Source organism: Vibrio sp. THAF190c (genome assembly GCF_009363355.1).
Taxonomy (GTDB): domain Bacteria; phylum Pseudomonadota; class Gammaproteobacteria; order Enterobacterales; family Vibrionaceae; genus Vibrio; species Vibrio fortis_A.
In genome coordinates this window covers 230,687-346,029 of sequence record NZ_CP045340.1, presented here as the reverse complement: position 1 = coordinate 346,029, position 115,343 = coordinate 230,687, and the positions used below count along the sequence as shown (strand labels likewise).

Annotated in this window: 110 protein-coding genes and 1 pseudogene (1 of these 111 cut by a window edge); 61 read left to right on the top strand and 50 right to left on the bottom strand. The window is 43.2% G+C overall.

What is annotated here, in order from left to right; genetic code table 11:
* Window positions 1-42: 42 nt before the first annotated feature.
* Window positions 43-837: a CLCA_X family protein gene (locus tag FIV04_RS24355; RefSeq protein ID WP_152470979.1), complete on the top strand. Its 795-nt coding sequence runs from the start codon at window positions 43-45 to the stop codon at window positions 835-837.
* Between the two features lie 69 nt (window positions 838-906).
* Here the strand turns inward: FIV04_RS24355 and FIV04_RS24350 are convergent, their stop codons facing one another.
* Window positions 907-1,476: a hypothetical protein gene (locus FIV04_RS24350; RefSeq protein WP_152470978.1), complete on the bottom strand. Its 570-nt coding sequence runs from the start codon at window positions 1,474-1,476 to the stop codon at window positions 907-909.
* 120 nt (window positions 1,477-1,596) lie between these two features.
* Entirely contained in the window at window positions 1,597-3,876 is a 2,280-nt protein-coding gene (locus FIV04_RS24345; RefSeq protein ID WP_152470977.1) for a TonB-dependent receptor, read from the bottom strand.
* A gap of 219 nt (window positions 3,877-4,095) precedes the next feature.
* Here FIV04_RS24345 and FIV04_RS24340 point away from each other — a divergent pair, with 219 nt between their 5' ends.
* The 9 genes from FIV04_RS24340 to FIV04_RS24300 all read left to right on the top strand — a co-directional run bounded on the left by FIV04_RS24340 (window position 4,096) and on the right by FIV04_RS24300 (window position 12,013).
* On the top strand, window positions 4,096-5,853 hold the full coding sequence (locus tag FIV04_RS24340) for a PepSY domain-containing protein (protein ID WP_172974325.1): 1,758 nt from the start codon (window positions 4,096-4,098) through the stop codon (window positions 5,851-5,853).
* A gap of 68 nt (window positions 5,854-5,921) precedes the next feature.
* Window positions 5,922-6,209 (top strand): hypothetical protein, encoded by a 288-nt coding sequence (locus tag FIV04_RS24335; protein WP_152470975.1) that lies wholly within the window; start codon window positions 5,922-5,924, stop codon window positions 6,207-6,209.
* A gap of 31 nt (window positions 6,210-6,240) precedes the next feature.
* Window positions 6,241-6,801, top strand: a complete 561-nt coding sequence (locus tag FIV04_RS24330) for a hypothetical protein (RefSeq protein WP_152470974.1) — start codon at window positions 6,241-6,243, stop codon at window positions 6,799-6,801.
* A 13-nt stretch (window positions 6,802-6,814) separates the two neighbouring features.
* Entirely contained in the window at window positions 6,815-7,714 is a 900-nt protein-coding gene (locus tag FIV04_RS24325; RefSeq protein ID WP_152470973.1) for a zinc ABC transporter substrate-binding protein, read from the top strand.
* On the top strand, window positions 7,711-8,439 hold the full coding sequence (locus FIV04_RS24320; RefSeq protein ID WP_152470972.1) for a metal ABC transporter ATP-binding protein: 729 nt from the start codon (window positions 7,711-7,713) through the stop codon (window positions 8,437-8,439). The genes FIV04_RS24325 and FIV04_RS24320 overlap by 4 nt, the downstream gene beginning before the upstream one ends.
* Before the next feature lie 9 nt (window positions 8,440-8,448).
* Complete coding sequence (locus FIV04_RS24315; protein ID WP_152470971.1) at window positions 8,449-9,330, top strand: metal ABC transporter permease; 882 nt, start codon at window positions 8,449-8,451, stop codon at window positions 9,328-9,330.
* A 2-nt stretch (window positions 9,331-9,332) separates the two neighbouring features.
* A complete protein-coding gene (locus FIV04_RS24310) occupies window positions 9,333-10,217 on the top strand; it encodes a hypothetical protein (RefSeq protein ID WP_152470970.1) in 885 nt (294 codons plus the stop codon).
* A 73-nt stretch (window positions 10,218-10,290) separates the two neighbouring features.
* Complete coding sequence (locus FIV04_RS24305) at window positions 10,291-11,004, top strand: AraC family transcriptional regulator (protein WP_152470969.1); 714 nt, start codon at window positions 10,291-10,293, stop codon at window positions 11,002-11,004.
* Between the two features lie 97 nt (window positions 11,005-11,101).
* A complete protein-coding gene (locus tag FIV04_RS24300) occupies window positions 11,102-12,013 on the top strand; it encodes a DMT family transporter (protein ID WP_152470968.1) in 912 nt (303 codons plus the stop codon).
* Between the two features lie 4 nt (window positions 12,014-12,017).
* Here the strand turns inward: FIV04_RS24300 and FIV04_RS24295 are convergent, their stop codons facing one another.
* Window positions 12,018-12,779 carry a response regulator transcription factor gene (locus FIV04_RS24295; protein ID WP_152470967.1) on the bottom strand — a complete coding sequence of 254 codons (762 nt, stop codon included), beginning with the start codon at window positions 12,777-12,779 and terminating at the stop codon, window positions 12,018-12,020.
* Window positions 12,780-12,977: 198 nt separating this feature from the next.
* Between FIV04_RS24295 and FIV04_RS24290 the strand changes: the two genes are divergently transcribed.
* From FIV04_RS24290 to FIV04_RS24280, 3 genes are all read left to right on the top strand, one after another.
* Entirely contained in the window at window positions 12,978-14,396 is a 1,419-nt protein-coding gene (locus tag FIV04_RS24290) for an efflux RND transporter periplasmic adaptor subunit (protein ID WP_152470966.1), read from the top strand.
* Window positions 14,396-17,476, top strand: a complete 3,081-nt coding sequence (locus tag FIV04_RS24285; protein ID WP_152470965.1) for an efflux RND transporter permease subunit — start codon at window positions 14,396-14,398, stop codon at window positions 17,474-17,476. Before FIV04_RS24290 ends, FIV04_RS24285 begins: the two co-directional genes overlap by 1 nt.
* A gap of 306 nt (window positions 17,477-17,782) precedes the next feature.
* Window positions 17,783-19,162 (top strand): nucleobase:cation symporter-2 family protein, encoded by a 1,380-nt coding sequence (locus tag FIV04_RS24280; protein ID WP_152470964.1) that lies wholly within the window; start codon window positions 17,783-17,785, stop codon window positions 19,160-19,162.
* A 95-nt stretch (window positions 19,163-19,257) separates the two neighbouring features.
* Here FIV04_RS24280 and FIV04_RS24275 read toward each other — a convergent pair whose 3' ends face one another.
* Window positions 19,258-19,779, bottom strand: coding sequence for a flavodoxin domain-containing protein (locus FIV04_RS24275; RefSeq protein ID WP_152470963.1), 522 nt, complete (start codon window positions 19,777-19,779; stop codon window positions 19,258-19,260).
* Window positions 19,780-19,919: 140 nt separating this feature from the next.
* On the opposite strand from FIV04_RS24275, the gene FIV04_RS24270 reads away from it, so the two are divergent.
* Window positions 19,920-20,903 carry an AraC family transcriptional regulator gene (locus tag FIV04_RS24270; protein WP_152470962.1) on the top strand — a complete coding sequence of 328 codons (984 nt, stop codon included), beginning with the start codon at window positions 19,920-19,922 and terminating at the stop codon, window positions 20,901-20,903.
* 114 nt (window positions 20,904-21,017) lie between these two features.
* On the opposite strand, the gene FIV04_RS24265 is transcribed toward FIV04_RS24270, so the two are convergent.
* Together FIV04_RS24265 and FIV04_RS24260 are read right to left on the bottom strand one after the other, a co-directional pair.
* Window positions 21,018-21,851, bottom strand: a complete 834-nt coding sequence (locus FIV04_RS24265) for an NmrA family NAD(P)-binding protein (RefSeq protein ID WP_150873313.1) — start codon at window positions 21,849-21,851, stop codon at window positions 21,018-21,020.
* 152 nt (window positions 21,852-22,003) lie between these two features.
* On the bottom strand, window positions 22,004-22,903 hold the full coding sequence (locus FIV04_RS24260; RefSeq protein ID WP_172974324.1) for a LysR family transcriptional regulator: 900 nt from the start codon (window positions 22,901-22,903) through the stop codon (window positions 22,004-22,006).
* 96 nt (window positions 22,904-22,999) lie between these two features.
* Here FIV04_RS24260 and FIV04_RS24255 point away from each other — a divergent pair, with 96 nt between their 5' ends.
* The 3 genes and pseudogenes from FIV04_RS24255 to FIV04_RS27275 form a co-directional block, all read left to right on the top strand.
* Window positions 23,000-23,776, top strand: coding sequence for a dienelactone hydrolase family protein (locus tag FIV04_RS24255; RefSeq protein WP_152470960.1), 777 nt, complete (start codon window positions 23,000-23,002; stop codon window positions 23,774-23,776).
* Window positions 23,777-24,226: 450 nt separating this feature from the next.
* Window positions 24,227-24,946 (top strand): ABC transporter substrate-binding protein, encoded by a 720-nt coding sequence (locus tag FIV04_RS24250; protein ID WP_172974323.1) that lies wholly within the window; start codon window positions 24,227-24,229, stop codon window positions 24,944-24,946.
* A gap of 1,575 nt (window positions 24,947-26,521) precedes the next feature.
* A pseudogene (locus FIV04_RS27275) lies at window positions 26,522-27,145 on the top strand (HD-GYP domain-containing protein); the annotation flags it as partial.
* 160 nt (window positions 27,146-27,305) lie between these two features.
* Here the strand turns inward: FIV04_RS27275 and FIV04_RS24240 are convergent.
* The 4 genes from FIV04_RS24240 to FIV04_RS24225 form a co-directional block, all read right to left on the bottom strand.
* Window positions 27,306-27,614: a hypothetical protein gene (locus tag FIV04_RS24240; RefSeq protein ID WP_152470958.1), complete on the bottom strand. Its 309-nt coding sequence runs from the start codon at window positions 27,612-27,614 to the stop codon at window positions 27,306-27,308.
* A gap of 22 nt (window positions 27,615-27,636) precedes the next feature.
* Window positions 27,637-28,080 carry a hypothetical protein gene (locus FIV04_RS24235; protein ID WP_150873318.1) on the bottom strand — a complete coding sequence of 148 codons (444 nt, stop codon included), beginning with the start codon at window positions 28,078-28,080 and terminating at the stop codon, window positions 27,637-27,639.
* 131 nt (window positions 28,081-28,211) lie between these two features.
* Window positions 28,212-28,580, bottom strand: coding sequence for a hypothetical protein (locus FIV04_RS24230; RefSeq protein ID WP_152470957.1), 369 nt, complete (start codon window positions 28,578-28,580; stop codon window positions 28,212-28,214).
* Window positions 28,581-28,643: 63 nt separating this feature from the next.
* Complete coding sequence (locus FIV04_RS24225; RefSeq protein WP_225311031.1) at window positions 28,644-28,934, bottom strand: DUF3144 domain-containing protein; 291 nt, start codon at window positions 28,932-28,934, stop codon at window positions 28,644-28,646.
* A 376-nt stretch (window positions 28,935-29,310) separates the two neighbouring features.
* Here FIV04_RS24225 and nrtS point away from each other — a divergent pair, with 376 nt between their 5' ends.
* From nrtS to FIV04_RS24210, 3 genes are read left to right on the top strand one after another with little or no spacing between them, the layout of a single operon-like run.
* Window positions 29,311-29,553, top strand: a complete 243-nt coding sequence (gene nrtS, locus FIV04_RS24220) for a nitrate/nitrite transporter NrtS (protein ID WP_152470956.1) — start codon at window positions 29,311-29,313, stop codon at window positions 29,551-29,553.
* A complete protein-coding gene (locus FIV04_RS24215; RefSeq protein ID WP_152470955.1) occupies window positions 29,553-30,470 on the top strand; it encodes a methyl-accepting chemotaxis protein in 918 nt (305 codons plus the stop codon). The genes nrtS and FIV04_RS24215 overlap by 1 nt, the downstream gene beginning before the upstream one ends.
* 49 nt (window positions 30,471-30,519) lie before the next feature.
* Window positions 30,520-31,251, top strand: a complete 732-nt coding sequence (locus FIV04_RS24210) for an EAL domain-containing protein (protein ID WP_152470954.1) — start codon at window positions 30,520-30,522, stop codon at window positions 31,249-31,251.
* Window positions 31,252-31,402: 151 nt separating this feature from the next.
* On the opposite strand, the gene FIV04_RS27355 is transcribed toward FIV04_RS24210, so the two are convergent.
* The 5 genes from FIV04_RS27355 to FIV04_RS24185 form a co-directional block, all read right to left on the bottom strand.
* Window positions 31,403-31,927 (bottom strand): prepilin-type N-terminal cleavage/methylation domain-containing protein, encoded by a 525-nt coding sequence (locus FIV04_RS27355; RefSeq protein WP_152470953.1) that lies wholly within the window; start codon window positions 31,925-31,927, stop codon window positions 31,403-31,405.
* Between the two features lie 11 nt (window positions 31,928-31,938).
* Window positions 31,939-32,145 (bottom strand): hypothetical protein, encoded by a 207-nt coding sequence (locus FIV04_RS24200; protein ID WP_152470952.1) that lies wholly within the window; start codon window positions 32,143-32,145, stop codon window positions 31,939-31,941.
* 69 nt (window positions 32,146-32,214) lie between these two features.
* On the bottom strand, window positions 32,215-32,649 hold the full coding sequence (locus tag FIV04_RS24195; protein WP_152470951.1) for a hypothetical protein: 435 nt from the start codon (window positions 32,647-32,649) through the stop codon (window positions 32,215-32,217).
* A 563-nt stretch (window positions 32,650-33,212) separates the two neighbouring features.
* Entirely contained in the window at window positions 33,213-33,695 is a 483-nt protein-coding gene (locus FIV04_RS24190; RefSeq protein ID WP_225311032.1) for a TetR family transcriptional regulator, read from the bottom strand.
* Between the two features lie 38 nt (window positions 33,696-33,733).
* On the bottom strand, window positions 33,734-34,912 hold the full coding sequence (locus FIV04_RS24185; protein WP_172974322.1) for a GGDEF domain-containing protein: 1,179 nt from the start codon (window positions 34,910-34,912) through the stop codon (window positions 33,734-33,736).
* Window positions 34,913-35,248: 336 nt separating this feature from the next.
* Here FIV04_RS24185 and FIV04_RS24180 point away from each other — a divergent pair, with 336 nt between their 5' ends.
* The gene (locus FIV04_RS24180) at window positions 35,249-35,683 is read left to right on the top strand and encodes a bacteriohemerythrin (protein ID WP_152470949.1); all 435 of its coding nucleotides are present in this window, start codon (window positions 35,249-35,251) and stop codon (window positions 35,681-35,683) included.
* A gap of 51 nt (window positions 35,684-35,734) precedes the next feature.
* On the opposite strand, the gene FIV04_RS24175 is transcribed toward FIV04_RS24180, so the two are convergent.
* On the bottom strand, window positions 35,735-36,646 hold the full coding sequence (locus tag FIV04_RS24175; RefSeq protein ID WP_253895600.1) for an SDR family NAD(P)-dependent oxidoreductase: 912 nt from the start codon (window positions 36,644-36,646) through the stop codon (window positions 35,735-35,737).
* A gap of 78 nt (window positions 36,647-36,724) precedes the next feature.
* On the opposite strand from FIV04_RS24175, the gene FIV04_RS24170 reads away from it, so the two are divergent.
* The gene (locus FIV04_RS24170) at window positions 36,725-37,135 is read left to right on the top strand and encodes a MerR family transcriptional regulator (RefSeq protein ID WP_152470948.1); all 411 of its coding nucleotides are present in this window, start codon (window positions 36,725-36,727) and stop codon (window positions 37,133-37,135) included.
* A 62-nt stretch (window positions 37,136-37,197) separates the two neighbouring features.
* Here the strand turns inward: FIV04_RS24170 and FIV04_RS24165 are convergent, their stop codons facing one another.
* On the bottom strand, window positions 37,198-37,923 hold the full coding sequence (locus FIV04_RS24165; RefSeq protein ID WP_152470947.1) for an SDR family NAD(P)-dependent oxidoreductase: 726 nt from the start codon (window positions 37,921-37,923) through the stop codon (window positions 37,198-37,200).
* Between the two features lie 331 nt (window positions 37,924-38,254).
* Window positions 38,255-40,051 (bottom strand): hypothetical protein, encoded by a 1,797-nt coding sequence (locus FIV04_RS24160; RefSeq protein WP_152470946.1) that lies wholly within the window; start codon window positions 40,049-40,051, stop codon window positions 38,255-38,257.
* A gap of 404 nt (window positions 40,052-40,455) precedes the next feature.
* Between FIV04_RS24160 and pflB the strand changes: the two genes are divergently transcribed.
* The 3 genes from pflB (at window position 40,456) to FIV04_RS24145 (ending at window position 44,127) form a co-directional block, all read left to right on the top strand.
* On the top strand, window positions 40,456-42,753 hold the full coding sequence (pflB, locus tag FIV04_RS24155; RefSeq protein ID WP_152470945.1) for a formate C-acetyltransferase: 2,298 nt from the start codon (window positions 40,456-40,458) through the stop codon (window positions 42,751-42,753).
* Window positions 42,754-43,076: 323 nt separating this feature from the next.
* Window positions 43,077-43,700, top strand: a complete 624-nt coding sequence (locus FIV04_RS24150; RefSeq protein ID WP_152470944.1) for a DJ-1/PfpI family protein — start codon at window positions 43,077-43,079, stop codon at window positions 43,698-43,700.
* Window positions 43,693-44,127 (top strand): MarR family winged helix-turn-helix transcriptional regulator, encoded by a 435-nt coding sequence (locus FIV04_RS24145; protein ID WP_152470943.1) that lies wholly within the window; start codon window positions 43,693-43,695, stop codon window positions 44,125-44,127. The genes FIV04_RS24150 and FIV04_RS24145 overlap by 8 nt, the downstream gene beginning before the upstream one ends.
* A 321-nt stretch (window positions 44,128-44,448) precedes the next feature.
* Here FIV04_RS24145 and FIV04_RS24140 read toward each other — a convergent pair whose 3' ends face one another.
* The 7 genes from FIV04_RS24140 to FIV04_RS24110 all read right to left on the bottom strand — a co-directional run bounded on the left by FIV04_RS24140 (window position 44,449) and on the right by FIV04_RS24110 (window position 53,627).
* On the bottom strand, window positions 44,449-44,853 hold the full coding sequence (locus FIV04_RS24140; protein ID WP_152470942.1) for a hypothetical protein: 405 nt from the start codon (window positions 44,851-44,853) through the stop codon (window positions 44,449-44,451).
* Between the two features lie 179 nt (window positions 44,854-45,032).
* Window positions 45,033-47,513 carry an ATP-binding protein gene (locus tag FIV04_RS24135; protein ID WP_152470941.1) on the bottom strand — a complete coding sequence of 827 codons (2,481 nt, stop codon included), beginning with the start codon at window positions 47,511-47,513 and terminating at the stop codon, window positions 45,033-45,035.
* Window positions 47,514-47,816: 303 nt separating this feature from the next.
* Complete coding sequence (locus FIV04_RS24130; RefSeq protein ID WP_152470940.1) at window positions 47,817-48,782, bottom strand: DHH family phosphoesterase; 966 nt, start codon at window positions 48,780-48,782, stop codon at window positions 47,817-47,819.
* Window positions 48,783-48,974: 192 nt separating this feature from the next.
* Window positions 48,975-49,529: a class IV adenylate cyclase gene (gene cyaB / locus FIV04_RS24125; RefSeq protein WP_152470939.1), complete on the bottom strand. Its 555-nt coding sequence runs from the start codon at window positions 49,527-49,529 to the stop codon at window positions 48,975-48,977.
* A gap of 56 nt (window positions 49,530-49,585) precedes the next feature.
* On the bottom strand, window positions 49,586-50,896 hold the full coding sequence (locus FIV04_RS24120; RefSeq protein ID WP_152470938.1) for a DUF1501 domain-containing protein: 1,311 nt from the start codon (window positions 50,894-50,896) through the stop codon (window positions 49,586-49,588).
* Window positions 50,893-52,542, bottom strand: coding sequence for a DUF1800 family protein (locus FIV04_RS24115; RefSeq protein WP_152470937.1), 1,650 nt, complete (start codon window positions 52,540-52,542; stop codon window positions 50,893-50,895). Before FIV04_RS24115 ends, FIV04_RS24120 begins: the two co-directional genes overlap by 4 nt.
* Window positions 52,543-52,742: 200 nt before the next feature.
* Complete coding sequence (locus tag FIV04_RS24110) at window positions 52,743-53,627, bottom strand: LysR family transcriptional regulator (RefSeq protein ID WP_152470936.1); 885 nt, start codon at window positions 53,625-53,627, stop codon at window positions 52,743-52,745.
* Between the two features lie 132 nt (window positions 53,628-53,759).
* Between FIV04_RS24110 and FIV04_RS24105 the strand changes: the two genes are divergently transcribed.
* Together FIV04_RS24105 and FIV04_RS24100 are read left to right on the top strand one after the other, a co-directional pair.
* Window positions 53,760-54,431, top strand: a complete 672-nt coding sequence (locus tag FIV04_RS24105) for a type 1 glutamine amidotransferase domain-containing protein (RefSeq protein ID WP_152470935.1) — start codon at window positions 53,760-53,762, stop codon at window positions 54,429-54,431.
* A 428-nt stretch (window positions 54,432-54,859) separates the two neighbouring features.
* The gene (locus FIV04_RS24100) at window positions 54,860-56,266 is read left to right on the top strand and encodes an FAD-binding oxidoreductase (protein WP_253895598.1); all 1,407 of its coding nucleotides are present in this window, start codon (window positions 54,860-54,862) and stop codon (window positions 56,264-56,266) included.
* Window positions 56,267-56,305: 39 nt separating this feature from the next.
* Here the strand turns inward: FIV04_RS24100 and FIV04_RS24095 are convergent, their stop codons facing one another.
* Window positions 56,306-57,295 (bottom strand): AraC family transcriptional regulator, encoded by a 990-nt coding sequence (locus FIV04_RS24095; protein ID WP_253895595.1) that lies wholly within the window; start codon window positions 57,293-57,295, stop codon window positions 56,306-56,308.
* A gap of 121 nt (window positions 57,296-57,416) precedes the next feature.
* Here FIV04_RS24095 and FIV04_RS24090 point away from each other — a divergent pair, with 121 nt between their 5' ends.
* The 6 genes from FIV04_RS24090 (at window position 57,417) to FIV04_RS24065 (ending at window position 64,429) form a co-directional block, all read left to right on the top strand.
* Window positions 57,417-59,009 (top strand): alpha/beta hydrolase-fold protein, encoded by a 1,593-nt coding sequence (locus tag FIV04_RS24090; RefSeq protein ID WP_152470934.1) that lies wholly within the window; start codon window positions 57,417-57,419, stop codon window positions 59,007-59,009.
* Window positions 59,010-59,030: 21 nt separating this feature from the next.
* The gene (locus tag FIV04_RS24085; RefSeq protein ID WP_152470933.1) at window positions 59,031-61,013 is read left to right on the top strand and encodes a TonB-dependent receptor; all 1,983 of its coding nucleotides are present in this window, start codon (window positions 59,031-59,033) and stop codon (window positions 61,011-61,013) included.
* Window positions 61,014-61,227: 214 nt separating this feature from the next.
* Window positions 61,228-62,106, top strand: coding sequence for an alpha/beta hydrolase (locus FIV04_RS24080; RefSeq protein WP_172974321.1), 879 nt, complete (start codon window positions 61,228-61,230; stop codon window positions 62,104-62,106).
* Window positions 62,107-62,143: 37 nt separating this feature from the next.
* Window positions 62,144-62,971 carry an oxidoreductase gene (locus FIV04_RS24075; protein WP_152470931.1) on the top strand — a complete coding sequence of 276 codons (828 nt, stop codon included), beginning with the start codon at window positions 62,144-62,146 and terminating at the stop codon, window positions 62,969-62,971.
* Between the two features lie 39 nt (window positions 62,972-63,010).
* Window positions 63,011-63,502 carry an SRPBCC family protein gene (locus tag FIV04_RS24070; protein ID WP_152470930.1) on the top strand — a complete coding sequence of 164 codons (492 nt, stop codon included), beginning with the start codon at window positions 63,011-63,013 and terminating at the stop codon, window positions 63,500-63,502.
* Window positions 63,503-63,517: 15 nt separating this feature from the next.
* Window positions 63,518-64,429, top strand: a complete 912-nt coding sequence (locus FIV04_RS24065) for an AraC family transcriptional regulator (RefSeq protein ID WP_152470929.1) — start codon at window positions 63,518-63,520, stop codon at window positions 64,427-64,429.
* Here the strand turns inward: FIV04_RS24065 and FIV04_RS24060 are convergent.
* From FIV04_RS24060 to FIV04_RS24045, 4 genes are all read right to left on the bottom strand, one after another.
* A complete protein-coding gene (locus FIV04_RS24060; RefSeq protein WP_152470928.1) occupies window positions 64,426-65,277 on the bottom strand; it encodes a dienelactone hydrolase family protein in 852 nt (283 codons plus the stop codon). The two genes, FIV04_RS24065 and FIV04_RS24060, sit on opposite strands and share 4 nt — an antisense overlap.
* Window positions 65,278-65,439: 162 nt before the next feature.
* Complete coding sequence (locus FIV04_RS24055; protein WP_152470927.1) at window positions 65,440-65,949, bottom strand: hypothetical protein; 510 nt, start codon at window positions 65,947-65,949, stop codon at window positions 65,440-65,442.
* A gap of 164 nt (window positions 65,950-66,113) precedes the next feature.
* Complete coding sequence (locus FIV04_RS24050) at window positions 66,114-67,304, bottom strand: hypothetical protein (RefSeq protein WP_152470926.1); 1,191 nt, start codon at window positions 67,302-67,304, stop codon at window positions 66,114-66,116.
* Between the two features lie 181 nt (window positions 67,305-67,485).
* Window positions 67,486-69,039, bottom strand: coding sequence for a methyl-accepting chemotaxis protein (locus tag FIV04_RS24045; RefSeq protein ID WP_150872952.1), 1,554 nt, complete (start codon window positions 69,037-69,039; stop codon window positions 67,486-67,488).
* A gap of 372 nt (window positions 69,040-69,411) precedes the next feature.
* On the opposite strand from FIV04_RS24045, the gene FIV04_RS24040 reads away from it, so the two are divergent.
* The 4 genes from FIV04_RS24040 to FIV04_RS24025 all read left to right on the top strand — a co-directional run bounded on the left by FIV04_RS24040 (window position 69,412) and on the right by FIV04_RS24025 (window position 72,385).
* Window positions 69,412-70,347 carry an alpha/beta hydrolase gene (locus FIV04_RS24040; RefSeq protein WP_152470925.1) on the top strand — a complete coding sequence of 312 codons (936 nt, stop codon included), beginning with the start codon at window positions 69,412-69,414 and terminating at the stop codon, window positions 70,345-70,347.
* Between the two features lie 8 nt (window positions 70,348-70,355).
* Window positions 70,356-70,868, top strand: a complete 513-nt coding sequence (locus tag FIV04_RS24035; RefSeq protein ID WP_152470924.1) for a nuclear transport factor 2 family protein — start codon at window positions 70,356-70,358, stop codon at window positions 70,866-70,868.
* A gap of 174 nt (window positions 70,869-71,042) precedes the next feature.
* Window positions 71,043-71,849: a hypothetical protein gene (locus FIV04_RS24030; RefSeq protein ID WP_152470923.1), complete on the top strand. Its 807-nt coding sequence runs from the start codon at window positions 71,043-71,045 to the stop codon at window positions 71,847-71,849.
* Window positions 71,850-72,001: 152 nt separating this feature from the next.
* Window positions 72,002-72,385, top strand: a complete 384-nt coding sequence (locus FIV04_RS24025; protein ID WP_032551789.1) for a hypothetical protein — start codon at window positions 72,002-72,004, stop codon at window positions 72,383-72,385.
* Window positions 72,386-72,507: 122 nt separating this feature from the next.
* Here FIV04_RS24025 and add read toward each other — a convergent pair whose 3' ends face one another.
* Together add and FIV04_RS24015 are read right to left on the bottom strand one after the other, a co-directional pair.
* Window positions 72,508-73,500 (bottom strand): adenosine deaminase, encoded by a 993-nt coding sequence (add, locus tag FIV04_RS24020; RefSeq protein WP_152470922.1) that lies wholly within the window; start codon window positions 73,498-73,500, stop codon window positions 72,508-72,510.
* A gap of 11 nt (window positions 73,501-73,511) precedes the next feature.
* Complete coding sequence (locus tag FIV04_RS24015) at window positions 73,512-74,450, bottom strand: nucleoside hydrolase (RefSeq protein WP_152470921.1); 939 nt, start codon at window positions 74,448-74,450, stop codon at window positions 73,512-73,514.
* A 167-nt stretch (window positions 74,451-74,617) separates the two neighbouring features.
* On the opposite strand from FIV04_RS24015, the gene FIV04_RS24010 reads away from it, so the two are divergent.
* The 3 genes from FIV04_RS24010 to FIV04_RS24000 are packed head-to-tail and all read left to right on the top strand — an operon-like array spanning window position 74,618 to window position 76,885.
* Window positions 74,618-75,565 (top strand): ribokinase, encoded by a 948-nt coding sequence (locus FIV04_RS24010; protein ID WP_152470920.1) that lies wholly within the window; start codon window positions 74,618-74,620, stop codon window positions 75,563-75,565.
* Window positions 75,566-75,592: 27 nt separating this feature from the next.
* Window positions 75,593-76,276 (top strand): Crp/Fnr family transcriptional regulator, encoded by a 684-nt coding sequence (locus FIV04_RS24005; RefSeq protein ID WP_152470919.1) that lies wholly within the window; start codon window positions 75,593-75,595, stop codon window positions 76,274-76,276.
* 42 nt (window positions 76,277-76,318) lie between these two features.
* Window positions 76,319-76,885, top strand: a complete 567-nt coding sequence (locus tag FIV04_RS24000; protein WP_152470918.1) for an HD family hydrolase — start codon at window positions 76,319-76,321, stop codon at window positions 76,883-76,885.
* Between the two features lie 43 nt (window positions 76,886-76,928).
* Here the strand turns inward: FIV04_RS24000 and FIV04_RS23995 are convergent, their stop codons facing one another.
* Window positions 76,929-77,312: a helix-turn-helix domain-containing protein gene (locus tag FIV04_RS23995; RefSeq protein WP_150897484.1), complete on the bottom strand. Its 384-nt coding sequence runs from the start codon at window positions 77,310-77,312 to the stop codon at window positions 76,929-76,931.
* Window positions 77,313-77,459: 147 nt separating this feature from the next.
* Between FIV04_RS23995 and FIV04_RS23990 the strand changes: the two genes are divergently transcribed.
* A complete protein-coding gene (locus tag FIV04_RS23990) occupies window positions 77,460-78,002 on the top strand; it encodes a nuclear transport factor 2 family protein (protein WP_150872958.1) in 543 nt (180 codons plus the stop codon).
* Between the two features lie 55 nt (window positions 78,003-78,057).
* Here the strand turns inward: FIV04_RS23990 and FIV04_RS23985 are convergent, their stop codons facing one another.
* Entirely contained in the window at window positions 78,058-78,882 is an 825-nt protein-coding gene (locus FIV04_RS23985; protein ID WP_253895592.1) for an alpha/beta fold hydrolase, read from the bottom strand.
* Window positions 78,883-79,036: 154 nt separating this feature from the next.
* Here FIV04_RS23985 and FIV04_RS23980 point away from each other — a divergent pair, with 154 nt between their 5' ends.
* Together FIV04_RS23980 and FIV04_RS23975 are read left to right on the top strand one after the other, a co-directional pair.
* Window positions 79,037-79,969, top strand: coding sequence for a LysR family transcriptional regulator (locus FIV04_RS23980; protein ID WP_152470917.1), 933 nt, complete (start codon window positions 79,037-79,039; stop codon window positions 79,967-79,969).
* Between the two features lie 73 nt (window positions 79,970-80,042).
* Window positions 80,043-80,669 carry a LysE family translocator gene (locus FIV04_RS23975; RefSeq protein WP_152470916.1) on the top strand — a complete coding sequence of 209 codons (627 nt, stop codon included), beginning with the start codon at window positions 80,043-80,045 and terminating at the stop codon, window positions 80,667-80,669.
* Window positions 80,670-80,778: 109 nt separating this feature from the next.
* Here the strand turns inward: FIV04_RS23975 and FIV04_RS27350 are convergent, their stop codons facing one another.
* Entirely contained in the window at window positions 80,779-81,357 is a 579-nt protein-coding gene (locus FIV04_RS27350) for a prepilin-type N-terminal cleavage/methylation domain-containing protein (protein WP_152470915.1), read from the bottom strand.
* A gap of 9 nt (window positions 81,358-81,366) precedes the next feature.
* Window positions 81,367-82,998, bottom strand: a complete 1,632-nt coding sequence (locus tag FIV04_RS23965) for a methyl-accepting chemotaxis protein (RefSeq protein ID WP_152470914.1) — start codon at window positions 82,996-82,998, stop codon at window positions 81,367-81,369.
* A gap of 152 nt (window positions 82,999-83,150) precedes the next feature.
* Between FIV04_RS23965 and FIV04_RS23960 the strand changes: the two genes are divergently transcribed.
* The 5 genes from FIV04_RS23960 (at window position 83,151) to FIV04_RS23940 (ending at window position 87,965) form a co-directional block, all read left to right on the top strand.
* Window positions 83,151-84,353, top strand: coding sequence for an iron-containing alcohol dehydrogenase (locus FIV04_RS23960; protein ID WP_152470913.1), 1,203 nt, complete (start codon window positions 83,151-83,153; stop codon window positions 84,351-84,353).
* Window positions 84,354-84,370: 17 nt separating this feature from the next.
* Entirely contained in the window at window positions 84,371-84,928 is a 558-nt protein-coding gene (locus FIV04_RS23955) for a TetR/AcrR family transcriptional regulator (RefSeq protein WP_150872965.1), read from the top strand.
* A gap of 24 nt (window positions 84,929-84,952) precedes the next feature.
* Window positions 84,953-86,365: a coniferyl aldehyde dehydrogenase gene (locus FIV04_RS23950; protein WP_152470912.1), complete on the top strand. Its 1,413-nt coding sequence runs from the start codon at window positions 84,953-84,955 to the stop codon at window positions 86,363-86,365.
* Between the two features lie 87 nt (window positions 86,366-86,452).
* On the top strand, window positions 86,453-87,424 hold the full coding sequence (locus tag FIV04_RS23945) for an MBL fold metallo-hydrolase (RefSeq protein ID WP_152470911.1): 972 nt from the start codon (window positions 86,453-86,455) through the stop codon (window positions 87,422-87,424).
* Between the two features lie 13 nt (window positions 87,425-87,437).
* Window positions 87,438-87,965, top strand: coding sequence for a hypothetical protein (locus FIV04_RS23940; RefSeq protein WP_152470910.1), 528 nt, complete (start codon window positions 87,438-87,440; stop codon window positions 87,963-87,965).
* A gap of 4 nt (window positions 87,966-87,969) precedes the next feature.
* Here FIV04_RS23940 and FIV04_RS23935 read toward each other — a convergent pair whose 3' ends face one another.
* Entirely contained in the window at window positions 87,970-88,767 is a 798-nt protein-coding gene (locus FIV04_RS23935) for an EAL domain-containing protein (protein ID WP_172974320.1), read from the bottom strand.
* A gap of 88 nt (window positions 88,768-88,855) precedes the next feature.
* Window positions 88,856-90,106, bottom strand: a complete 1,251-nt coding sequence (locus tag FIV04_RS23930) for an outer membrane protein transport protein (protein WP_152470908.1) — start codon at window positions 90,104-90,106, stop codon at window positions 88,856-88,858.
* 368 nt (window positions 90,107-90,474) lie between these two features.
* Here FIV04_RS23930 and FIV04_RS23925 point away from each other — a divergent pair, with 368 nt between their 5' ends.
* Window positions 90,475-91,356, top strand: a complete 882-nt coding sequence (locus FIV04_RS23925; protein ID WP_152470907.1) for a LysR family transcriptional regulator — start codon at window positions 90,475-90,477, stop codon at window positions 91,354-91,356.
* A gap of 84 nt (window positions 91,357-91,440) precedes the next feature.
* Here FIV04_RS23925 and FIV04_RS23920 read toward each other — a convergent pair whose 3' ends face one another.
* From FIV04_RS23920 to FIV04_RS23880, 9 genes are all read right to left on the bottom strand, one after another.
* Entirely contained in the window at window positions 91,441-92,829 is a 1,389-nt protein-coding gene (locus tag FIV04_RS23920) for a patatin-like phospholipase family protein (protein WP_253895653.1), read from the bottom strand.
* A gap of 55 nt (window positions 92,830-92,884) precedes the next feature.
* Window positions 92,885-94,363 carry an efflux transporter outer membrane subunit gene (locus FIV04_RS23915; protein ID WP_152470906.1) on the bottom strand — a complete coding sequence of 493 codons (1,479 nt, stop codon included), beginning with the start codon at window positions 94,361-94,363 and terminating at the stop codon, window positions 92,885-92,887.
* The gene (locus FIV04_RS23910) at window positions 94,350-97,421 is read right to left on the bottom strand and encodes an efflux RND transporter permease subunit (RefSeq protein WP_152470905.1); all 3,072 of its coding nucleotides are present in this window, start codon (window positions 97,419-97,421) and stop codon (window positions 94,350-94,352) included. Before FIV04_RS23910 ends, FIV04_RS23915 begins: the two co-directional genes overlap by 14 nt.
* Window positions 97,418-98,545 carry an efflux RND transporter periplasmic adaptor subunit gene (locus FIV04_RS23905; RefSeq protein WP_152470904.1) on the bottom strand — a complete coding sequence of 376 codons (1,128 nt, stop codon included), beginning with the start codon at window positions 98,543-98,545 and terminating at the stop codon, window positions 97,418-97,420. Before FIV04_RS23905 ends, FIV04_RS23910 begins: the two co-directional genes overlap by 4 nt.
* A 96-nt stretch (window positions 98,546-98,641) precedes the next feature.
* Window positions 98,642-99,529, bottom strand: coding sequence for a LysR family transcriptional regulator (locus FIV04_RS23900; RefSeq protein ID WP_152470903.1), 888 nt, complete (start codon window positions 99,527-99,529; stop codon window positions 98,642-98,644).
* The gene (locus FIV04_RS23895; protein ID WP_152470902.1) at window positions 99,526-100,566 is read right to left on the bottom strand and encodes a DUF2955 domain-containing protein; all 1,041 of its coding nucleotides are present in this window, start codon (window positions 100,564-100,566) and stop codon (window positions 99,526-99,528) included. Before FIV04_RS23895 ends, FIV04_RS23900 begins: the two co-directional genes overlap by 4 nt.
* 14 nt (window positions 100,567-100,580) lie before the next feature.
* Window positions 100,581-101,645, bottom strand: a complete 1,065-nt coding sequence (locus FIV04_RS23890; protein WP_152470901.1) for an HlyD family secretion protein — start codon at window positions 101,643-101,645, stop codon at window positions 100,581-100,583.
* A 109-nt stretch (window positions 101,646-101,754) separates the two neighbouring features.
* Window positions 101,755-102,273, bottom strand: coding sequence for a transcriptional regulator (locus FIV04_RS23885; protein WP_172974319.1), 519 nt, complete (start codon window positions 102,271-102,273; stop codon window positions 101,755-101,757).
* Window positions 102,274-102,560: 287 nt separating this feature from the next.
* Window positions 102,561-103,196 carry a CatB-related O-acetyltransferase gene (locus tag FIV04_RS23880; protein ID WP_152470900.1) on the bottom strand — a complete coding sequence of 212 codons (636 nt, stop codon included), beginning with the start codon at window positions 103,194-103,196 and terminating at the stop codon, window positions 102,561-102,563.
* A gap of 454 nt (window positions 103,197-103,650) precedes the next feature.
* Between FIV04_RS23880 and FIV04_RS23875 the strand changes: the two genes are divergently transcribed.
* The 11 genes from FIV04_RS23875 to FIV04_RS23825 all read left to right on the top strand — a co-directional run bounded on the left by FIV04_RS23875 (window position 103,651) and on the right by FIV04_RS23825 (window position 110,375).
* Window positions 103,651-104,862 (top strand): YbfB/YjiJ family MFS transporter, encoded by a 1,212-nt coding sequence (locus FIV04_RS23875; protein ID WP_152470899.1) that lies wholly within the window; start codon window positions 103,651-103,653, stop codon window positions 104,860-104,862.
* Window positions 104,863-104,872: 10 nt separating this feature from the next.
* A complete protein-coding gene (locus FIV04_RS23870) occupies window positions 104,873-105,514 on the top strand; it encodes a glutathione S-transferase family protein (protein WP_152471144.1) in 642 nt (213 codons plus the stop codon).
* A 193-nt stretch (window positions 105,515-105,707) separates the two neighbouring features.
* Window positions 105,708-106,193: a DUF523 domain-containing protein gene (locus tag FIV04_RS23865; protein WP_152470898.1), complete on the top strand. Its 486-nt coding sequence runs from the start codon at window positions 105,708-105,710 to the stop codon at window positions 106,191-106,193.
* A gap of 279 nt (window positions 106,194-106,472) precedes the next feature.
* The gene (locus FIV04_RS23860) at window positions 106,473-106,964 is read left to right on the top strand and encodes a thioredoxin family protein (protein ID WP_152470897.1); all 492 of its coding nucleotides are present in this window, start codon (window positions 106,473-106,475) and stop codon (window positions 106,962-106,964) included.
* Window positions 106,965-107,033: 69 nt separating this feature from the next.
* Window positions 107,034-107,465, top strand: coding sequence for a hypothetical protein (locus tag FIV04_RS23855; RefSeq protein WP_152470896.1), 432 nt, complete (start codon window positions 107,034-107,036; stop codon window positions 107,463-107,465).
* Window positions 107,466-107,772: 307 nt separating this feature from the next.
* A complete protein-coding gene (locus FIV04_RS23850) occupies window positions 107,773-108,168 on the top strand; it encodes a hypothetical protein (protein WP_253895650.1) in 396 nt (131 codons plus the stop codon).
* Window positions 108,169-108,218: 50 nt separating this feature from the next.
* Window positions 108,219-108,521 carry a hypothetical protein gene (locus FIV04_RS23845; RefSeq protein WP_152470895.1) on the top strand — a complete coding sequence of 101 codons (303 nt, stop codon included), beginning with the start codon at window positions 108,219-108,221 and terminating at the stop codon, window positions 108,519-108,521.
* A gap of 93 nt (window positions 108,522-108,614) precedes the next feature.
* Entirely contained in the window at window positions 108,615-109,097 is a 483-nt protein-coding gene (locus FIV04_RS23840; protein ID WP_152470894.1) for a hypothetical protein, read from the top strand.
* A gap of 124 nt (window positions 109,098-109,221) precedes the next feature.
* Window positions 109,222-109,500, top strand: a complete 279-nt coding sequence (locus FIV04_RS23835) for a hypothetical protein (RefSeq protein WP_152470893.1) — start codon at window positions 109,222-109,224, stop codon at window positions 109,498-109,500.
* A 65-nt stretch (window positions 109,501-109,565) separates the two neighbouring features.
* Window positions 109,566-109,931, top strand: coding sequence for a nucleotide pyrophosphohydrolase (locus FIV04_RS23830; RefSeq protein WP_152470892.1), 366 nt, complete (start codon window positions 109,566-109,568; stop codon window positions 109,929-109,931).
* Between the two features lie 45 nt (window positions 109,932-109,976).
* Window positions 109,977-110,375: an NUDIX hydrolase gene (locus FIV04_RS23825; RefSeq protein WP_152470891.1), complete on the top strand. Its 399-nt coding sequence runs from the start codon at window positions 109,977-109,979 to the stop codon at window positions 110,373-110,375.
* Window positions 110,376-110,452: 77 nt separating this feature from the next.
* On the opposite strand, the gene FIV04_RS27260 is transcribed toward FIV04_RS23825, so the two are convergent.
* The 3 genes from FIV04_RS27260 to FIV04_RS23810 form a co-directional block, all read right to left on the bottom strand.
* A complete protein-coding gene (locus tag FIV04_RS27260) occupies window positions 110,453-110,914 on the bottom strand; it encodes a hypothetical protein (protein ID WP_253895647.1) in 462 nt (153 codons plus the stop codon).
* A gap of 13 nt (window positions 110,915-110,927) precedes the next feature.
* Window positions 110,928-111,128, bottom strand: a complete 201-nt coding sequence (locus FIV04_RS23815; protein ID WP_253895644.1) for an ankyrin repeat domain-containing protein — start codon at window positions 111,126-111,128, stop codon at window positions 110,928-110,930.
* 341 nt (window positions 111,129-111,469) lie between these two features.
* Window positions 111,470-112,138, bottom strand: coding sequence for an endonuclease (locus FIV04_RS23810; RefSeq protein WP_152470890.1), 669 nt, complete (start codon window positions 112,136-112,138; stop codon window positions 111,470-111,472).
* Between the two features lie 350 nt (window positions 112,139-112,488).
* Here FIV04_RS23810 and FIV04_RS23805 point away from each other — a divergent pair, with 350 nt between their 5' ends.
* Window positions 112,489-115,343, top strand: partial view of a UvrD-helicase domain-containing protein gene (locus FIV04_RS23805; RefSeq protein WP_152470889.1) — the 5' portion only. 22 nt of this gene lie beyond the right edge of the window; the window shows 2,855 of its 2,877 coding nt (coding positions 1-2,855); the start codon lies at window positions 112,489-112,491; the stop codon falls past the right edge of the window.

The following is a 115,343-nucleotide window of genomic DNA, read 5'->3' as shown; positions in this document are numbered from 1 at the left end:
TAAAAACCAGTCCAAATAACTCCCCATCGCACAAGGTGAATCTTGCGTTTAACTAGCTTTAAATACAAAACTCGTAAAGGCCCAGACTATCGTCATGGGGAACAAGTGTCGTTTATCGATATACGAGATACCTTTGGCATTGGCAGTATTCGTGTTGGTAAGTGGGTGAACCAAGAAGAGAAAGACTTGGCCGCTAATCTGATCTTCGACTCATTTGCAGACCTTGCTTATATATTGGCGCTCCCCCCAAAAGCCATTGGGTTGCGAGGCAGTTTAAATCTGGCTTTCGGCAGCGGCGGACAAAAAGGCGTTCAAGCCCACTACGCACCAAATCAAAGAGAACTCGCGCTCGCGAAAAATGCCGGAGCTGGCGCTTTAGCCCATGAGTTTTGGCATGCCTTTGATCATTACATTGCAGAGAAAGCGTTTGATATTGGTGACAGAGCTGGGCCACAAAAACGAACGATCTTTGCAAGCGATTGTTGGCTGAAAAACGCTGAGCATTTTCCACACCCATTGAATGACAGATTACTGAAGATATTTGACGCGGCGCTGCTTACTGACGACCAGCAAGATCGACACGACTATGTGTCACGAAGTGTTTTAGCCGATAAAGCGATGGGAAGTCATTATTTCTCTCTACCAACGGAAATGATGGCGAGAGCATTTGAGTCAGTTGTCGAGTCGTGCTCTGGAATTGAAAACAGCTACTTAGTAGCTGGGACAACCAAACCCGAACACATCAAAGTCTACCCTGATTTAGAACATCGAATGAAGATTCACAGCGCATTGCAAGCCTACTTCAAACCTCTAGGGGAAGCTTTGAGTGGTTTGTAATAGAAGGCGTTAGTGTCGTAGAACAAAATAGAAAGCCTTCTGCAAAAAATAAGTGCATCCAACTATTGGCTATTTAAACACTATCGTATCTGAATGCTTACGCCGACATTGTTGTTCAAATTCGTATTGCGTCATCACCAAGAAGTTAAAGTCTCTCATTAAGTTACCCCAGAATATTGCAGCCCCGATCAAAAACCATACTGCGGTATTCGAGTTACTTAGCGCTGTTTGAATAATCATTTGTGATGTTTCGTTAAGTAGTACTTCCCAATTTTCCGGAGACAAACTTACATCGAGTGTTGTATCAGACATTGAATACGCAGCGAAGGAAAAGAAAGAGTATGTAGCAGCCACATTAAAAGCTGCAGACACGACATTCTTTATTGATAAACCCGGCCAAGACCAACCTGATTTCAATTTTTGAAATATTGACACAAGCATGAAAGTCGCTAATAAAAAGGCCGCCAGATACACATAATGCAACACAGTGTCGAATGGTTTTAAAAACATAGTCAGAAACATAATTAACTGGCATCCAAACATGAGTTTGGCATCAAAGGACATTGATGACTTTTCGATTTTCTTTTCAGTTTGATCCTTCATTAATTGATAATCTCCACTATCTAACTCGTGTAACACAATGCACATACCTTATCACTCAAGGTGGATGGGTATTGGTTAAAACCTTTAAAAATCAGACCTATAACAACAAAAAGGGCAGATTAACTCTGCCCTTAGCTGTTTGTTTTATAAAGTTGACTACATAAATATTGTTAGGTTTGCACCAAACTCTCTTGGTGCGCCCGCTCTAATATTTTGATTGCCTAAGTAGTCAGCGTAATTGCCTTGAATATAAAACTCATCCGTTAGGTTTTTCACGTACGCATCAACTTTAAAGTTGTCACCTAGGTAGCCTGCAGTTAGGTTATAAACAGTGCGAGCGTCGGTTTTGTAAAACTCGTTGTTCTCCTGGTCACTGTACATTTCATCGATGTAATCCATACTCACCGTTGAATAAATACGCTCTGTAAAGAAGTAGTTGGCACCCAGTGATCCAGTAAATTCAGGGCTATACGCGAATTGGTTTCCTGACAGGTCGCCCTGCGCTCCTACGTAATCCTTAAACTCAGTTTTAGCAAAACCTAGGTTTGCGAATAGTGTTAAGTCTTGATTAAACAGATAGGTGTTTTCAAACTCTAAACCATAGATTTCTGATGAACCGGCATTTTCGGTATAGCAGTTAATCGAGTTACCATCTGGACACACATTCACTTGCTGATCTTTCCAATCACCATAGTATATGTTGGCATTAGAAATTAAATCTCCACCCAGCCACGCAGTACGGATTGCCAGTTCAAAGTTATCTAAGTGTTCTGGATCAAAGCTACGAGAAACGCCCGTCGCATCGATATCTGTACCACCAGAACGATAGCCTCGTTTGTAGAAAGCACTGACTGACGCGTCTTGATTCACGTTGTAGGTCAAACCGACTTGTGGCAATAGTGCGTGGTAAGACGTTTCTTGTTTAGGTTGGTCAGAGAAACCGACATAAGAACTCAATTGGTTATTGATCGTCGATAGAATCGTTTGACCCGTACCAGCTGGTAATCCTGCAGCAGCGTCAATTGCAGCACCAGTGCCAGCAGCATCAGGTAAGTTTAATCCACCAACAACATTACGTGACTGTTGAGCAGGTGCAATTTCACTCTTTTCATAGTCGTAACGGAAACCCGTTGAAGCTGTCCATGCTGAAGTTACGTCGTAATCCCATTCGGTGAAAAACGCCACGTTTTGAACGCTCTTATCGTAAGCGATGCGATCATCAACCTGTGCATTTTCCATGTAAAGCGGAAGAATGGCACCTTCTAAAGCGCCTGCACCTAAGTTGTTTAGACCAGCAGAAATCAACGGGTGAATACCAACTAACTGCAAACGGTTAGTTGATATCTTTTGGTCAACTTGTGTCAAGTAAACACCGGCCACACCACGGGTATCTTGGCCATCAAAGTTAAAGCGAATTTCTTGAGCGATATTTTTATCTTCTACCGTTCGATCCACCTGATTTCCTGTAACACCTGGGATTCTGTCTGCGTCATCCGTTCGCACGTAATCACCATCTAGATAAGAGGTGATCGAGCTTAAAGTCCATTGGTCAGTCAGATAATAAGTAAAATCGATTGCTGCCGTGAAACCATCGTAGTTTTCTCGTGCAACTACATCATCATAGGAAGTACGGCTATCAAGTGGGTAACCATTAGCAGGGTTAACGTAGTAAATATCTTGTCCACGATCCGACTTAGCGAACTGAGCCATAAGATTCAGGCTCCAATCATCACTTGGCTCAATCAAAAGTTGTGCGCGAACATTGTGGTTTTCACGAGCATCAAAGTCGTCATTACCTAGCTCAGCATTTTTCATAAATCCATCAGACTCATGAAACTGACCGGTAACTCTTAGGGCAACGTCATCACTAATCGGCGCGTTAAACATGCCATCAAGCACTTTACGCCCATAGTTGCCCGCACCAATTCGCATCGCAGCATCATAGTAACCAAGCTCAGGTTTTTTAGATTCAACAACCACGGCACCGATCAGTGCATTTCGACCCACGTTAGTAGACTGTGGACCACGGAGGATCTCTATCTGCTCCATGTCCCAAAGATCTTTTGCCAAAAAACGACTCGCATAACCAGTATAAGCAACGCCATCGATGTAAAGGCTACCCATCTCTCCAGTACCACCACCAGTAGAAGCAGAGTTTTGCGATACACCACGTATACCAAACGTCTCTCCCGCCCCCATGTCATAAACGTTGGCAGAGAGCGCGTAAACGTCATTCAAATCTTGCAATTCATACCTTTCAATATCTTGATCGGTTACAACTGCGACACTTTCCTTAGTTTCTTGTGTTGAGCGAGCAATCTTCTGGCCTGTTACCACGATCACTTCTGCTTCACCCATATCAGTGTTATCCGACTGAGCAACAGCCTCACTAGACAACGCAGCTAAAACTGCTAATGCGGTTGCTGAAATCCTCAAAACACATCTCCTTATTTATATTCTTGTTATGAATGTGGCGAAGATGTTAGAGCAATAATGCTAATAATAATAGCAATTATTTGCATTTGTGATGAATTTTATAAATAATCATCACCCAAAACAATAAATGAATATAATGCTCTGATTTAGTTAGGTTTAGCTGAAAATGAAAAGCTTATAGAGAGCATTAAGAATAAAAATAATTGCAGGGAGAGCAGTGTGAACACGCATGTGTCAGCGTCTGGAAGCTCGATTGATGAGAGTAATGAGCGCACTTTTAGAAACAAAAAAGCCAAAAAGATCACGGCAGGTAGGCTTGCATTCTTAATACACAGTTTTATTGGGCTGAAACTATCCGTCATCTTTTGCGTCGTCTTACTAAGTGGCACCATTGCCGTCTTTCATGAAGAGATCGATTGGTTACTTTATGCAGAAAAAAGAGCGACTGTAGCATCAGAACGAATGAATCCTGGTGCCGTCTACGACAAACTCCAAGCTCAATTTCCTGAGTCCGGAATTTCCTCGTTCTATACAGCAGCTGATCGCGAACAAACTGCAGCGACGGCATTAAAGAGCACAACAAGTGGTGGATTCACCGTTGTACACATAGACCCCTATTCGGGTGAGTTCAAAGGGGAGACCGACTTTTTAACAGTCGGTAGTTTTATTCGAATTCTACATACCAACCTTTTCATGCCCCTGGTTGGTCGCGCGTTCGTTAACTTCTTCGGTGTACTTTGTTTAATTGGGCTAGTGACTGGCCTTATTGCATATCGACGCTTCTGGCGTCACTTTTTCACTTTACCTCGTTATCGCGGGGTTAAGTTCCATCGCTTCCTCGCCGACCTCCACAAATTCATTGGCTTATGGTCACTTTGGTTTGTACTCATTATTGGCGTATCCGGCAGTTGGTGGTTTTATCACAACCCATTAGTTCTTTATAAGCTTGCACCTCCTGTAGTAGAAGCTCTGCCCATCGAACCGGGGCTGTCCAGAAGAGACATTAAACAGCTAGGTACAAGCACACCTACTAAATTGTCGTCTGCCGAAATTGTTGAGGCCGTACACAAACATGACCCAGACTTCACCGTCATATTACTGAGGCCACCCGAACATAACGGTATGGCTTACTCCGTTCGCGGAATGAAAGACGATTTACTGACGAGCACCGTTGACAGTGTTTATTTTGTTCACCCTTATACTGGAGCAATCATCGGTTCTAGATTAATGGAGGACGCAAGTTTTGGGCGTCGATTCGATAGAGCCATGAAGCCACTCCACTACGGTACTTTCGGTGAGTCTGGTTTAGCCGATCTACTAGTTAAGAGCGTTTGGTTCATTTTCGGGTTTGCAATGACAGCACTCTCTATCTCAGGGACGATCATCTACTACAAACGTACTCGTTCAGAAGTGTCTCGTGTCATCAGACCTTCAATGTCCAACACCAAGAAACGCCTATTGAGAACTTGGTTAGTCATACGCCCTTGGGGTGGGCCAATGTCCGGGTTTAAGTACCTCAACTGGTTGTTCGTTTTGGTCATGTGTATCGGGATCAGTATTGCTTTCAAACTTCAAAGAGAAGGCACAAACAGCGGCGGTTACCATTACCAACAACAAACCGTTGGAGAGTGGAAAGTGAGCTTACAAGTCGTGCTTGGCCTTTTAGAAAAAGACTTACCTCCAATAACACCAGGACGAAAAACTAACGTTAACGCTTTTGTGGAAGGCGACTTTTCAAACATTAAGTTTATGTATGTGGATTTCAAAAAGCCGCGAACTCTACGAGCTCCTGGCTTTGTTATTCATGGTGTGACGGGCAACTTGGCTGCTCATGTTGTCGTCCCTAGAACACTGCCAGAAGAACCTAAGCTATGGCTAACCATCGAAGACTGGAGCGGAGAGTTTTATCAAACTTCTTGGCCACTGATGCCAGACGGCCAAGTGACATTCGACAAACGAGCAACCAATATCCAATAAGCGTAGAGAAGGCTTTAAACATGTTAAGAAATACCATTTTTCTTTTAATTGCAATGTGCAGCACTTTGATGAGTTCATTAAGTTTTGCGCACTACCCGATTCTCACGTGCAGCGTACAACAAGCGGACGAGAACAAAGTGGTCATATGCGAGGCGAGCTTTTCCAATCGCGCTAAAGCACCGAATGTCATTATGGAAGTCTTTTCTGACGAAGATGAAGTGCTCGCATCTGGAACGACCGATGACCAAGCAATGTACCAGTTCCCCCTACCAGAGAGTGATTATTTCATATTGATGGATGCAGGCCCTGGCCACGTTTTAGAGATCTCCAACGACGAAGTTAGCAATAACCTCTAGCTAGAAACTAAATTTAAGTGGAACTCATAAAATGAACCAAACTATCGACTGTAAAGGCGAGCTAGCACCTTCTGGTGATTTGGTCGTTGAGGTTATCCCGCCAGCTGATGGCGTTGTTGAAAATAGAGTCGTCCTAATGTGCGCGGTTTCTATCATTGTTATCGCGTCGTCTTTATTGTTTTGGTTGTATCCTGCTCAGAAAGAACAGGACGTCATCATACCTAAAGGTTTACACGCGCACTTAACCAGTCTATCAATCGCGGCAGATGAAATAAGTATCATGATGGAACTGGACATGGGCGTACCGACACTTTCCGAACTGTCGGATCTTGAAATAGCGCCATTCGCTCAAAATGCGATTGCGAGCCTACCAAATGTTAGTTGGGCTCAAGCTAATCACTGTTTTATCGGTGACACCCAAATCAGCAACACACACTACCAAATTCGTTTGATCTTTGATGAAAACAACAGTGCCTCAACAGGCTGGCGTATAGCTGATGCGCTTTCTGTAGACGAGCTATGTTCATCCCAAAATATAACGCTGTGGCGCGATAGCAACGCCATCAATCCCAACCATTTACACAGCCATTAATGAAGGTTTCTTAATGTCTATCTTTCGTATTCCTGCTGCTATTCTTATCGCAGTGTTGCCCTTAACATTCTCTTCTTTGGCTTTCGCTAAACTGAATATTGGGATCACGTTACACCCTTACTACAGCTACGTTAGTAACATTGTTGGCGATAAAGCCACAGTCACTCCTCTAATTGATGCTGGATTTAATCCGCATGCTTACAAACTTTCACCGGCAGATTTAACTCGTTTAAAGTCAATGGACGCCATTGTTGTGAATGGTATTGGACACGACCAATTCGCCATTGAAGTTTTAGAAAGCTTGAATCTTTCCGACCTTACCGTCATTCAGGCGAATGCAGACGTTCCATTGATTAGCAAGCGTGGCGGACAAGTTCACAACCCTCATACTTTCGTTTCCATTGATGCCGCAATCCGCCAGATTTATACGATAGCTAAAGGGATCGCCAAACTCGATCCTTCAAATGCAAAGTACTACCAACGCAATGCTTTGATGTACGCGAAGACACTTCGAAAAATGAAATCTAGTGCATTAAAAGAGGTAGCAAGACTAAATATCAGCGACATTCGTATCGCAAGTACACATGGTGCATACGGCTACCTTTTGCAAGAGTTTGGTATGACCGTATCAGCGGTGGTTGAGCCGGCTCATGGCGTCTCCCCGAGCGCTTCACAACTGCAAGATACGATCAATAAAATCCGCAATGCCAATGTACAAGTGCTGTTTACCGAATTGAACATGGCGAACCAATACATCAATGTCATCGAAAACGAGACCGGTACTCGCATCTTTCACTTTTCTCATATGACCTATGGGGACTACCGCAAAGACCTTGTCGAGATAGACATGCAGCACAACCTCGAGACATTAGTAAAGTCGCTAAAATACGCTGAGGAAAGTCCGAAGTCATGAGCCAATTAATACCAGACATGATTGCTGGACCAAGCGTCAAACTCAATAGAGTCAGTTTACAAGAAGGGCCCCTAACGATATTAGAGCATGTTGAAACTCAGTTTGAAGCTGGTGGCTGGCACGCAATCTTGGGCCCTAATGGTGGTGGGAAAAGCACACTGTTAAAAACCATATTAGGGTTAACTCATCATTCGGGACAAGTCGCAATTCACTGGCCAAATACCGAATCACATAACATCGGTTACATGCCACAGTTATCACCATTCGACTCGAGTCTACCGATTTCCGTTCGTGATTATGTTTTGATGAGCCTATCGACTCGACCAGTATGGTTCAAACGAGCACTGAGCCCATATATCCAGTCAGCGCTAGAAGAGCTTGAATTGAGTAAGAAATTAGATCGAAAACTTGGTGACCTTTCGGGCGGTGAACGTCAAAGATTGGTGTTAGGAATCGCTCTATTGAAAAAACCAAGCCTACTGATACTAGACGAGCCGATGACAGGACTGGATCAACAAGGTCAAGAGCAGTGCTTGGCATTGCTGTCTAAATTCCAACAAGCTGGCGGTACTATTCTGATGGTGGAACACGATTGGGAAGTGGTTCAGCAACACTGTCACAACGTCTATTGGATCGATAAGACTTTGCAAGTTCAATCTAGCGCCAAAGACTTTTTTGAAAGGTATCAGCAACCTTCAAAGTTACAACCCATTCCAACCACATAAGGCAATAGCATGGACATTATCTATCAGTTTTTTGCTCACTTGGTTGAACAAGGTTTATTGCCTGAGATGTTTGAGTACGAATTTCTCATTAACGCTCTGCTCGCCAGCATGATGATCGGCCCATTACTCGGTTTGCTTGGAACTCTTGTTGTAGTAAAGCGCCTCGCGTTCCTTTCTGAGGCGGTTGGTCATAGTGTTTTAACTGGAGTCAGTATTGGTATTCTGCTCGGCGAGCCCGCGACATCTCCTCTTATCAGCCTTTTTAGCTTCTCTATTTTATTCGCTCTGTTACTACAGTGGGTGAAAGGACGCTCAACGATCCCATACGACGCCTTGATTGGCGTATTTCTGTCGTTCGCTTTGGCGGCGGGTGCAGCATTACTTCTTTATGTAGCAAAGAAGGTAAATGCACATTTGATAGAACAAGTTATGTTTGGGTCGATTTTAGTCGCCAGCCATACTGATTTAATCATGCTAGCGAGCATCTGCATCATGGTAGCCGCTATGAGTTATTTCTACGGCAACCATGCTTACTTAGTTGCCGTGTCGCCAGAAATTGCACACAGCCAACGTATTAAAGTGAAAGTTCATGACTACGCATTCGTTATCTTAATCGCCTTGATTACCGTTGCATCCGTGAAAATCATTGGGGCAGTGTTGGTTGGAGCGCTACTTTTGATTCCCGCAGCCAGTGCGCGATTAGTTGCGCAAAATCTAAAACAGCTTCTGATTCTATCCGTTCTATTTTCTAGTACCGCATCTGTCTTTGGTGTGCTGATACCAATGTACTTGCAATGGCCGATCTCAGCAGGCCCTGCAATTACCCTATTTGCTTGTGGATGGTTCTTGGTCAGCCTTGCTCATAGACAAACCCAAAAGAGGATTGCGTAAACATGCTTTCGACTCGATTTGTCACTCAATTTTTATCTTTAATGTATGCAGGGCTACTGCTCGTTTCTAGCTTTGCTCACGCAGATTCCTCAGGACAACCTGGCCATTTGAAACTGGTTACCGTCGTACCCGTTGTTGCAAGTATGACTCAAGAGTTGATAGAAAATACACCTATAGAAGTGACACTGTTACCTCCTACAAAGTACAACATAAAACGTATTCCTGGTTGGTTGGAACGACAACCACCTGAAGCCTACCCTATAGCAGATGCTGTGATCGGAATATCGTCTGTTTGGAAAAGTGTAGACGCGTACCCAGCCCTGAGAAACCAAAATATTGCGGTTATACCTATTGATGTCGCACAAGCGTTATTACCCAAAGGCGAAAAAGTCGCGACTTTGCAATCGGGAGGAGAGTCAACCAGTTACTTTTGGCTAAGCCCAGCAAACAGCTTAATCATGCTTGGTATTCTCCATCGCGATCTATTGCTAGTCATGGAGCACCATCAAATCGAAGAATTAGACAAGGTTAAACGTCAGTTAAATCAGAACTTTGACCAAATGCACAAGTCATTGCGTCAAAGCCAGATTGAATTAGAGACCGCTCTATTTGATTTAGAGTTCATGCAAGCCGTGATTGATAAGCCAGAGCTAAAAGATCTCGCTTCTTCAACGTTACTTCCAATCGTTGAACAAAACGACATGCTAGATGAAGAGTTTGCCACGGTATTGATATCCAATAGAAAGACGAACCACTCTTCCTTCAAATCACTTCCCAAACATGTCTTCGTATGGAGTGTTGATGATTTTTCCAAATCACGAGATGGTTCATACACGCAGCGTTGGCAAGAAAATGTAAATCAACTCAAGACGAAGCAAAAAGGTTAAAGCCTAGTGGAAGGGAGACTAAAACCACCTCTCGCCGTATACTGAGAGCATTGCGAACCAATCCGACAAAATAATGATTCCAACTCTCAGTATCCGAGCCTACACAAAGAAGCTAAACAGTCATTCGCATGATGATTACCACCAGCTTGTGCTTCCAGTTCAAGGCAACATCAATATTCAGATGGATAATTTCTCTGGAAAAGTGACTGTGGGTGAGTGTGTTGTGATTCCTGCAGGTACTACCCATGGTTTTCAAGCCGATGAAGCCGCTCGATTTATTGTTGCTGACATGCCAGCACTTCCAAACCATCTTCTCGATAGTGATGTGCACGTGTTTTCTACCACAACGCCACTACTGAGCTTTATCTACTTTGTAGAAAAACAGTTACAACACCAAGTGGATAAAGCGATAGAGTCTTCGATTCTCGATGTCTTTACTATGCTATTGACGCAGCAACCGATAACTTCAAAAATTGATCCTCGCATCCGCGCTGCACAGAGTGAGATTTTTGACAATTTAGCGAACCCTCTTTCAATTGCCGAGTTATCGAAAGTGGCTTGTCTGAGCCCGACTCAATTTAAGGTACTATTCAAAACCAACCTCGGTATGAGCGTCCAACAATACGTTACTCACCATAGAATGGAAAAAGCCAAAGCGCTTCTTACCCATACTGACTTACCCGTTCAAATTGTCGCTGAAAGAGTCGGCTACAACGATCTTTCTGCTTTTAGCCGACGCTTCTCTCTTCATTTCGGCCTACCCCCACGCCAGTTCACACGCAATTAAAAGCGTCTTTTTAAAATACAATTTCGTCTTTTCAGCAAAGTACAGCCTTTATTCATCGCTTATCCTTTCAGCATCAAATGGATGTTCGGATTAAGAAATGATTACAACACGCTTTCAGTTAGCTCCCCATCAGCATGGGTCTATTTTTATATTACTGGCTTCAATCCTCTGGGGGACAACAGGTGCAGCGGCTACCTTGGTTCCGGAGGCGAGCCCATTGGCTATTGGTGCTTTCTCTATGGGCGTAGGTGGCATGATACAGGCCTTGTTAGCAAATACGGCCTTGAAAAAAGATGCTTCGTTGCTAAAGCAACATAGAAAAGAGGTAGTAATTGGTGCGCTTGCATTAATGATCTATCCAATGGCTTTTTATACTTCGATGAGAATGGCTGGTGTTGCGACTGGCACCGTGGTCTCAATAGCCTCCGCCCCACTTTTCACCCTTCTTTTCGAGTGTCTATTTAGCACAAATAAGCATTTAAATATTCGTAAACTTTTTAGCTTAGTCCTAGGTATTATTGGCATTGTACTTCTCGTCAATGCTGAGACCACTCACAGTCACTCTGAACCGCAGCTTAAACTTTGGGGAATCTTACTAGGACTCGTCGCAGGCTTGAGTTACGCCACATATTCCATAATGGCAAAAGAGCTTATTAATAAGGGGGTTCAGTCACAGGCCGCTATGGGTGCCATCTTTGGGCTGGGAGCGTGTTTACTTCTACCCACCCTGCTGGCATCAGGAGACAACCTATTTGCATCTCAAACCAATAGCCTGGTGCTCATTTATATGGCTGTGATTCCAATGGGCGTTGGCTACATCATGTTTGGGGTGGGATTAAGACACATCAATGCGAGTACCGCCAATATCTTAACGCTATTCGAGCCTGTTGTTGCTGCGGTCATCGCTGTCTTAATACTCGAAGAGCACATTCCGCCGATTGGATGGTTAGGAATCGCTTTAATAATGGTTTGCTTGTTTTTTCAGTCAGATGATTCTAATAAATCATAAACTATTAACTTATAAAGCCTTCTCTCAGAGCTTTGGCGACTAGGTGAGTTCGATTCTTTGCTTGCAGTAAGGCTTTCATTCGCTCTATATGATAATTCACACCGCGTTCTGACATATGCATCATTTCGGCAATTTGAACGGTATCGATGCCTTCGCTCAAATGCTGCAATATTAAATGTGAGTTACCACTTATTGCTTTTAAAGCAACCCAAGGATTGTGGTCGCTGTTTAACGGGTTCATTAAATTATTGGCTAAGTCAGAGACAAGACGAGGGAACTGCTCCGCACGGCTCAGTGTCGCCTCTAACTCCATACTCGTCTTATCAGAAAAAAAGACAAACACCCCAAGTAATGGCTTACATGACTCTATATTAAATATCGATACACCTCTAGATTGGTACCCATGATGTGACATAACTTCTAACCATTGTTTCCTCTTTTTAGACAATGGTTCGCCACTATCGAATACTTTAAAAGTGATTGTTTTCTTTAATTTTCCTAGCTCTAGAAAGTCAGGATCACTTTCGGCAAACTTTGATTTGAATACGGTAAAACAGTTTTTGACATTGTGATCAGAAAAATGAATGAAGCTGAGATCCAGATTCGTTCGAACTCTATTGGTTAAATTCACTTTATCGAGAAGTTCGTTAGATAACTCATTGCCATTGTTAGCCAAATTAACCATTGGTGCAAAATAATAACCGGAGATACCAAGTGCTCGCAGAGCTTGTTCCGCGCTATATTGGTTTTCTTCACTAGTGGACATAACTTCTCGCCATCAATCAATTCACTTCTTACTTAAGTATATCATCAAGTCGTCGTCCAACTTTCTGAAAAAGACTGCATGTTTTTACACTGATAATGAGCCGTCAAACTCATATGATCACGCTAGAGACGTGCTCATCCCGCACTTTGTGTGATGTGTTACTTGCATTAAGCAATACAAGTTTGACGAGAACAATACATGAAAAAACACCTTTCCCCTTTTCTAAAGAGCTACTGGACAGCCTTAAGTCTAGTTCTAGTCGGCATAGCAGTAGTCACGATCATGGTCATGTCGAGCAAGGGCCCAAAACATATTCATTCGGGAGAGAAAATATCAAATGTGTCCTTTATCTATGCTGAACACAATAATGTCGTGCCGAGAATCACCGGTTTCGGGGTTATACAACCGAGTTTGAATTTTGAAGCACTCACAGAAGTAAGTGGTAGGATAATATTTGTACACCAAGACCTAAAAAATGGAGCCTTATTAGATAAAGGAACATTAGTAGCTCAGTTGGACGCGACTGACTACCAATTGGCATTGAAACAAGCGGAAGCTAACAAGATTGCGGCCAAATCTGAGATCGAAGAGTTGAAGATCCGCGAACAAAGCCTGAATAAAAATTTAACGCTCATTGAAGAGCGCCTTTTGATTGCTGAGAGAGAACTAAAGCGTAAGACTCAGCTGTCCAATAAGGGCTCGCTCTCAAAATCCTCCGTTGATAGCGAAACACAAAACGTAATCGCACTTCGATCAGAGAAAGTAAATATTGAAGCAGATCTTCTCGTGATACCGAGTTCGATTGCAATGGCCACAGCACAATTGGAAAGCGCCACTGCAAACATTGACTTGCAAAAAAGGAACATCGCACGAACGTATTTTTACCTACCATTTACAGGGAGGGTAAATCAAGTTAATGCTGATAAGGGGCAATATGTTAATAGTGGAAAGTCTCTATTTTCTCTCGATAGCATCGACAAAGCCGAGGTCAGTGTGGAAGTTCCACTCCAACGAATGCGAGAATTTCTAGTATCAATTACTCATTCTGTCTCACATTCTGACCCAGCTGCGTTCTCCAATAGTGATACAAACTTTAATGCAAAAGTAATGCAGGAGTTCATTGAAACACTTGGCTTAAAAGCCAAAGTGCACCTCAACTTATCAGACAACTTGTTTTGGCTTGGTCGTGTGATAAGCGTTGGCGAATCTGTCGCACCTTCAACCCAGACAATCAATGTCCTCGTTGAAATAGAACATCCATATAAAAATGTAAAACCAGGTGTTCAACCTCCCCTCTTGAAAGGTATGCATGTTTCAGTAACTCTGGCAGCAAGAGATCAACTAGGTGTACTACTACCAAGGCATGCCCTTCATGAACAAGGTTTATATACCATTGTTAATGATAAGTTAACCATCGCTAATATAGAGCCAGAGCTAATGATGGAAGATTGGTTACTTTTCGATCCTGCTGAAGTGCCTGGTGGTACACAGGTCATCACTAGCGACATCAATTCTAAGATCCCACAATCCAAAATCAACGGGATCCATGATTCTAACTTGCAATCATTAACAAGAGATTTTTCACGATTTTCAAACCTAATTGTGGAGGGAGAGTAATGCTACGATTTTTTATTTCTCACCCTACAGCTTCAAACCTAATAATGGTTATTTTTCTATTGGCGGGCGTTTTTTACATGCCCAGTTTGGTAAAAGAAACATTTCCCCATATAGATAAAAACCAATTACAGATTCGTGTCACTTACCCAGGTTCTAGTTCATCTGACGTGGAAAAAGCAATCTGCAGGCCATTAGATGATGCTGTTACCACTTTAACATCGCTAAAAGAAGCAAAGTGTCAATCGCGCAGTGGAGTTGGCATTATGACTTTGGAGATGCAAGAGTCTGGTGATTTTGAACTGTTTAAGGACGATGTTCGAACTGCGGTTGACGGAGTTGATAACTTTCCAGAACAAGCTGAAATTCCGATTATTGAAGAAATCGGTCGCACAGAGTCAGTGATTACTGTCGCTATAACTGTTGAAGAGTCTGATGCATTAATACTTAAAGATCTTGCTGAAACTTTAAAAGAAGAGATGCTTCAAGACCCTCTTATCCCTTTAGTAACTATTGATGGATTTTCACAACGTGAGTTACGTGTTCGAATTGATCCTCATAAAATCCGTCAATACGGACTCAGCGTCAATGCAATTGCGCAAATCGTATCCGATTTTAACCAAGATTTACCTTTAGGAACCCTCGTAACGAGCCAAAAAGAATACGACTTAAGCTTCGCCGACCAACAACTGAAAGTTGACGATTTACGTCAGCTAAAAGTTATAAGCAGTGCTGGTGGCGCCCAGGTTACCTTAGGTGACATAGCCGAGATCGATGAGTATTTCAGTTTGCCAGAGCAGAATACTTCATTTAATGGTTTACCAGCAGCAATGTTGAAAATCGAAAAAAACACGGGCCAAGATAGTCTCAAGGTACTTGACGCCGTGAAAGCCTTTATCGGTAAAAAACAGCAAGAGTTACCAAACACAGTCAATTTGCAAACTACAGAAGATGTCACATCAATCGTAATTGAACGCCTATCGATGCTGGTTAATAACTCTATACAAGGTTTTTTATTAGTCTTTTTAACACTGATGATGTTTTTTAGCCTTCGTTATTCCTTCTGGGTAGCGATGGGTCTACCCGTGAGTTTTATGGCAAGTTTTTTCATCATGTCGATATTTGGTATTACTATCAACATGATGAGCTTGGTAGCACTTCTTCTTGCTTTAGGCATTTTGATGGATGACGCAATTGTTATTTCCGAGAGCATTGCGGCAGAATTTAAGAAAGGGCTTTCGCCACTGGAGGCTGCAGTTAGTGGAACGAAACGCGTCGCGCGTGGCGTACTGTCATCCTTTGCAACCACAGTTTTTATCTTCGGGTCATTGTTAACGCTTCAGGGTGACCTTGGGCAAGTACTTAAGGCAATTCCAGCCGTTCTTTTGACTGTTATTTCGGTTAGCTTGATTGAAGCATTCCTGATATTACCTAGCCACCTTTATCATACGATGTCATCAGGTCAGAATAGCCAACTTGGACCCATTCGCTCAAAAATTGAGGAGGCCTTTGAAAGCGCAAGATTTAAATTAGGTCAAATAGTTGAGGTTGCTATCGAATACCGTCGACTCGTGATCGGTGCCACTATTGCACTATTTTTAATCAGTATCAGTTTGTTGCCTGGTGGCGTTCTTAAGTTTAGTGCATTACCAAAGCTTGAAGGCGATGTGTTACAAGCTCGATTGACTATGCCAAACGGCACACCTTTGGCTGTCACTGAAGAACATACACAAAAGATCATCACAGCTATGAATGAAGCTGCAAGTGCACTAGAGGAACGTGAAGGTGAAAATGAAGACCTAATAAGACAGGTCAGTGTCACTTTCGGACAAAACATAGATGCTTTTGAAGAAGGCCCACACTTGGTCACCATCAGTGCCGATCTACTGCCATCTGAGCAACGAAAAACCGTCTTAGATGACTTTATTAGTGTGTGGTTGGAAACACTACCTGTCATGCCTGAAATTGAGGGCTTAGTATTAACCGAACCTGCGGTGGGACCAGCAGGACGCCCCATAGAAATTCGACTGAAAGGGGTATCTTTAGATAAGTTAGACTTAGCAGCCAATGACCTCGAAGCTTGGCTACAAGATTACACTGGGGTGTATGCGGTATTTAGTGATTTAAAACAAGGGAAACCTGAGTTTTCACTATCATTAAAGCCAGAAGCAAGGGTTATCGGTTTAACAGCGCACGACATAGCAAACCAGTTGAGGTCAGCTTATTACGGTGTAGAGGTTGATTCAGTTTATCGTGGGTTAGATCAAATCGATATTGTCGTTGAATTGCAGCGCGAACCAACTCAATCAATAAATGACTTTGAAAATTTCCCGATTATTCATCCTAAGACTGGCGAACTTATTCCGCTTATTAGCTTAGCCAGTGTCGAACTTAAGCGTGAGTTTTCTCAGATAAATAGAGTTGACCGAGTCCAGGCTGTCACTGTCTATGGTTCAGTTAATCCCTTATTGGCTAATACCAAAGAGGTTATTGCCGATACAGAGAAACGATTACTCACTAAATTAAAAGACAAATACAATGGGTTGGAATATCAGATAGAAGGAGAAATCGCCAACAGTAAAGAGACTGGTGCTTCATTAGGTCGAGGTTTTCTATTCGGTTTGATCGGTGTCTTTGTTTTACTCAGTTTGCAGTTTAAAACTTATTCAGAGCCTTTAATTGTCATGATAGCGATCCCACTCTCTTTAATTGGAGTAATTTGGGGACACTTACTCATGGGGTATAACCTCTCGATGCCAAGTCTCGTGGGATTCGTATCTTTAGCAGGGATCGTTGTAAATAACTCCATTTTGCTAGTTGAATTTGTCAAACACAACTGCGCCAATGGTATGGATATACATCATGCAGCGCGCCAGGCAAGCCAAGAAAGGCTTAGAGCGATTGTGTTGACAACAACAACGACTGTCGCAGGTATGCTGCCGTTGATGTTCGAGTCAAGTTTACAAGCACAAGTTCTGATACCTTTGGTCATCAGTATTGCGTTCGGCTTGCTCATATCGTCAGTACTGGTTCTGATTGTTGTACCTTGTCTGTATATGGCATTAAATGACATTCGTAGTTAACCAAAGCCCATGCGAACTAAGCTCACCGCTGTATAGTGGTGAGTCTTATTCATAATTTCAGAAACGCCACAGCTAAATCACTTCATTCACCTTTCCCAAAGTATTTTCCTTTTTCCGTTGCTCTCTTAAACATGAGGTGCCAACTGAATTGCACCAACACCGAACAAAATTGGCAACTTTTAGTGCAACACAATCATGGTTTTATATCTGATTCCCCAATACATGGGCACTTCATCATTGGTACGTATATTGCTCACTATGTAGATTAAGGATTGTATACAATAATAAATACATTAAGGAAATCACATGGAACAACGTAACAGTGAATTGATCTACGGACTGGATGATCGCCCATCAGTCAAAGCCGCAAGTTATGCGGCGCTTCAACATGTTCTGGCTAGCTTTGTTGGCATTATCACACCCACTCTTATCATTGGTGGTGTACTTGGCTTGGGGGAACATATCCCCTACCTAATCAGTATGGCCTTAATGGTTTCTGGTGTTGGTACCTTTATTCAGGCGAAGCGAGTTGGCCCTGTCGGAGCAGGGATGATCTGTGTACAAGGCACCAGTTTTGCGTTCTTAGGTTCTGTCTTGGGCGCTGGCTTTCTCGTTAAAGCCAATGGTGGCGGTCCAGATGAAATGTTAGCGACTATTTTTGGCGTCTGCTTTTTTGGTGCCTTCATTGAAATTCTGCTTTCTCGCTTTATCGATAAGCTAAAAGTCGTCATCACACCGGTCGTGACTGGTATTGTTATTACCACCATAGGTATCTCTTTAATTAAGGTTGGAATCACCGATATAGCAGGAGGATTTGGTGCAGAAGACTTTGGTGCTCCAAGTAACCTTATGCTTGGCGCAATCGTTCTTGGAATCATCGTTGCTTTAAACCTTAGTCAGAACATCATGGTAAGGCTGTCGTCGATCTTGATAGGTTTAAGCATTGGGTGGGCAATAGCGATTGCCATGGGTAAAGCATCTATGCCTGACTTCGCTTCGCAACCGTTGTTGAGCATTCCTGTACCATTCAAATACGGTTTTGCTTTCGACTGGCAAGCGTTTTTACCGATTGCGTTCATTTACTTAATTACGGCTATCGAGTCGACAGGTGATTTGACGGCAAACAGTATGTTCTCAGGCCAACCTATCCAAGGACCTAAATACATCAAACGTCTTAAGGCTGGCGTACTAGGTGATGGCGTTAACTCACTCATTGCTGCCGTATTCAACACCTTCCCAAATACCACGTTCAGCCAGAATAACGGTGTCATTCACTTTACCGGTATCGCGAGTCGATACATTGGTTACTTTATCGCGGGCATTCTGTTCCTATTGGGGATGTTTCCAGTGTTGGGAGCAGTATTAATGACCATTCCAAAACCAGTATTGGGTGGCGCGACTCTGGTCATGTTCGGCACTGTCGCTGCAGCAGGTATCAAGATCATTGCTAATGAGGAGTTAGATCGCCGCCGTATTATGACTATCGCCATCTCTTTTGGCTTAGGCCTTGGCGTTATGCTCGTGCCTGATTTGCTAAAAGAAGCGCCTAAGTTAGTTCAAAGTATCTTCGGCTCTCCGGTTACTATGTCGGGTATCGCTGCGTTAATCATTACTGGGTTAATGGCGATCATCCCTGAGAAAAGCGATAAACCTTTACCAAGCAATACGCAAGCGAGTGAAGCTTAGTCCAAGCATCAATAGTGATATGAACATACTTCGGTTAGTTGACCAGGCCCAGCTAACCGAAGTATTTCAGCAATCGAGATGTCACCTAGCTTCAATCATACAACCTTCGAAACTTGGCGAGCCCAACGCCGAATCATATCCCAATTACGATAATCTCCATCCTCTACCCCTTTGACTATTGCAATTAACTTAAGTGGGTATCGGTAATACCAAGGCATCAGCTTTGGTTGCAATGTACCTGAAAAACCAGCAACCATGATGGGCTCAACGTTGGGATTCATCTTAATCAATGTGTGATCGTAAACCTGTGGCGAATTGAATGAATTCGATGGCTGTTTTGCGAGCGCCAAACAGGTATAGAAATATGCCACAGACGTCGATGACAGTTCATTTTGATGCGTTCGGACATAATCTCGGACTTCGATTAGCCATCTGTCATAGCGGATTGGAGCGCCAATAATAACCGCTTCATTAGCATAGGGGGCTCTCGCAATCTCTACGGGCAACACTTCCGTTGTTATATCCAATTCTTGTAACTCTTGAGCGATAGCATATGCAATTTCTGCTGTCGAACCAAAACCCGAACCGTACACAATCAATACTCTTTTTCTATCCATGTAAACCTCCCATATTTTGCGAAAAGCACAACCCAAACAAACTACCCCATGAGCAATGCTTGTTGAGTTTGTTTATTACATCCAATTAAGCGATGATTTGATTGACAGGAAATCGTCGAAGATTTGCAGGAAATACATTTATGGAAGACAAAGCCAGGCTAGCATTATCAAAGTTTGATACGAAGAAACGGAAGAAGAGTGGTGCTAGCTCTCCCTTGAGTGAACTGAAAATGAGTAGCGTGTTTTACACTCACTCAACGATGAAGCAACCGTGGGGCATCAAAATGCCATCCATTCCGTCGAGCACTATGTTCCACTTAATCCTCGAAGGCGAAGCAATTGTCATTGTCGATGGAACACAGATTAAGCTGAATGCCGGCGATTTTATTTTGCTTCCACGCGGGACTGGGCATGACATCGTCGATATAAATAAGTCAGCTGCTACCGATTTATTTGAGAATGACATAGAAGAAATCACGGAGCACTATGAACGACTCACAACCAAAGGGACTGGCGAGACGACAACGACTCTATGTGGCACGGTTTTGTTTGAAAACGAGGTCACGACTTCGGTCATTACATCTATGCCTGAGTTCGTATTAATTGACTCACAATCGCAGGCTCACGACACAATTAAGAGTGTCGTTCAAGCCATACACAGAGAAACGAAAAATGAAGAGTATGGCTCGGAATTAGTGGTATCTAAATTGGCCGACGTGCTTATTCTACAGTGTATTCGAGCGTGGATAGACCAAGTATCTGATGATAATCAGGGTTGGATAATGGCGCATACCGACAAACGCTTATCTCGCGCAATGAAGAGAATCCATAGCGACAGTGCAGCCAATATCGATATTGAAACGCTGGCTGATATTTCAGGGATGTCTCGTACCAGCTTCATTGAGTACTTCAAGAGGACTGTAGGGGAAACGCCCAAGAAATACATCACCGATTGGCGACTATCTCTCGCCAGAGAAAAGCTGCTACATGGTAAAGCTCATATTTTGAATATCGCTCTCGACGTCGGCTATCAATCGGAGGCCGCATTCAGCCGAGCCTATAAGAACAAATATGGGGAATCTCCATCGACCACTAAAAAGAATAGCCTAGCCCAAAACGCCTAGGCATCCACGAAAACAGCCCGAATAAGCATTCAGGCTGTTCTTCATGTTTCACTTTTTACTCTCGATCAACGCAGCTAAATCCAATAAACGACAATTAAGTCCAATGGCCGACAGCTAATCCCAGTAACCGGCGGCGATCGTTTTAGATACATAGTCTGCGAACTTAGTCGGCTTACGTCCCGTCGCTTCTTCAACACCATGAGTAAGATTTGAATTACGTCCATCGAAAACTACGGTGAACAACTCATTCAGTAACCATTGATAATCTTCTGGTAAGTTCTGGCTCTTAAGAATATCTAAATACGCTTCGATGCTCACAGAGGTAAACTTGATCTCCTTCCCGAGCTGTTTTGATATCTCATCAACACAATCTTGAAACGTCATCAACTCCGGGCCTGTCACTTCATAGAGGCGATTGCGCTTACTTGGATCAACCAATGCCGCCACCGCAACTTCTGCAATATCATCAGTGTCAATAAATGGCTCTGGGGTATCGCCTGCGGGTAACACAAGTTCGCCTTCTAAAATACCTTGAGCCATAAAGCTCTCGCTAAAGTTTTGCGCGAACCACGAGGCTCTAACAATGTTCCAATCTAAACCACTATCGATAAGTATACGTTCTGCTTTTTCTGCGCCCTCTTCGCCACGCCCAGACAGCAATACGATATGCTCTACACCTTGTGCTTTAGCAACCTCTACGAACGCACTAATGTCTCCCTCAGCGTTAGGCACTGCCAAGTCAGGTTGATAGGTAACATAAGCTGAGCGTGCTCCCTTCAGTGCAGTCGGCCAAGAGCTTCGCGCCTCCCAGTCAAAATAGGTCGCCGCGCTGCGAGAAACTTGGCGTGTTTCAATACCAAGTTCGCAGAGACGTTTATTAACTCGAACACCGGTTTTGGCATTTTTACCAATAATGACAATAGGTCTTGTTGGGGTAGCGTCTGACATAATCGTTCTCCTATAAATATCGGTTACCGCTTGAATGCAGCACCATGATGGCTTAGGAAAAGTTATGACTGAATGATATAAAATCCGGATTTATTGATAGAAAGTTCGAGTATGCCTGTTAGATTCGACAAAGCGTGATGAATAAAAGCGAATTATTTGGATACCCAAGCTGCAATCGTTCTTCTCAACCACATATGACGTTTATCATCAGAAAATCGTTTATGCCAAGCTACGTAGAGGTCTATCGGCGGGAGCTCTAGGGGTAACGGCTTGTATATCAACGTATCATTGACGACATCACTCAGCCCTTTGGGTGCGATAGATAACCTTTCGCTTTTGCCAATTAACGTCTGCAAAGATAAGAAACTCGGCGTGATAGTATCAATCACTCTCGAATAACCTTTCCCCGCTAAGATTTCATCTACCTTCGTTTTCGGCGATTTACCTTGAAGGCTCACCACCACATGCGGATAAGAACAGAAGTCATCAATGCTAACGTTCTGATTTGCAAGCCTATGTTTCGAGGACATAAAGAGTACGAGCTCATCACTTTTTAAGTGCCGAGTCTGTAACGTCTCTGGCAACATCGCTGGACTGCCAATCAATAGGTCAGTCGACAACAAAGAAGCGTTAGAAATCGCATCTTTGCCAGAGTACGCTTGTATGTTGACACTCAGTCCTGGCGCGACAGACGCCAACTTTTCACGTATTGGTGCGATGATTGTCGCAAGCGCATAATCCGTTGCGAGTATGTTTATTGTCCCAGTCGCTGTTGCAGGGTCAAACTCCATCGACGAGCTGAGGGCTCGCATCGAATTGAGTATTTGTGACACAGGAATACTCAGCTCATTCGCTCGATGAGTTGGGCGAAGCCCACGACTGTGGCGCTCAAAGAGAGGATCATCAAAGATCTCTCTTAGTCTTTTCAATGCTCCAGAAACGGCTGACTGCGATAACCCCAGCCGAGCCGCACTCATCGTCGTAGATTTCGTCTCTAATAGCGATTCAAACACAAGCAAAACTTGTGGATCTAGTCTTCTGATATCAGTCATTCCAATATCATACATCACCATAATCGTTTAGAAAGATTTCTTTTCTACCCATAAACTTCTCCCATCTACTTAGAAACAACGAAGGGAAGAAACGTGATGAACAAATTCAAGACTATTGCTTTATCTATTGCTATCACTATTTTGGGAGGAACCGCTATGGCACAAGAAACGATCAAATATCAAACTGAATCAGCTAAGTATGAAGGCTACCTTGTAACTCCGACAGGCTCTGGAGACTTAGATGGAGTATCTATCCTATTCGCCCACGACTTTCTAGGTCCGAGCGAGAACCAACTTTCTCTTGCAAGAACATATGCAGAACGTGGGGCGCTTTCTCTTGTTGCGGATTTCTATGGTGAAGGCATTCGTCCGTCATCTCCTGACAAAGCCAATGAAGAAGCAATGCGCGTTAGGCAAGATATTCCAGAGCTTAGAGCAACGATGGTAGAAGCCCTATCAGTACTTATCGCGAATGGCGGTAAAGCCGAAAATACTGTAGTTATCGGCACAAGTGTGGGTGCCCTTGCAGCTCTTGAACTGGGGCGAAGCGACAAAGAAGTCCACACTATCGTTACGTTGTGGGGCATTTTAGAAAACACAAAGCCAGACAGCGCCACACCTATTCGAGCTAAAGTGGTACTTCTACAAGGCGATCAAGACCCATTGGCTCCTCAAGCCGCAATTGAGAACGTGACCACTGAATTCGGTAAAGATGGCACACCTTATGAATTGGTGAAGTACGAACAAACCGCTCACGCGTTTACCCTACCATTTATTGGAACAGATCTAAGTTCGGGCTTTGCCTACAATGAAGAATCTTCAAATGATGCTGAAAAACGGGTTTCTGCAATTTTAGTCGAAGCAGCGAAATAACCCTCAAATAAAGCGATCAGCGTGCACTCCTGACTAAAGAATGTGTACGCTTTTTCACAAACAAAATAAAGTCAATCACCCCTTATTAAGCAAGGGGTATAAAACTAGAATCTTAACAATTTGATGTTTCTCCTACGTAGCATCCCCATTCGCGCCTCTTATCACTACCGACCATCCATACAATCAACCAAAGTTAAACTATCAAAAAACAGCCATATTCATGAGTATTGATAGTCAAATTGAGCTAGAGATAACGAACTGCTGTTCAGCTAATTGTGTTCTCAGTAATGAGTCACTTCAACATTAAACCAAGTTAATTACTCAAAAATCGACATGAACACTAGAATTTTAAGGAAGTCATCCTTTATTATTGCGCAGATTTTAGTTCCAATATTTTAAGCAGTAGCGGTTGCTCCTATGTTGGGTGCTTACTGCAAAGAGATAACAATAATGAAGATACAACTAGCCATAGTGTCAGGGTTACTGATGTCACATGGGACGCATGCAACGACATTAGACGTCGGTTTGGTGGATGCAGATAGACCGCCATATTTTGTAAGGCCAACTCACCATACATCGGTATCAGGTATGTACATTGATATTTTGGATGAAATCGGGAAGCAGGCGGGCATCACCTTTAACTATAAATTTTTGCCACAAAAGCGAATCCGAGCGTACATGAAAATTGGCTTGTTAGATGTCGAACCCGGTATTGACCCTCAATGGAGAACCAACCAAGGAGAGGCTGAATCTACCGTTTATTCCGACTCACTATTTGAGTCACCCGAAGTGCTTGTGTATAACCCCAGCAAATTTCCAATACCTCCAAGCCATGAAGAGTTAATGCAACATAAATCTTGCACAGTGCTTGGGTTTAACAGTGTTCAAGAGACAAAATCTAAAGAACATGCCCTTACCACAGAAGAGCAGATTATTGATCTAATCAAGCTACAACGGTGTGATTGGGCAATCTTTCCAATTGATGTTATTAACAACGATTCTTCTTTTGGCCGACTGAAATATACCGAACCTGTAGCAACATACTCGTTATCTATTCGCCTTAGTAAAAAGTACACGCCTCTACTAGAACCGATCAACGAAGCGATTCGAGAAATGAAACAAAGCGGAAAACTGCACGCAATCATCCACTCTTATACTGCTGGAGATTAGATCATGAATCGACTTATCGCATCTTGCGCTCTGTTATGCGCGATAATCTTTTCATCGCTTAGCTTCGCTTCAATTAGTGAGGAGATTAAGGATGTGGTGAAAGGTCAGTTATCAGAAGCGACAGATGCTGGGCAAATGGCAATTGAGTTATCACAGCTTACATCAATGCATCTCTATAACTTGAACGAAGCACAACTCGATCAAACGCTTTTGGTTATGTTAAAAACAAACCGTCGTCTAAAGGCTGTCAGAATCATTGATTATGCAACGCAAGAAGTGATCGCCTCCATCTATCGGAATGACTCAGAAAGCTTCATCCACGGCGATTTTCCTGACAACTTTAATCAATACCAAATGGCGAAAGCGACGATCTATCACAATGGTGTGCCAATTGGATTAAGTGAAATTCGTTTTTTGTCCGCTGAGGAGATTAGCCGGCTCGATGCGCTCTCCAATAACCTGATCACTTTAGTTATCGCCTTTTCGGTGTTCTTTGCGTTAACAGCTATCCTTTTTCGATTATTGTCGAAAAATTTGGGCGGGAATGCCTATCTCACGTTCGGGACGCAGAAGTTTGCGAGACTGATTTTTTGTGCGATTTCAGCATTTATACTTATCAGCATTGCAGGTAGTTGGTTGATCTTAGAACACAACAGATCAAACATCTTGCAAAGATCCACAGATTCATTTCATCAATATTTACGCTCTCTCGACAGAAGTCTTGCGAATCTACATATGATTCGAGAAAAAACATTCCGTCATATTTTTAATAAGCCAGAGTTTCAACGTAACTTACATGAGCTATCCAATGCGGTACTTGTTGAAGATGATGTCGCCGTAAACTACTACCGAAACAAAATGGCAGAAGTGTGGGCTAACTATAGAGAGTTCAGTTTAAATGGGAGCAAGTTAATTGTGGCGCCCGACCTTTCTGTTATTTACTCTCAAGGCCAAGCGTTAAACTTGAATGACATTCTTTCAGCTGCACCAGATAAGCTCGCTAAACCTTTACTCGGAGAATCAGAGTTAATCCCTATTCAAGTTTCCTATGACTCATCAACGGGTAATACGGATTACCGCTTGATTTTTGCTACCCCAGTCTTTGACTCCGTGACTGATACAGTGATTGCAGTCGCGATGATAGAAATCGATGAACAAGAGATCTCATACAATGACTTGAGCATGCATGATTTCTCAAGCAGTGGTGAAGTATTAGTTTTTGATGGCGATGGTCAGATGCTATCGAAGCCTAGGTTCGCTCTCGATCCTAGCCGCATTGAACATGAACGTATTTTCATTCAAGAGATGCTGCATAAGCTAAAAGTTCATGGACTTGCTAACAACTTAGCGGGGATTCATAAAGTAATCGATTATCGTGGTGTTCCGACTTACGCTATGCTCAACTGGAGCGATAATCTGAATGTCGCTTTAGTTGCAAAAATGGATGTTGATGAGATTCTCAATGATTATTACCTGTTCAGGAAAAGCGTACTATTCGTCGTATTTATCATGGTTCTTTTCACCGTACCATGCCTGCTGTTTACACTGTATGCCGGGAGCTTAACCAATCAAAGGTTGAAAGATTCTCGTCGTGAAATCATCAACCGTTTAGGTCATGCCGCCGAGTTTAAAGACAACGAAACCGCGCTTCATATCTTCCGCATGAGTCGCTACACCGAAGTGTTGGCGCGTAATTTAAAAATGTCACCGGATTGGATTGAATTACTGTGTGACGCGGCGCCTATGCATGACATTGGCAAAATTGGTGTACCCGATAACATTCTTCAAAAACCGGGCAAGCTTGACCCCGAAGAGTGGGAGGTGATGAAAAAACACCCTAAGTTCGGTGCTGACATCATTGGCCAACATGCTGATTCAACCTTGCTTAATACGGCAAGAGAGATCGCGCTTTATCACCATGAGAAGTGGGATGGCACCGGCTACCCTGAAGGCATTTCTGGAGAAAATATTCCTCTGTCTGCAAGAATTGTAGCGATTGCCGATGTGTTCGATGCGCTCACCAGCTCGAGGCCGTACAAAAAGGCGTGGGCTTTTGAGGACGCGGTTAATCTGATCTTAAGTGAGTCTGGTCAGCATTTTGACCCAAAACTGGTGAAAGTGTTTACCGAGTCATTCACGGAGTTCAAATATATTATGAAAACCTACAGTGACGAGACATTAGAGAAGAAAGCTTCTTAGCTGTATGAGAAAAAGAGCGAGTACTTGCGTAGTACTCGCGTATTTAGGGGGCTGGTAGCTTTTTGTTGGCCGAAACGTGCAAGCCCCTCAATTTACTTACGTAGAGGCGTGGGCTTGTTCAACATTTGGGATTTAACGTTGGCTACGCGACGCTTAATCATTATTTGTTAGGTGTTTTCACACCGTATTTTTCGTAAGCAAGATCATTTGCGAACACATCCAAATGGACTATGAAATCAACTTCATCTGACCAATCACCATTTTTTAGTTCGTACCATTCACCCGTTGCTGGTTCAAAATAATTGTCACCGTAAGGCAGATCGACTTGACCACCCCCGACTTTATCGACAACAACAGTATTGTCATTGAATGTATTAACAACACCAAAGAAAGTGTCGAACTTTATGTTTTCACTTTCATCTATGTGTCTAAGAGACACTAAAAGAACTTTATTGTGAAGATCTATCATAGACACCTAACGCTTGGCCTTGTTAAGAGTGATATTGTTGAACATTGAGCTTTACCATGCCTGAATGATCACGATCAGCAAAGTAATTATGATCTTTGAGTTTAATTGCATCTATAGCTGCTTTAGCGTCTTCAGACGACTCAGGATCATTAAGTAAAGCTGCCAACGGCTCTAATGAGCTAGACTTTTGAGCGACGGAAAGAAGCAGACAAGCTTGATACCTGACCCTTTTAGATTTATCCGCAAGCGCCTCAATAGCAAGCTCATAAGCATCCTCACTGGCAAGTGCATACTTGGAAGCATGATAGACGCACGACAAACGCTCACCCCATTTTTTCGAATTTCGATACTTAGCTAGGAGCAACTTCGGAAATTCTAAGCCCAGAACACTTAGGGCTTTAACTGCATCGTATTCCGCATCCGCTCCCCGACCATCAAGTAGCGCTAATTTTTCATCAATATCCATATTCTATGCTTAGTAGTGTAGTGGACAGCTAACACCGCGAAAGCTGGCACAAAATTGTTGGCTAAAATAGGCGACGAAGGAGCCGCAACACAAGCTTTTTGCGTCCTTTTGAGTATCTTGTTAGAGAGCGTTTACACTATTATCTTAGTTTTCAAATCTTCATCGATTTTCAAGGGAGACATGAACGTTTGAATGTATTCAGCACGTTCACTATGGTTTAAGTGAACCCAACTTGGATCAGATGATATTTTGTTTAGCAACAATTTAACTTCACGCCTATCTTCTGTTGCTTTTCGCCACGTCAACCAACCAGCTTTGTCGAAGCCTGGTGCTGGGGATTCTGTGTTTATTAAAGCTTCAAAAACTTTATCAGTTAAACTCTTTACATGAGGGCTTAATTGAATTTCTGGCTTGAAGGGATTTTCGTGAAATTTAGCTTCCATCAGCACATTATGAAGAGCAAGTAATTCCCAATAATCAGACAACTCGATATTTATCACCAGTGCTCCTTTAGTTCTCTAACGCCTTGCTCACCTGCACATAGTGCAGCAACTTGTTATGCTCTACTCTCCAGATCTCATATATGAGTCGAAGTTATCTATATAGTCTTCTAAGTTTTCTTCAAGCATTTTTCGATATTGTTCTACAAAGTAATCAATTGTTTCTTGTTTCGATGCAGCCATTTCTTCACCAGAGCTCCAGCCACAAGCACTTACCCAAGCGTTAAATCGAGCAGTTGCATACATATTCGAAGCGCTGACTTTCCCTTGGGTCACTTTCTCACTTATCTGATCATTAGATAAATGAATATGTGCATCTGCACGCTCGTAAAACTCGTCATCTACTTTTTGCACGATTTCTCCTTGGGTGCATAGCATCTTTAATATCAGGCAGTCTCGTTTTGCTGCCTACCCAACTTTCGATTAATTTATCATAAGCTACTAAAAAATAGAGATATTACATTGAAATATGCACTCTATCCTCACATAAAAGCGCGCCCGTGTGTTTGCTAAAGTCGGTCCACATAGCCTTTGCCAAGTGAACTGACAGAGGAAATACGACAAAACCTCAATGAAAAAGAACACTTCTAAGATACATAGAATCTTTAGCTATTGAATATGCTGCAATTAACTTTACAGAAGTTGCGTTGAACGTCACTATCAATTTGAACAATCGTTCAACAAAGTATATGATTCACCAAAACAATATTTACCTACACAGAGGTTGCAGATGCCTATAACTCAGTTTATTAAAACCGCAGGCGAACCTACGATCCTGAAACGCTCACTCAAGGTTTCCATGATAGTTGGCACCATTCTTATGTTCATTAATCACGGTGACAAATTGCTCTACAGCAGCATTGACGCAACGCTGATCATCAAGATCTTAATGACATACTGCGTGCCCTTTTGTGTGTCTACCCAAGCCAGCGTTTCTGCAACTCTTCAATCCCGAAAGAAGGCCGCCCAATAATGATATTTTCGTTTAAAAAACCGTCTCCGGATATTGTCGAAGTTCCTACCAGTCGTCTTGCAGAACTGGAGAAAATCTCTAAAAAGTACTCTTTATTCAAACAGAATGATCCCACCGACTATGCGAAGAGAATTCACGTCAATGCGGCTAATGTTCATAAAGCGTCACGAAGTCGTGCTGAGTCGATTGAACAGAGCTATGAGTTAGTGAATCACTTCATCGAACAGTCAGAAAGTATTAACAAGCTGTCTTGTGAGAGTCATCAATACTCCAGCCTAACGGCAGAGACTGCCGCCAATACCATCGACAAGCTAGAGGTTTTGGAAGAGCAGGTGTTGGTTTCTAAAGAAAAGATCTGCCAATTTAGCGAACTACTCGAATCATTGGATGAGATTAACAAGAACGTCACCCAATTGGTGGATTCTATTAAAGGCATCGCTGCACAAACAAACCTGTTGGCGCTTAATGCCGCGATTGAAGCTGCTCGAGCTGGAGAGCATGGCCGCGGTTTTGCAGTAGTCGCAGACGAAGTCCGTCAACTCGCGAACACGGCGAATCAGTCCGCTGAGAGCATTGATACAGAAATGGCGTCGATTTCAAAGATATCAGACAGCATTTTCAATAAACAAAAAGAGGTTGAAGACGTCATTATTCTCAGCTCAGAAGTAACCAAAGACACAATGCATAAAATGCAGAATTTGATGAACATGTCGCTTGATAGTAAAACATCTTCTAAAACCATTATGGACGCCATTGAGACTCAACTGTCCGACTCCAACACGGTTAAACAAAACATGGAAGCCCTGGTTGAAGACACAAAGCTCTCAATAAGCCTCTCGGGCAACAACCATGAACTCGCGGAACAGATCGTCAACTCTTTATCTTATCTACAACTGGATGATAAAACGAGCCAATAAAGAAATACTTAGCTCTGATAGCGTGTAAGCAAACAAGGAAAATTGCGACATGAACCAAAGCCAAACACCACTTGAAACAAGAACTGCTGTTTCACTGAGTGATATCTTAAGTGAGCGTTCACTATATTCATATGTTCAGTCTATTCGAGATCTTAAACGCCAGACTACTTATGGACATGAGGTTTTAGTTCGTGGCCCTTTAAACTCCTTGTGGCATCGACCCGATCAGTTGTTTATCGCAGCTCAATCACAACAGCTCAGCAGGCAATTGGAAATTGTCATCCTCGAAGTTCATCTTGAAAACATTGCCGCCCATACAGCTACAGGATGTTACACCGTTAACCTTGCTCCTAACCTATTGTTAGACAACACAGTATTTCAAATACTAAATCGCTACGCACTGGCTGAAAGAATTAAGATTGAGCTCACTGAACACCTACCCATACAAGATTGGCAACCAATAAAGCAGCGAATGACACAACTAAGAAAGCAAGGCTATCAGTTCTGGCTCGACGATGTTGGCTGCGGATTTTTTGATTTGGCTCTGATCGACGAAGTCAAACCAGAGGTAGTCAAGCTTTGCATCAAAATCATCAGTAGGCTGACGTTTGACCCCGCCCTAGTCGATGAAATAAAAGCCGTCGTCAAAGCAGTCCATGCCTATGGTGGTGCTGTGTTAGCTGAAGGAATTGAGGAACAAGTCCAGCTCGAAATGGCGGAGCAACTGAACATCGACCTAGCGCAAGGCTATCTTTTTGATAAGCCGCAGCCACTTGTTTGAGTCTCATCGCCTATTGCACTTCTCCCTACTCATGAGATCCGGCTTCATCGCGCCACTTAACTGCAGCTTGCAGTGATATTCCCCCTTGGTTCACTTTGGAACACGCACCGTAAAACTGCCTGCACGACAAGGGTCTTCACACATTCCGCATTCACTCACAAGGGATGACCTCTAATGTGTAGGGGGTGACTTGTTGTGTTTCTATGTCTAGTTTAGATGCAGTGTATTGTAGATAACAGTTATCGCTGTTGAGCACAGTGCCTTCAAAACGCTCCGGAAAACTGAAAATGATTTGGTCTGGTTTAGCACCACCAGCGCCAACAAACCAATCCGAGTCTTCATTAGGAGTTGCAGTGATCTCTGAAAGTAAATAAGGAAAGGTCATTGAACTGTTTCCTGGGTAGCCATACATGAAATAGCAACGTTCACACCAATCCGCTTCTCTCACACCAGGGAAGAAAAACACATTCCCATCATTTTCAAGGCCATCAATCGCGAGTTTCCCGTAACTCACTGCCATAGCACTTTCCAAGGCCCCTTTCAGGCCGAGTAGAGCGCTGTTTTTTGCATCGGTTTGAAGGTTTAAAAATCGCGGCGCAACAGTAACCGCTAACACACCTAAGATCACGATGACGACAACCAACTCTATTAGGGTAAAACCACTCGCTTTTTTCATTACTGCCTCATTTAAACGTAGGTGCTGATGCTGTTTTGATTCATTTTTTGTGCGACGGTATTTCCATCAAGGCGTCTAACTGTCACCCCGTTCTCAGTCTTGAGTTCGATCTGGTTGCGGTTGTTGAGCTTGGCACTCAAGTCCGTGTGGTTGTCGATAAATCGAGCTGCACTTTTTAGGTCGTGCTGAATGTGTGGGGTATAAAGGTTTATTTTCATATTCGTGTTCGGTCATTGGTGTTATGGCTCAACGTGTAGTCCGTTACGAAGAATGCTTTGAATTGGGTGTTATTGTTTAACGCCGTTCAGGTTGTCGAATATCTCTAGCTTGGGTGATTGAAGTGCCTCATTTAAGCTCCAACCGTTACGCAGGCGGGTGTAGACCGCGCTATAAGAAAGTGAAGCGTGCATATTATCGATGATCATCGCTTTATAACTGCTATAGCATTTGCCACCGTAAAAGTGGTTGGAACGCTTGGGCTGGGTGAACTCCCCGGCACAACGCGGCTTTTGCAATGCTTCCGCCAGTGATAGACCATTTTTCAGGCGCTTGTTCACCAGGGAGCAGCTCAGTCCGTCCGCTTTGTTGTCCTCAATGAGATCTGTGAGAGTAGCGTAGTATTTACCGTTGAAATGATGTTGTCCTTCGTCTTGTTTATGCTTCTCTAAAAAGTTTTCAAGTGCAAATTGCGCATTGTCGGCTTTTCTCAAATTCTTACTCACTACCCAATCAATTTTAAGGATAATGTATTTTATTTTTCTTTTGTGTGAATTTCAACCTCCTTTTCAACAAGTAAAATGTGAGTAAAAAACCATCTAAAATTAAATATAAAACTATTAAATTCAGTAATTTAAGAAAAGCATCAAATGTTACACAATCCGAACCAAGGGAGAGACACATAATTAGATAGGTTTAAACCAGAATAAATAAAGGACAGAAACTCAATCAACAAACGGTAGTTCGCCATAAATTTTGAAGCAAAGGAGGCGAATAATGACGAACCCGAAACTGATACAGGGGGTGAGCTAAGCCTAAGAATGTAGATAACCACACGACACTGGGAAGGGACTCTAGGATGTTGTAGTTAGGAAGAATAGGTTACGTCGCGTATCTAACGCACAATTGACCTGGTTCACTCTTTGATTGGGAGGTATTTCAATTTGAAAAGAGTGTGAAAGATACATTTGTAAGCACTGTTCGCTCCTGAAAAAACACTTTCAAAAGTGAGTCGCATCGTTTTATCAAAGACACCCTCACTTGATAGGTTTCTGCTCAAAAATAAACGTTATCCTGCCTTACCAATATGAATAACTGCGTAGCCAATTGCCATATAGGTAGTTTTAATTACCTCTTCTTTGTCTCCTTGAATTTTTTCAATCAAGCTTGCTGTACCAGTTTTTCCATCAATCACATACTCTAAGTTAGCAATTAAATTTCGGAACATTCGATCATTATCGACAGCATTACGCCAAGATTGGAAAAAGTTGTCAGGTGATGAAAAGTCTAAAGCCTGTTCCACGCGCTCAGCAAGAACTGGGCGGATTTCATCCATTAAATCTTCTTTTCTTTTGAAATGACAGTTAATACCAGAGCGGCTGATATCCGCTTTCTTAGCGATGTTAGAGAACGTCAGATGTTTAGAACCTTCGAGCGTGACGATTTTTATCGCTGATTCGATAATACGTTTGCGGGTTTGCTTGGCTACTTCTTGGCTTACTCTAGGCATCTCTTTCTCCATTAACTGTTCCAGATCAGCATCATAACGCAAATATTCACCTTATATGTACCAAAATTTAAAATTGTCCGTTATTTTCCACTCAGACCTAGTGCATCGACGTTAGTATTCGTTTGTAAATCTGAATTGCAGAGCGCACATTCTTCGAAACAAATGATGCTCTGATCGCGGCCTCCTACCTTTGCCTTATACATCGCTTTGTCCGCTCGCTGATAAAGCGATTCAAAATCATCTTTTACGCCAAACTCTGCAATACCGATGCTTACAGTTACGTAGTCCGAAATTGTCGACTTAGGGTGTTGAATACGCGTTTTTGACAACGCCATTCGAATATTGTCGGCAATACTAGCCGCTTGATTGGCAGAAGTTGCAGGCATGATAAGCGCAAACTCTTCACCGCCAATACGACAAACGCTGTCAATTGAGCGACGACATTGAGAACGTAAGGTAGCAGCGACTGTTTTAAGGCACAGGTCTCCAGCAGGATGTCCCTTTGTATCGTTGTACTGCTTAAAAAAGTCGATATCCAAGATCGCAATAGCAAGCTTAGAATCCGATCTTCTCGCTGTATCGATAGCTAGGTTTAAATCTGAATTAAAGCCTTTTCTATTCTTTATTCTAGTGAGCTCATCAAGATGAGAGTTCTTTTCAAGCCTATGAATTCTTTTAATTTTGTCTGAAAGCTTTTCCTCAACAAACTCAAAGAACTTCCGTACCGTCGAATAGAATACGATGAGTAAGATAGGAAACTTGGCGCTACTAATTACGATGTCGATCAACGCGACATCCGGTTGGCTCGAGGTTAAATATGTATAAAACAAAACAATAGGTAATGTACTGATTCCTAGTACCAATCTGCTCGCATTCCAACTCATTAACATGATCAAAAACGATATGAGTAGAATCTTTTTCCCATCATCTGGCGCCAAAAATGCAGCGTTAGTAATGTGTGTTAAAAGGATGGCACAGCCGCTGGTGAACAGAGCACCAAATGCTAACAATATATCGCGATGCTGAGATCGTTTAGCCCAAGAAAACACAATGCAAGCGAAGAATAGCAAGACTATGCTGTATGCCAATTCAGGGAAATATTCCGGTGACGCACTCCGAGAATCAATACCGACATAGTAGCCAACCGTGAGACAAAGTAATGCTTGGGTCGCAGTAACCCACATCGAGCCGTAATTGATAATTTTGTATCGGATCTGCTCAGTGATGGCATTAATGCTTATGCTAACATCTTGCTTCATAGTCATCTCTTTTCCCAGTTTCACTTTAGTGCTCTTACATTTCGCCCTCATGATAACGGACATTGACCATTAATTCATTTATGTTTTTCTGAAAAAATGGAAGGTATCTGCGCATCAATATCAAAACGTTGTTTGTCTAGGCTGGCTATTAAGAACGTCATGGCAAAAAAGCTCTTATTTTCCCGTCAGTTATACTGAAACTATGAAACACAAGAGCTGTGTAAACCGAGCTATCCTCACAAAAATTATGGTTAAGATACCCATTCACCAAAGAAATCTATAAAGTGCAGATCATTCTATCAATAACAAATCTAGTGAGAATAATAGAGGATCACAATGCATCTCTATACATGGAAAAAAGAGTACAGCTTAGATGTAGAAGAGCTCGATCTTCAACATAAGAACTTGTTGGCAATGATTAACAAACTGATCATGTTTCAGAACGAGTCCAAAGCGATTGTACGCCGCTTAATTGATGAGGTGATTGCTTACGCAGAGTTTCACTTTTTAAGTGAAGATAACATCATGATGATCACCCATTACGACGGGTTTGAGCAGCACCAAAAAGTACATAAAATGCTACTCAAAAAGCTGAGAAACCAGTACACACACTACGTTAATGGGCAGATCGAACTTAAAGAAATCATTGTATTTATGGCGCGTTGGCTCATAGACCATATCATCGCAGAACAAAATGACCGTGCTTTAGCAAGGTATCTACGCTCTTCAGACAAATACCGAAACTTACTGACATTAGAAAACGGAAACTAGGTCGTTGTCGTTTCTTGTCACTAAGACAAGCCAACGCAAGAACGCTTTCAACTAATCCACATCACCGAATGAAAAGACCATTTCGGTGACGTGACTAGAGTAGTCCCACAGCTTATCCGCAACTTCCTGATCCATTGCGGTAACTTTTAATTGCTCTTTCACTGGGCGCCCGCGAATACCAAACCGTGGACCTATCAAATCACCGCTGTGACAATTGGGATCACAACAGGCACGAAGCAGCGGCTGTACCCCGCTCTCAATAGGACATGCGAGCCACTTAGACAACAGCCCCCCAACACCTTGTGTTTGTTGCCTTTCGCTCGCGGTGAGCCCTGGGTGAGCGGCTAACGATTGAGCATCAATGCCATTTAACTCAAATAGATTATGGAGCTGACGAAAAAACAGCATATTAGCGAGCTTACTATCACCGTAAGACTTCATTCGATGGTAGGGCCTTATCTTCCAATCAAGATCATCAAAGCGCATCTCTCCGAACTTGTACCCTCCACTACTCACCGTAACGATTCTTGCACCAACAGTTTTCTTGACCAAAGGCAACAAACACCCGGTGAGTAGAAAGTGCCCTAAGTGATTGGTCGCAAAATGCATTTCGTGCCCTTGCTTCGTATGTTGTAACTCACTTAAGTTCACTACACCGGCATTGTTAAGTAAGATATCAAGGCGGTCGTACTGCTCCAAAACGGTATAAGCAAATTGCCTAGCGGATGAAAAATCTGTCAGATCAAGCGGGAGATTTTCTATATCCGCGTTGGGTACAAGGTGCAGTAATCTCTCTTTGGCCAACAAACCTTTCTTGTTGCTTCTGCAGCCAATAACCACCCTACAACCGGCTTGCGCTAGTACCAGCGCACTCTGAAATCCGAGGCCTGCATTACCACCGGTAACAATCGCCACTTTACCCGTTAAGTCAGGCATATCTAGGGTTGTCCATTTACAACTCATTCCCAAAATCCTCATCGTTGATATCAAAGAGAGTTGAGCTTAATCTATGTGGTATACCACACAGTCAAGAGAATAATTATGCGTATTGGAGAGTTATGTAGACAAGCAGGTGTATCAAAGGAGCTCGTTAGGCACTATGAATCGTTGGGTTTAATATCCTCTTCATCAGTGCAGGCAGGAAGTCGAGTATATCGGGAGTTTAATAAGCAAGCATTGAACAGGCTTTACCTGATTCAAAAAGCAAAAAATATGGGTTTGACGCTAAAGCAAATTAAGCCACTGCTCGATGCATTTCTAAACTATGACATGTCCGATACAGAGGCGATTTCCATTTTACTCAAGCAGTCTGAACGCATGGATGAAATCATTCAGCAGGCTCAAGATGTCAAGAATCTCATCCAAGACCAAATTGACAAAATAGAAGGGAAAGTGGATCGTCACTGCGAGAATCACAAGTACCTTTTCCCACGGAGCGAACAAGCTGAATGAATTGGTTATGTTTCGTTTAACAGAGCTATCAAAGATCAACCTCCAGAAGTCGTTCAGTTGATTTAATCTAGCAAACTGTCTTGGTAGATCATCTTTTTACTCATTCCCCCATCAACAACCAAGTTATGGCCATTAACAAAGTCATTGTTTGGATGTGTTAGAAACAGACACGCATTAACAATGTCCTCAGCTTTACCTACTCTACCTGATGGATGCTGTTGATGATCGAAACTATCAAGCTCATCATACCCTTCCACTTGAATCCAGCCCGGGCTGACCGCGTTGACTGTAATTGGGGTTTCTGACAACGAGATGGCCATAGATTGTGTCATGGAAACCACACCACCTTTTGATGCGCCGTAAGCATCCCAACCCGATTCGTTTTGATTCCAGCGCGTAGAAGCGATATTGATTATTCGTCCATAGGGTTGAGCTTGGTTCAACTCAATAAATCGGCGAGAACATGCAAACGCACCTTTGAGATTTACATCTATCACACGTGAAAACTCTTCAAACGTGAGTTGTTCAATAGGTTTATTAAAGTTGGCAATCGCACCATTATTGATGAGCACATCAACTTTGCCATACTGACATTTGATCTCATTAAAAGCTTTATCTATCGACTCAGGTTTTCCTAAATCAACAAGGTGAAAATCGACATTTGGATTCTGGTTTGGGGCAATGTCAAATACGATCACTTTTGCTTGTTGCTCTAGATAAGCTTTAGCGAGGTGCTGACCGATGCCTTGGCTACCACCAGTAATAACGACCACTTTATCTTTATACATTCTGCGTTCTTGGTTGTTTGTAATGGTCTCAATTCTAGGGTGAAAAAGCATAAAAAAATAGGTGAGGATATCGTTATATCAAACCTAAAAGAAGCTAAATGAACCGGCGCGATTTGTTGGTCATGCCTCCTCGATTAGGTAAATAGAGAACATATAGAAGGAAGTCTCTACTAATACCTACTTTAAAACACCTCCCTAGTTAGTGCTCCCATTCTTCTTCGTCAAAAAACTTTAGGGCAATGGAGGTTGTTTAGCTAACAAGCCCTAATAGGTAGCCGCTTGCCATAACAGCAAGCGGCTTTTAGTTCACAACCTAACAACGACAACAAGGTCAATCATCAAATGAATATCCGACACTGATGCTACGACCATACTCATCAAAAGCCACTAAAGTTGCTCGCTCTATCTCGTTGAACTCGTTAGAGCTTGCCGATTTCGCTCCATCAGGAACCGATACTCGTTGACTACCAAATTTGCCAACCTCTTGAACCCAAACATCGATATCTGTGGCAAGCTTCGATTCTCGAGTCCAGCTCATGTAGAAGTCGTTACTCCCTGAACGACTTTCGGTGATCTCAGCAATATACTTACCCATATCGTCACTAGATTGCTTACCTTTACCGATAGAGATCTGCTCGTGTTCTTTCGAACCGTCTTTATATTGGTAAGTAACTTGGTACTTTGTGTTGTCGTTAATCACGGCACTTGGAGCAACTTGGTAGCCATCAATCACTAGGCTATAGGGTGCATTCGACCAAGGGTTACGATAGGAACTATCAACAAAATGGCAACCTGTGATTTTCCCGTCGTTCACTTCTTTATAGATACTATCGATATTAATAGCGCCCTCGATACCATCACCAGCAATAGTAATGGCGGTTAGATCCATATAATCCGATATGTCCGCTAGTTTAGGGGCACCGGCAAACCATGAGGTGTTGTCGAAACTCGCTGGGATTTTACTGCAAATCGTGCTTGCATCTGGGAATCCGTCAATTTCGATCGCCCAGTTACCTTGTGTACGGTCGTTGGGGTTAAAGAAGCCCGCTTTAATGATGGCTGAGATACTTAAAGGTAATTTATCCTTACGTCCCATAAACTTAATGTCATCGCTGCCGTCTTTTGCAAACCATGCTTTAGCACGACCACACGTCGCAAATGGTGAATCTTGATAACATTCAGTATAGGCAAGCAGATATGAGCCATCATTCGCCACCTCTTGGATCACGTAGTCCTTGTAACGGTTCATCAGGTCTTTTTCATTGGGCAGGTTGTATTTAAACTGATCAAAGATACCCTCCTTTGGCTGACCGTACCAAAACGCATTTTCATGAACATAGGCTAGGAACGCCTCTTCTTCTTGTTCCATCACCATTTCTTCAAGAATATTGTCAGCTGCAACGATGTAAGTCAGTGGCTCTTCAACATCTTCAGGAGCTAGATCCACCGCGCCATTATGGAATGATTTATTACTCCAGTCTTCACTCCAAGCCAATGTCACCGAGTAGTCTTTATCCCCTTTATAGGTCAACTTCGCTTCGGTTTCAGACAGTGTAATGTCAACAAGATCGAGAATTGCATCAATGTCTTGATAATTCGCTTCAAATTCCGAGCTCACGAGGTCGAAATCATCAGAAATGTTGGCGCCGTATAACAGAGGCTTTAGCACGAGTTTTAGTTCTTGTTGTGCAGAATCTAACTTTTCTAAAGTCAGTTCAGCCTTGTATTTGTCAAAATCCGTATAGACTTCACTTGCAGGCTTCTGCGTGATTTTCGAGATCAAGAGGTTTGTGAATGGCGTAATGTTCGACACTCCAATCTCTTGGTGGCTTTTGAGAATAATTGAATATAGCTCATGACTGCCACCGCCAGCCGCCCCTACCGCTTTTACAATCGCAGGAGTTTCGATACTGTTTTTCTCAAATTGAAAACTACCGCCTTCTATTGCTGTGTACTTTTGTACGTCACCAAGTGAGTCTAAAACAGTGATTTCACCATAGATAGGAGCGCCGCTTGCAGCTACGCCAGTAACAGTGGTTTTAGGGGTAGGTTTATTGTCGTCACTTGAGCTAGAACCACAACCGACAAGGGTTGCGGTGATCATTGCAGATAGGATTGCCTTCTTCATTTTGCCTTTCTTATGGTTTTACAGATATTACATGTCTATGAGGAGCAACCTTACCAAAATAAAGGACGATGATCTTTATTTTAGATCATTAAATTTCCAGAGGCTCTTTTGGAATGGGTATATAGATAACCAGAGTCATCCTACTTCCAAAAGAGTGCATATCCGCCAAAACTCATCCTTAAGTACAACTCTAAGAAGAGAGTCTTCCCTAATCAGCAATGTAACAACTTCCAACCATAGCGCTTAAATCCAACGGCAAAAATACCCTTACAAATAATATATGTATTTTATGCATTTTATTTTTGAAAAGCATTCATTTTACTCATAGACACTATTTCCATATATTGCTTGGCAAAGACGAGACCGGGCGGTCCGCCAAAAAAGTAAGTTTATGAGGTACTTATATGACAATTCCAACAACTGTAATGTTAGAAGCGTGGAAAGGTTTCAAAGGTGGAGATTGGCAAAACGAGGTGAATACTCGCGAGTTCATCCAGGCGAACTATACACCCTATGAAGGCGACGAATCCTTTCTAGCAGAAGCGACACCGTCAACGACTTCACTCTGGGATAGCGTATTAGAAGGCATTAAAGAAGAGAGTAGAACACACGCACCGATCGACTTCGATACAGATTTACCTTCAACGATCATTTCTCACGATGCGGGTTACATTAATAAAAATCTGGAAGCCATCGTTGGCCTACAAACAGACAAGCCTTTAAAGCGTTCAATCATTGCTAATGGCGGCATTCGTATGGTGAAAAGCTCGTGCGAAGTTTACGGCAGAGAACTAGACCCACTTGTTGAAAAAACCTTCACTGAATATCGTAAAACTCACAACACTGCTTGTTTTGATCTTTACACTAAAGAGATCATCGCTTGTCGTAAGTCAGGTATCATTACCGGTCTCCCTGATGCCTACGGCCGTGGACGCATCATTGGTGATTACCGTCGCTTAGCATTGTATGGCATTGAGTTTCTCATTGCCGATAAGACACAACAATTCCACTCTACTCAACGTTTCTTAGAGCAAGGTAATGACTTAGATAAAACGCTTAAACTGCGTGAAGAACTTGCTGATCAAATCAAAGCGCTAAAAGATATCCATACCATGGGTCTTAAATACGGCATTGATATGTCAGCACCCGCCAAAACCGCGCAAGAAGCCATTCAGTTTACCTACTTTGGTTACCTTGCAGCGGTTAAGTCGCAAAACGGTGCGGCAATGTCGCTCGGTCGTACATCCACTTTCCTCGATGTTTACATCGAACGTGATTTGGCAAACGGCACATTAACTGAATCGAAGGCACAAGAGTTAGTTGACCACTTCATCATGAAGCTGCGTATGGTTCGCTTCCTGCGCACGCCAGAATACGATTCACTCTTTTCTGGTGACCCAATCTGGGCGACAGAAGCGATGGCTGGTATGGGTATAGATGGCCGCACACTCGTAACTAAGACCACTTTCCGTTACTTACATACGCTATACAACATGGGCCCAGCACCAGAGCCAAACATGACGGTTCTTTGGTCTGAAAATCTACCAGACGCATTCAAACGTTACGCGGCAAAAGTATCAATTGATACCTCATCGCTTCAATATGAAAATGATGACTTGATGCGCCCAGACTTCAACAATGATGACTACGCGATCGCATGCTGTGTCAGCCCACAAATTGTAGGCAAACACATGCAGTTCTTTGGCGCTCGTGCAAACTTAGCAAAAGCGCTGCTTTACACCATCAACGGTGGTATCGATGAGAAATCTAAACTTCAAGTTGGTCCTGAGCGCGCAAAAATTACGGATGAAGTGTTGGACTTCGACCGCTTAATGCCACAATTTGATCAGATGCTGGATTGGTTAGCCACTCAATATGTGACGGCGTTGAATGTTATTCATTATTCTCATGACCGTTATAGCTATGAAGCTTCTCTGATGGCACTAATGGACAAAGACGTACACCGCACTATGGCGTGTGGTATTGCAGGTCTCTCTGTTGTTGCAGACTCATTAGCCGCTATCAAATACGCTAAAGTAACACCGGTTCGTGATGAAGATGGCATTGCAATCGACTTTACTATCGAAGGTGATTATCCTCAATTTGGTAACAATGATGATCGTGTCGATGATATTGCTTGTGACCTTGTTGAACGTTTCATGAAGAAAATTCAGAAGAAGCACACTTACCGTGAAGCAACCCCAACTCAATCGATCCTGACGATCACCTCAAATGTCGTTTATGGTAAGAAAACGGGGAACACACCGGATGGCCGTAAAGCGGGTATGCCGTTTGGACCGGGTGCAAACCCAATGCATGGCCGTGACCAAAACGGCGCCGTAGCCTCACTGAGCTCAGTATCTAAGCTGCCGTTCTCGTACGCGAAAGATGGTATCTCGTACACATTCTCAATCGTACCAACTGCACTAGGTAAAGATGACGACAGTCAGAAACAGAACCTAGCGGCATTGATGGATGGCTACTTCCACCATGAAAGTGGTGAAAACGATATCACAGTTGAAGGGGGTCAGCACCTCAACGTCAATGTACTAAACCGTGAAATGTTGTTAGATGCAGTAGAGAATCCAGAAAAATACCCACAACTCACAATCCGAGTGAGCGGCTATGCAGTGCGTTTCAATTCTCTGACTAAAGAGCAGCAACAAGATGTGATTACTCGTACATTTACTGAAAAGATGTGATGCTTTGTCTTCACGACCATTTACTGCCCTGAGATAGCTCAAACGGCAGTAGTTAAAACGCCCGATGCCTCGTATCGGGCGTTTTAGTTGTTAAAGCGTTTTTGAGTCATTTTCACGCAAAATATGTATTGTATTAGGTAAAAATCAACTTTATGAACACCAGCAAAAACTAACTCTGATTAAAAGTTGTAAAGAGTGAGGTTGCTAGCGGTAAATAGTACAAGGTGTGTAAGATTGTACGCTACTCCATTGAGTTTTTTTCTTGCAACAATGACAGCACGCTGACACTATGTAAGCCCGTTGTCATTTTTGAGGTCTGATTTATGAAGGAATCTATTTATCTAGCCGTATATAACGGTATCTCGGATTGGGAGTATGGGTATGTCTTGGCTCATATCAACTCTCAAGAGTTTCAAGCTTTCCCTGGTAGGTTTGAAGTAAAGACGGTTGGGCAAAATAAAGAATCGATTAGAACTAAAGGTGGATTAACCGTAGTGCCAGATTTATCTCTCGATAAACTCAATCCCTCTGATGGTAAAATGCTTATTCTTTGTGGTTCAGATGATGCTGCTACAGGCGGTATCGATGATTTTGTAGATGTAGCCAAGGGTTTTATCGACAATGGTATTTGTGTAGCAGCTATCTGTGGTGCAACCGCTGCTTTAGCGAGAAAAGGTATATTAGATAATGTTCCGCATACTAGTAATGCAAAAGAATTTCTGGAAATGACAGGATATGCAGGTAGCCAGAACTATATCCAAGAACCAGTTGTATCGACAGACTATTTGATCACTGCTGGGGGAATTGAACCTGTTGCCTTTGCGGCGGCGATATTCAGGAAGTTAGAGGTCTACTCTGAAAACACGCTCAATTCCTGGTTGAAATTATTCGAACAACGAGACATCACAGGTTTTTACGAGTTAATGGAGACTGCCCTCAATGACTGATCCAAGACATGACCTCAGTACTTTAGCCTTAACAGTTTTTTCTTTAAATAGTCAGTTTTTATCAATCGCCGAGAATATTGCTTCTCAAGCAGATCTCACAGCAACTCGTTGGCAAGTATTGGGGGCTCTTATGGATGAATCTCTAACACAAGCTGAAGTTGCACGTAAAATGGGGATTACACGTCAAAGTGTTCAGAGAACCAGTAAACAACTTATTGATGAAGGCATGTTAGAAACATTGGTAAACCCATCTCACCAAAAGGCTAAGTTACTTCAATTAACTCCTAAAGGTCACAATGCGCTGTCAAAAATAAGACCATTTCATACAGCATATGCTGAGCAGCTAATTGATACGGTTGGGGAAGAAAAAGTGGCTGAAATGGTCAAAGCCATAACTGAGCTATCAACCGCAATGAAAAGCCTTTAATCTATATGAGTGATATAGACTGTCAATCATGAGAAAATGTAACCTGATTTCAGTGGCACGATTAGCTAATGAATAATCATTCTAACGCAGAACGGGGCAAAGCTTCTTAGCGAAGCTCAATATACCAACACAACAACCTTTGGGGATAATGAGGGTTGTTTTTGATAAGAAAAATCATCTCAAGTTTACAGACATCACTCACTTGGCTCTATCTCAAAAGCATAAAGTCAATCGGAGCACGGGGTACAAGATAGGCCTTGGATGGAATCCTATGAGTGAGTTTTAGATTATGCTCCCTCCCAATATTCTGTCGAATTTTGGTTAATTTTGAGAACACTTGTCTCCAACATTCACCCAATTTCCATACTCGTCTTTTTTAAAACCGATTGCATACCCGGTATATTCGGTTTTTGTGCCCGAACCAAGCAAAAGGTCTGATTGTTCAGTTACCTTTTGAGCTTTCACACTTGCCCATGACCACCCCTTGCTTTCTACTTGTTGCTTAATCACTGGCCACAAGTGATTTGCTCTTTGGCATAGCACTTCCATGTCGCTAAGATCATTAGTCAAATACTTGAGCGCATATACCCACTCATCTGCCCCTGTGACATATCCATATTCAACACCAATGATTTCTATTTCTTCACCAGACGGAAGCTTATACATCTGACCTGCAATTGAAGCACTAGAAAACAATAATAAAAGCACTGAGCATAGATATCTCATAGACGATCCTAAGTGAACGGGGCAAAAGTAGTAAAATGCAACCTAACTCTATAACTAGCAAGGTTTCTACTCGATTGTTCATGAAAAATCAGATGTACAGCTCATGAATGAGTATTTAGCTTAACAAGAAAGAGGCAAAACTTACTTAAATAGCTCCTCAATACCAACACAAGCCGCAATTAACTTGCCCTATCGACCGTTTTAATGTGATTTAGGTGACGAGAAAGCGCCTCTATAAGATCTTTTTTTATCAATGGCTTAGTAAGGACTTCGTTTGCTCCGGCCTCTAAAAAAGCTTGAGTCGATGTTTGCATGATGTCTGCGGTCCACCCGATGATAACAAGGTCGCTATGGCCAGCCTCTCGTATTTTCTGAACCGTCTCCACACCGTTCATTTTCGGCATGTGGTTATCAATTATCACAAGGTTAAAACTGCCCGATTCCAGCTGATTTAAAGCTTCATAGCCATCCTCACAAGTAGCACATTCAACGTTCAATTTGTCCAAAAAGCCTTTGGCAATAATACGATTCATTTTATTATCGTCAGTCACCAAAACCTTAAACGAAGTCAAGTCGACTGTTTGTGTTTCTGCCCCCTTCTCGTCTTTATGCACTATTGCTGGAAGGTCGATGACAAAACTGAATCGGCTTCCTTTTGAAACCTCGCTTTCTACATTGAGTTGTCCATTCATCAAAGTCACAAGTTTGTGGCAAATTGCCAGCCCTAGCCCTGTACCACCGTAGTTACGTGTTGTTGATAAATCCGCTTGCTCAAACTCGTTAAAAATTGAACTCAATCTGTCATTGGGGATCCCAATACCAGTATCTTCAACGGCAAACTCCATTTTTGTTGGAGCTATTCGTTTAACGCTTACATTAATTGAACCGCTTTCAGTAAACTTCAATGCGTTTCCAACTAGATTAAGTAACACTTGTCGAATGCGAACAGAATCGCCATTGTATGCGAGTGAAGGATCACAACCATCGATAAGGTTAAACTCAATACCTTTCTCGGAGCACAAAGTTTGATAAGTGTTCAAGACAGGGTTGGTAATTTCAGACATCTTAAATGGGTGTGGGGCAATCTCCAGGCTATCGTTTTCAATTTTAGCCAAGTCTAGAATATCGTTCAGGATTGCGATCAGATGCTCGCCTGAGCCTAATGCCAACCTCAGGACATCTCGTTGATCTTCTTTTTCTAAATCGTCGACAAGCATCTGTAAGATCCCTAACAGGCCATTCATTGGGGTTCTTATCTCATGACTCATCGTGGCCAAAAATAGTGATTTAGCTTCATTGGCCTGACGTGCTTTGCTCGCTTGCTCTTCTAGTTCTAGCCCAAGCTTCTTGATATCGGTAACATCACGTTCGATAGCAATAAAGTGTTCAACTTCGCCTTCATCAGTACGCAAAGGTACTATGTCGATATCCACCCAATAAGGTGACTTATCGATCGTATAGTTCAATATTTCAGCTTTAACTTGATTACCCTTTTTGAGCGCAGATCCAATGCGACTTGCCGTTTCAGAACAAGTGTTTTCACCTTGTAGAAATGAGCCGGGTTTCAAGCCTTTTACGGAGTCTAATCGGTAACCTGTCATGACCTCAAAAGCGCTATTTACCCACTCAATACGCCCTTCTTTGTCAGTGATAATAACGGCGTCCCGAGCAGCTTTCACCACTGTCGCCAGTAAGTGACTATCGCGCTCTTTTTCTGCTAGTAGTTTATTAGACTCTTCAAGTAGCTTCTTAGAACCGTCTAGCTCTTTATGAGGGTTAACAAACAGCTTTTGTCCCATCAAGGCAACCAAAACAGAACTAATTGTTAAAATGATAAAAAGCCCATTCAATAGCTCTTTCTGAAGCGTTGATAATTGATCGTTGAGAAACGAACGACTGATCCCTTGGGTTAACACCAAGTCGCCTCTAGTTAGAGCCGTTTGGGTTAGTAGCCAGTCCTTTTCACTGTATTCGCTTTTCTCTGTACCGTGCGAATGGTGTTCATTTTCGACCTGACTGTCTGCTTTGTTAAGTGAGGCAACCGGCGGCTCAGTTTGGCTCAACTCATACCAACGTTCTCTATTGGTAACGAACGAACCAAAAAAGTCATCGTAGTCGACGGCTGTTTCTCCATATATCACACCAGTAAAGCTCCCCGCTTGATATAAGGGCATGAACAACTTTATACAGATATGGTTCGTATCATCATGCAAAAGATACAATATGCGTTCATTCACTTCTTTATTTGCTATTGCTTTGAAAATGGCTTGCTCTTGTGTAGCGGCAGGGTGACGAAATGTGTCTTCAAACAACAATTGACCTGTACGATCCCGCACCGCGAATTGCATAGATTGATTTTGTCCTTTGAAGCGTTCGAGATGGTAAGAGAGGCGTTCAATGTTCGATTCTGATGCGGCATCAATAACGCCTTGGTACTGAGACGCTAACACAATGCGATCTTCCGCGACTTCTAGATACTTCTCCATAAAAATCTTAGCGGACTCAAGCTCGAAACTACTGTTCCCACTTTGTAGCTGTTTGACGGTCGATTGACTGTGGTTAGTGAGCACGTAAAGTGATATGCCACCGTACGTCAAAGACGTGAGCAATATAAAAAGAACTAACAATACTTTGGGGCTGAACGAAGAGAGCTTAGCCATGCTTAAATTTCTTCCGTGTGATTCTTCAAAGTTATATAAAAACTATAGAATAAATATCACCTTAGGGGATCGATTCTTATCTCTATCAGCCATTCAGAGCAAAGTGGACTATCTATTATTCTCTTCATCTCAATCAGTGAAGGGTAGAAATACAAGGGGGGAGCTTTCACAGATTATAGAGATTCCAGATAGCTCATGCCTCAGCTCTGGAATGACTGTAAAAATAAGTCAAAAGAGAACGACAACCAACCTCGTTATTCTCTGCAGTGAGAACGAAGTTAGCAATAAGCTCGTCATTCCAACCTACTTCGAATAGTAATCCGTTAATACTTGAATAAAACGTTGCTTGTCTGCTTCTGGCAACACATTGATGCCCGCCGCCGCTTTACGACCACCGCCCGTTTCAAAACTTGAACAGATCTCATCGGCGCCAGTTCTATTCGACAAGGGTGCACGCAAACTCACGGTATAAGATTCGCCATCTTGGTTTTTTGTAAGCACAGCCTGAGCACGGTTTGGATCTTGGTTAACGATCTCATTGCCAAATACACCGCTAATACGCCTTGACCACGTTTCACTCGGTAATTCAAAGACACGTGCTGAATTGCTCTCATAAGCCGGAGCGAGAATAGACACTTGTTGGTAGTCATTTTGGTAAGCTGCACGCAAACGGTAGAATACCGACTCTTCATCATTCAAAAGATCAAACGGGTTTGGGTATTGAGAAAGCGTTTGGTAGAGTTCAACAGGCGTGAAGTGGAGATCACTGAGTGACGCTCCATAACCGTTGTAGTTGATTAAAATGCCCAACTCTTCCAAGAACGCGATTTGTGATTCATTGAAACCACTGTCTAGCGCGAGCTTAGTCGCAACCGTTTTTAAGTTATCGCCAAAGGCTGCTGCGATTGCCCATGCAACATGTTCACCGTTCAGCTTTTGGTTAATCAACAAACTGGTACAACACTCTGGTGCAGTATCGACTAAGGTTTCAAGGTGAGTAGAAGAAGGCACTTCACCTGTACGATGGTGGTCGCAATAGAACACGTCGACCTGTGCATCCAACAGCGAACGTAACGCATCATGATTTTTCTCCATCGACACATCAAGTACCGTAACAGAAGAAACATCCTTTTGAGCCACAACTTGAGAGAGCAACTTAATATCACGCTTAACGCCTGTAATAAGCACGCTCTCTTTTGGTTCACTCAAACGCAGTTGCAACAACGCAATAATGCCGTCTGCGTCTCCATTGAATACATCGTAGTGCATTGGGGTTCCTTTAGTTCTCTAAATCGAATTGGTCAAAACACGAAGTTGTATTTTTACAAGCGACTTCATTTCATATCAATATCAAGTTGTTAGGTGATATAACACGATTGAAGGGACAGGATGCCAATGTGAGCCATCTAATGATGAAACATATTGATGCCTACACAGTGCATTTATTTTTTACCTAAGTCGTTACTGAATTTCCCGCTCCAGAAACATCTGCTTGTAAGATTTAGTTTGGAGTGAAGATTCGATTAGGCCAAATTGACTGGCTAAGGCTTTAAGTTCTGACTTGTAGGTCGCAAGCATGGATTCATCGTCGGTCATGATGGCAAACTCTGCGAAATCACCGATTCCTTCTAAAGAATCGACAGTGATGTGGAATTTACCTACAAAATAGATGCTTCGTGTCTTACATGCTTTCAACGAAACCTCATACCCCATGGTTTCAAGCATGCTCTTGGCATTGATTGCATCGGTGATATTGGTCGCTTCACAACGGTCTGCTTCAGGGCCTTTGACTATCCAGAGTTTGATACCCGACGGTTCCATCGAACGAATACAAACACTCTTATTCTGTGCTTGCAGGCTCCTGTCTGGCGTATCAAAGTACCAATCCGACTCTAGATTATCTTCCAGCATTATTTCATGAGGGATGCTACCCAACACCTCTAAGAAATCTGACTTTGACTCAAGACGATACTTTAATTCGACCTCGTACTGACCTTGAAAATGCTCTGCGCTCATGTGACTACTCTTCTCAATATTTGAGCGTTACTCTATCAGGAAAATCTTGAGTTTACCTATTTCAAAAAGCCTAAATCTTTCACTGAGAAATTCGTCAGGTTGGGAAAAATATAGTCCATCGCGCTGTCGGTATTCACTCCCATCCACTTAGCAATCGTCGAACCGATTTGCTCAACGGATGTCGTTGGGATCATACGCCCTTTGTTGAAGTCATTCTCTCCATCAAGGATCAGAGATGGCCATTGCCCGTATAGTTGCCCAGCATTGAGAGCACCGCCCATCACAAGGTGATTACTCGCCCAGCCGTGATCGGTGCCGGTGCCATTACTTGCGAGACGGCGACCAAAATCGGACATTGTCATTGTCGTTACCTTGTCACCTAAACCTGCCGCCTCCATGGACTGATTAAACGCAGCGAGCGACTGACTTAAAGCGCTCATCAGCTCCGCATGGTCGTTCAATTGATTCGCGTGAGTGTCAAAACCACCAAAACCGACAAAGTAAACTTGTCTTTGATGACCCAGCTGGTCACTTGATTTGATCAATCGGGCGACCGTATGCAGTTGCTTACTCAATGACAAATCGGGGAAGTGCCCCTCTTCAGGTATCGAACTAATCGCGTTAGCGAGCGTATCCCTTATCGAAACCGAATCGTTTTTGACGCGGTCAAATTCTCGCCCAAATGCTGTATGTGGAGATAATTTCATAACACGGTCGAAACTTTTTCGACGTTGGGCGTTATTAATTCCATTCACTTTTGGTAGCGAAGAGGCATTGATCAAATTGGCCGTATGGTCGCTACCATTCAATAGCTGAGCATAGCCGTTAAGGCTGAAAGTTGGGCTAATGGCTTCGGAATCGCTACTCAACACATCCATTAAGCGACCTGCCCAACCTAGCGTTGTATTACTTCCAGACCAACCACGTTGCCATTCCGCTTGTTGGGAATTATGAGAGAACAGGAAAGGTGGCATCGCATGTGTACCATCCTTCAATCCTGCCTTAGTCGCAGGCTCAATGAGTACACCACTATTGGCTATAGCGATCATTTTTCCACTGTCAAACAGGCTCTGAGCTTCACCCATAGATGGATGCAAACTTAACGATAAACTTGACCCAGTGTTTAATGATAAAGGCAGTAGTGATGCTTGTGGGATGGCAATGTCTGGACGAGCATTCGCGTATTCATCGTAGTGTGCGTTATCGTTTGGCACGAGCATGTTGAAACCATCATTTCCGCCAAACAAAAAGACACAAACCAGAGCCTTATAATCATTATTTGGCAACGCATAAGCGGAGCTAGTGCCTATCATTGAAACAATAGGTGTTGAGGCCATAGCCGCTAATAATTGACGACGTGAAATCATTGGGCTAGCTCCTCAATGTGAAACTCTTGGCTCGTTACTGCGATATAGATGGCGTTACGAACCTTTAAACTCTGTTGTGTATCTCGAAGCTCTTCTAATGCTTCTAATACTATCTCCCGAAGCTCATCACTCATTCTTTCAGAGAGTAAACGCCTTTCAATTTCTGCAATCAGAGCTTCATGATCATTGGCGATCGCTTCTAGTGGCGCTGTATTGATAACGATACGAGACGGGTTGGTTTCTCCGTTGTAATTCGTTCTGCCGGTTGCAGTCCAAAGCTGATTGTTCGTCAGAATGAAATTATTCCAACTCAGTATTTCAAACTCAGGCGCTACGTCTTTAGCCGCCGCAATCTCGCCGTTTGGAGCGTAATCTGGAGAGAAGAAGTTGAACACACTTGGCGAACCTAATGGCGACTGCCCGTATGCACCAAACGTGTTAATGGAGTTATGGAATCGTCCAGTAGGATCAGCTGATTTCGCTTCGAATGCGCGGAAAAAATTGGTCATCGCGATCAAAGGTTCTTTCATTTTGGCAGGCGCTCGATCGCCGCCAATGAGTGCTTCGCTATCGGTTAAAATGCCGCGAATCACGGTTTTAAGATCGCCTCTCACGCCTGACCCATTATCTGAAAACAATGCGCTAATTCGAGCGACATAAGCAGGAGAAGGGTTCGACGTGACCAATCTTTGAATAAGATGTTTACTGACCAAAGGTGCGGTATTGGGGTGGTTAAGTAACATGTCCATCGCTTGCGCCATGTCTTGCTCTGGCGTCTGGCCTTGAGCAAAAACATTGCCCATCACAACTTTCTGTTCGTCATCATGATAGTCAGGATAAGCCACCATTGGGACAAGCCAATTTCCCTCTTTCGAACCCCACCATGGTTTGGTTTTTTCGGCGATGTGCCAGCCTGTAAATACTCGCGCAAGGTTTTCAATATCATCCTGCGAGTAAGTTGGGATCAGTTGCCCCTGACTGTCCAGTTTATCTGTACCATCTTGGTTTAACTCATACAGACCGATGCTAAACAGCTGCATCACTTCACGTGCATAGTTCTCATCTGGAAAGCGGTTATTGTCTGGATCCGCTTTTTGGTTTGCCATCATGGATAGGTAATCACCCATTGCAGCATGCAACGTCACCGATTCTATAAGATCACGATAGTTGCCAAACGCATGGGTAATAAGCATATCGTAGTAATCAGTCATCTCGACGGCGCGACCGCCTAGGCTCGCACCGTACCTAGAGATCACGAACAGTTCACTCAGCGCGAAGGCGACACGCTGGCGAAGTTGGTCGGGCGCATTCAGGCTAACGTCCCACCAAACCGCCACACGATCAGATTGGTTGTAAGTGTCTGCGTTCTCTGCCAACGTGTATTGTTGCAATCGAGCTGAGTGCAAAGTTGGAGACATAGAAAACTGCTGATCTAACCAAGCTGAATAACCTAAGTTGGCTAATTCTTGATAAGAGTCTGGCTCTGGGCCAAATGTCGAGCGATACAAAAGGTCGTAACGCTGCTCTTGTGTTAGGGAGCTGGGTGCAGGTGAACTACCGCCGCCATCTCCTCCTCCACCGCATGCCGTGAGCATTGAGAGACTAAGAAAACAGACGCTCAGTTTTAATTGAGAACGCTTTAACATATAAGACAATCCAGAAACACATACACTACATATAATTTACCGCACACTAGCGGAGAACATCATTCCCAGCAATCCGGTGCAGCATAAACCGTGCTACGGGTTCAAGTTTGACAATCGAACCGATATACAACTCTAGCCACGCAAACTAATACAATATGTGTCAACACAACTATTCTTACCAGTGCCAAATAGCGTGCAATTTACTCCTGCCAGCCAGCAAAATATTCAAGTAAAAAATCGATAGCTAGCCTCGCTCGTAATGGCAGGAAGTGTCGGTTTTGGTACACAATCCAGCTACTATTGCCGCTGCCCCAATAGGGTTCAAGTATAGATACTAAACGCCCGGAAGAAATAGCATCGTTAAAGCTGCTTTTGGGCAAATAAGCAACGCCCAACCCTTCTGTACAGGCTTGCAGAACCGTGTGGGCATTATTGCTTTTCCATCGACCTTGTACCTTCACTCCATCTAGCGGTTGTCCGTCTTTCTCAAACAGCCAAACGTCTTTGTTTGCAATGATGCAGCTGTGATGTTTAAGCTGATCCGGGTGCGTTGGTAAGCCATGTTCGTCAATATAGCTCTGACTTGCAGCCGCCGCCATTGGACGGTCCACCAGCTTTCTTGCGATTAAACCCGAGTCACTAAGCCTTCCATAACGAATCGCAAAATCAAAACCGTCTTCAATAAAGTTGACCATGCTGGTGTTGAAGTTAATGTCTACCGTTAGATTTGGGTGTTGCTTAGCGAAATCCATTAAAGCGGGAGCGACGTGGTTTTCTGAAAATGCGCCGGCAGCACTGACTCTTAGTACGCCACTCAATTGAGTTTGCTGCGTCGTTAATGTCTCATTCGCTTGCTGAAGCCCAATCACTAGCTCCTTACACTGTTGATAATACGCCTGGCCTGCATCGGTCAAGCTCACCATTCTCGTTGAACGTGCTAACAAAGCGACACCTAACCGCTCTTCTAATCTCGTGACTTGGCGACTCACGTGACTGGTGCTGCATCCTAATTGTTTCGACGCGGCAGAAAACCCTTTGCTCTCCGCAACCGTAACAAACTCGTTAATGCCTTCGAAACTATCCATAATCACCTGTGCTATAACTATCTTTGCTATTTGGCAATAATGTTTTGCCAATTAAACGTATTATCACTTATTTGATTAGCAATTAGTATGAGGGTGTTCAACAAATACACGTAATTTCATAAGGACATCATCATGAAGAAAGTACTGATTATTGTTACAAACCATGCAACGCTAGGTGAAACCGACCAAGCCAACGGAACTTACGCGCCAGAGCTGACTCATGCCTTGAGCGAATTATTGGATGCTGGCTTTGATTACGACATTGCTTCTATCAAAGGTGGTCAGGCTCCTCTATACGGAACAGACATCGAAGGCGATGCAGTAAACGCAAAAATCTTGGCGGACGATGATTTCCTAAACCGCGTGAACAACACCATTCCTGTATCGCAAATCAATGGAGATAGCTACGATGCGATCTTCTACCCAGGTGGCTTTGGTCTACTTTCAGATCTAGCAACCAACGAAGACTTCGCTAAGATCTCGGCTAAGCATTATGAAGATGGCGGTATTGTCGCTGCAGTTTGTCATGGTCCGGGTGCTCTACTACCAATCACGCTAAGCAATGGTGAGAAGCTGCTTGCATCTAAGTCGGTGACTGGTTTTACTCGCGAAGAAGAGATTGATTTTGGCACCATCAACGACATCCCATTCTTATTGGAAGAGTCTTTGGCTCGTGGCGCAGCGCGTTACTCGAAAGTGCAGCCATGGCAAGAGCTTGTCATCGTCGATAACCGCGTCATCACAGGTCAAAACCCGACGAGCGCTCATGGCGTAGGCAAAGCTATCGTTGATCTTCTGAAATAAAGATTAACTTCAAACCGAATAAAAAAGGAAAGCATGTTTCGTACTGCTTTCCTTTTTCTTTGTCTGGAGACTTGTATCAATCAACCGAGGGCATCAGCATCGAATTACTGTGCCAGCCTGTTCGCATTGCTAACATTACTTTCCAAAGGCACACCAAAGTATGAACGAGAAGCTAGCGACAGCATAAAGAATGATAATGAACTCAGTGATAAAACGAAAAATCATGATGTTGTACAGGGCATAAATAAGTACCTTTCAGAGTACTCTAACTTGGGGAAGTTCCAGAATTTTTCATACCTAAGACATTCGCATTAAATTAGACAAAACTTCGACATAAAAGCGGACTGGCTTCAAATATAACTAGCACTTATAGTAAAACTAACTCGAATAAGTCGTGCCTAGTATTAACCCCTCAAGCTGGAAGAGAAATGAATTCAATCCCTTTTCGTAATAGTGTCGTGAGCTTGCTTATTTTCAACTTTGGAATTCTTCTAAGCAATGTAGCGATGAGCAACCCAACCGAGACTCAAGCCTCACCGAATGATAGCTATTGGTTGAGGGCAAAAACTCCTAAAGAGAGCCCAGCCTTAGCCAAAGACGCCGAGTTTGATATCGCAATTGTTGGCGGAGGTTATACTGGGCTTTCTAGCGCATGGCACTTAGCCAACGAAAACCCTGAACTTAAAATCGCCATTTTTGAAGCTAAACATGTTGGTTACGGCGCTTCAGGGAGAAATGGCGGAATGGTATTACCGGGCTCAGAAGTCATCGACTTTATAGAAGAGGGAGAAGCTAGTGCGGATCATTACCAAATTACCGTAAACAGCATGCGCAGACTCCAAGCGCTTGTAGAGTCGACGGACATAGACGCAAACTTGGTCTTAGATGGGTATGTCGAAGCGATTCTTGATGAAGACGATATCGCTTATTACCTTGAGCATGTACAACAAGCCAACCGACTTGGTATTCCACTCCAATACTGGGACGCTGAAATAACAAGGAACAAGCTCGGCACAAACCGCTACGTAGGTGCTGTATATGACCCAAATGGAGGGCACGTACATGCTGTCAAACTGGTTAATGCTTTACGAAAAGCAGTTGAACAACAAGGGGTTGTGATTTATGAAAACAGCCCGGTAACTGCTATCGAAGAAGGAAAAAGAATCGAACTCCGAATCGCCGATAAATACAAAGTGACTGCCAATGATATTGTTTTGGCGACCAACGGTTACACCTCAAAACTGGGTTATTTTAAAAATCGATTGTTCCCCGTTCATACTCAAAGCGCAGTGACAGAGCCACTCACTCAAGAACAGATTAATGAAGTCAACTGGCAGAGCAGACTCCCTTTTTATGACACCCGTAAATTACTCTTTCATTTAGTTCTTACTTCGGATAACCGAATAGTAATTGGTGGTGGCAACGCTGAATATTTTTACAACGATGGCCTAGCCTACAAAGGTGACCTCAATGATGTCAGTGATTTGATGATGACAGAGTTAATTACCATTTACCCAAGTTTAAAGGGCATCAAATTTGAAAATGTTTGGAACGGCATTTTAGGAATGACGAGTAACAGTAACGAAATCGTCGGCGTAACAGGCGAACACAAAAATGTATATTACGCCCTAGGGTACAATGGGCATGGTGTTAATCTATCATTCTTGTTCGGTGAAATACTTACAACTCTATACAAAGGAAAAGAACATCCTTGGTTCTCTCACGCAGAGTCGGATCTACCGTTCAAGCTCCCCCCTGAACCTCTTAAGTCCACTGGGGTTAAAAGCACATTGATGCTCTACAAAAAGCAAGATGAAAGCTACTTAGAACACTAACCCTGAAAAACATAACCATGCAGTACATGACAAGCCAAATTAATCACGCCTACTCACTGAATCAGCAGGTGGATAACCGAAAGCTTTCTTGTAGGCATTGGTGAAATTCGAAGGGTGTCGATAACCAGCGTAGTAGGCTACCTCGGTTATCGACGCTAAGCCTTGTTCAAGGTGCTTACGAGCAACCTCTAAACGTCGGCGGCGTATATAACTTTTAAGACTACAACCAATCACTTCTTTGAACTTCCGTCTAAGATTTGATTCGCTTGTGTGTGCATACTCCGCTAACGCCTTAACAGAAAGGTCGCTATCGAGATTATCTTCAATATGGTTGATAAGACCATCAATGGAGCTCTTGGTGTTATCAGTTGTGATCGTTGACGCTTTTAGCAAAACAGGTTTCACTGGACTGTCACTGTTTGTGAGCTGCTCAAACACTTCTAAAACCAAGCTTTGAGTTAGCGACTCCAACTTAATTTTCTTAAATGCTTCGTTTCCATTATGCAGATCAATAATCTTATCGATGATTTCACGAAGGTTTTCATTGGAATAAAGATCAAAGTTAGCTAAGTGCTGTGAGATAAATTCATCAACTCGACTGCCCGCCTCTACTCGCTCCTCAATCCAATCCTGCGGAATCAGTACTTTTAACTTAGCAACCTTATTCCCTTTCTGAACAGTACGTCTAAAAGTAGCAGGTTTTGCCAAGTTGACGACCAAGCCTTGGTAGCCATTTTTAGAGTCCATATTGAAATTCAAATCATCGTAACTGAAATCAAGTTTACCGTCCGTTAGGATGATTAGAATCAGAGCCTTACGCGCTGTGGATATCACTTGATGATCTTTAAGTTCTGTTGTGGTTCCCCAATGCAGAGAAAAGCTTTCTTTAACTTTGCACGTATCCACATTCCCTTCTAGAAGTGGATCCGCCTCTGTGAATTGTTCAGACACCATTTGGTATTTCTCTTCATTCTCAACCCAACGCACGAGAGCGCTTTTCCTAAAAGATGAAGATATTCGACTATTCATAAGTGCCTGCCAGTTTTCATAACAATCTAGTTACTTTGCATAACTCAAACTGCTGTTAGAGAGTGAAAAAGAAAATTACCATAAATGATAATTAATATCATTAACGCCAATGGGATTTTTCATGAAATGGATTTTTCTCTTGTTTGCTCTTGTCACTCAGTTATCCAGTGCTCACGCAATGATCATTGACGCAAACAAAGCACAGAACATCAAGTTCGACACCCACACAGAACTGTCTTTGAAAGTCGACAAACCAGGGTATTACCGTGGCTATATTCGTAGTCAGGGGTATATGGACCAAGTGATCGCGTTTAACTCTTCTGGTGACCCAATCAAGAAACTACTTAACGACCACTCTCGTGAAACCGAGATATTTTGGTACGTCGACGAAGCAGACACCTATCAAATAGAGGTGACAGCGGACAGCAACAAGCCAATAAAGGTTGAGATGCAACTCAACCCAATGGCGTTGAAAAGCGATCAATACTTATCGCCAGATCTGCCAATGCTTAGCCCGACCCTGTCTAAAACCGCCAGTGACATCAAAGGTGGTGTAAAAGATGCTGAAAAAAAGTTTTGGCAAATCATTGAGTCACAGGGCGCGCCGCTCGTTGAATATCAAACGCTTAACAAAGCTATCGTTACCTTTTTATATAGGGGTGATGTCGACAATGTCCGTCTGTTAGGGGCTCCTTATGGCGGCCATGCTCAGATGAGCCAGATTGAAGGTAGTGACATCTGGTTTCACTCATTTGAAGTTCCAGACACGACACGCCTCTCATACCGAATTGCGCCCAATGTGCCGCAGTTATTAAAAGACGTGAATCGGGAGCAGAGAAAAGCAGTACTGGCGACCGCAGCACCCGATCCACTGAATCTCCAGCCAACTTTTGGAGCAGATACCGGTCTCTTTGGTTCTGCATCTACGTTGACGCTGAGTTACGCGTCGAGCGATCAGGTCGCAACCGAGCAAGAACAACCTAAAGGGCTGGTTAGCCACTTTTCTTACAGTGACTCGATGAGTAATGAAGAAAGAAAAATCAGTATCTATGAGCCGAACAAGGTTTACCCGCTAGATAAGGCTTCACCGTTACTGATTCTATTCGATGGCGACGCCTACCTAAATAAAGTACCGACACCGATTGTCATGGATAACTTGATTGCCGACAAAGCTATCCCACCAATGAGGGTCGTGTTTGTTAATCCACCACGGCCAAGTTTGCGAGGGAAGGAACTCACACCCAATGAGACGTTCGCCAACATGTTGGCTAATGAGCTGATGCCATGGCTTTGTGAAACACAGTCTATATGCCCTACCGCAGAGAACACAGTGTTGTCTGGCTCGAGTTTTGGTGGCTTAGCATCGACTTATATTGCTTTGGAACACCCACAACGTTTTGGCAAGGTGCTCAGTCAATCTGGCTCATTTTGGTGGAAACCACGAGGCGTCAAACAGCAATTGCCCAAACAACAGAGTTGGATGAGCGAGTTTGCCGAAGCCAAGAACAAAATGGACATCCAATTCTATCTCAATGCCGGTGTATTTGAGACAGAGCCAAAGAACGCAAGTATCTATCAGACCAATAGAAACCTATTCGACACCTTAAAACAGAAAGGCTATCCGGTGACGTTTAAAAGCGTCGCGAGTGGTCATGACTACTATAGCTGGCGCGTGATGCTGGCAGATGGATTAACCACACTATTTAGTAAATAAGCACCAAGGATCCCCCAAGAAATGGAACAGATAAAAACAAAGAAACATCAATTAGCAGTGGCTATCGCTCTAGCAGGCTTCGTCTCATTACCTTCAGTAGCAAGTGAATCAGCACAACACACAGAAACTATGGTAGTAACGGCGAACCAATATGAAACATCGATAAAGAATGCGCCAGCATCAATCTCGGTGATCACACGTGAAGATATCGATAAGCTGCCTGCGACCGACATCTCGACAGCGCTTGAGAGCGTGGCTGGTGTACACGTTGCCAAAACAACTGGTGCAGAGCCAAGAATCATTATCCGTGGTCTACAGAATCAAAACTCGTCTAACGGTAACTACACTCTGTTTTTGATCAACGGACGTCGAATCAGCTCTAGTGAAACCGTGATCCGTGGTGCTTCATTCGATCTATCCAGTATCCCAATGAGCGCTATTGAACAGATCGAAGTCGTGAGAGGGCCAATGTCTTCGCTCTACGGCAGTGAGGCAATTGGGGGCGTGGTTAACGTAATCCTGAAACAAGCGTCAACAGAAACCAATGTTTCAGGCAGCCTGACTTACAGCATGCCCGCCGACAACGACGCCAATGCACTATTGCCTAATGCTGGCGGTGAATTGAAGGCAGGTAATACATTTGTTAGCGGCTCAATCATTCCTGACGTACTGACTTACACTGCGACCGTAGACATCAGTGATCAAGAAGCGTGGTTCCCAGATAATGCTGGCGAGAACTTTTCTCCGCAGACAGAACAGAAAAGAAACGTGTTCAGAGGCTCTTTGAACTGGTTTATCACAGATAGAGACGACATCTACCTTGATGTGTCGTACTCAAAAGATGAACGTGTAGAGAACAGCTACTTCAGCAGCATGAACATGTTAGCAACCAGCTACTACGATGGAAAAAAACTCACCAGTACTTTAGGCCATGTGCGCAGTTGGGATTGGGGTGAATCGGATACCAGTTACTTCTATGAAACAGCACAAGTGAACGAAAACAACTTCCACCCATTGGTTGATGAAGCTGAACTGAACCAAGACAACCACACCGTAGATTCAAGATTTGTTGTCGACCACTTTGACAGTCAGATTTTATCTCTTGGTGCACAAGTCTCTTATACCAGCGTCGAGAACCAACGCGACTATTCGAGCTCTCGCTCAGTGACACAAAGTGCCGTCTATCTTCAAGATGAGTATTTTGTGACGGACGATTTCGCAGCAACATTAAGCGGCCGTCTCACGCACAACAACCAATTTGGCAATGACTTCAGCCCACGAGTCTACTTTGTCTACAACGGTATTGATAACGTCACCCTAAAAGGCGGTTACGGTGAAGGCTTTAAGTCACCAACACTATTCCAATCGTCTGAAGACTTCTCTCTAGTGAGTTGTGGTGGCCGATGCACGCTTGTTGGTAACCCAGATTTGAAGCCACAAACATCGAAAACATACGAGTTATCTGCCATGTACTCTGGCGTCGATGGTTATGTGCAAGCTACAGGTTTCTTCAATGATGTTAAAAACTTGATTGACCGTGACTTAACGCCTTTCTTCAATGGAACATCGACCATCATTCAATACGAAAACGTAGATAAGGTTGAAACAAAAGGTGTTGAACTGGAAGGTAGCTATGAGTTCTCAACAAGCTGGTCATTCACAGCAAATGCAACCTACACCGATGCTGTTAATAAAGTCGACGATGAAGACATCGCCTACACCCCAGAGTGGTTAGCAAACGCAAATCTGAACTGGCTGGCAACACGCGATTTGTCCTTCTTCACTGGCCTTAACTACACCGGTAAGCAAAAAGATGGTAGCGACAATAATCTCGACGCCTACACGATTGTATCATTAGGCGGTGCATACGCGCTCAACGAGAACTTCACGTTCCGCGCTGGTGTAACTAACGTGACGGATGAACGTTTAGACCAATCAACACAAGCCTACGAAGAGACAGAAATGGGCCGCACATACTACGTGAAGGTCGATTTCGACTTCTAATACCCCCACTCTGATTATGTCTTGCAATAACAGACTTTAGAACAAGAACCCTGCGACTGAGCAGGGTTCTTTTTATCCTCGTAGTCAAATCAAACGTAACAATTCAAATCAAATTGAAGATGTATACATGCTTCTAGGATATGTATACGTCAGCTCAAAACATGCTCGATATACTGGCTCTCATTCAAAAGCACTTTGATACGGAGAGATGGTCATGATTACAAAATACCTTGCAGATATGATGACGAAAGGTGGTCAATCACCAGTATTTGAAACACCAGATCAGTATGGTTTGAATTACCAAGACGTAACGTTCAAAGCTGAAGATGGTGTAACCCTATCGGGTTGGCTGATAGAGGGCTCGTCAGACAAAGTCATCATCCAATCACACTTCGGAGTTCAGTGCAGCCGTGCAGGTTTCACTCCTGAAGGTAAAGGACTTATCAAACTCTACAAGCAGAACATCTCTTTTTTACGTCAAGCAAAACACCTCGTTGAGCAGAGTTACAGCGTTCTAATGTATGACCTACGTAATCATGGCAATAGCGCGCATGGTTCAAGCCCATATATTGCTTGGGGGTGCGAGGAAGCAAAAGACGTTGTGGCAGCAGTCAACTTTATTTCAACTCACCCTCAATACAAGGACAGCCAGATTGGTTTACTCAGTATCTGTATGGGAACCAGTTCTACCGCCTTTGCTTATGGGCTAGAAAACGGCTTACAACACTACCCAAACATCAAAGCGCTTATCTCCGTTCAGCCGCTGCGCTATGTCGACTACATGAGTGCGATGGGAGTGCCTAACTTCTTAACCAATCGCGTCAATCAATACAACATGAAACGTGGTGGAGCAGACCTTGCGGGATCCTTCTTCAAGTATGTTTCAAACATTCAGGTGCCCACTCTGGTAATCCAAAACAAGAATGATCCATGGACCAAATTAGAAAAAGTGAATGAGTACTATCAATTACTTGGCGGTGAAAAAGAGTTGTTAATGCTTGATTTAGATAAAAATCGAGCAGCCGCTTACGACTGGTTGGGACAATCACCACAGCGACTAAGTACTTTCTTCAATAAACACATGTCAGCCTAGAACGAACAAATTTTTAAAGACTAACGTGAGAACGACTATGAAAAAGGCAAAAGTTATTTTCATTACCGGTGCATCCTCTGGAATGGGTAAAGACTCGGCAATGGACCTCATCAAGCAAGGTAACATCGTATATTGTGCAGCTCGCCGTGTTGATGAAATGGGCGACCTTGAACGAGCTGGTGGTTATGTTCTTCAATTGGATATCTCAAAAGAGGAAGATATCACGCGCTGTGTAAACCAAATCATCGCAGAGCAAGGTTGCATTGATGTTCTATGGAACAACGCTGGTTATGGGCTGTACGGCTCGGTAGAAGAAACTAGCCTTGATGACGCGAGATATCAGTTTGAAGTCAACGTGTTTGGACTTGCTCGTCTCACACAATTAGTCACGCCTTACATGCGGGAGGCGAAATCAGGCACCATCATCAATACTTCTTCTATTGGCGGTAAGATTTATGCACCGATGGGGGCTTGGTATCACGCAAGTAAACACGCTATTGAGGGCTTCAGTGACTGTTTGAGACTAGAACTGGAACCAAAAGGTATCAATGTTGTGGTGTTAGAGCCTGGAGCCATTAAAACAGAATTCCCTGAGGTCATGTCAAAACAAGTATTAGGCAACTCTGGCCATGGCCCTTATCAAGACTTAGCAAAACGAATGGCGAACTTGAGCCTTAAAGAGTCAGGTAAAGATGGTGCGGGCTCTCCTACTTCGGTGATCTCTAAAGTGGTACAAGAGATCCTCAACAACCCTAAACCAAAGACACGTTACGCAGCGGGTAAATTTTCGACTACAACACTGTTAATGAGACGTTTTCTAAGCGATAGAACGTTCGACCGAATTATCGATTTTATGGTGCGTTAATTTTAGCTCGTAAAACTTACATAACAATGGAGACTTGCCATGCCTATTTTTAGTTCTCACGCTCTACTTGCTGCAAGTATGTCAGCAAGCGCGATGCTTGGTGCAAAATCAGTTCATACCGAGATTATTATTCCTAGCGAACCAGAAAATGTGTGGCAAGTACTCACTGATATTGAGCGCTATCAAGAGTGGAACCCCGCAATTACTCTGGTCAGTGGTAAGCTTGAAGTTGGTAATAAAGTGACTTATTACTTTCAAGAGACAGAATCTAAAGGCGCGAATATATCTTCTGAAGTGATTGAGATAACACCTTCTACGCATCTCAACCATAAGGGCGGGATTTGGGGTGTGATCACTTTTGATCAGCACTACCATCTTGAATCTCACGAACTGGGCACAAAATTTACTATTCATGAGGACTACACTGGTGTATACGTCAATTTTTGGGACGAATCACACACTCGATTACAGTATCAAAAGATGGCGGATGCATTGAAGGTTCGCGTACTAGATTTATACCCAAGTGAGTAAATCGCCAGGTTAGTTATGTCAAATATCGTTCACATAAAAACCATTACGCAGGTACACAAAGCGCTTAGTTTACCTGCGCCTGCACATCCACTAATTTCATTGATCCAAATTGATGAAAGAGTAACGAATTACGACTACGGTGATGCTACTTATGTTTATGACTTTTATCAGATTTCGCTCAAGTCAGGCATTAGCGGTAAAATCACTTATGGTCGAAATCACTACGACTACGATCAAGGTAGCATGGTATTTTCGAAGCCAGGCCAAGCACATAACTATAGCGCGACCGAAGGAACTGAAGATGAGCAAGGCTGGGCGTTACTGTTTCATCCAGATTTGATTCGTCGCTCCGGCTTAGCAAGTCAAATGGAGAGCTACTCTTTCTTTTCTTACGACACCAATGAAGCACTGCACGTCTCAGAGCGAGAAAAGAACATATTGAGTGACTTAGTCCGCCAAGTTGAAGAAGAATACAGCCAGAACATTGATAAGCATACTCAACGTTTGATTGTTTCTAACATTGAACTCATTCTTAACTATTGTACTCGTTATTATGAACGCCAATTCCTTGTTCGCCAAAACCATAATCTTGATTTAATGGAAAAAGTTGACGGCATCTTAAGAGAATATTTTGAATCTAAGAAAGTGCTTGAAAACGGGCTACCAACAGTAAAATACCTCAGTGAGGCTATGTGTATGTCGAGCAGTTATCTCAGCGACATGATGAAAAATGCTACGGGTCGCAACGCGCAACAGTACATTCAAGATCATCTCATTGAACGAATCAAGAACGCTTTATTGAGCTCAAATGAGCAAATCAGCCAAATTGCTTATGGTCTAGGCTTTGAGTACCCACAACACCTTTCGAAGCTATTTAAAGCTAAGACAGGGATGACTCCGAATGAATATCGAAAATCGATAAACTAGTCCGTCAAATCCATTTTTGTTTGCTTTAGATATTGGTCCACCACGTCTGACCATAGATAGTAGTACTTGTAGAAGATGTCATGCCCCGATGCTCCGCTACCGAGTTGGTAGAATTTGAAATCGATATTGCCACCAGCGCTCTCATAAGACTCAGCAAAGGTTTTGATGGACTCATCCGAATAAAACGGGTCATTGCGTCCATAGATAAACAGTGTTGGTGTATCGAGTTGGCTTGCTGCTTCTTTGAAAATAGAGACATTGGGTGACACACCTTGTTTGATACAAGAATCGTCCACCCAGCCACCTGCAAAGTTAATCACCCCAGCAAAAGCATCTGGATGTTCTGAGGCATACTTCAACGACAGAACTCCGCCTCTCGAGTTCCCCGCTAACATAACCTTCTCTTTATCGACCCACGGTTGATTTAAGATGAACTGATACGATGCATCGAGAGACTCTGTCGCATACTCTATGCCTTCACGAATCCCGTTACCCTCACACGTGTATTGCTCTTTATAGCTCCCCTCTGAACCACCTCGACCTCTTCTCATCGGGATCACCAGCGCGATGTTTTTATCATTTAGATATTTCCCAAAGCCCCACGGATTGACCGTTTGTTTCGCGTATTCTTTGTCGCCACCTGTCGAACCATGGTTAAAGATAACTACTGGGAAAGGACCCTCGCCCTTTGGCTTATAAAGAGTTGCTTCTAAAACAATGTCGCTGTCCCATAGCAGGCCTTTATCCTTCATTGGGATTTGAATGCTCTGACCATAATCAGCGGCAATAACACCTGAGGAGAGACTTAAACAAGCTAGGCTTAAAACAAACAGACGATTTGTAAACATGGTGGACACTCGATAGCTAACGTATTGTTTTTAAGAGTAACTATCGATAGGCGCGCAGTTTGTGATCGGTGCTAATTATTACAACACCGGAACGTAGATATTGGATATGTTAGTGAGTTAAGTTATTGAGTAGCGTTACGCTTTATCTGTTCATTGAAGACGTTAATCTTCAGAAATCTGCAGACAGATCGCCTCTAGCGTTACGAACAGCACAGACTCAGATGGCTTACTTACAACAAGTTGCCAACTCACCTCGTCAGCTTGTTGCGATTTTATCATCAATTTACCACTACTTTTGGCCTTATTCAGCTGTTCTAAACTTCCTTGCCAAGAGAAAGACACATTCCCTGACAACACAGCGTAACTTGGAGAGCAATTCGCAGTTATCACATGCGAGTTGATTCCGTCCCCTAGTGTTTCCGTGCGTTTGGGAGTTAGCTCAATATCAATTCCTTTGTTAGAAACTTTTTTTAAATCAACCCCTCGCTCGTCAAAAAATGTAAGAGCACTATCAACTTGAGCGCTGCCAACAACGAGAGGAGCCGCTGGATCATACTGCTTGATATGTTCTTCGACCCACTCTTTAACTTGCGTGCGACTACTCGGTTGCGAGGTAGAAGCGCATGATGTAAGTACGAGAGTAAAGCATAAAGCGACTATTCGAATAAGCATGGTATTCCTTTGCAATAGTAAGTCCTATATCACTCCCGAAACCAAAGAATTTACCACAACTAAAGGGAGTAACTTGTTTAGCCTTATGCTACCACTTGGACTATTTTAATACTGCAGTTCCTCTGCATCATTGTGTACAGTTTTGTAGCTCAAGTGTTCAATTGTTATAGCTCCCACAGCTCATCAGAAAACTGAATTTTTTCGATGTTAATTAACACGTTCATCCCGTCACGACCGGTGAGCATGTCATTCAATTGAATCTTACCTTCTCCTAAATCGTGGATGTGATATTCACTTCGTGCACCGTGAACAATAACCGTATTCATTCCAGTATTGCCCGTCAAACGGTTGTCATGACCATTGAGTTCTATATTTGTATCCTTGCTTCCGGTCAGAGTCAGCTTGGTGAGATATTGAGAGTGATGTGTATATGGCACAGTAGCGTCATAGCGCATTTTGAAAGTACCGGTGAAGGTATCTGCAATGTACGCGTCATAGGTTAATGTTGGCGAGAAAATCTGTTCAGTTATGTAGAGGGCGTTAGGATCTTCTGTGGAGAAATCACTTCGAGTCTTAACACTGTACAGGTCCCACATGCCTTTTCCACTGTATGCACCCCAAAGGCCATAGTAGCTATCGATGATGGCAGCAAAGTACTCTTGGTCTACACTGACTTCTTGCTGCCACTCTTTCAGCGTATCTTCAGGTGGCGTATAGGATTGATTTAACGCTTGCTTCTGAATGGTATTAAATTCTCTTTGGAACTCTGGCAGTGCTGTTGCCCCTCCCTCAGGAGCATTGAGCACACCAATACCATAGTCATGCACGAGATGGAGAATCTCTTCATAGGAGGCGTCTCGATGATCTTCATAATCTTGTCGAACATACCAATCGCCGCCTTCAACCTGAATTTCCTCTTCGAATAGTGGCTGTCCATCGAGATCATCATTATATCTGGGCTCATCGTGATAGTTCATCAACTTCAAAATAGCCCCGTTATTCGCCATCGCATTAGCAATATCACGCTTAGAATCCTTATCGCCATATTTGGTCCCTGCAACTGGGGTTAGATAATGATTCAATACATTCACTGCTTTGACGATCTGATACTCACTCAGTCGGTCCATGATTAAGATATGAATCGACTTACCATTCGGGGCTTTCACTGAAACGTATCGGTTGTAGCCTGCTTTAGAATAGTCGGAGAATTGCGATGGAACGGCCTCAATCGATATGCCGTGAACTTGGGATGCAAGACCAATAGTTGGCTGGGATGTTGACTTACTTTGACTCGAACTGTTGCAGCCGGAAAGTAAAACCGCCGTGGTCACGGCGGCTAACGGTAGAATTTTCATGCGACACCTCATTACGCTCAACGAAGTATCAATGTACGAGAAAAGACCGAACCTATAAGTGATGGCAATAGCTATAAGACATTCCCATACAAACTCTTACAACAGTCTCCCTCCTACAACAATCCTCTCTTAGAGTACCTTTCACTTAGGTCAAGCACTCAGTACATAATGGTACGTAGCTCTACACTTTAAACTTATCAATAGCGAGCGTTAAGTCAGTCGCTTGGCTCGCGACTACCGTTGCAGATTGAGCATTTTCAGAAACCGCCCCAACGTTCACGCACGTTAAGTCTCGAATCGTATTCACGTTACGCGCGATCTCTTCAGATACACTGCTCTGTTGTTCCACAGCCAATGCGATCTGTGTGCTGCTATCCAAGATGTGTTTCATCTCTTCCATAATCGCTTTAATATGACTCAGTGCCTGCTCAGACATGTGAACACTGTCAGCACCTTTATGGCTACAAGACTGGATTGTCGATACCACGGTTTGGGTTTGTTGTTGTACCGCAGTGATGATCTCAGAAATCTCAGCCGTCGAGCGTTGTGTTTTGCCAGCCAGTGTTCTCACTTCATCGGCAACAACCGCAAAACCACGCCCCTGCTCTCCAGCTCTCGCCGCTTCTATCGCTGCATTCAACGCCAGTAAGTTCGTTTGCTCGGCTATCTCTCCAATAACATTCAATACAGAACTAATTTGGTCTGACAGCGCAACCAGATGATTCACTTCATCACTCGCACTCGATAAATCGCTAGATAGTTCAGTGATTGTATCGCGTGTTTCAACAATTTCATTAAAGCCCAATTGCGCATTGTCATAGCTTCGTTGAGTGTTATCAGCCGCACTCTCCGTAGTGTTCGCCACCTCTTTAATTGACTCACCCATTTCAGTGACAGCAGCAGCAACACCATCGGTTTCCAGTTGCTGACGATTCAATGCATTTTCTGTATCAACACTGCTCTGTTGCAGTTGAGTCGATGCAGCGCCAAGTTCACTCACACTTCCTTGAACGCGTGAGATAAGTCCTTGGACGCTCTCTAAAAGGATGTTTAGCTGACCCGCCATTTCTGAGATCTCATCATTACGATCAGTGTTAGCTTTCATGGTTAGATCGTGAGTATTCGCAATTGTCAGCATCATTTGGCTTAGCTGGCGAATATTGCCCTGAATGTTTTGAATCAAGATGTAGGAACCAAAGATAAGCATACCTGTAACCAACAGAACAGATAACATGATAAAGCGCTCAATGCTTTTCTGCTCTTGCGCTAACTCGGTATTTAGAGTCGATTCGATACCATGGAAGATCGTGAAGATTTCGGTAATTAAGGTTTTCATCTCTGAGTGCATTTCTGCGACAACGCTTAAATCGGTGTCACGATTGGCCACCGTAGTCTCAACGTCTTTGCGATAAAGCGTGATCTTTTGACGCAACGATGAGAGCTCAGAAACGTTAATACCTAACTCATCTAAGTCGTTCGTCAGTAATCCAGATAGCATTTGAAAGTCTGAATACTCACTTTTGAATGCATCTAATTTTGAGGTCGCAAATGAATCAGACAGATCTCGTTGAATCCGATCCATTTGTAAAAGAGACACTTCCATCTCTTTTACTTCAATTAAAGTCTTCTCTAATTTTAGAAGTTTTAGGTTAGCCAATTCGGTAATGGTAACAATGGCAATCAAGGCGAGAATAGAAAGGCCAGTTAAGCCAAACAGCTTTGTTTTTATAGTCATGTTGTGTCTCAAGGTCGCAAGCGTTCAATAACTACTTATTATTTATAAGGATTTTGGACGCTTTGTAACATTTTGTTACCGCAATGTCACCTATGCATTCACATGAACACAAAATTTATATTAATTCATTAATATAGCGAATGGCATTCACCGTCATTGAGCGAACAATAAACCGTCTTATTCGAGCATTGATTTAGTATTTATCGCAGACAAATCTCCCACCAATCGCGCAATTTTCTACAAAACAAAACTCAATTTTCTTCAATATCTCTCGCCGCTTTTTGACTAAATTATCAAACATCTTAGAGGTGCTTATTACAGCAAAGAGCACTGTTTTAAATGGAACCACGAAACAATAGAGTGAGACGTATCATGATGAAAAAAGCTTTAGTTACAGCAATTGCAAGTACAGTATTCGCTTCTAGCTCCTATGCAGACACTATCGTAAAACACACCACGCTAAAAACAGAGGTAGGTAACCTTGCCGCTAACATCTATCTCCCTGATGACGTTGAGAATCCACCAGTCGTCGTTGTTACCGGAGCTTGGACAACAGTAAAAGAGCAAATGCCAGCGACTTACGCGGAACACCTAGCAGAGCAAGGTTATGCCGCAATCACTTTTGATTTCCGAGGATGGGGTGAGTCAAAAGATAAACTGATAGAGCTGGAAGATCCGCAACGTAAAATTGCAGACATCAAAGCCGTTTTCGCATCTTTAGACCAAGTTAAAGGCATTGATGCATCAAAAGCATACGGCTTGGGTATCTGTGCATCATCAGGGTACATGCTTGATGCCGTGTTGGGTAACGAGGATGTGATTGCAGCTGCCGCTGTTGCACCTTGGTTGCACGATCGCACAATTGTAGATGCTATCTATGGCGGTGCTGATTCTGTAGCAAATCTAATCCAAACAGGTATTTCAGCTTTAACTAGCGATGAGCCACAAATCATCGAAGGTGCGAGCCTAACCAACCAAAATGCACTGATGTACAACGTGCCTTACTACACTGAAAAAGACCGCGGACTCATCCCAGAATGGGACAACGCATTTAACTTGGGCTCATGGGCTGGTTGGTTAACCTACGATGCTCACGCAACTGCGGCACAACAAGATAAGCCTGTTCTGCTCGTTGCTTCAGAAGCAATGGCTATCCCAGCGGGTACTCACGGCTATTTAGACAAAGCGGGCGACAACGTTGAAGCCGTATGGTTAGAAAACGTATCTCAGTTCGACTTCTATGATGTTGAAGAAGATGTTCAAGCATCAACAGACGCTGTCGTTCAGTTTTTTGACCGCAAGCTTTAGGAGTCGTTATGCTACGTAAAACTTTAACACTTGCACTAAGTGTCGCAGCGCTAAGCGCTCATGCAGGCGATTTGACTCGTGATGAAGCGAAAATAGCGCAAACTGCCAAGAGCATGGCAACACTCGCGGATCGAAACCTATTCGATGCCCTAGAGCAAATCTTCACGCCGACGGTTATCGTTGACTACACTTCTGCATTCGGAGGCGAGGTTTCAACAGTTAAGCGTGAAGACTTAATGAATAATTGGGAAGCACTGCTGCCAGGCTTTGATGTCACTTACCACGATCTAACGAACATCGATATTGAGCAAACTGGCAACAAAGCCGAAGTCAATGCGGACATCGTGGCAAGTCACTATATCGGTAAAGACGGTTTTTGGCAGATTTCAGGGTCGTACACCTTTGAAATGAAGAAAACGGATTCTGATTGGCAAATTTCCTCCCTGACTCTTAACGCCGGTGATGAAATCGGTTCTAGAGAAGTGCTAGGGCAAGCGATTGAAGCCGCAAAGGCCAAATAGTCATTCAGAAATACCAACACCCCCAAAAAATACCCTGAACATAATGTCAGGGTATTTTTCTTTGTATGCGCCGCATACGACACTACATGACATAACCATACAGACTGATACTTGAAGCAAGAGAGGTGGAAGTAAAAACTAGTAAGGAACAAGTATTCAAGATAGGAATTTGTTATGAACCACACCATTTTTCTAGGTTTATTGTGCATTGCGTTAAACGGATGCAGCCTAGATTCAGAACCCCAACACCTCTCTAATGAAACCGTTGCGACAAAGACAGTGTCTAACGATGGCTTATCGGTTTCTTTGCATTTCAAAGGAAAGGTAAATACTGATAATGAACAATTGGAATGGAACGAAACCTCACAAGAGCCCTACATAGCAGCAGCCAACAAGTGGTTATCTGTATTAAAAGGAATCGAAGGGAAAGAGCATCACAATGTTGATATCAACGTGTATGTTGAGCCTCTCGACAATGCCAATGGTATGGCTGGTCCAAATGAGGATGAAAAAGTAGGCCCATACTACTTTCCGCTGTCCGGCGAAATCATTATTGGCTCTCACACTTATCAGATCGGGTTCGATCAAAAAGAGTTTAACGCAAACATCGTACATGAAATGGGTCACGTTTTCGGCGTTGGATCTTACTCCTATGACTACACACATTACGATGAGAATCAAAAAGGTAATGTGTTCAGTGTCTATAACAGCGAATCTCTGAAAAGATACAATGAGCTGTACAACATGGCTTTGACGGCGTTACCGATTAGCGACGATGGTGGTCATTTATATGATTATGTCTGGCAAGGGGATAAAAAGCGTGTATTGGATGATTCTAAAAACAGTGACGCCAAAACCATCGCTCCGATGACTCAAGAGGTGATGAGCAATGGGTTTACCCTTGGGGTCATATCTGTCGCACTTTTGGATGATATCGGCTACATCGTCGACTATTCACAGGTCACTTCTTACGCTCCATAACCGGATTTCAATCACGAACAGTTGATGCGGTTAAGCTATTTATTCCGAAGTGAATCTTTGAATAAATATTATATGAAAAGCGTTATTTATTTTGTTGTCACGATACTTTAGACTGCCTTTAAAAGTTGTAAAAGATGAAACAAGGACAGACGATGAGCTCAACACAAATTTTAGACCAAGCATTGATCGAAAGCGGTCGCGATATCCCACTAACAGAGCTCCTTTTCGCTAAGCGAGTACTGGATAATTACCTAGCAGTAGCGAAAGAAACCAGCCCAACAGAACTGCTTGTAGAGATGCGCGAAGCAGCTAAGGGTGTTGAATACTTCAAAACGGAATCAAACCCGTGTGAAGCACGAAATGTGATTAGCAAAATGTTTGAAGCTATCGAAGATGCTCTTTCATTCGAAGACTTCAAGACCATCGCATCTAAGCCGCAACAAGCACTGCATGAACTTATCGAAGATAGAGCTCAACTCATCAAACATGAACGAGGCTTACTACTCGCTGCAGGCTACGACTTGTCTCGCGTATAAAATCAAAGGCCACTATTCAGTGGCCTTTACTTTATCTAGATTCACTCATCAATTTTCAATCGTCGGTCCACTTTGACGTGGAAAGTTAAGCCGGCTCGTTTCTAGGCAAAGCGAACAAGATATTATTGTGCGGATAGCACCTTGTTTTTCAATACTTCCTTAAGCTCTGTAGCGATGAAACTGGCATCCAGTGCGTCAAGGTTCGTTTGCACGAAATCCTCAGCTTGCCATTCAAAGACATCGTGTAGGAGCTGATACTCTTGGTTCAATGTCGTATTTGCTATCGTTCGAGCGTCTGTGTTGATGCTAATCTTTACTCCCGCTTTCTTTAGTTTATCTACAGAATGTTCTTCAATACTGCCAAAGACATTACAGACCAAATTACAACTCGGACAAACCTCCAACAAAATGCCATCTCGCTTCAACCTATCAATCACTTCAGATTGCTCAATACTGCGTACACCATGACCGATACGCGATACATTCAGCTTATCCAACACCTCTGTCACGCTGTCGGCACCTTTAGCCTCTCCAGCATGCGCAATAACATTTCCACCAGCCTCAATCACATGAGCAAATGCGGCAAGATGGTTATCTAGTGGGAAGCGGGCTTCATCAGCGGCTAAATCCAACCCAACAACCCCATCATCTTGAAAACGGGTGACCAACTTTGCCGTTTCCATGCTCTCGATTTCGCTAAAGTGGCGCAGCGTGCACAAAAGTAAACCAGCTTCAATCTCATACTCTTTGATGGCTTTGTGCATCGCCGCCAATGTAGTTTCTACAACCTCTTCAGCAGTTAACCCCAATCGCGTATGAAGAAGTGGAGCAAAACGAAGCTCGGCGTACACTACATTGTCCGCCTGAAACTGGTCAAAAAGATCATCGACAGCTCGTTCTATCGCTTGCTTCGTTTGCAAAATGTCCAACATGGGCGCGATTTTACTTAGAAAATCACCTAAGTCTTCACACTGCGTAGGTGCGATGAAGGTTTCTTGAAACTCTCTCATCCTCATTTCAGGGAATAGTTGACGGACGAAGTAGTAGCTTAGACAGGTATCAAGGTGTACATGCAGCTCAACTTTTGCAAGATTTTGAGGCGAAAATATAGTCATGATTGCACTCCTTAGAAAGACTTTGTGCTTAGCAACTTAAACAGTTTTTGTTTGAAGTACCCGTCTTTAATTTTGGTTATGACTTTAGCGTTCTGAGGTTTATGAGTCAGGTTTGTAGAGTCAATGACAAAATGGCCATAAGATTGCTCGCTTTTGTATTCGATCCATGAGTAAGCTTCGATGTAAGACTCCACGATATCAGGATATAAAGCGACCGCCATAGTCGTTGGATCAGGCAGATCAAAACCCACTCTGTCTGTACGACCTGCATTAAACTCCATCAGGACCTTGTTACAACGCACCGTAAATTCACCGAGCTCTCCCAATTGGTTAAGTTGTTTTATATCTTCTTCGCCAATAAACGCTTCACCCATACCAATTTCCCAACCAACAATGGTCAGTGGCAAGCCTGAATTCAATACAATATGAACTGCTTCAGCATCAACATAAAAATTAAACTCTGCCAATGGCGTAATATTACCAGGTGTCAGTCCAGCCCCTCCCATTACCGTCACTTGTTTTATATTATGAACGAACTCTGGATCTTTAAGCACCGCCATTGCCAAATTGGTTAACGGACCTAACGTCACTATTTCTAACTCACCTTTAAAGCAACGGGCATATTCAATCATGGCATCCACGGCATGTTGACTTTGCACGCTTAGATTCGGCTCCGCGAGATCCATATCGCCCATTCCATCTTCGCCATGAATATGATGAGAAGTAAAATGTTCTCGGAACAAAGGCTTAGTCATACCTGCGTATACCGGTGGTACATAAGTGCCTGCTCTTTCTACACAAATAAGGGCGTTGCGTTTGCATTGTGGTATTTCACAATTTCCCGCTACTGTTGTAATCGCTTCTACATGCACATCTGGCTCTCGCAAAGCCATTAGCAACGCAACTGCATCGTCAGAAGCAGTGTCAGTATCAATCAGTAAGTGTCTCATTGTCTCTCGTCCTCTTGTTATTGGTATAGCAAGAGACTATGCGTGCACCTTGGTTCAAAAAAGGTCATTTGTCCTTTTTTATAAACAATCTAAAACGCACTATTGGGCCATAAACACAGCAAAGACGGTCAACACCACATATATCAATACGTGATAAAAGAGGAACAATGATGAACAATAACCAAGTATTCGTGTTTGGCTCTTATAATGTCGACATGGTTTCAATCGTGGAGGAATTCCCGCTTCCAGGACAAAGCATAACCGGAAAAGGATTTAGTTTAGGTAGCGGTGGTAAAGGCGCAAATCAAGCTTTTGCAGCGCAACAAAACGGAGCCGAAGTAACATTTTTAGGAAAAATAGGGAAAGACCAATTTTCAGATTTTGCTCGACAAGAATTGAATAAGTGCCACTTTTCCTATCTACACTTATTGGAAAGCGAAGACACACCCACGGGAATGGCCAACATCTTCGTTAGAGAATCTGATAAAGAAAACTTCCTCGCTATTAATCTGGGCGCAAACGGACAAGTCTCAAAAGATGAAATAGCCCCGTTCTTACAAAAAATAGCTAAAAGTGACGTGCTACTTGTTCAACTAGAGAATAATGTAGACGCGACATTGGAAACGGTGAAAATAGCCAAAAGTCATGGCGTCATGACCATCTTGAACCCAGCGCCATATTCTAAGCAAGTGGCTGAATTGCTGCCCTATACTGACATTCTAACTCCCAACCAAACAGAAGCGGAAAAGCTCACTGGTATTGATATTAACAGCTTAGATGATGCTAAGATGGCGGCTCGAATCTTACATAGCATTGATAAAATTGCTAAGGTCGTCATTACTTTAGGCGCACTCGGTGCTCTCACGTTCGACGGCCAAAATTTTCATTTTGTAGAAAGTTTTAAAGCAGAACCCATTGATACCACCGGAGCGGGAGATGCCTTTAATGGTGCCCTCGCCGCCCAAATTGCCCAAGGCACAACGCTTCAAGATGCGGCACGCTATGCCACAGCTTATGCATCACTTGCGGTTGAACGACAAGGGGCTTCAAATATGCCAGAAAGTCATTGGGTACACCAACGATTAGCGACACCAAAAACTAGCACCTCTGATTAAAAGCAAAGAAATAAAAGGACGATCATAATGGAAAAGCCAATGGATAGAGAGTTAGTTTCGACATTTATTCATGCTTATTCGTTAGATCGTCACTTGCCACCTCAACTTCTCGAAGGAATTCGGGTGACCAAGCTTCAAGCTGGTGAATATCTCATTGCACAGGGTAGTGTATTGAGCAAACTATATCTGGTCGTTGAAGGGAAACTTCAAGTTGAGCATTATGAAAGGGATGGCAATCGTGCCGTTTTCTCTATTGAAACAGCCTTCAGTGTTATTGGAGACTTGGAACTTTTCCACCAACATATTGGGGGAACCGTTAGTACCGTAAAGGCACTATCGGAGACTTATATTCTAGAACTACCGATTCACAAAGTGGAAAAATATGGGTTAAATGACCCTGCATTCTTACGCTTCATGTGTCAGCAACTCAGCCAAAAGCTATACAACTCATCTCAGCTTCACTCGAATGCTGCATTCAAAGCTATATTCAAGGTGCGCAAGTACCTTGCTTATCGAGCAGAATCAGAAGGTGCCACAATAAGGCTAGAAAAGAGAGAGTCCATTGCGGCAATGCTGGGAATTTCAGTTCGCCAACTTAATCGTTCACTGAAGAATTTGGCAGAAAAAGAGCTCATTAACTACAAAAATAAGACCGTACTTATCCTAAACCAAGACAAACTGTCCGATATCAGTCCGACCGATTTTGAGTAATGTTTCTTATTCGGTTACCCCAAAATACTAACGAGCCATATCATGATCGAAAAATTGCAGAGCATCATTCAATTTCTTCACCAAGCTGAGAAGTTGAAATCAACATTAAGAACAGCGTGGACAGAAACAGGACGCCAAGAAAGTACAGCGGAACATTCATGGCGACTCTCATTACTCGCCATGTTACTTGCAGATGAATATCCAGAGCTCGATAGTTTAAAAATTCTTAAGCTCTGTATCATTCATGACCTTGCTGAAGCAGTAAACGGCGATATCCCTGCCCCATTACAACATCAAACGCCCAATAAAAGTGAACAAGAAAAACTCGATCTATTGGCTTTAACTTTTCCCCTTGAAGATAACCAGAGAAATGAGGTCATTGCTCTTTGGGAAGAGTATGAGCACGCAGGCTCAGAAGAGGCAAAGCTGGTTAAAGCATTAGATAAAATAGAAACCATGCTGCAACACAATCAAGGGCTTAACCCGAGTGATTTTGACTACGCCTTTAATCTAACTTACGGAAAAAAGCACACAGAATACGATGATCTCACTAGGCAGTTCCGTTCTCTAATTGACCAAAGAACCAGTCAAAATTTGCAGTCGCGTTAAGAGGTAATTACCACGACTGCATAGTTCGCCTTTGTCACCGTTGCTATGCATTCTCTGTATCGTAGCGATCTCGCGCTTTCTTGATATTGTCTTGGTTATCTCCAGCCCATACCACCAGTTGATAGAGAGGTTTTACGATCTCTCTACCCATATCCGTCAGGCAATACTCAACCTTAACTGGCACTTCCGGATAGACGGTACGATTCACATAACCATCGCGCTCGAGATCCCTCAGCGTTTGCGTCAGCATTCGTTGTGAGATGCCTTCAATTCTCGATTTCAGAGAGTTGAATCGGTCTTCCCCATCCACCAGCGCAAACAAGATCAGCAATGACCATTTATCACCGATATGTGCAACCACGTTTCGAATTGGGCAGTCTTCATTGTTATGAAAAATACGTCTGTCTGACTTTGGCTTCGCCATCATTTACTCCAGTTTAGGAAGGTGAACTCTTGTCTATAGGTTACCAAAATGTGCCTAGGGCATGTTTCGGTGCGTTCTTGTACAGTAGGTTACTATTAATTACTATGGTTATCAATGTATACCTAATCAAGAAAAACAACGGAGTGAACCATGTTTAAAGCACTGACCTCATTTATCCTGTTACTGGCAAGCACGACCGCTTTCGCGCAGGCTTCAGATAAAATCATCATCGACTTACCTTCATTACAAAAATCAAACTGGTCTGAGCAAGAGCTAAACAATGCGAAGATCATTACTGACTTCGTTCAAAACCTGATGAATAACCATGACTTTGATTATGTTCTAACTCATTACAACGATAGTTCATACATCCAACACAACCGAAACCTACCCGATAAAATCACGGGTCTAGTTGGCTTTCTACAAGAGTTCGTTGAGGAGTACCCAGACTATACCTACGACGTAAAACACATCTACGTTGATGGTGATTACGTTATTTTCCACTCTCACGCGACATTAAACGCAGAAGACAGAGGAAACGACGAGAAAGGGATGAACATTATTGATAAGTGGCGCTTGGAAGATGGAAGAATTGTTGAGCACTGGGATTCAATCCAAGCACTGGATTTTTCGATGAGACTGTATTCGCTTATTAGTGGTGGAGATATCGCAAACTCAAATGGGGTTTTCTAAACAGTGTAGCCTAGGCTCGTCAAAGGAGACTCCTCTCCAACGAGCCTATACACCTTTATGCGCGACCAATGTTCGTTTCAATGGCTTGCCACATCGCGGCCGGGTTTGAGTACATTGGGAAATGGCCGCAAAAAGGAATCTCGGCCAGTACAACACCCTGATCTTGAATGTGCTTAAGGTAAGATAAATGCTTGTTCTGTTCGCCAAACATAAACATTTTCGGCAGAGGCAGCCCTAGGAACTTGTCCATCAACTTGCCGTGATCAGACAGCTCAACCATAGACGTAAAGATGCTGCGCACGGCATCGACTTTCACCTTGAAAGGAAGGCTTGCTGCATAAAGGGCGCTCGCGTAATCCGACGAACGACTGGTGCGTTCAATGAAATCGTTGAAGAATGCTTGATCGCTGTCTCGATCGTAATCGACAATCTGACGACTCAAAAAGCAATCTTCAGGCGCGATGTTCCCTTCGATATCGGTAAAACTAGCAATCCTTTCTGGGATTAACGTCGCCAGCATAAGAGCAGTTAACCCTCCCATAGAATGACCAACAACATGTACACGCTCAAAATCCATCGCTTCAAGTGCTTTGAGGGCGGTTTTCACAAGGAACGTAATATCCACCTTATGTAAGTTTTTACACTGAGTTTGACCGAAACCTGGTGCATCGTAAGCTAAGAATGGGTGCCCGTCGAATTGAGAGAAATTGACTATCCCAGTGTAGTCTTCCTTAGTTGACCCAAAACCATGCAGAAACAAAATCGGTGTTTTGTCGCCCTCTCGAGTCACGGCTGACAACTCGACTTGCTCGCCATCGACTTCAAATGACAGTGTTTGCTTTCGTCTCTCGTGCACCATACTTCCTCTCTTAGTGATCATGTGATTGTTCTTTTATTTAACTGCTAGTATTAAGCCGATATACTGATAGGTAAATTACTTTATTAATAACCCTGTGATACAAAATTAGTATCACAGAAGACCGTAAGATTCTTTATCATGACCTAGTGTGATACATGAACAAAGAGAGGGTACAGTGAGCACAATTAACTTTCGTCTAATGAAGCAATTATGGATGTTTCTCGCGGTTGCTGAAGAAGAGCATTTTGGTCGAGCAGCTAAGCGCTTAGGTATGTCTCAACCTCCTCTCACAGAACAGATCAAGGTATTAGAAAACTCCCTTAAAATTAAGTTGTTTGAGCGTTCACGCAGGGGTACCAAGCTCACACCAGCAGGGAAAGCGATCTATCCAGAAGTTCAAAAGTTTGTGGACCACATGGCCTCTCTTGAAAAGGTAGTCTTTGAAGTCGCAAACGGACAATCCGATTTTCTGCATATCGGCGCTGTATCAACGGCAATGCTAGACATCGTTCCAAGCATGCTGGATTTCATCAAGCAAGACTTTCCCGATGCGACTCCGTTCGTAAAAGAAATTGATAGCGTTGAGGCGACGGGCGATTTACTTTCAGGCAAGCTTGATATGGCCTTTATCCGATGGCAAGGGGAAGTCAATGAGGGCATTTCGATACGTCCATTAGTTGAAGACTCTCTCGCCGTTGCTTTACCCAAAGAGCACCCACTCGCCCGTAAAACGAAAATATCTGTTTCTGAATTGTCGAACCAAGCCTTGATTGCGACATCGCGGAGTATCAGCCCAGCCTATTTCGATCTGATTACCTCATCATGTAATGCACATGGGTTTAGCCCAAGAATTTTACATGAGGTGCGATCAATTACCGCGCAAATTGCGTATGTCAGTTGTGGACAAGGCGTGTCTATTGTCCCCTTTTCAGCAAGCAAGCTCGCACCAGAGAATGTCACTTTTGTGCCACTGGAAGAGAGCATTGTACTTACCACTGTAGCCGTAGCTTGGAATACTCACAGCCCGAACACCTTGGTAAAGGCCGCTGTGGATTGGTTAGCAGGTCATTCGACACTTGCTGATAGCGTTAACGTATCACTGAGTTAATAACTTACAAATTTAGCTTATCTCAGCCGTGTATTAGATTATCGGAAAGTTTAATCCGACACAGAGGTAAGCAATGAGCGAATTAACCGTACTCACATCAGCAGCATGGATGTGCCTATTTGGCGTTATGAGCCCTGGGCCCTCCTTTGTCGCCATTACCAGCAAATCGCTCGTCGCAAAGAGAAAGCAACTTTTCTGGCTTACCGCAGGGATTGCGCTGATTAATGGGCTTTGGGCTGCATGCGCTTTGTTTGGATTAAAAGCACTAATGACGCAGTTTCCCATACTGCTCCGCGCCATCCAGATCTTAGGCGCGGCTTACCTTGCGTGGTTCGGTTATCGACTCATTAGAAGCTCGATAACTCGAGGCAATGTAGAAAGCTCCAACGAAGTAAACACAAGATCAAGCAATGACCTTTCAACGTCATTCTTCAAACAAGGCATCTTTACTAACTTGAGCAACCCTAAGTCACTGCTGTTCTACAGCTCGGTGTTTTCAGTTGCGATACCGGAAGGAACCGATACCAGAGTCTTACTGGAGTTGGTCATTGTAGTCTTTTTCGTGTCACTTTTTTGGTATGCAAGCCTAGCCTTCATGTTGACAACCCCAACGATCCAAACGGCTTTTTCTAGGTTTCAAAACATCATCACCAAAACGTGTGGCTTAGCACTCATTGTTTTTGCAGGTTTGCAACTGTAGCGATTGGGAATGAGAAACAGACAAAGTCGGACGAACCAAAACTTAGTCATGCAGGTTTGCAGATAACGTTCATTCGATCAAAGAACAAACCAGCATGACTCAATGATTATTACTCACAAGGCACAATGCCCATTTGAAAATCGCGATCTTCTCGAGCACCGGAATACCAGATGTAGCAAGATTCATTGCGCAAGCTATTCTGCCCAGGCTTCGCACCTTCAATCACGTTCTCTTTAAATGAAAATGTGCCGACAATGTCAGTGCCCGTTACCCCTTCATCCACCCAATCATTTGAGTGATAGCCGGAAAATATAATATCCCTTTCTAAATCATCCATGATAGACGGCAGTGTCGTGGCCGATGCAGAGGGAGTGCCATAGATAAAGTAACAATCATGCCCACAGATATTAAGAAACGGGTTACGTTCAGGTTCATCGTCTCCGTAATAGCCACCGCCAGTCACAGGATCTGTTCTGTCTGGATTACGACCATCAAGGCCTGCGAGAATCATTTTTGCTCGAACAATTTCTACCTGAGCCTCAATTTGTGCCGATATCATCTCAAGCGTTTCGTTTTTGGCGTCGGTTTGTATATTTAGAAAACGTACTAACGCTGTAGAGCCAAGCACAACAATCAACACAATCACGACAACCAACTCAATGAGAGTGAAGCCAGTCTGTTTTTTCATAAGATTCCTTTACTTCAATTTGAAATTTACAAAAGCGGACTTTAATGAACATGACAATTCGTTCAGCTGCTCAACAGCATCTCTGTTACTGCTCATTGATTCAGCTATATCGTCACTCAATTTCTGTAGCTGAGTCATACTTTGATTCACCTCTTCAACAGCTTGTACTTGCACATTTGTCGTTCCAACCACAGCTTTGACATTCTTCAAACGCTCTTGTGCCTGGCACTCTATTTCATCAAGCAATTCACGCGCCAATAGTGTCTGCTGTTTTCCTTTAACCACTTGCGGTTGGGTAGTTTTCATTGCTTCGACACTCAGTGCCGTCTGGGCTTGAACCTCGTTGATCATCACTTCTATTTTTGTCGTCGCTTCGCCAGTGCGCGAAGCAAGTTGACGCACTTCATCGGCAACAACGGCAAAACCTCGACCCGCACTTCCTGCTCTTGCCGCCTCAATCGCCGCGTTTAAAGCAAGTAAATTGGTTTGATCTGATATCTCTTTAATCACATTCACAATGCTGCCGATGGTCTTAGTTCTCGCTTCCAATTCACTGGCTTGCTCTACACTTAAGTCCACTGTTTTGGCGACCTTTTCCATCTCTTCAGATGCATCGAACACCAGTTCGCGCCCAGTCTTTGCGCGTTCTGCGGTTTTCACTAAATTCGCCTGTGTTTGAGATGCGACACTCGCAATCTGATTGATACTTTGACACAACGCCCCAAGTTGACTGCCGGTACTGCTTGCCAATTGGCGTTGTTGATCAGTAAGTTGGGTGATCGACTGTGATTCTTTGGAGACCAACGCCGCTTGGTCTACAACCTGATTGGCAATACCTAAAATATGTTTAACAATATTGGTCATCTTGGATGACATGGTCGCAATTGAGTCCAAGATGCTGCCGCGCTGATGCTTTTCAAACGTTTGGGTCAAGTCCCCTTCCGAGGCATTCTTAATAATACGTTTCGCCTGACTGAGTTCACCACCAATCGACCCGCGAATACTGTTATCCAGCACCAAGGTCACCACAACGGAAATAACTAACGCTCCCAGCGTGAACAAGAACATTAGCTGTTCAAAACCACTGGCCTGTTCTCTGGCCTCTGCTGTCAAAATTCGACTCTTATCTTCATGATATTCAATATAGGTATTGATTGAAGAGAGCCAACTTTCAAAGGCAGGGCCGAGCTTAGTGATGATGTACGATGCAGGCAGTGACGCTCGCGTGCTATCAACCCACATTTTTTCCATTAAAGCTCTGGTTACCTCGCGGCTCGACTCAATCGAATCCAGCATTTTGGCCTCATCTTTGTTTGACGACGCCATGTCTCGAATTCCAGCCGCGGCAATCGCATAGAACTCCTCTAGCTTGAGAATTTCATTCTTGAGCCTCTGAATATCAGTGATGTTTTCGGACATAAATAGGTCTCGAATCGCGATCGCTCTATCATGCACACTCCCTCTTAGGTCAATAGCGTAGCGTTGCTTCATCGAATGATTTGCTGTCATTTCACTCAACTTTCTGTCTACTGAGTTAACTTCATTAATACCTCTACTCGTTAACACAATCATCAATAACACGATGATTCCAAAGCCAAAAAGTAGCCTCGTTCGTATTTTTGCTTTCGATAAATACAACATATAAAAACCTCACCAAGGATAGAAATCGCGAAGTGAAGTTTACATTAAATGCATTTTTTGTAAATCCATAGTTGACAAAAAGCACACTAAGTGTAAACCTTAATGATGTTGGAACACTTTATGAGTTTACGGTTTAGATGAGGAATTAAGTTATGGCGACTCCGATCAAATACGCACTGAAATTTTTATCTACGTTCTACCCTCCACAAAAACCATTAGTGTTTTCAGGCGCTGGTAGCACACTAAAGATCGCTCGATCCATTCACTCATCAGGCAAAAACAATGTATTGCTGATTGCAGATCGATTCTTAAATGAACATGGCTTTCTTGTTGACCTCCTCAAGGAGCTGGAATCTCTCAGTATCTCAACGACGATTTACGACGGCAGCAAACCGAATCCAACACTAAACGAAGTGAATGCGGCGCTAGACTTAGCAAAACAGCACCAATGTGACAGTGTATTGGCAGTTGGAGGAGGCTCAGTACTCGACGTTGCAAAGGTTGTGGCTGCTGCATGCACGAACGGCTACAACGCCGAGAAATTGGTTGGGATTTTGAAAGTTAAGCAGCAACCATTAACTTTGTTCGCTATACCGACGACATCTGGAAGTGGCTCAGAAACTACCAATGGCGCGGTGATCTCAGACCCTATCAGTCATCAAAAACAATTTTATGTTGATCCTAAACTGATCCCACGAGTAGTGGCTTTAGACCCAACGCTGCAAGTCACTCTTCCTGCCAATATCACCGCTGCCGTTGGTATGGATGCGCTAACTCACGCGATTGAGGCTTACCTATCGACCAACAACTTCAGTGACAGCGACGCTGATGCACTGACTGCAATCAAACTGTTATTCAATTACTTACCAACCGCAGTGACTGAAGGGCACAACCTCGAAGCACGAGAAAACGTTGCCCAAGCTTCTTTTTTAGCTGGCTATGCATTTACCAAAGCCAGCCTTGGATATGTACACGGTATCTCGCATCAAATTAGTGCTCTCTATAACACGCCGCATGGTTTAGCGAACGCGGTGATTCTTCCTAGAGTAGTGAGGTTCAACAAAAATGCGTGTGAGAAAAGGCTAGCCGATATTGAAATGATGTTAAGTGGCGACAAAAGCACCGATACAGCCAAGTTAGCAAATCAATTTATCAAACGACTCGATCAATTATCGGATACACTGGAGATTCCCACTTCTCTCGGGGAACTACAACTTGATGACTTTAGCAAGATTAGTAAAAGCGCACTTTCAGAAGCCCGCAAATCTTATGCTGTGCCCAAAGTCATGAAGAATAAAGATGTTATGACAATCTTGGAATCTCTAGTCGATGGTAATCGAAACGTATTTATTTAATGAACAATGGTTAACGAATGTCTGAATCAAATAATAAAGAACATGAACTAGCAAAAAAGCTTTTACACACTTTTGCCGTTTATGGATACCAAAAGACTTCAATGCAAGATCTAGCAAGCAGCGCTGGTTTGTCTAGACAGTCGATTTACAAAAAATTCGGCTCAAAAGACAAGTGTTACCAGTGGGTTATTCGAACGTACTTGGAAAATATGTATTCGGAAATTTTCCAAATACTCGATAACGACAACCAAGACCCAAAAGAGGGTTTGTTGAAAACATTTGATGTATTCATCGGCAACGCCATTGAAGTCACATCGAACTCGCATGGACCGGAAGTATTAGATGACACACTCAAAGCGACCCACTCTTCAGCGGAAGATTGGCCAGTTCGTTTTAGAAGTCGACTAGCGGATTACTTGGCTCGCCACAACTTAGCCACCAGCGAAAACGCAATGGGCATTGCATATACGCTGATTTCTGCTGGAAAAGGTATTTTGGTTGAAGAGTCTTCTAAAGAAACATTCAAGCAAAACATAATTTTAATAATTAATAGCGTCACCAAGGCTCAATTATAACGATTTAATTTAGAGAGAAAGATTATGTCAAACATCGAAAACTGTACGCCTCAACAACTTCAACGAAGCTTTTCTCTAATGAAAAGCTTGTACAACACCAATCCTGCACCTAGTCACGCACAGCGAGTAGATGTGCTCAAACAGCTCAAGCAAAATATCTTAGATAATGAGCAAGAGATCTATGATGCTATGAAACGTGACTACGGCTACCGAAGCGAATTCGACACGCTCATTGCAGATGTGCTTCCAAGTGTTGCGGGCATCAACTACGCGATTAAGAACCTAAAGAAGTGGATGAAACCATCTAAGCGCCATGCTGGCCTAATGTTGGCCCCTTCTAGCGTGACCGTTCATTACCAGCCTCTGGGTGTCGTAGGGGTTATCACACCTTGGAACTTCCCTTTCTATTTGGCACTAGGGCCTGCTGCACAAGCACTTGCTGCAGGTAACCGTGTCATGATTAAAATGAGTGAGTTCACTCCCAACGCCAACGCAGCACTAAGAAAAGTGACTAAAGGTCTCGAAGAACACATCCAGATTGTAGAAGGTGAGGCTGAAGTTGGCGCAGCGTTTTCTGCACTTCCATTCGATCATTTAATTTTTACTGGCTCATCAACCGTCGGTAAGCTTGTCGCGAAGTCTGCAGCAGATAACCTAACACCAATCACGCTCGAGCTCGGTGGTAAATCGCCAACCATCATCGATAAAGACATTGATATTAATATCGCGGTTGACGCGGTTATCGTAGGTAAGTCAGTCAACTCGGGGCAAATATGTGTGGCACCAGATTATGTCTTTGTTCCGAAACAGCGAGAGCGCGAGTTCATCAACGCATTCATCCAGCGTTACACTGAATACCATCTAAATAGCGAAGACAGTAATACACAAACTCATATTGTTTCCGACCGTCAGTATTCTCGTTTAATGGGCTTCTTGGAAGATGCCAAAGCGCAAGGGGCGACCATCGATGCTGTCAAAGAGATCGAATCGGATCACGGTCGTCGCGTGTACCCTCATCTCATCAGCAACCTGTCTTCTGATATGAAGATACTGCAAGAAGAGATCTTTGGTTCAATTCTACCGATTTTGACCTACGACGATATTGAAGAAGTGATTACCTACATTAATGATCGTCCTCGACCACTAGCGCTTTACATCATGTCTAAAAACGACCAGCTAATTAATAGCTTCGTGACCAGAACGCACAGTGGTGGCGTTGCGGTCAACGATACAGCAATGCATGTGGCGGCAGATGATGCACCTTTCGGTGGTGTGGGTAACTCAGGTATGGGTCACTACCATGGTCACGAGGGCTTTCTAACCTTCTCTAAGGCAAAAACGGTACTTCGTTCAAGCTCTTGGATTCCTAAGAATCGCTTTATTCTTAAAAATCGAGACTTCGTATTCAAGACGCTAAGAAGTCTGCTACTGAAATAATCCCACTTAAATATAATCTAATTATTAAATAAGCGAGAGCATCATTGTTCTTGCTTATTTTCACACATCTAGAAAGTCGTGCCTATTATGAATAATTTGAAAAATCACCATAATAAAGACGGTTCTTTTAAAAACAATCACTCCATTGAAATGACTCATCGTTCTTTAAAAAGCGTCATGAAGTGGAAGTTATTAGAGAGCTTACCTAAAAGACAATCCATTCATCATATCGAATGCGATCTAAATAAGTTTAGAAACAGCAACGAGTCACTCATTTCATGGATTGGTCACGCCACATTCCTCATTAAGCACAATGGGTTAACGATACTAACCGATCCTCACTTTTCTAAACGAGCATCCCCTTTCCAATGGATAGGACCAAAACGAACCACGCCGCCGAGTGCCCAAGTGAATCACTTGCCCAATATCGATATCGTGCTCATTTCCCATGATCATTATGATCATTTGGATAAGGCCTCTGTGTTAAAGATTCATGAACAACAAAAGAGCAATCCGCCTCTCTTTGTTTTACCTCTCGGGCTTGGTAAATGGTTCAAAAAACGAGGTATCAATAACTGGATTGAGTTGGATTGGTGGGAATCACATCATATCGATGGTTGGGAGTTCACTTCAGTACCGGCACAGCACTTTAGCGGCCGAAGTTTACGGCAGGACAGAACCTTATGGTGTGGCTGGGTTGCTCGCTCTACCGCAGATGACCGTAAGTTATACTTTGCCGGAGATACCGGTTATTCGCCAGATTTTAAAGCCATTGGCGATCACTTTAATGGATTCGATGTCTCTATGCTGCCTATTGGCGCTTATGAACCACAATGGTTTATGAAACATATACATGCTAGCCCAGAAGACGCAGTAAAAATGCATATAGATGTTCAATCAAAATTCTCCCTTTCTATGCACTGGGGAGCCTTCATGTTGACCAATGAACCTATGTTACAACCGCCGCACAAATTGAAACAAGCGTTGCTCAAACACAAAGTCAAAACCAGTGATTTCGTGTCGCAAGATCAAGGTGCCATCATTTCGTTATTTCAATAAACAGGAAAGTAATATGTCATTGACCCGTTTATTCTTAGCAATATGTTTAATTTTATCTTCATACAGCGCTTATTCTAATGAGTCTATCTATTTGGATCAGTTAGATAAGGAAATAAATAACCGAGCGTTCGCATTCAAATTCGCTTCGAGTATGCCGAAATATCATATCAATACCATTGAGAATGATTTTTGGTGGGCATATTTAGAGCTAGAGACACTAAGCAAGGAAAAATACAGTGAGGTGATGAGACGACACCATATCGAACCAAATTCACTTGTGGTCTATAAGAAATCTATGTTCAGCAAGCTGATGATGTCGATATTTACCCAGACATTCTATGAAATGATGCATGAAGCAACCAAGGAGTACTCTACGCAGCTTGAGTCGATCAGAACGACCTGCCCAGAAGATGATACAAACTTCTGCGAATACGCCATTGCACAAGAGAAACTGCAAGCCAGAGCGATGAAGTATGTTGTTGATGGCGACTTTTCGTCAGCGACAAGCTTGATAAAGGGTTTCATCGCCCTGAGCCGTTAATTGCTCACACTGTTAAAGGCTCGTCTTGTTGTGTGTAAAAAGCAACACTTTCAGGGCGAGCTAGCAAAAAGCCTTGAAATAGCGCGACACCGAGAGACTTAAAATAATTGAGCTGCTGTTTGCTTTCGATCCCTTCAGCGACGACCAACATTTTCAAACCACGACAGTGCTCTATCAGCGCTAAGATCTCGTTTTTAAACATGGTGTAATTCTGCACTAACCTTTTATCAATCTTAACGATATCCGGTGTTAGGCTCTTTACTCGTTTCATGGTGGTACAGCCACTGCCAAAATCGTCTACGGCAATTGAAGACCCATATTTTCTCAACGCTTTGATACCCCTTACCTCTTGAGCAATGTTCTTGCCTGGCTGCTCTACGATTTCATAGACAATATCTTCTGGTGTGATGCCTATAGCCAACATCATTTGGTACTTTAAGTCTAAAGCTCTCACACTTGATGTTTGGGTTTCAAATACCGTTGGTGAAACGTTCAGAAATAACTTCTTGTTAGCGTGAATGGCTTTTAGCTTGGTGTAATTCAATAGATGCAGGCGCACACAAATCATTGTCACCAACTCTTCTTTACTGCCATCACGATAAACCGATTCAAAAAATACGTCTGGCGGTATTCTTTCACCTTGGTCGGTCGTAACTCTCACCAACCCCTCATAAGCGAAAACGACACCTTCTCGATCGTAAATAGGTTGAAAGTAACTCTCTAATTGATAACTCTCATAGCTCGCATAGTAGTGACCGTTCTTCGATTTTTTAATGTAGCCACTTAAGTAATCAACAAACATTTTTGCTTCCTCATCAACTGCTGGCGTTACTTTGATTTCTGTGCAAAAGCACAAAACCCTCCCACGAATTGCAGGAGGGTTTTCTTGGTTAGAAAGACTGGCTGTATTGGACACCCAGAAGTAGTCCATCAGCTCGAGTAGTACCGTTTAATGACGATAAATCGGCACCTCGAAGAGGCGAATTCGCTTCTGTAGGGATGGTCTGTTCAACTGTTACATCCTTACCCAATACATACGCAAAGCCAATATCGACATTAGATGAAGGGTCTAAACGATAAGTTGCTCCCGCTGAGAACCACTGTCTGTCTGAATCAGGTATAGCGATGGAGCGTGTCGCATCCTGCGCGGACTCATCATACATATACCCCATTCTTAAATCCCACTTACGATTTAAGCTATAGGTGGTGCCAACCGAGATATGGTAGGTGTCTTTCCAATCGTATCTGTTTTCAGGTACGCGCGCATTTTTGAAGCTGATTTTGTCGAATTCACTCCAACGGAAAAACTGGATACTGTAGTGAAAAGCAAAGCGGCTGTGTTCGATATCATGGTAACCGGAAAATTCAGCCATATCCGGTAAAGAAAGTGTTACTTCTTTCTCGCCATCTTCTACCGTCAAAGATGGGCTGTAACGGTAAGACAATCCAAAGCGATTGAAGCGGTTTAGCTCGTATACTCCGCCTAGGTTATAACCTACCGCCCACCCTGATGCTTCATCGATATCTAACGCAGTAGTACCAGCGAAACCTGATGGCAGTTTTTGACTTAGGTTACGTTTCAAAGTGCCTTGACCGTAAATTAAATCAATACCACCGCCCACGCTCCACTGCGAGTCGAAACGATAAGAGAGTGATAAACCAAGATTAGTGCTCACTATCTCTGTTTCACCACCGTATTCAGATCCAGTAAAAGAGTCCCCAAAGTCGGTTCTGGTTCCGAAGTTCGTGTAAAGGTTAGTACCAAATGCCCATTGTTCGTCCATCGGTACGATCAAGTGGAAATTTGGCACAAACGACGTTGCTCCTGCATCATCAAAGTTTGACGAGTATGATGTGTGGTCGACTCCATTAAAGCCTTGATACTGGGTGTCTTTTACCTCGATCATCGATTTTATTGCAATCAAGCCCAAAGAGAGTGAAACATCGTCAAACAGAGCCATAGACGCGGGGTTTCGAGCCATTGACGATGCGTTATCCGCAATCACCGCATCACCCGAGAAGGCACGCCCCAATCCTGTCGCAGATTGTGAATTAAGCTGAAAACCGGAGCCGATAGCATTCGACGACAGCATCAAAAGAGAAGTGGAAAGCAGTGTCCTTTTGAAACTTACTTTATGCATTGTTGATTTACCTTGTATCTCACTAACTTTACCCTTGCGTGGCGACTTGCACAGCCAGAGGTACTTATTATCTGCGCGCAATATCGAAGCGAGCTTCAATTGGAGATTGAGAAACACAAGAATAGTAATTAAGCAGCAGGATTGGTCTAAATATCAACCCAATAATGGCCAAATAAATAACTCGCTTTCTCTGTTTCCTTTCAAAAGCTATTCACTTCGACCGGGCAGGCTATTATTAAGATGTTTTGATACGAAAGATGAAGAAAAGGCAGACTTTTTATTCGCATCAAAAACAGGACAATGCTAGTAAAAAAACATAATCATTGGCATACTCAATAACAAGTCATCAATGGATTATTTTTAGGACAATGAAAGAACATTTCGATAACTTATATTTGTTCACACAGATTGTTTACCACGGCGGAATCAAAGCAGCGGCGGACGCCAATCAGCTACAACGCTCTCTAGTGAGCCGCAGGCTGCAAGACCTTGAATCGTACATTGGTGAACCTCTACTGATTCGCTCAACGCGCAGTTGCGAGTTAACCGCTATGGGAAGAAGGCTGTTCGACTCCGTCGAGCCATCTGTTAGAAACTTGTCCAACACACTGGTCGAAATCGTCGACGAGAAAGGGTCAGACAAAAAGACCCTGCGTATTGCGATACCTACAGCTTTGATGACCTCCCCTCCAATCAAAAAGGCCTTTACCCAGTACACGCAACAGTTCCCTAATGTGAGTTTAGAGATCGAGAATCATCAAGACAGCGTGGATATGATTAAGGGGATGTTTGACCTTCAGATCATCTCAGACTCTACAAGAGTACCCGACAACAGCTATGTTCAATTCAGCCTTATGAAGTATAAATGGCACTTTGTGGCGTCTAGCGAGTATGCAGAGAAGTGTGAGACCATAGATTCGATGGAGACATTGGCACAGCATAAGCTGCTCATGAACGCCTACGATTCGAACTATTTTGATACGTCGGGTCTTAATGTCTTTCAATCAGACGACTTACACCTAATTGGGCACATGGCAGAAAGCAGTTGCGGCATTGCATTGCTGCCTATTCCATTTACTCTAGCGCGACAGTTTCAGATCGATTTAGTGGAGATCCCATGTACCATGGATTTCCCTTTCCCGATTCGAAGCATGAACCTGCGTTATCCATCAACGGTCTATCAAAGCGATCATGTAAAGGCACTGATCGAGATACTGCGCGTCGAGTTCGGCAAGATATCCGCAGAATAACAAAGCGATAAAGCGATGGTTTAGCCGTCGCTTATTGCCAGATAGCCTCTATATTCTTTGCGCACGAGCAGTTCAGAAAACCGTTTATTCCAAAGAGCCAATCAACTTTAGCAATGCTTGGTTGTTGGATATCTGTCTATAGCCCTCTTCGATCAGTATGTCGACATCTTGAGGTTCCAAGGTCAAATCGGTTCTGATCTGATTGAATCGATACCTCAATTCTGGGTCTTCTGTTTGTAAGAAGCTGACTTCAACGAACACATTCGATGACTGCGGACCATCATTACGCTTTGTCCATACAGGAATCGATTCGACGATCAAATCCTTGGTGGTTTCATTGTATCGATGCAGCTGAATATCAGTAATCGAGTTCGCTGTCTGAGAGAGGCTTGGACTATCTGGTACGGCTGAAATGCCTAATTCAGGCTTAGTAGAGGCATCAACTGAGATAACAATCAACGGCTTATTGTCTGCTGAAATATCCTCTTTGAAAGATCGAGTGTCTTGCAGACGAATGTATTCTGCCACTTCATAGATGGCCACTAGGCCGAGATTGTCGGTGATCCCGCCATCGACCAAGTGTAGATACTTATGCTTATCTTTGTTCTGGTACTGCTCTACCGTCGTCAGTGTGTTCCTATCGCGATACGCGTTGAGATCGAACAGACCATCGTCAATCGATACACTGTCGCAGCTATCATGGTTTTTAAGCACGACTGGATTGAACAAAAACGGAACAGCGGAAGAGGCGGTAACTGCTGAAGCGATGGAGTAGTCCTCAATATCAGAACAGATCAAATCGAAATAGTGCTGAGTAAAAGAGAACCTCACACCCGTAGAGAGGTCGGAGGCATTAATTAAGATATAGGGTGATGTCGACTTATCAATATCCGAGAAATTTTTATCATCAAAGATGGTGGAATTGTAGTAATCGATCGCTTCTTGTGTACGTGATTTTCCGTTAAACCAATGTATTGGCGACAATATAATGGATTTGAGATCGCTCGACACTTGATGGTACAGAAAGTCGGATTCGTACTGCTCAAACGTCTTGTCGCCATAAAGACCATAATAGGCGGCGGTAAAGCTTCCACCCGACACACCACTTATCACATCAACCTCATCCAACAGTCGCTTGGTTTTTCCGTTGACAACGATCGTCTGGTCTCGCAAACCTTTCAGTACCCCATAAGACAAAGCGGCAGCACGCGTACCGCCTCCAGAAAACGCCAACACTACATTGATATCATTTTCTTCTTTATTGAAGCTTTTGTACTCATACCTATCAGAGGTTGGAGGTTCAACGCTCAGATCGTCGTTCGAGATATGAATGCTCGAACAGCCCGACAGCAATATGCCTAACCCAATCGCTGACCATACGTTTTTTTCTCGATACAACATCATTATATGACTTCCTTCCAACGGGATAGGCAGACGGCTATTCATGCTCTCTGACTTTAAAGCCAGAGCCATAATTCACCAGCCTGCCTTTACTAGGTTAGCAGCATTAAAGTGACAACATCACTTATTATTGGCTTTCAGGTAGTGACCAATCACCACCGAGTGCTTTATAGAGCTTAACGGTCACTTCTGTGGTTTGAAGCTTGGCGATAACTTGTTGATCCCTCATCATGTTAAGCTGTCTTTGCGCATCCAATACAGAGAAGCTATCAACCAAACCCGCCTTATAAAGCGATTTCGCTTTGTCTACCGCTTTTGCTGTCTCATTGGTTGCCACGTTGACCTTCGCTTGGTTCTCCTTGCTGCGACCATACGTGAATAACATTGAATCGACTTCTTTAAAAGCGGTGTCGACTCGATTCTGATATTCAAGTACTGCCGACTTGAAACGAGCCTCATTGAACGCCACCATAGCATCTCCACGCCCAGCATCGAACACGTTCCAACTGATACCTGCACTGCCAACCCAACCTAGTGAATCACTGTTAAACAGATCACTAAAATCGCCCGCCGACAAACCTGGTGCTCCGGTTAAGAAAAACTTGGGATACTGGTTCGCAACGGCAGCACCGACTTCCTGATTAATCGCAGCCATTTCTCGCTCTGCAAACGCGATATCAAAGCGGCGACTTAACAAGCCTGACGGCAAGCCTGTTGGGATCACACCCTCAATTTCTTTAATCTTGCCCGGAGCCGCTAGTTGCGCATCAATATCGCGTAGCGACTTCTCTAACAAGATAGACAAACGGTGTTTGTGTACCTGTTCACTGACTTTTAACTGAGGCAGCATCGACTCAACCGCAGCGAGGTTAGCGCGTGCTTGTGCAACATCTAGTTCAGAGCCAAAACCGCTATCCATAACCTTCAAAGTGAGACTCAAGATCTCTCTCTGATCTGAGATAGACTCACCTAAGACTTGAATTCGCTCTTGCGCACCACGCAGCTGAAGGTAATTGTGAATCACTTCAGCTGTAATCAATGTATACAGTCCTTTGCGGTAAATAACCGACTGTTCCGTTCTAATTTGTGCGGCTTGTGTTTGATGTTCGATACGACCGAAAAGATCGAGCTCCCAACCTACGCTTGCGCCCAATAACAGACCACTTTGCTGATTGTCTGCTACCGAGACACTGCTACCCAGAGCCGGTTGAAGATTGGCAGGCACTGAGATCGGTGAAACCAAATCCCCAACCAATGGTGTATTTTCACTGATCTGATAATGGTAATATCCCGCGCCAATATTCACCGTCGGCAATTTGTAAGACTCGACAATTTTGTGATAATTCTTCGCCATTTGAATTCGTTCTGACGCAACACGCAAAGAGATGTTCTGTTGCTGAGCCTCTTCAACCAACTGGTTTAACACAGGGTCATCAAATCGATACCACCAGCCCGCTGTTTCCTCAAATGAATCTGTATTTTGTGCATTCATATACGTTTCTTCCAGTGTCACTGTAGGTACTTGGTAATCAGGGCCAATGCTGCAACCTGTTAGCAAAAGAGCAGTCGAGATCGCCAATGGCATTAAGTAATTAGATTTGCTCATTTTGGATCTCCGATGCTTGTTGAGATTCGACGTCTGTTTGCTTCTCGTCATCTTTAAAGGCTACTCGATACATTGCTGGCATTACGATTAACGTCAGCGCTGTAGCTAACACCAAGCCACCGATGATGGTCGCAGCCATTGAAGCAAACAATGTGTCGGCCAGCAGTGGTACCATACCTAGTACCGTTGTTAGTGCACCCATGGAAATAGCCATGGTACGGTTTAAGGTCGAATGGATAATGGCATCATCCAAGGACTTGCCTGATTTCCTCTCCAAATCGATTTGATCCATCAGCACAATCCCGTTTTTAATGATCATCCCACTCAAGGAAATGGCACCAATCAACGCGGTGAAGCTGTATGGGTGGTCAAATACAATCAGGCTTAACGCAGAACCTGTTGCCGCGAGCGGAATGGTTGCAAAGATAATCAACGGCTGTTTAAACGCATTGAACATTGCCACCATGATCACCACCATTACGAACAGAGCCTTAGGCAGTTGATTAAAAATATCCGTCACCGACTTGTATTCGTCGTAATACTCACCGCCCCATTCGAATGAATAACCGGGTGGAAGCTCGATGCTTTCAATCTGCTCGGCGATCTCTTTTCGTACATCCGATGGCGTGTGCCCTGACACAACATCCGCTTGAGTGGTGATGGTTTTTACTCTGTCTCGACGCCATATCATGCTCTCTTCATGTACCACCTGATAATCATCCACTACTTGACCAAGCGGCACACTGTGCAGCCCCAAAATTGAACGCACCGGCAGATTATCGAGATGCGATAGATCTCTAGAGTCATCGCGCATCAGAACCGCAATCGACTCATCGCCGATATGCATTTGACCTAGTGGTAAACCAACAGAAGCACGTGACAGAGACAACGCAATATCTGCGCGCGTAATTCCCGCCTGTCTCGCCCGATCTTGGTTGATCACAGGCACAATCACTTTGCTTCGCTGGCGCCAGTCATCACGTACATATTTGATATGTTCATTTTGTTCAAAAATGGTTTGGGCTTCTTTTGTCAGGCGGTGCAGAACTTCTGGATCTGGACCAGAAAAGCGCGCTTCTAGGCTGTACTTATCTTGAGTCGCCATTTTGAGTTTTCTAAATCTTGGCTCTGCTTGCGGGAACTCAGCGCTCAGCCAAGCATCACCTTTATCGATTAGACGAGTCACCGCTTCATAGTCTGTTGTGTTAACAACGATCTGACCGTAAGAGTCATCAAGTGGCTCTGGCTCAATGGTCATTGAAAAGCGAGGTGCACTTTCTCCTACAAAGGTACCGATGCTCACGACTTCCTCTTGTTCAAGTAGCCACTTTTCAATTTTCTTCATGTCTGAAGAGGTTTGCTCAATCTTACTGCCGTTCGGTAGCCAATAATCTAGAAACACCAATGGTCTGTCAGACAGAGGCATGAAGTTCAATTTCACGTGTGGCACCAGTAAAATTGCCGCCACAATAATCGGAACAATAGAAACCAAAACCTTGCGTGGATTCTTCACAGAGTACGTCACAAGACGTTTATAGCCCTTGGACTCTTTCTGAGTCTGTTGCTTCTCTGGATAGATCAAATACCAACACATCAACGGCGTGATCAACATAGCAACGAACCATGAGAACAGCAGCGACGCAGCCATGACCTGAAACAGTGATAACGTGAATTCAGCCATATCTGTTTTTGAAAACAGGATCGGGCTTGAACCCATAATCGCAATGACGGTTGCACCTAGTAGAGGAATGGCCGTTTCTTTGACTGAACTAATGGCCGCTTGCGCGCGATCCATGCCCTCGGTAACTTTCGCTTTGAACATGTCGGTAATAACAATCGCGTTATCCACTAGCATGCCAAGCGCGATGATAAAGGCACCCAAAGAAACACGTTGCAGACCAATGTCACTGAAGTACATGTAGATAAACGTCAGCAAAATAGTCAGCAGCAAGCTCGTACCGACGATCGATGCACTTTTCAGGCCCATAAACACCCAAAGAACCGCGACCACAATTAAGATACTTTCACCCAAATTGATGAGGAAATTTTTGATGGCCGAGTCCACCACTTCAGGCTGGAAGGCCACGACACCCACTTTCATACCCAGTGGCAATTCACTCTCAAACTGCTCAACAACCTGATTAATGCTCTCTCCCATCGAGATAACATTGCTTCCCTCAGTGATACTGACAGCAACGGTCACTGCATCGACACCGTTGTATCGGTTCAGAGTTTGGGCAGGGTCTTGATACTCCATTGTGATGTCTGCAATATCGCCGAGTCTCAATGTGCCAGTACTTAGCTCACTGAAACCGCCTTTAATCAGGACATTTTCAATATCAGATAAAGATTCAAACTCACTGCTTTGATCAATACGGATTCGCTCTTGTCCAGCAACAAAGCTGCCCGCGTAGTAGGTTTCGCTTTGACTGTGTATTTGGTCCCACACCTGTGCTGCCGATAGACCGTATTGCGCTAGGCGCTCTGCCGGAAGATCAACATGTACCGCACGGTTTTGAACGCCATGTAGCATCACCTTCTTAACGCCAGATACCTCGTTCAATCTACGTTGAAGTGACTTGGCATATTCGCGCAACTCATAAGGTTCTGCGTCTTCCCCATAGATACTAAAGAGCATCCCATACACTTCTGAGAACTCGTCTTGCACAATGCGAACTTGTGCCGTAGCTGGAAGCTCCAAGCTCAAGTCATTCACCTTTCTGCGCAATAAGTCCCATTCCTGTGGAAGTGCTTTGGTATTGGTCGACTCTTGGAGGTCAGCAAACACCATTGATACGCCGGGACGAGAAAGTGAACGTAATCGGTTGAGCGTCGCCATCTCTTGTAAACGTGTCTCAACAACATCGGTGACTTGGTCTTCCACCTCTTGCGCAGAAGCGCCCGGATACGCGACCATGACCAGTGCAGTCTTTACCGTGAATGTCGGATCTTCCAATTTGCCCAAACGTGGGTAGGACAACAAACCACCAATGATGCTGACGGCAATAAAGAACAGTACAAACGTACGCTGCCTTAGGGCGAATTCTGCCAAATTCATAGCTCGACCCCATTCTTATTACGGACTCGTACTTGCCCTACTTCATCGCCAGTCAACAGGTAGCTTCCACCCGCCACGACAATCTGGTCTGCAGACTCAAGCGGACCAGACACGCAGATTTTTTCGGCTTGAAACCCCTCAATATTGACGTCCACAGACTGAACTCGATTAGAGTGGCTCGTTTGATCAGCTTCAACTCTAAAAACGAAATGTCCGCTTTCGTTTCCCAAAACAGAAGAATATGGAACGCAGTAAGTGTCGTCATTAGATTGGAACGCTGCCGTCAAGGTAACGCTCTTACCCGGTAGGATTGGTTCTGCAAGTTGAGCGATACTGTCAAGCTGATAGGTGACTTTGTAAGTCTGTTTAATCAGATCAGGCAAGGTCTCTTTTTCGATAACGCTTGCCATTAATGGCTCGTTGAAACCATGCCAAGAAACCTGCGCCATCTGCCCTTTTTCGAAGTATGCAATGAGGTTTTCTGGTACATCGATTTCCACTTCAAGATTATCTAACGTCTGAATTGTCATCACAGACGCCCCAGGAATAACCTGTTCAAACGCCTCAAAGTTATTGGTCGCAATCACACCATCAAACGGAGCTTTGAGTTCAGAATAACGCAGCAAGTCTTGTGCACGTTGCAAGTTCTGTGTCGTGACGTCCACTTGAGCCTTAGATCGCTCAAAGCCACTTTTTGCGCGGTCTAAGCTTACCGTCGACATCGCATCATCGTTTACGGCTTGCTTGACTCTATTGAATTCAATTGCAGCCAACTTGTGCGCAGACTTTGCTTCACTCAAACGCGCTTTCAACTCACGAACGGTTACCTGATAGTCATGTGGGTCCAAACGCGCCAAGACTTGGCCTTTAGTCACGGTTTCACCTGGCTGGACAAGGATTTCGTGGATCAACCCAGGTACACGAAACGCAATCGCTGCACTCTTAGCTGAGCTCACTCGGCCAGTGAATTGCTGAAGTTGTTGCTTTTGGTGTTGCTGCAATTGGACGACTTGAACCGGTTGTTTGCTTTCAACCAGAGGCTCTTTAGGTTGCGTGTCACAACCGCTTAGAATGACTCCAGTACAAGCTGCCAATAGAGACAATGGAAAGTGTTTCAAATTCATAAAATGACCTCTAATTAATACACCGCCATCATATAGATTTGATGAATATTGATAATTAGGTCATTTGGAAAATCTATGTCCTAAAAGTCAGGACAATTAAGATATTCTTGGCACTTCCTTCGCGAGATACTCAATCAACAAACGTGTCGCACGACTGATTCCCTTAGTCTCAGGGTACAAAAGCCAGATCTTTTGATTCTGGTATGGGCTATCAAAATCAGGCATTAACGTAAGCAGCTCGCCCTCTTTAATTTCATTGTTGATCAGCAAATTAGGTAAAAAACCGATACCCTTTGATTCCAATACCGCTCTTTTAATTAAACCGATACTGTTGCTGGTGATGTTGCCACTCACGTGATAGTCCTGCTCCTCTATTCGCCAGCAATCGTCCACCTGACCATTTGGCCAGCGAAAGCAGATACAGTTGTTATCGAGCAGCTCATTAGGATGATTCACATACCCGTGCTGGTTCACATACTCGGGAGAGGCGACAATGGTGCCATTTAGATTGCTCAGTTGCCTCGCCACCAAATTAGAATCGATGATCTCCCCGGCATGGAACGCTACATCCAAATTCTGTTGGTAGGTATCTACGAATCCATTATTAATACTCCGAATATCCAACTCGATATCTGGATACATATCTAAGAAGGAAAAGAGTATCGGTGAAATGGCCTCATCGGTTTCCGGCAGTAAGCCCACCTTAACGCAGCCTTTAGGCGCTTCCGCTATTTGTGTCGTGATGTGCTTAGCACGTTCAAGAGCTTCTAGCGCTTTAACGACTTCGTCAAAATAGGATTGCCCATAACGAGTTAATGACAACTGACGAGTGGTTCGAAAAAAGAGCTGCGCATTGAGCTCCTCCTCCAGTTTATTAATTCGTCGGCTCACGTTGCTGCGTGGTAAATCGAGCGCATTAGCGGCGGCCGTAAACCCACCCAAGCGCACAACCATGGTAAATAGGTCTAAGTCTTCTACTTTCATGATACCCTCGTCGCAACATCTTTACCTACCGACTGACGATAGTTTTGGCGATGATTCAATAAATAGATACGAATCCAGTGATGCAATATCCAAATCACCATTACTGTCAATGCCACTGAAACAAAGATTGAACTGAATCTATAGAGTATAGAAAAGAACGCATCTTGCTTTTCGGGGATAAGGGTTGTCGTCAAAGGGACGGTAAGAGCGGACATCGCAGAGAACCCTAACGCTCCCTTAATTAGCCCTTTGGTTTGCCAGTGACAGAACAGCCCCATAGCAATAGTGATAGATAACCAAAATAGCAGTCCGTTACTGAACCAATGACCCAACAAGATTTGAATTGTGGCCCCCGCGATACACCCTAGCGCTGTGCCAATAATACGGATCTTCGCTACTCCCATTGCACCTGCTAACGTCATCGGTGTAAGGATGATGACTATTGATGCCAGAGCCGATAAAGAGTCGTACAGATCGGAGACTTGGAAAACCACAAACGCGGTCATCGACACACACCAGCCAAGCGCAACTTGAGCAATGTAATCTAAATCTTGTTTAATCGGCGTTTCAACCTGTTCTGTTTGAATAGAGTCATCGCTCGGAAACAAAAAATAGGACAATGCACAGACCGCAATATTCGAGAGCGACACTACCCACAAGTTCACATTGAAGTCTTCAATATCGATAAAGTCATAGCTCGCAAAACTGAGAACAATCGAGCCAACAAACAGTCCAATGAACCCAAACAAGTACGTCGACTGCTTCATCATCGCAATACAGTTAATAAGCATCACTATCCCGACTGAGACCGTCAGCAACACAGGGTGGCTTTGAAAAGTGTCGACAAGTAAAGTGGGAACAATCGTCGCCCAAAGCGCAGAGATCAGAACCAGCACATGTGCCGCTAGATTGAACTTCTCCATTTTTCCCAAAATAAACAAGGGCATCATGACGGCGAAAAAACCGTAAGACCAATCAAATAGGATGCTCAACCCCAAGCCAAGTGAGCACCCAAACCATATTCGTAATGACTTCATCAAGGCCACCTTGCTTAGTAAATAAAGTGGAACCAACTGGCTAAGCGAATTTGGACTCGTGCCATCATTGACCAAAATGAACTATCGCTAGGGTAAAGAACAACGGTTGCACGGGACCCAATAAAGAGCGCTTGAGGAAGTTGCGTACTCGACGATAGGTTGATTCGGGTTCTCTGAGCGTCACGTACCCAACGGTTGTTGCTTTCCACTGTCGTCAATGAACCATTAGGTTGCTGTTGCCCTGCAGAAACGCCGTAATCTTTGCTCGCCACAGTGAATTCGAATACATCACCTGGGTAAGCATCAAACGTCACAAGAGATTGATATTGCTTGTCCACATTAGCGACAGATTTCTCACGAAAATCAGCAGCAAGACGAAGAGAGCCTGAAGAGACAAAGGTCATCAAAGGAGAACCGGGATTCGCCATCACGCCTTCTTCTAATTGAAGGTTGGTAACAACGCCGTCACTCAGTGCTTTTACAACGGTGTTCGACAGATCCAATTCCGCACGGCGTAATCGGTTCTGAGCCGTTAACACAGGTGTGCTTTGCCCTTTCACTTGACCTAATTGCGTATCAATCACCTTAAGCTTTTGGCGCTCGGCGTTCAGCGTCGACAAGGTGATTTTAAACTGAGCTTCTGCGTTATCCACTTGCGATTGGGAAATCACTTTGCGCTTGGAGAGTTTCAGTAAACGTTGATACTCACGGTCTGCGTTATCGTGGCTCGCCTCTGCACGTTTAATGTTGGAGATCGCTGCCGCTCGGTTTGCGTAAAGCGTCTCTTCATTCTCTTGCGCAAGCTGCAAAGCCAATAGCGCTTCTTCTAACGCAATCTTGTATTTTCGATCATCGATCTTAAATAACGGCGTGCCTTTTTGTACCAATTGATTGTTCTCGACAAAGACATCAATCACTTTGCCAGTGACTTCAGGTGCAACTTGAATGACATAACCTTGAACACGCCCTTCGGTGGTAATTGGGGCGTAACGGTCGGCAGTAATGATGTAAGCAAAAATAGCGATAAATAGGACAATTAATGTTCTCATCCATACTTTGAATTGTTTATCTGCGTTCACGGTATACCTCCAATAAAAAACAGGGAGAGTATAAAAAAACAAACCGCGCGACAGTATAACGATAACTCAGTCGTATATGTCACATTTTTAGGACAATGAGAATCTCAAGTTACAAAGCGTAGTTCCAACACAATGTCACTGCGATAATGACAAGAAACACCTCTAATCTGACAAGCAGTGAGTTAAGTAGCAACAGATGAGGACGTGATAAGCCAACGATTTGACCTTCCGAACTGCTTAATTCGTGTATCAAAGATTGACGATTTTCCTTCGGTAGCGTTTTCTTCTTGCCCCCGATCAATTCGACCTCTGCTATGAATTCATAGCCTAACTTAGGTACAGTTTTGATGAACTGCGGTTCTTTGCTCGAATCGTCTAGTGCTTTTCTTAAGGTTGATACACACTGGGTTAAACTGGAATTATCTACGAATATTTCTCTGTCATTCCATAGCGTGGTAATCAACTCGTCACGAGCGACAGCACCTCGGTTTGATATCAGTAAATTCAGAAGACGCCCTTCATTGGCACCTAAGATGATCACTGAACCTTGGTCATCGATAGGGGTAAGGGTATTTTTCTTGGGGTGGTAAATGAATTGGTTTCCAATCTTGTATTTTGTCGTTGCCATACTGTCCATCCAAGATCACAAGCCAAACTAAAGTTACTTACGTGCTTCCTAGCATTTTCATTTTCAACTACAAAAATAGGACAATACCTGTCCGTTCAACCTTACTTCGTTTGTGATAGTTTCGGTTATCTCCGATTTAAATATTCATGGATTCTATTTCAACTTGCGAAGATCTGGCACATACATAACTACGACGCATATGTTTTAAAATTAGGACAAGGTGGATGGTTTTTGAAAGGTAGTGGGGGCAGAGAAACGGCACTTACCATAAGTGCCGCTCATCATCGTTAGTGGTTCTGATCGAAATCTTGAATTGCTTGTTTTAGCTGATGGATATCGTCGGCACACAGATACCTTTTTAGCGCGTTGAACTTATCTTCAGGCCATTCATAGATGTTCAAAGCCACAAGCTCTTCGACTATGGATGGTTCAAAACGATATTTGATTTGCTTGGCGGGAGAGCCAGCAACGATGCTGTATGGCGCGACATCTTTAGTTACCACACTATTGGCAGCCACCACCGCGCCCTCACCAATCGTGACACCAGGCATGATCATCGCTCTCATACCAAGCCATGCCCCATCTCCAATGTGCGTATCGCCTTTACCGACATAAGACTCTTCAATGTAATCCATAAACGGGTACAGACAGAACCAGTCCACTCTATGTGTGTGGTTGCCCCCCATTAAGATGACAACTTCCGCACCAATACAGACGTAGTCGCCAATATGTAGCTTGTCGATTTCCCAACGAGGCTCCCACTCACGGCTAATTTCATCGCCATGCAAGTAACGCACAACCGATGACTCAAACCCGTTATCCCAGCAATCGCTGTAATAACTGTGCGTACCCTTGATGGTTATGTTGGGATTGGTATTTACCTCGTGCAAATACTGCACTTTAGACCAATGCTTCTTATCCATTATTTCACCTTAAATTCGTGTTGATTTAAAAATACTAATTTTCAAACAACGAATACGTCAGTGGATGCGTGGTTGCTTTAGCAAAGGATTAAGTAGCATGTGAAAGCTCTATCAATGGAGGAACGGCGATAGTATCACAGTGCAACCAAGACCTTAATCACGGAACCTTAGTTCGCAAATAAGCTGCTCTAGCCTCAGATCAGCACTCTATTTCAACTTATATTGTTAGACTTTAGTCTAATAGGAATATCTGACATTCAATTATCAATTTAAACATAGGGTTATGTTGGCTCTTAACAATCGTCGTCAGCTTAGCGTTGAAATCAAACAATCACAGCACTGAATCAGAAGACTAACGTCACTCAGGGCGTCACTCCTTGCCACTAAAGCCCAACTGCACTGTGTTAGGGTTGCTGTCACAATCTAACCCCATGCATCAAAGTATCGAGCAAGAATGACGGACAATGCCCATTTCATAAATCGTAATAGCCTAGCTGGGCTCGCGGCCACTTTGGTCGGCGTCGGTATCGGTCGATTCGCGTATATCGCTTTAATGCCCGCATTAATACAGCATGGATGGTTCAATCAAGATCAAGCGGCCTACTTGGGCGTTTCCACTCTTATTGGTTACCTTCTAGGTGCACCGTTAGCCAGCTACCTACTCCGATTTTTTAGTTCAGGTCACCTTGTGCGAACAGCGATGGTCATTAGTACTTTGAGCTACTTCGCTTGTGCTTTTGAACAAGCCCCTATTACTTGGTTTTACATATGGAGAACCTTGGCAGGCACAATGGGTGCGCTGTTAATGATTCTCGCGCCACCAATGATCCTAAGGAAAGTCTCGCCACAAACCAAAAGTCGAACCAGTAGCGTGGTCTTCTCTGGCCTCGGGATTGGCGCCATGTTGTCAGGCACTTTGATTCCAATACTAATTAGTGCCAACGTCACGTCTACTTGGCTCGGCATGGGGGTCATTACTCTCCTAGCGACACTATTAAGTTGGAATGCTTGGGAAACAGCACCCTCTTCTTCAAGCGCGAGCTACATCAAAGCGTCCTTCTCTCAATTAAGCACGTCTCAGCGCCATTGCGTGTTGTTCGTTTTTATCGCCTACACGTTCGATGCCATTGGCTACCTCCCCCATACTTTGTTTTGGGTCGACTACATCGTAAGAGATATAGGAATGCCCTTTGGCGCGGGAGGATTTTTCTGGGCTGCATTTGGGGTAGGAGCCGCTGTCGGCCCTATGTTGATTGGCATGTTCGCAGACAAACAAGGAATAAAACTCACCCTGTGTATCGCTTTTTTGTTCAAGGCAATTGGCGTTGGATTTCCGTTAATCAGCATCCACCCTAGCGCTCTGTTTATATCATCGATTTTAGTCGGAATGTTCACGCCAGTCACTGTGATGCTTGTTTCGACTTATACATTGGAGTGCGTCGGATATGAGCTGCACACTAAAGCTTGGGGGTTAATGACACTCTCTTTTGCACTGTCACAAGGCGTCGGAGGCTTCTTAATGGCCTATTTGTTAAGCCAAGGCGCAACCTACGCTCAGCTGTTTTTAGTGTCTACGTTAGCACTAATCATTGCTGCGCTTTGTATTTCGCTCACGTCTACACGGGCTCAAGTCGAATCACCATCCCCAATCAAAAATCGCCATTAAAGGACTAATGATGAAACTCTATCTCAATGACACATCCCCATTCTCGCGTGCTGTAGTCGCGACAGCTCTCCTCACGAAAAGCTCTTCTTTATCCCTCGAATGGGTCGACCCTTGGGCATCCCCTGCAGAGCTGGTAGACGCAAACCCGCTTTGTTTGATCCCAACATTAGTCACCAAAGAAGGTATCACCCTTTCCGAGAGCCTATGTATTTGCCAGCATCTAATCGAAGTCAGCCAGTCTGAAGAGCTAACATCTATAGAATATCAAAGCGTTGATCAGGTCAGTCAGTTAGGCTTTGCAAAAACACTGATGGAGATTGCGTTTAGAAGTGCAGCATTAAAGCGCTATACCGACGAGCCGAACGAGTTAATTGCACGCGGCGAGAAAGGTATCTCAGTGGCCTTGGAAAAGTTAAACCAACAACTAAGCGTCGAAGGTATCAAATCCTATCTGCAACCCAATCTCGCCAATTTATACCTTCACGTCGCACTGGATTACGTTCAGTTCCGTCATAGCGCCATCTTCAACGCCGTTGAGAACAATAACATTGCAGAGTTTATGCAGCACTCACCTTTCGCTGGTGTACTCAATGCTATTGACCTCGAAACTCTATCGACACAACCAAGTTTCGAGTCGCTAATAAACTCATAACGCACGCGTCTTGTGTTCGCGATTCACAACCTCTCATTCCTCCCATCATAAACAAGACACAACTATTTGTTTATGTTCAGGAAATATTAGTATGATTGTGTCAAATAAGGATAAAAACTATAAGAGTTGTTGTTTCCGTTCGTTGATTAAAGCGACTCAAATAGTCTTCGGTAACGTCTGTGAGGAGTTCTGAGTGGAAAAAGTTTTAGTCAGTTCATGTTTAATGGGGAACAAAGTTCGATACAACACTAGTTGCTTGTCCATACCTGAAGCTGATTTGAAATGGCTTATATCAAACCTAGAGATTGTGATTTTTTGCCCAGAAGTATCGGCGGGACTTCCAACACCCAGACCACCAGCTGAAATCATGGCAGGACAAGGTATTGATGTACTAGATGGCTTGGCGAGCGTTGTCGGCGACGACAGCGTCGATGTTACCGCTCAGTTTGTAGCTGGTGCAGAGAACGCCTTGAAGCTGTGTCAAAAGCAGCAAATCAAGTACGCAATATTAGCAGAAGGCAGTCCATCCTGCGGTAGTTCTAATATTTACGACGGTACCTTTAGCGGAACCAAAATCTATGGTTCAGGAGTCACCGCTACTTTGCTAGAGGAGAATGGCATCAGGGTGTTCAGTCAGCATACGATAGCCGACCTTCGTACTATGCTTGGCAAATACTGATATCCAATTGTGTAATAACGATTCCTAACTCTTGATTCTAACGTATACCCTTCGGGTTAAGACTTCCTTTACTGAATCATTGAAATGAACAATACCCTCCTTTCTTTTCATTCACACATCAAATTTCTTCTATAATCTATTGTTTTTTATAAACAAAAATCAGTAAGATTCCTAGAACAATCAAGCATACTCCCAAAGCTGCTTTTATAGCCCATCTATCCCAAATGGACATGAGCCAATAAACCTTCTCCACATAGAGTTGAATAATTTAGAATAATAATGAAAACGTATAAAAAAATAATTTGCCTTCTTCTTGCTGCTTTTAGCTGTAACGCATTCTCATTTAGTGAACAGCCATACAATCAAGGATATTCTCCTGAAAGAGATCCGTTTTCTGATTTCGAGTTGGCTGTTAAAGATGCCCAAAAAAACAATACAACTGTACTCTTGATTCTTGGCGGTGACTGGTGCGTATGGTGTCATAAATTAAGCTCCTTTATGAAAAAGGAAGACTCTGTACGAGAACGTTGGGATGAAACTTTTACAACAATGAAAGTCAATGTCAGTGAAGAAAACTACAACGATGAGTTTTTAAGTTATCTTCCCGAACTTCAGGGTTACCCGTTTTTCGTGATGATTAACGTAGAACGTGAAATTGTAGGAAAAAAAGATACTGGTAGCTTAGAAAGCATGTGGGGAGGATATTCTGTTAGTGAGTTTAATCAATTTATTGAACGATGGTCCGATTATAACAACAGTGTCAAAGAGTAACCTATGAGTTTTCGCAAACGTATACATAAGATAATCTTTCTCATTTTGACTTCATTTCCAGGAGCAGCTATGCCTGAAGGTTTGTTTTTAAACTCATACAATGAAGTGTCCGAGCGGTATGCAGTTCTCGATGAGTTTAACCTATCTGGAGTCCTCTACTTAACGAAGCCAAAGTCTCAAGAACCGATACGAGACGCAGTAGCATACATACAGTACGAACCTCTTTCACAGAAAGCTTGGAGACAAAAAGTAGTGGTTGGTGAACCACCTACATTACATAAAGGCCAAGTTTCTAAAATCGCCATTATTGAAAAAGCATCAGAGCAAGATTTTAGCTTCCTATGGTCTACTGATGGTAACTCGGTCGCTTTATTATACAGAAGTGAACCAATTGCTTTCGTTACTCAGAGTAAAAAATACGGTTTTAGTAAGGCCGTCGTATCAGACTCACCCGTTGTTTCTGCTTGGGATTCAACGCTATTTGTACAGTTGTTTGAGTAAAATCAGTAGTTCTGGAATGTGAAGGTGTTGAGTGGGACGATATTATCTTTGTTATGGAACAATCCCATAACAGTTAACTTATAAAGAACTTTCGCAATCAGACAAACAACGCGTCATTTGCTTAGGTATACCTGACGTATACAAATACATGAGCCCGGATTAGTAGAGATATTCAAAAGAAAAGCTCTTCAATACCATTAACATCACGAGACCTAAACAAGATTCACAGCGCTTGGCATTATCAATTGTTTAGCTAAGTAGTAATACCGTCAGCTACTCAACTAGGCGGTACAAGCATGAGGTATAAATGCGTAATTTGAGATTGATTTTATTATTCTTATTACCTGTCATCATAGTCGGTAATGAGTACTACCCACGCTATAAAGAAAAGCAACAGATAGAAGAACTGAAGACGCAATTCCAAGAACTTTTGTTTGAAGAGGATAAGAAAGTAAGAGTTAGATCCTTAAGAATCGAAGACAATATCATTGCTCTATGGGTTAATATTTCGAACGTAGACCTAAATGATAAGAGCAAGGCTATGATGGCCCGAAACTCTCAGAAATCGTTACCTAAAAAAATATGTAGTAGCGTGGGATTAAGATCTTGGCTAGCAGAAGGTAAGTGGATTTCGATTGACGTTACCGCTAATGGGACTAAACCAATAACAAACGTTCAGATCACCCATGACAGATGTAAGTAATAAGCTAATGGACTGAGACCTCAAACTAGTCTTATATAAAAAGGAACCTCATGATTTCGACCACCATTTTATGCCTATATTTGTTGTCTTTCTTCCCCTTAATTTCATCGACGAGACAATTCTATGAAACTTGGGTTGATGACGAATTCCATCACTGGGAACGTTGGGGAGCTCCTAATCCAGGAGTTTTCTATTTGGGAATGGTCATTTTCTATTTTCCGATCATTTTTGGAAAAGAATGTGAAAACCTTGGCAACAAGAAACTACTGGCAAAAAGAAAGGACGTACGATTCTTTATTCTTATCCATGTGCTTTTGCTTCTGGCATCCCAATTACAAGGTGGGGCGCGTTAGTGACATAACAGGGCTAAATAACGTTTCATTACCTTAGTTGGTATTGCTCACTCTCTAATCAGACATAAAACAACAACATGAAAAGGAATGTTCATGATAAAGATTTTAGCTAAAGTGCTAACGGCATTGTTCATCACTTTAGTGATTGGCGCAGTTGGTATGGGGATTTTGGCATTCTACGGAATGGGCAAATCCGCAGAGCAAGATGTCATTGCTCAGACATACATAAAGAAGGTCGTGCTTAGCTTTGATACTAACGATTTAAGTGAGTTCAAAGGGTTTCTTCATCCTCAAGTTATAGCGAATTTGGAGACGAGTGAGGGTGACAAATTCATCAATTTGATCAGTACATTAGGGCCAATAAAAGCAATTGAAGACCCAAAGTGGATATCTTCTAAGTCAACGCTATCAACATCTGATGGGCAATATCAGTTCTCTAATTATGAAGTGCAAGCAACTTTTGAGAACGGCCAAGGGTTAATCAAGCTCTCGACAATTCCAAACGGGGATGGATACCTTGTGACAAATTTCCAAGTGTTCTCTGATTATTTTTCGACACTTCAATACTCTCAATGAACGGAGCTTGCGACAGCGCTGGATTAAGCTATAAATAACTTCATTCAAAAGATTCAGTGCGCATGGCATTTTAACTCGCATGGTTTTGCGTTTTAGAAGTAAAAATCACCAAAGGAACTAAAAAGTGAACAGTAAAAAGTTTGATAGTTGGGGAAAGTTGCGAGAGAAAGGATGCTTAAAGTGGTTGTTACAATCGACTTTGACAGCAGGTTTCGTATATTCCGCCTTGAATGTGGCGCTGTTTTACCCATCTTCAGACGCTCACAGTCTTAGCCAGTTCCTCTCTGAGAATGCGCCTAACTACATCTTCTATACGATCGGTATGTTCTTTGCGTTTTGGGGAATTTGGCTGTACTCCGAATCTTCATATCAAAAAGAAGCCAAGCGCAGAAATAGAGCTTAACTGCTATAAAACAAACCAAAACGTTATTACTCCGATAAAGGCGTTTTACGAGTGAGAGAAATAAAATGAGCAAATCCATCTATATCGCTGGCAGCTTTAAAAACCTAGAGAAGATGCAAGCTATCCATAAAATATTGGCTGATGCTGGTATTAAAACAACTATCTCTGACCCTCTCCAAAGTAATGGTATTGACGGTTGTTTACAGCGTATTCGAGAGGCAGACATTACTTACATCCTTAACTTTGATGGTTACGTAGGTAAGAGCGTCGCTATGGACATTGGCTATGCCCTAGGCCTTGGAAAATTCGTTTACGCGTTAGAAGTGATTGAAGACCCTGATATAACCCACTTACTAACTCGAGTAGCCACTCCAGATGAGGTCATCCTTGAGTTGCTTAGAGATGATCAAGAACAGCACGTCATAACTTAGCAACTGCTCCGAAAATTACGTTAACACCCAGAAGGAATTGTGACTTTGAAAACCCACGAATGTATCTCTTTCATTATGTTAGATGGGAACAAAATACTGTTAGAGAAACGAAGAAAGGACAAAGAGACCGATCCGGGCTTAATCACTATTCCCGGAGGCCATATCGAAGATGGCGAGACCCAAGTGCAAGCTTTGATGCGAGAAGTGAAAGAGGAACTTGATGTCACGCCGGTCAACTACCAATATTTATGCTCGCTCTACCACCCCACACAAGAACTGCAGCTCATACACTATTTTATCGTCGCTAACTGGGATGGTGAGATTCAAGCCCATGAAGCAGAAGGTATTGGGTGGCATGCTTTGGAGTCAGCCACCGTTGAAATAGCAGCTGATGCCATAGCGTTAAAAGAGTTTGAGCGCATTAATGCATTTCTATGGGTTTAATGGTTCTATTAGGAATACTAAAAGATCATTAAGGTTTCTAGCCACTTATTCACTGAACGTGGTGGAGTAATACATCATCAATCTTTAACAACTGCGGTGTAATGTTCGATGATCGGGTGAGTGTATTCATCGGTTTCGTACATGATCCATTGCTGCTCAACAAGCACATCTGTAAAAGAACCATCTTTAAAGGCTCCTCTCCAGCGAACGTCAAAGCAAGCTTTGTATTTACCATTAGCCAGGTAAGAAACCTCGATGCTTTTGATGTCATGATCATCCGACAGCAATCGTTCATGAATCCAGCGGTGCCACTCTAAAAACTCCTGACGAGAACAGATTTTGTAATCAGGAAAATCAACATTGACATGCTCATCAACGAGTAGCGCAAAAGCTTCAGCGGGCACGCGGTCTTTACCGACTGTCGCTCGTTCATACATAGAAAATACACGATGAACAAAGCTCTTGATGTCATTCTTGGTAAACTTGCGCTCACTAAAATGTTGGATGAGCCGGTCATATTCTGACGTTTTACATTCCATTGTCATCACCAACCTACTTCTCAATACTCTTCAGATAAGCAACGATATCGGATTTATTCTCGTCGATGGCCTTCTCAAGTGGCGTATTGCCATCCAAACCTTCAATCGTTATATCACCGCCATGCGCCACTAAGATTTTCAATGCTGGAAGGTTGTTACCCCACACTGCATCGTGCAAAGGCGTGTAGCCGTTTCTTGGACCGACCGCATTCACGCACACCCTTACACATTACTTATATGAGAATATGGCGCGAACCTTTATAAATCATAAGGTACCGACATGTTGACTAATTTTCGATAAATGGTATCAAAACATTGAGAATTACAACCAAATACACAAAAGTTCTCAATTGAAAACAAACGATGCCATACGCTTTTAACAATGGTCGTGTTGTAATAGAGTCCCTACATAATCAGCTATTCTCGCTATCAAATTCTACTACTCTGCAATTAATCATCGTATCTAGTGTTTGGCTATGCATCACTCTGTGTTACAAGTGATGCCGAACAAAACACGATGTTGATGTTGTTCATAAGGGCTACTGATCAATATAGCTATAAATCTATTTTACTAATCCAAGGATTATAAGTTCCTTGTAGTTTATATATAGCATAGTTTCTCCACAGCTCTTCACTATCGACAGGGTGCTCTATATGCCAGCGTAACATTAATTTTTCCATGCCTCTTAAAGACAAACCGTATTCAGAGTTCATATATAGCATAGATCTTGCTATGCGACCTTTAACAACATCCTGTGGCTCTACGAATATCTCCTCTTTGCTTACCCCATATAATCTCTCAAAATCGGCACAGCCCTTGGTAACGTATCTATTCTCTGAAATCTCATCAGGTATCTCGCTAAATGGATAATTACTTCGGGAGGAGTTAACACCACCATGAGTAGCCCAAAGATTATGTAGATCGGCCTCCGCCCTTTTATAAGATTCAGCCTCACATGTATCTCTATTATCACATCCATGGTGATCCGCGATCCAATCTGCCGAATATACATGTTCTAATGTCATTTTCTTTGCTTTGCCATTAGAATTGATATATATCCCTTTATTGTCAAAAGGGATGGAACAATAGAGACCGGAGCCACCATATGTATATAACTTATTCCAAAACCAATAATCTCGTGCAGAGTCATAATCAGGTATAACCATTTGCTCTGCTTTAATGGAAAAGGTGAAGAGAAATAGAGTTATTACTTTAGCTTTCATACCTTAAAATTCCTTGTTTTATATAATTCGGCTTAAATATAAATATTATTATACAGCCTTCAGAGTTATGATAATTTCATTACTAAACTCATGAAGCAGAGATTAAATTTACGTGGGTAATCGAAGGCGAAACAAGTAAAAACTTCCATTAAAAGTGAGATACCATGATGTCAAGTTCTGTGGTGTAACTCTTGAGCATATTGCTATCCTGGTTCAATTTAATTTGCTACTGCCAGATTTCTCACTTTATCGAGAGTAAATCTTAACAAAGCTCAAGTACTAACACTTCGCTAGTGAGTTAAACTATGTCACTTTATTAGGTATACCACACTGTGAGGCGGTGACGTAAAATGACTAAGTGGACGCTTACTACAAACCCTATTGCTCGACTGTTTAAGCGGCAGCTAGTTGTAGAGATCAGTGAAGTAGGTATTAGCACCAATCAAAACAATGAACTCAGTCGCTTCAAATGGGAAGATTTGGATAGTGCCCCAAGTCTGAAAACGACGATCTCTGGTGGTTACTTAAGCTTTAGTGTTGGCGGTAAGCGACACAACTTCTCTATGTTGAGCTATGTACTCCCTTTTAGATATCCACACCATTTCTTCCCTCAGTGGGCTAATAAGAACGCACAGCAGATAACTGAGTTTTTACGCCTAGTAGAACACCAATGCCAATCTGGATTTCTTCGCGATTCATCAGTACGGAACATACAGGGCCTTGCCAACATAGAATACGAGCGTTGGCGAGGTTGGGGCAAAGCTTCTGGTTTATCTGATTTCGCAAAAAATACAGCAGCTCAACTTAGTCGTATTGTTAATTGGAAAGTGGCTGATGTTGAGCGTATCAGAAAGGATTATGTGGAGCGCGAGCTTAATGCCTTTGATTCATTCTTTAGTAACGTGGAATCTAACCCGCTCACCGTTAAACAAAGAGTGGCTTGTATTACCGACAACGATAATAACCTTCTTTTAGCTGGCGCTGGCACGGGTAAAACTAGTGTCATGGTTGGTAAAACAGGCTATCTAGTGAAAAGCGGACAAGCACAACCAAGTGATATTTTGATGCTCGCGTATGGGCGAATAGCCGCAGAAGAGATGGATGAGCGCATTAGGGAGAAACTGGGATTTGAAGATGTTAAAGCGAGCACGTTTCATAGCCTAGGTGTGAAGATTATTTCACAAGTTGAAGGTAAAGCGCCGAGCTTATCGCGCTTGGAAGGTGACGTACGAGCAAAAGTGAAGTGGATGAATGATGCTATTGCTTCTCTGATGCAAAATGTTGGCTATAAGAAAGCGTTACTGGACTATTTCAGTGCGTATTATTTTGTAGACAAAGATCCATTTGAGTTCAAAACTCAAGGCGAATATTTTAAGTACCTCAATGATAACGATATTCGTACGTTGAAAGGTGAACAGGTAAAAAGTTTTGGTGAAATGGTGATTGCTAATTGGCTTTATAGAAAAGGCATTAATTACCAATATGAAGCTAAATATCGAATCGATGTCGCCACGGAACAGTACCGACAGTACGAACCTGACTTCTACTTACCAGATCATGATATTTATATTGAGTATTATGGTACGGACGAAAATGGCAACCCTCCACCTTATATCGATAAAGAGAGATACCAACAAGGTATCGCGTGGAAGAGAGACACACATTCCAAGTATGGAACAGGGTATGTTGAACTGTATTATCATCAACACCGTAACCGCTCGATGTTAGGAATCTTGGAGCGCGAGCTCATCGTTCGTGAGGTGAATACAAACCCACTGCCCGATAATGAATTGCTCGATAGTTTAGAACAATCAGGCCAAGTAACAGAATTAGCCCGTCTTTTAGGTTCGCTAGTTGATTTGTATAAAGCTGCTTGTCTTGATGATGCTGGTATTCAAAAAATAATAAAAAACTCTCTAGACCCCAAGCAAACAGCTAAAGCGTTGGAGCTGCTTATGCCACTGTACCAGCGCTACCAAGATTACCTTGGGGCAGAAGGAGTGATTGATTTTAACGACATGATTTCAAAAGCTCTGTTGTATGTGGAAACAGGTCAATTCGAGTCGCCTTGGAGTTACATACTGGTTGATGAGTTTCAAGATATCTCCGAGCCTAGAGCTAGGCTTGTAAAGGCTCTTCGAGACAATAAAGAAAACTCTTCGCTGTTTTGCGTTGGTGATGACTGGCAGGCAATCTATCGCTTTAGTGGTGCTGATGTTCGCTTAACGACAGACTTTGAATCTTACTTCGGTGCAACGTCTAAAACGACGCTTGATATGACGTTCAGGTTTAATAGCTCTATCGGAGATGTGGCAACGCGCTTTGTTACGAAAAACCCTGTTCAGCTAAAAAAAGAGATTAAGTCTTTAGTTCAGGTTGAGAAGCCTGCAGTAAGCATCATTCGACAGGGAATCGAAGAGCAAGGGCTAACAGCATTGGATAAGGCGTTAATGTCTATTACAAACCACGTAAACGAGTCCAACGCGCCTAATAAAAACAAAGTCTACTTATTGGCAAGATTTTGGTATCAAACGCCAGATCCAAACTATCTACAGTGGCTCAGACAGCGTTACCATATGTTAGACATTGAGAATCAGTCGTTTCATGCATCTAAAGGTAAAGAGGCGGACTACGTTGTAGTTATGGGGCTAACAACGGGAAAACACGGTTTTCCCTCTGAGAAGCAACCCCCTACGCTTATTAATGCACTACTACCTCAAGGGGATACGTTTGAACACGCAGAAGAGCGGCGACTATTCTATGTAGCTCTAACTCGAGCAAAACATAAAGCATATTTACTTGCGGACATGACCGACGCAAGCGACTTTGTTACGGAGCTTATCAAGAGCGATTATCCTGTAGAGATGGATGAGTTTGATGTTTCCTTGACGCAACTAAATGTGGATAAAACGGTTTGTCACTCTTGTAAAGTTGGGGTTCTTAAAACTAGAATTGGTCAATACGGTAAGTTTATGTCTTGTACGCTTTACCCTCGTTGTAAGCACAAAGAAACGCCTTGTGATAAGTGCGGTAGTGCCATGAGTCGTGAAGTAAAAGACGATTATCAAGTTTGCATTAATTCTAGTTGTGAACATGAGCGCCCAATATGTTTGAACTGCGGTAGTGAGATGAAACTAAGGAATGGTAAGTATGGAGCGTTCTGGGGGTGTTCGACTTATCGCAGAAACATTGAGAATAATTGCTC

Excerpts from the sequence above, each read along its gene's own strand:
- FIV04_RS24335 (WP_152470975.1), top strand. The coding sequence starts at position 5,922 with ATGAGTTCATTAAGTTTTGCGCACTACCCGATTCTCACGTGCAGCGTA.
- FIV04_RS24330 (WP_152470974.1), top strand. The coding sequence starts at position 6,241 with ATGAACCAAACTATCGACTGTAAAGGCGAGCTAGCACCTTCTGGTGAT.
- FIV04_RS24325 (WP_152470973.1), top strand. The coding sequence starts at position 6,815 with ATGTCTATCTTTCGTATTCCTGCTGCTATTCTTATCGCAGTGTTGCCC.
- FIV04_RS24320 (WP_152470972.1), top strand. The coding sequence starts at position 7,711 with ATGAGCCAATTAATACCAGACATGATTGCTGGACCAAGCGTCAAACTC.
- FIV04_RS24315 (WP_152470971.1), top strand. The coding sequence starts at position 8,449 with ATGGACATTATCTATCAGTTTTTTGCTCACTTGGTTGAACAAGGTTTA.
- FIV04_RS24310 (WP_152470970.1), top strand. The coding sequence starts at position 9,333 with ATGCTTTCGACTCGATTTGTCACTCAATTTTTATCTTTAATGTATGCA.
- FIV04_RS24305 (WP_152470969.1), top strand. The coding sequence starts at position 10,291 with ATGATTCCAACTCTCAGTATCCGAGCCTACACAAAGAAGCTAAACAGT.
- FIV04_RS24300 (WP_152470968.1), top strand. The coding sequence starts at position 11,102 with ATGATTACAACACGCTTTCAGTTAGCTCCCCATCAGCATGGGTCTATT.
- FIV04_RS24295 (WP_152470967.1), bottom strand. The coding sequence starts at position 12,779 with ATGTCCACTAGTGAAGAAAACCAATATAGCGCGGAACAAGCTCTGCGA.
- FIV04_RS24290 (WP_152470966.1), top strand. The coding sequence starts at position 12,978 with ATGAAAAAACACCTTTCCCCTTTTCTAAAGAGCTACTGGACAGCCTTA.
- FIV04_RS24285 (WP_152470965.1), top strand. The coding sequence starts at position 14,396 with ATGCTACGATTTTTTATTTCTCACCCTACAGCTTCAAACCTAATAATG.
- FIV04_RS24280 (WP_152470964.1), top strand. The coding sequence starts at position 17,783 with ATGGAACAACGTAACAGTGAATTGATCTACGGACTGGATGATCGCCCA.
- FIV04_RS24275 (WP_152470963.1), bottom strand. The coding sequence starts at position 19,779 with ATGGATAGAAAAAGAGTATTGATTGTGTACGGTTCGGGTTTTGGTTCG.
- FIV04_RS24270 (WP_152470962.1), top strand. The coding sequence starts at position 19,920 with ATGGAAGACAAAGCCAGGCTAGCATTATCAAAGTTTGATACGAAGAAA.
- FIV04_RS24265 (WP_150873313.1), bottom strand. The coding sequence starts at position 21,851 with ATGTCAGACGCTACCCCAACAAGACCTATTGTCATTATTGGTAAAAAT.
- FIV04_RS24260 (WP_172974324.1), bottom strand. The coding sequence starts at position 22,903 with ATGACTGATATCAGAAGACTAGATCCACAAGTTTTGCTTGTGTTTGAA.
- FIV04_RS24255 (WP_152470960.1), top strand. The coding sequence starts at position 23,000 with ATGAACAAATTCAAGACTATTGCTTTATCTATTGCTATCACTATTTTG.
- FIV04_RS24250 (WP_172974323.1), top strand. The coding sequence starts at position 24,227 with ATGAAGATACAACTAGCCATAGTGTCAGGGTTACTGATGTCACATGGG.
- FIV04_RS24240 (WP_152470958.1), bottom strand. The coding sequence starts at position 27,614 with ATGATAGATCTTCACAATAAAGTTCTTTTAGTGTCTCTTAGACACATA.
- FIV04_RS24235 (WP_150873318.1), bottom strand. The coding sequence starts at position 28,080 with ATGGATATTGATGAAAAATTAGCGCTACTTGATGGTCGGGGAGCGGAT.
- nrtS (WP_152470956.1), top strand. The coding sequence starts at position 29,311 with ATGCCTATAACTCAGTTTATTAAAACCGCAGGCGAACCTACGATCCTG.
- FIV04_RS24215 (WP_152470955.1), top strand. The coding sequence starts at position 29,553 with ATGATATTTTCGTTTAAAAAACCGTCTCCGGATATTGTCGAAGTTCCT.
- FIV04_RS24210 (WP_152470954.1), top strand. The coding sequence starts at position 30,520 with ATGAACCAAAGCCAAACACCACTTGAAACAAGAACTGCTGTTTCACTG.
- FIV04_RS27355 (WP_152470953.1), bottom strand. The coding sequence starts at position 31,927 with ATGAAAAAAGCGAGTGGTTTTACCCTAATAGAGTTGGTTGTCGTCATC.
- FIV04_RS24200 (WP_152470952.1), bottom strand. The coding sequence starts at position 32,145 with ATGAAAATAAACCTTTATACCCCACACATTCAGCACGACCTAAAAAGT.
- FIV04_RS24185 (WP_172974322.1), bottom strand. The coding sequence starts at position 34,912 with ATGAAGCAAGATGTTAGCATAAGCATTAATGCCATCACTGAGCAGATC.
- FIV04_RS24180 (WP_152470949.1), top strand. The coding sequence starts at position 35,249 with ATGCATCTCTATACATGGAAAAAAGAGTACAGCTTAGATGTAGAAGAG.
- FIV04_RS24175 (WP_253895600.1), bottom strand. The coding sequence starts at position 36,646 with ATGAGTTGTAAATGGACAACCCTAGATATGCCTGACTTAACGGGTAAA.
- FIV04_RS24170 (WP_152470948.1), top strand. The coding sequence starts at position 36,725 with ATGCGTATTGGAGAGTTATGTAGACAAGCAGGTGTATCAAAGGAGCTC.
- FIV04_RS24165 (WP_152470947.1), bottom strand. The coding sequence starts at position 37,923 with ATGTATAAAGATAAAGTGGTCGTTATTACTGGTGGTAGCCAAGGCATC.
- FIV04_RS24160 (WP_152470946.1), bottom strand. The coding sequence starts at position 40,051 with ATGAAGAAGGCAATCCTATCTGCAATGATCACCGCAACCCTTGTCGGT.
- pflB (WP_152470945.1), top strand. The coding sequence starts at position 40,456 with ATGACAATTCCAACAACTGTAATGTTAGAAGCGTGGAAAGGTTTCAAA.
- FIV04_RS24150 (WP_152470944.1), top strand. The coding sequence starts at position 43,077 with ATGAAGGAATCTATTTATCTAGCCGTATATAACGGTATCTCGGATTGG.
- FIV04_RS24145 (WP_152470943.1), top strand. The coding sequence starts at position 43,693 with ATGACTGATCCAAGACATGACCTCAGTACTTTAGCCTTAACAGTTTTT.
- FIV04_RS24140 (WP_152470942.1), bottom strand. The coding sequence starts at position 44,853 with ATGAGATATCTATGCTCAGTGCTTTTATTATTGTTTTCTAGTGCTTCA.
- FIV04_RS24135 (WP_152470941.1), bottom strand. The coding sequence starts at position 47,513 with ATGGCTAAGCTCTCTTCGTTCAGCCCCAAAGTATTGTTAGTTCTTTTT.
- FIV04_RS24130 (WP_152470940.1), bottom strand. The coding sequence starts at position 48,782 with ATGCACTACGATGTATTCAATGGAGACGCAGACGGCATTATTGCGTTG.
- cyaB (WP_152470939.1), bottom strand. The coding sequence starts at position 49,529 with ATGAGCGCAGAGCATTTTCAAGGTCAGTACGAGGTCGAATTAAAGTAT.
- FIV04_RS24120 (WP_152470938.1), bottom strand. The coding sequence starts at position 50,896 with ATGATTTCACGTCGTCAATTATTAGCGGCTATGGCCTCAACACCTATT.
- FIV04_RS24115 (WP_152470937.1), bottom strand. The coding sequence starts at position 52,542 with ATGTTAAAGCGTTCTCAATTAAAACTGAGCGTCTGTTTTCTTAGTCTC.
- FIV04_RS24110 (WP_152470936.1), bottom strand. The coding sequence starts at position 53,627 with ATGGATAGTTTCGAAGGCATTAACGAGTTTGTTACGGTTGCGGAGAGC.
- FIV04_RS24105 (WP_152470935.1), top strand. The coding sequence starts at position 53,760 with ATGAAGAAAGTACTGATTATTGTTACAAACCATGCAACGCTAGGTGAA.
- FIV04_RS24100 (WP_253895598.1), top strand. The coding sequence starts at position 54,860 with ATGAATTCAATCCCTTTTCGTAATAGTGTCGTGAGCTTGCTTATTTTC.
- FIV04_RS24095 (WP_253895595.1), bottom strand. The coding sequence starts at position 57,295 with ATGAATAGTCGAATATCTTCATCTTTTAGGAAAAGCGCTCTCGTGCGT.
- FIV04_RS24090 (WP_152470934.1), top strand. The coding sequence starts at position 57,417 with ATGAAATGGATTTTTCTCTTGTTTGCTCTTGTCACTCAGTTATCCAGT.
- FIV04_RS24085 (WP_152470933.1), top strand. The coding sequence starts at position 59,031 with ATGGAACAGATAAAAACAAAGAAACATCAATTAGCAGTGGCTATCGCT.
- FIV04_RS24080 (WP_172974321.1), top strand. The coding sequence starts at position 61,228 with ATGATTACAAAATACCTTGCAGATATGATGACGAAAGGTGGTCAATCA.
- FIV04_RS24075 (WP_152470931.1), top strand. The coding sequence starts at position 62,144 with ATGAAAAAGGCAAAAGTTATTTTCATTACCGGTGCATCCTCTGGAATG.
- FIV04_RS24070 (WP_152470930.1), top strand. The coding sequence starts at position 63,011 with ATGCCTATTTTTAGTTCTCACGCTCTACTTGCTGCAAGTATGTCAGCA.
- FIV04_RS24065 (WP_152470929.1), top strand. The coding sequence starts at position 63,518 with ATGTCAAATATCGTTCACATAAAAACCATTACGCAGGTACACAAAGCG.
- FIV04_RS24060 (WP_152470928.1), bottom strand. The coding sequence starts at position 65,277 with ATGTTTACAAATCGTCTGTTTGTTTTAAGCCTAGCTTGTTTAAGTCTC.
- FIV04_RS24055 (WP_152470927.1), bottom strand. The coding sequence starts at position 65,949 with ATGCTTATTCGAATAGTCGCTTTATGCTTTACTCTCGTACTTACATCA.
- FIV04_RS24050 (WP_152470926.1), bottom strand. The coding sequence starts at position 67,304 with ATGAAAATTCTACCGTTAGCCGCCGTGACCACGGCGGTTTTACTTTCC.
- FIV04_RS24045 (WP_150872952.1), bottom strand. The coding sequence starts at position 69,039 with ATGACTATAAAAACAAAGCTGTTTGGCTTAACTGGCCTTTCTATTCTC.
- FIV04_RS24040 (WP_152470925.1), top strand. The coding sequence starts at position 69,412 with ATGATGAAAAAAGCTTTAGTTACAGCAATTGCAAGTACAGTATTCGCT.
- FIV04_RS24035 (WP_152470924.1), top strand. The coding sequence starts at position 70,356 with ATGCTACGTAAAACTTTAACACTTGCACTAAGTGTCGCAGCGCTAAGC.
- FIV04_RS24030 (WP_152470923.1), top strand. The coding sequence starts at position 71,043 with ATGAACCACACCATTTTTCTAGGTTTATTGTGCATTGCGTTAAACGGA.
- FIV04_RS24025 (WP_032551789.1), top strand. The coding sequence starts at position 72,002 with ATGAGCTCAACACAAATTTTAGACCAAGCATTGATCGAAAGCGGTCGC.
- add (WP_152470922.1), bottom strand. The coding sequence starts at position 73,500 with ATGACTATATTTTCGCCTCAAAATCTTGCAAAAGTTGAGCTGCATGTA.
- FIV04_RS24015 (WP_152470921.1), bottom strand. The coding sequence starts at position 74,450 with ATGAGACACTTACTGATTGATACTGACACTGCTTCTGACGATGCAGTT.
- FIV04_RS24010 (WP_152470920.1), top strand. The coding sequence starts at position 74,618 with ATGATGAACAATAACCAAGTATTCGTGTTTGGCTCTTATAATGTCGAC.
- FIV04_RS24005 (WP_152470919.1), top strand. The coding sequence starts at position 75,593 with ATGGAAAAGCCAATGGATAGAGAGTTAGTTTCGACATTTATTCATGCT.
- FIV04_RS24000 (WP_152470918.1), top strand. The coding sequence starts at position 76,319 with ATGATCGAAAAATTGCAGAGCATCATTCAATTTCTTCACCAAGCTGAG.
- FIV04_RS23995 (WP_150897484.1), bottom strand. The coding sequence starts at position 77,312 with ATGATGGCGAAGCCAAAGTCAGACAGACGTATTTTTCATAACAATGAA.
- FIV04_RS23990 (WP_150872958.1), top strand. The coding sequence starts at position 77,460 with ATGTTTAAAGCACTGACCTCATTTATCCTGTTACTGGCAAGCACGACC.
- FIV04_RS23985 (WP_253895592.1), bottom strand. The coding sequence starts at position 78,882 with ATGATCACTAAGAGAGGAAGTATGGTGCACGAGAGACGAAAGCAAACA.
- FIV04_RS23975 (WP_152470916.1), top strand. The coding sequence starts at position 80,043 with ATGAGCGAATTAACCGTACTCACATCAGCAGCATGGATGTGCCTATTT.
- FIV04_RS27350 (WP_152470915.1), bottom strand. The coding sequence starts at position 81,357 with ATGAAAAAACAGACTGGCTTCACTCTCATTGAGTTGGTTGTCGTGATT.
- FIV04_RS23965 (WP_152470914.1), bottom strand. The coding sequence starts at position 82,998 with ATGTTGTATTTATCGAAAGCAAAAATACGAACGAGGCTACTTTTTGGC.
- FIV04_RS23960 (WP_152470913.1), top strand. The coding sequence starts at position 83,151 with ATGGCGACTCCGATCAAATACGCACTGAAATTTTTATCTACGTTCTAC.
- FIV04_RS23955 (WP_150872965.1), top strand. The coding sequence starts at position 84,371 with ATGTCTGAATCAAATAATAAAGAACATGAACTAGCAAAAAAGCTTTTA.
- FIV04_RS23950 (WP_152470912.1), top strand. The coding sequence starts at position 84,953 with ATGTCAAACATCGAAAACTGTACGCCTCAACAACTTCAACGAAGCTTT.
- FIV04_RS23945 (WP_152470911.1), top strand. The coding sequence starts at position 86,453 with ATGAATAATTTGAAAAATCACCATAATAAAGACGGTTCTTTTAAAAAC.
- FIV04_RS23940 (WP_152470910.1), top strand. The coding sequence starts at position 87,438 with ATGTCATTGACCCGTTTATTCTTAGCAATATGTTTAATTTTATCTTCA.
- FIV04_RS23935 (WP_172974320.1), bottom strand. The coding sequence starts at position 88,767 with ATGTTTGTTGATTACTTAAGTGGCTACATTAAAAAATCGAAGAACGGT.
- FIV04_RS23930 (WP_152470908.1), bottom strand. The coding sequence starts at position 90,106 with ATGCATAAAGTAAGTTTCAAAAGGACACTGCTTTCCACTTCTCTTTTG.
- FIV04_RS23925 (WP_152470907.1), top strand. The coding sequence starts at position 90,475 with ATGAAAGAACATTTCGATAACTTATATTTGTTCACACAGATTGTTTAC.
- FIV04_RS23920 (WP_253895653.1), bottom strand. The coding sequence starts at position 92,829 with ATGGCTCTGGCTTTAAAGTCAGAGAGCATGAATAGCCGTCTGCCTATC.
- FIV04_RS23915 (WP_152470906.1), bottom strand. The coding sequence starts at position 94,363 with ATGAGCAAATCTAATTACTTAATGCCATTGGCGATCTCGACTGCTCTT.
- FIV04_RS23910 (WP_152470905.1), bottom strand. The coding sequence starts at position 97,421 with ATGAATTTGGCAGAATTCGCCCTAAGGCAGCGTACGTTTGTACTGTTC.
- FIV04_RS23905 (WP_152470904.1), bottom strand. The coding sequence starts at position 98,545 with ATGAATTTGAAACACTTTCCATTGTCTCTATTGGCAGCTTGTACTGGA.
- FIV04_RS23900 (WP_152470903.1), bottom strand. The coding sequence starts at position 99,529 with ATGAAAGTAGAAGACTTAGACCTATTTACCATGGTTGTGCGCTTGGGT.
- FIV04_RS23895 (WP_152470902.1), bottom strand. The coding sequence starts at position 100,566 with ATGAAGTCATTACGAATATGGTTTGGGTGCTCACTTGGCTTGGGGTTG.
- FIV04_RS23885 (WP_172974319.1), bottom strand. The coding sequence starts at position 102,273 with ATGGCAACGACAAAATACAAGATTGGAAACCAATTCATTTACCACCCC.
- FIV04_RS23880 (WP_152470900.1), bottom strand. The coding sequence starts at position 103,196 with ATGGATAAGAAGCATTGGTCTAAAGTGCAGTATTTGCACGAGGTAAAT.
- FIV04_RS23875 (WP_152470899.1), top strand. The coding sequence starts at position 103,651 with ATGACGGACAATGCCCATTTCATAAATCGTAATAGCCTAGCTGGGCTC.
- FIV04_RS23870 (WP_152471144.1), top strand. The coding sequence starts at position 104,873 with ATGAAACTCTATCTCAATGACACATCCCCATTCTCGCGTGCTGTAGTC.
- FIV04_RS23860 (WP_152470897.1), top strand. The coding sequence starts at position 106,473 with ATGAAAACGTATAAAAAAATAATTTGCCTTCTTCTTGCTGCTTTTAGC.
- FIV04_RS23855 (WP_152470896.1), top strand. The coding sequence starts at position 107,034 with ATGCCTGAAGGTTTGTTTTTAAACTCATACAATGAAGTGTCCGAGCGG.
- FIV04_RS23850 (WP_253895650.1), top strand. The coding sequence starts at position 107,773 with ATGCGTAATTTGAGATTGATTTTATTATTCTTATTACCTGTCATCATA.
- FIV04_RS23845 (WP_152470895.1), top strand. The coding sequence starts at position 108,219 with ATGATTTCGACCACCATTTTATGCCTATATTTGTTGTCTTTCTTCCCC.
- FIV04_RS23840 (WP_152470894.1), top strand. The coding sequence starts at position 108,615 with ATGATAAAGATTTTAGCTAAAGTGCTAACGGCATTGTTCATCACTTTA.
- FIV04_RS23830 (WP_152470892.1), top strand. The coding sequence starts at position 109,566 with ATGAGCAAATCCATCTATATCGCTGGCAGCTTTAAAAACCTAGAGAAG.
- FIV04_RS27260 (WP_253895647.1), bottom strand. The coding sequence starts at position 110,914 with ATGGAATGTAAAACGTCAGAATATGACCGGCTCATCCAACATTTTAGT.
- FIV04_RS23810 (WP_152470890.1), bottom strand. The coding sequence starts at position 112,138 with ATGAAAGCTAAAGTAATAACTCTATTTCTCTTCACCTTTTCCATTAAA.